107 protein-coding genes (2 of these 107 running past the window's edge) are annotated in these 114,305 nt (G+C 61.3%); 51 read left to right on the forward strand and 56 right to left on the reverse strand.

Annotated elements, in window-relative coordinates:
- The 3 genes in view from ABD653_RS10085 to ABD653_RS10095 are tightly spaced (each overlapping or abutting the next) and all read left to right on the forward strand, a layout consistent with a single transcriptional unit that may run on beyond the window.
- Window positions 1-784, forward strand: the 3' portion of a protein-coding gene (locus ABD653_RS10085; RefSeq protein WP_160778556.1) for an acyl-CoA synthetase. The gene continues 755 nt to the left of window position 1, outside the view; 784 of the gene's 1,539 nt are visible here — the last part of the coding sequence; its start codon lies beyond the left edge, outside the window; its stop codon occupies window positions 782-784.
- Entirely contained in the window at window positions 784-2,082 is a 1,299-nt protein-coding gene (locus ABD653_RS10090) for a cytochrome P450 (protein WP_160778557.1), read from the forward strand. Before ABD653_RS10085 ends, ABD653_RS10090 begins: the two co-directional genes overlap by 1 nt.
- Complete coding sequence (locus tag ABD653_RS10095; protein WP_160778558.1) at window positions 2,079-2,816, forward strand: SDR family NAD(P)-dependent oxidoreductase; 738 nt, start codon at window positions 2,079-2,081, stop codon at window positions 2,814-2,816. The genes ABD653_RS10090 and ABD653_RS10095 overlap by 4 nt, the downstream gene beginning before the upstream one ends.
- On the opposite strand, the gene galU is transcribed toward ABD653_RS10095, so the two are convergent.
- Window positions 2,813-3,694, reverse strand: coding sequence for a UTP--glucose-1-phosphate uridylyltransferase GalU (gene galU / locus ABD653_RS10100; RefSeq protein WP_160778559.1), 882 nt, complete (start codon window positions 3,692-3,694; stop codon window positions 2,813-2,815). The two genes, ABD653_RS10095 and galU, sit on opposite strands and share 4 nt — an antisense overlap.
- Window positions 3,695-3,815: 121 nt before the next feature.
- Between galU and murA the strand changes: the two genes are divergently transcribed.
- Together murA and ABD653_RS10110 are read left to right on the forward strand one after the other, a co-directional pair.
- Window positions 3,816-5,096: a UDP-N-acetylglucosamine 1-carboxyvinyltransferase gene (gene murA / locus ABD653_RS10105; RefSeq protein ID WP_160778560.1), complete on the forward strand. Its 1,281-nt coding sequence runs from the start codon at window positions 3,816-3,818 to the stop codon at window positions 5,094-5,096.
- A gap of 109 nt (window positions 5,097-5,205) precedes the next feature.
- Complete coding sequence (locus ABD653_RS10110; protein ID WP_160778561.1) at window positions 5,206-5,823, forward strand: hypothetical protein; 618 nt, start codon at window positions 5,206-5,208, stop codon at window positions 5,821-5,823.
- Here ABD653_RS10110 and ABD653_RS10115 read toward each other — a convergent pair.
- The 4 genes from ABD653_RS10115 to ABD653_RS10130 form a co-directional block, all read right to left on the reverse strand.
- Window positions 5,820-6,056: a ribbon-helix-helix domain-containing protein gene (locus ABD653_RS10115; RefSeq protein ID WP_160778562.1), complete on the reverse strand. Its 237-nt coding sequence runs from the start codon at window positions 6,054-6,056 to the stop codon at window positions 5,820-5,822. The two genes, ABD653_RS10110 and ABD653_RS10115, sit on opposite strands and share 4 nt — an antisense overlap.
- Window positions 6,057-6,102: 46 nt before the next feature.
- Window positions 6,103-6,756, reverse strand: coding sequence for a PilZ domain-containing protein (locus ABD653_RS10120; protein ID WP_160778563.1), 654 nt, complete (start codon window positions 6,754-6,756; stop codon window positions 6,103-6,105).
- A gap of 114 nt (window positions 6,757-6,870) precedes the next feature.
- Window positions 6,871-7,593, reverse strand: a complete 723-nt coding sequence (gene phbB, locus ABD653_RS10125) for an acetoacetyl-CoA reductase (RefSeq protein ID WP_160778564.1) — start codon at window positions 7,591-7,593, stop codon at window positions 6,871-6,873.
- A 136-nt stretch (window positions 7,594-7,729) separates the two neighbouring features.
- The gene (locus ABD653_RS10130; RefSeq protein WP_160778565.1) at window positions 7,730-8,476 is read right to left on the reverse strand and encodes a hypothetical protein; all 747 of its coding nucleotides are present in this window, start codon (window positions 8,474-8,476) and stop codon (window positions 7,730-7,732) included.
- A 301-nt stretch (window positions 8,477-8,777) separates the two neighbouring features.
- On the opposite strand from ABD653_RS10130, the gene ABD653_RS10135 reads away from it, so the two are divergent.
- The 5 genes from ABD653_RS10135 (at window position 8,778) to ABD653_RS10155 (ending at window position 14,793) form a co-directional block, all read left to right on the forward strand.
- On the forward strand, window positions 8,778-9,230 hold the full coding sequence (locus tag ABD653_RS10135) for a DUF3576 domain-containing protein (RefSeq protein ID WP_160778566.1): 453 nt from the start codon (window positions 8,778-8,780) through the stop codon (window positions 9,228-9,230).
- A 24-nt stretch (window positions 9,231-9,254) separates the two neighbouring features.
- Window positions 9,255-11,780, forward strand: a complete 2,526-nt coding sequence (gene leuS, locus ABD653_RS10140; RefSeq protein ID WP_160778567.1) for a leucine--tRNA ligase — start codon at window positions 9,255-9,257, stop codon at window positions 11,778-11,780.
- Window positions 11,780-12,271: an LPS assembly lipoprotein LptE gene (gene lptE, locus ABD653_RS10145; RefSeq protein ID WP_160780339.1), complete on the forward strand. Its 492-nt coding sequence runs from the start codon at window positions 11,780-11,782 to the stop codon at window positions 12,269-12,271. The genes leuS and lptE overlap by 1 nt, the downstream gene beginning before the upstream one ends.
- Window positions 12,268-13,302 (forward strand): DNA polymerase III subunit delta, encoded by a 1,035-nt coding sequence (locus tag ABD653_RS10150; protein ID WP_160778568.1) that lies wholly within the window; start codon window positions 12,268-12,270, stop codon window positions 13,300-13,302. The genes lptE and ABD653_RS10150 overlap by 4 nt, the downstream gene beginning before the upstream one ends.
- A gap of 96 nt (window positions 13,303-13,398) precedes the next feature.
- A complete protein-coding gene (locus ABD653_RS10155) occupies window positions 13,399-14,793 on the forward strand; it encodes an exopolysaccharide biosynthesis polyprenyl glycosylphosphotransferase (RefSeq protein WP_234032138.1) in 1,395 nt (464 codons plus the stop codon).
- Window positions 14,794-14,865: 72 nt separating this feature from the next.
- Here the strand turns inward: ABD653_RS10155 and ABD653_RS10160 are convergent, their stop codons facing one another.
- Window positions 14,866-15,114, reverse strand: coding sequence for a hypothetical protein (locus tag ABD653_RS10160; protein ID WP_160778569.1), 249 nt, complete (start codon window positions 15,112-15,114; stop codon window positions 14,866-14,868).
- Window positions 15,115-15,325: 211 nt separating this feature from the next.
- On the opposite strand from ABD653_RS10160, the gene ABD653_RS10165 reads away from it, so the two are divergent.
- The 5 genes from ABD653_RS10165 (at window position 15,326) to ABD653_RS10185 (ending at window position 20,798) form a co-directional block, all read left to right on the forward strand.
- Window positions 15,326-16,555, forward strand: coding sequence for a WcaI family glycosyltransferase (locus tag ABD653_RS10165; RefSeq protein WP_160778570.1), 1,230 nt, complete (start codon window positions 15,326-15,328; stop codon window positions 16,553-16,555).
- Window positions 16,556-16,715: 160 nt separating this feature from the next.
- Window positions 16,716-17,921 (forward strand): glycosyltransferase, encoded by a 1,206-nt coding sequence (locus tag ABD653_RS10170; RefSeq protein ID WP_160778571.1) that lies wholly within the window; start codon window positions 16,716-16,718, stop codon window positions 17,919-17,921.
- A 54-nt stretch (window positions 17,922-17,975) separates the two neighbouring features.
- Window positions 17,976-18,326, forward strand: a complete 351-nt coding sequence (locus ABD653_RS10175) for a hypothetical protein (RefSeq protein WP_160778572.1) — start codon at window positions 17,976-17,978, stop codon at window positions 18,324-18,326.
- Entirely contained in the window at window positions 18,326-19,792 is a 1,467-nt protein-coding gene (locus tag ABD653_RS10180; RefSeq protein WP_160778573.1) for an SGNH/GDSL hydrolase family protein, read from the forward strand. Before ABD653_RS10175 ends, ABD653_RS10180 begins: the two co-directional genes overlap by 1 nt.
- Window positions 19,793-19,826: 34 nt before the next feature.
- Window positions 19,827-20,798, forward strand: coding sequence for a glycosyltransferase family 2 protein (locus tag ABD653_RS10185; RefSeq protein ID WP_160778574.1), 972 nt, complete (start codon window positions 19,827-19,829; stop codon window positions 20,796-20,798).
- Here the strand turns inward: ABD653_RS10185 and ABD653_RS10190 are convergent.
- From ABD653_RS10190 to ABD653_RS10245, 12 genes are all read right to left on the reverse strand, one after another.
- Window positions 20,795-21,601 carry a glycosyltransferase family 2 protein gene (locus ABD653_RS10190; protein WP_160778575.1) on the reverse strand — a complete coding sequence of 269 codons (807 nt, stop codon included), beginning with the start codon at window positions 21,599-21,601 and terminating at the stop codon, window positions 20,795-20,797. The two genes, ABD653_RS10185 and ABD653_RS10190, sit on opposite strands and share 4 nt — an antisense overlap.
- Window positions 21,598-22,143, reverse strand: coding sequence for an acyltransferase (locus tag ABD653_RS10195; protein ID WP_160778576.1), 546 nt, complete (start codon window positions 22,141-22,143; stop codon window positions 21,598-21,600). The genes ABD653_RS10190 and ABD653_RS10195 overlap by 4 nt, the downstream gene beginning before the upstream one ends.
- A 123-nt stretch (window positions 22,144-22,266) precedes the next feature.
- On the reverse strand, window positions 22,267-22,836 hold the full coding sequence (locus ABD653_RS10200; protein WP_160778577.1) for an LbetaH domain-containing protein: 570 nt from the start codon (window positions 22,834-22,836) through the stop codon (window positions 22,267-22,269).
- Window positions 22,833-23,957 carry a hypothetical protein gene (locus ABD653_RS10205; RefSeq protein ID WP_160778578.1) on the reverse strand — a complete coding sequence of 375 codons (1,125 nt, stop codon included), beginning with the start codon at window positions 23,955-23,957 and terminating at the stop codon, window positions 22,833-22,835. Before ABD653_RS10205 ends, ABD653_RS10200 begins: the two co-directional genes overlap by 4 nt.
- On the reverse strand, window positions 23,957-26,119 hold the full coding sequence (locus ABD653_RS10210; RefSeq protein ID WP_160778579.1) for a GumC family protein: 2,163 nt from the start codon (window positions 26,117-26,119) through the stop codon (window positions 23,957-23,959). Before ABD653_RS10210 ends, ABD653_RS10205 begins: the two co-directional genes overlap by 1 nt.
- A 17-nt stretch (window positions 26,120-26,136) precedes the next feature.
- Complete coding sequence (locus ABD653_RS10215; RefSeq protein ID WP_160778580.1) at window positions 26,137-26,880, reverse strand: polysaccharide biosynthesis/export family protein; 744 nt, start codon at window positions 26,878-26,880, stop codon at window positions 26,137-26,139.
- Window positions 26,881-26,915: 35 nt separating this feature from the next.
- Window positions 26,916-28,208 (reverse strand): O-antigen ligase family protein, encoded by a 1,293-nt coding sequence (locus tag ABD653_RS10220; RefSeq protein ID WP_160778581.1) that lies wholly within the window; start codon window positions 28,206-28,208, stop codon window positions 26,916-26,918.
- The gene (locus ABD653_RS10225; RefSeq protein ID WP_160778582.1) at window positions 28,205-29,665 is read right to left on the reverse strand and encodes a lipopolysaccharide biosynthesis protein; all 1,461 of its coding nucleotides are present in this window, start codon (window positions 29,663-29,665) and stop codon (window positions 28,205-28,207) included. The genes ABD653_RS10220 and ABD653_RS10225 overlap by 4 nt, the downstream gene beginning before the upstream one ends.
- Before the next feature lie 35 nt (window positions 29,666-29,700).
- A complete protein-coding gene (locus ABD653_RS10230; RefSeq protein ID WP_160778583.1) occupies window positions 29,701-30,927 on the reverse strand; it encodes a nucleotidyltransferase domain-containing protein in 1,227 nt (408 codons plus the stop codon).
- 12 nt (window positions 30,928-30,939) lie between these two features.
- On the reverse strand, window positions 30,940-31,497 hold the full coding sequence (locus ABD653_RS10235; protein WP_160778584.1) for an LptA/OstA family protein: 558 nt from the start codon (window positions 31,495-31,497) through the stop codon (window positions 30,940-30,942).
- Window positions 31,497-32,162, reverse strand: a complete 666-nt coding sequence (lptC, locus tag ABD653_RS10240; protein ID WP_160778585.1) for an LPS export ABC transporter periplasmic protein LptC — start codon at window positions 32,160-32,162, stop codon at window positions 31,497-31,499. Before lptC ends, ABD653_RS10235 begins: the two co-directional genes overlap by 1 nt.
- A 14-nt stretch (window positions 32,163-32,176) precedes the next feature.
- The gene (locus ABD653_RS10245) at window positions 32,177-32,797 is read right to left on the reverse strand and encodes a ribonuclease D (protein WP_160778586.1); all 621 of its coding nucleotides are present in this window, start codon (window positions 32,795-32,797) and stop codon (window positions 32,177-32,179) included.
- Window positions 32,798-32,877: 80 nt separating this feature from the next.
- Here ABD653_RS10245 and ABD653_RS10250 point away from each other — a divergent pair, with 80 nt between their 5' ends.
- Window positions 32,878-33,576: a uracil-DNA glycosylase gene (locus ABD653_RS10250; protein ID WP_160778587.1), complete on the forward strand. Its 699-nt coding sequence runs from the start codon at window positions 32,878-32,880 to the stop codon at window positions 33,574-33,576.
- A gap of 191 nt (window positions 33,577-33,767) precedes the next feature.
- A complete protein-coding gene (locus tag ABD653_RS10255; RefSeq protein WP_160778588.1) occupies window positions 33,768-34,103 on the forward strand; it encodes a TraR/DksA family transcriptional regulator in 336 nt (111 codons plus the stop codon).
- Here the strand turns inward: ABD653_RS10255 and ABD653_RS10260 are convergent.
- Window positions 34,078-35,100 carry a YeeE/YedE thiosulfate transporter family protein gene (locus ABD653_RS10260; protein WP_160778589.1) on the reverse strand — a complete coding sequence of 341 codons (1,023 nt, stop codon included), beginning with the start codon at window positions 35,098-35,100 and terminating at the stop codon, window positions 34,078-34,080. The genes ABD653_RS10255 and ABD653_RS10260 overlap by 26 nt on opposite strands.
- A gap of 96 nt (window positions 35,101-35,196) precedes the next feature.
- Between ABD653_RS10260 and ABD653_RS10265 the strand changes: the two genes are divergently transcribed.
- Entirely contained in the window at window positions 35,197-35,979 is a 783-nt protein-coding gene (locus tag ABD653_RS10265) for an enoyl-CoA hydratase (RefSeq protein WP_160778590.1), read from the forward strand.
- Between the two features lie 8 nt (window positions 35,980-35,987).
- On the opposite strand, the gene ABD653_RS10270 is transcribed toward ABD653_RS10265, so the two are convergent.
- From ABD653_RS10270 to ABD653_RS10295, 6 genes are all read right to left on the reverse strand, one after another.
- Complete coding sequence (locus ABD653_RS10270; protein ID WP_160778591.1) at window positions 35,988-36,707, reverse strand: hypothetical protein; 720 nt, start codon at window positions 36,705-36,707, stop codon at window positions 35,988-35,990.
- Entirely contained in the window at window positions 36,704-37,846 is a 1,143-nt protein-coding gene (locus tag ABD653_RS10275) for a carbohydrate porin (protein WP_344705355.1), read from the reverse strand. Before ABD653_RS10275 ends, ABD653_RS10270 begins: the two co-directional genes overlap by 4 nt.
- Before the next feature lie 144 nt (window positions 37,847-37,990).
- Complete coding sequence (locus ABD653_RS10280) at window positions 37,991-39,427, reverse strand: glutamate synthase subunit beta (protein WP_160778593.1); 1,437 nt, start codon at window positions 39,425-39,427, stop codon at window positions 37,991-37,993.
- A gap of 12 nt (window positions 39,428-39,439) precedes the next feature.
- A complete protein-coding gene (gene gltB / locus ABD653_RS10285) occupies window positions 39,440-44,092 on the reverse strand; it encodes a glutamate synthase large subunit (protein WP_160778594.1) in 4,653 nt (1,550 codons plus the stop codon).
- A 247-nt stretch (window positions 44,093-44,339) separates the two neighbouring features.
- Window positions 44,340-46,364, reverse strand: coding sequence for a hypothetical protein (locus ABD653_RS10290; protein WP_160778595.1), 2,025 nt, complete (start codon window positions 46,362-46,364; stop codon window positions 44,340-44,342).
- 52 nt (window positions 46,365-46,416) lie between these two features.
- Entirely contained in the window at window positions 46,417-47,646 is a 1,230-nt protein-coding gene (locus ABD653_RS10295) for a TIGR04063 family PEP-CTERM/XrtA system glycosyltransferase (RefSeq protein ID WP_160778596.1), read from the reverse strand.
- 113 nt (window positions 47,647-47,759) lie between these two features.
- Between ABD653_RS10295 and ABD653_RS10300 the strand changes: the two genes are divergently transcribed.
- From ABD653_RS10300 to ABD653_RS10325, 6 genes are all read left to right on the forward strand, one after another.
- Window positions 47,760-47,906, forward strand: a complete 147-nt coding sequence (locus tag ABD653_RS10300) for a hypothetical protein (protein WP_199801087.1) — start codon at window positions 47,760-47,762, stop codon at window positions 47,904-47,906.
- Complete coding sequence (locus ABD653_RS10305; RefSeq protein ID WP_160778597.1) at window positions 47,903-49,276, forward strand: putative O-glycosylation ligase, exosortase A system-associated; 1,374 nt, start codon at window positions 47,903-47,905, stop codon at window positions 49,274-49,276. Before ABD653_RS10300 ends, ABD653_RS10305 begins: the two co-directional genes overlap by 4 nt.
- Before the next feature lie 127 nt (window positions 49,277-49,403).
- A complete protein-coding gene (locus ABD653_RS10310) occupies window positions 49,404-49,853 on the forward strand; it encodes a MaoC family dehydratase (RefSeq protein ID WP_160778598.1) in 450 nt (149 codons plus the stop codon).
- Window positions 49,854-49,904: 51 nt separating this feature from the next.
- Window positions 49,905-51,083 (forward strand): acetyl-CoA C-acyltransferase, encoded by a 1,179-nt coding sequence (locus ABD653_RS10315; RefSeq protein ID WP_160778599.1) that lies wholly within the window; start codon window positions 49,905-49,907, stop codon window positions 51,081-51,083.
- Window positions 51,083-51,664, forward strand: a complete 582-nt coding sequence (locus ABD653_RS10320; protein ID WP_160778600.1) for a carboxymuconolactone decarboxylase family protein — start codon at window positions 51,083-51,085, stop codon at window positions 51,662-51,664. The genes ABD653_RS10315 and ABD653_RS10320 overlap by 1 nt, the downstream gene beginning before the upstream one ends.
- Before the next feature lie 90 nt (window positions 51,665-51,754).
- Window positions 51,755-52,363: a DUF4126 domain-containing protein gene (locus ABD653_RS10325; RefSeq protein WP_160778601.1), complete on the forward strand. Its 609-nt coding sequence runs from the start codon at window positions 51,755-51,757 to the stop codon at window positions 52,361-52,363.
- 6 nt (window positions 52,364-52,369) lie between these two features.
- Here ABD653_RS10325 and ABD653_RS10330 read toward each other — a convergent pair whose 3' ends face one another.
- Window positions 52,370-53,605: a polyhydroxyalkanoate depolymerase gene (locus ABD653_RS10330; protein WP_160778602.1), complete on the reverse strand. Its 1,236-nt coding sequence runs from the start codon at window positions 53,603-53,605 to the stop codon at window positions 52,370-52,372.
- A gap of 240 nt (window positions 53,606-53,845) precedes the next feature.
- Here ABD653_RS10330 and ABD653_RS10335 point away from each other — a divergent pair, with 240 nt between their 5' ends.
- The 5 genes from ABD653_RS10335 (at window position 53,846) to ABD653_RS10355 (ending at window position 59,463) form a co-directional block, all read left to right on the forward strand.
- Window positions 53,846-55,585, forward strand: coding sequence for an ABC transporter transmembrane domain-containing protein (locus ABD653_RS10335; RefSeq protein ID WP_234032261.1), 1,740 nt, complete (start codon window positions 53,846-53,848; stop codon window positions 55,583-55,585).
- 132 nt (window positions 55,586-55,717) lie between these two features.
- Window positions 55,718-57,868, forward strand: coding sequence for a M13 family metallopeptidase (locus ABD653_RS10340; RefSeq protein WP_160778604.1), 2,151 nt, complete (start codon window positions 55,718-55,720; stop codon window positions 57,866-57,868).
- 65 nt (window positions 57,869-57,933) lie between these two features.
- Window positions 57,934-58,791 (forward strand): undecaprenyl-diphosphate phosphatase, encoded by an 858-nt coding sequence (locus ABD653_RS10345; RefSeq protein ID WP_160778605.1) that lies wholly within the window; start codon window positions 57,934-57,936, stop codon window positions 58,789-58,791.
- Between the two features lie 101 nt (window positions 58,792-58,892).
- Window positions 58,893-59,129 carry a hypothetical protein gene (locus ABD653_RS10350; protein ID WP_344705363.1) on the forward strand — a complete coding sequence of 79 codons (237 nt, stop codon included), beginning with the start codon at window positions 58,893-58,895 and terminating at the stop codon, window positions 59,127-59,129.
- Between the two features lie 79 nt (window positions 59,130-59,208).
- The gene (locus ABD653_RS10355) at window positions 59,209-59,463 is read left to right on the forward strand and encodes a hypothetical protein (protein ID WP_160778607.1); all 255 of its coding nucleotides are present in this window, start codon (window positions 59,209-59,211) and stop codon (window positions 59,461-59,463) included.
- 84 nt (window positions 59,464-59,547) lie between these two features.
- On the opposite strand, the gene phhA is transcribed toward ABD653_RS10355, so the two are convergent.
- A complete protein-coding gene (gene phhA / locus ABD653_RS10360; protein WP_199801088.1) occupies window positions 59,548-60,489 on the reverse strand; it encodes a phenylalanine 4-monooxygenase in 942 nt (313 codons plus the stop codon).
- 56 nt (window positions 60,490-60,545) lie between these two features.
- Here phhA and ppk2 point away from each other — a divergent pair, with 56 nt between their 5' ends.
- Entirely contained in the window at window positions 60,546-61,325 is a 780-nt protein-coding gene (gene ppk2 / locus ABD653_RS10365; RefSeq protein ID WP_160778608.1) for a polyphosphate kinase 2, read from the forward strand.
- Here ppk2 and ABD653_RS10370 read toward each other — a convergent pair.
- The 6 genes from ABD653_RS10370 to ABD653_RS10395 form a co-directional block, all read right to left on the reverse strand.
- Entirely contained in the window at window positions 61,322-62,173 is an 852-nt protein-coding gene (locus ABD653_RS10370) for an HTD2 family dehydratase (protein ID WP_160778609.1), read from the reverse strand. The two genes, ppk2 and ABD653_RS10370, sit on opposite strands and share 4 nt — an antisense overlap.
- Before the next feature lie 13 nt (window positions 62,174-62,186).
- Window positions 62,187-63,416 (reverse strand): acetyl-CoA C-acetyltransferase, encoded by a 1,230-nt coding sequence (locus tag ABD653_RS10375; RefSeq protein ID WP_160778610.1) that lies wholly within the window; start codon window positions 63,414-63,416, stop codon window positions 62,187-62,189.
- 16 nt (window positions 63,417-63,432) lie between these two features.
- Entirely contained in the window at window positions 63,433-64,659 is a 1,227-nt protein-coding gene (locus ABD653_RS10380) for a CoA transferase (protein ID WP_160778611.1), read from the reverse strand.
- A 151-nt stretch (window positions 64,660-64,810) separates the two neighbouring features.
- Entirely contained in the window at window positions 64,811-65,986 is a 1,176-nt protein-coding gene (locus tag ABD653_RS10385) for an acyl-CoA dehydrogenase family protein (RefSeq protein ID WP_160778612.1), read from the reverse strand.
- Window positions 65,987-66,006: 20 nt separating this feature from the next.
- Window positions 66,007-66,249, reverse strand: a complete 243-nt coding sequence (locus ABD653_RS10390; RefSeq protein ID WP_199801089.1) for a hypothetical protein — start codon at window positions 66,247-66,249, stop codon at window positions 66,007-66,009.
- A gap of 92 nt (window positions 66,250-66,341) precedes the next feature.
- Window positions 66,342-66,707, reverse strand: a complete 366-nt coding sequence (locus tag ABD653_RS10395) for a hypothetical protein (RefSeq protein WP_234032139.1) — start codon at window positions 66,705-66,707, stop codon at window positions 66,342-66,344.
- Window positions 66,708-66,878: 171 nt separating this feature from the next.
- On the opposite strand from ABD653_RS10395, the gene recQ reads away from it, so the two are divergent.
- From recQ to asd, 6 genes are all read left to right on the forward strand, one after another.
- On the forward strand, window positions 66,879-68,657 hold the full coding sequence (gene recQ, locus ABD653_RS10400) for a DNA helicase RecQ (protein WP_160780342.1): 1,779 nt from the start codon (window positions 66,879-66,881) through the stop codon (window positions 68,655-68,657).
- A 70-nt stretch (window positions 68,658-68,727) separates the two neighbouring features.
- Entirely contained in the window at window positions 68,728-69,642 is a 915-nt protein-coding gene (locus ABD653_RS10405; RefSeq protein ID WP_160778613.1) for an SPFH domain-containing protein, read from the forward strand.
- 24 nt (window positions 69,643-69,666) lie between these two features.
- Window positions 69,667-69,882: a type II toxin-antitoxin system antitoxin gene (locus ABD653_RS10410; RefSeq protein ID WP_160778614.1), complete on the forward strand. Its 216-nt coding sequence runs from the start codon at window positions 69,667-69,669 to the stop codon at window positions 69,880-69,882.
- A 1-nt stretch (window position 69,883) separates the two neighbouring features.
- Window positions 69,884-70,150, forward strand: a complete 267-nt coding sequence (locus ABD653_RS10415) for a hypothetical protein (RefSeq protein ID WP_160778615.1) — start codon at window positions 69,884-69,886, stop codon at window positions 70,148-70,150.
- 64 nt (window positions 70,151-70,214) lie between these two features.
- Complete coding sequence (locus tag ABD653_RS10420) at window positions 70,215-71,198, forward strand: right-handed parallel beta-helix repeat-containing protein (protein WP_160778616.1); 984 nt, start codon at window positions 70,215-70,217, stop codon at window positions 71,196-71,198.
- Window positions 71,199-71,260: 62 nt separating this feature from the next.
- Window positions 71,261-72,115, forward strand: coding sequence for an archaetidylserine decarboxylase (asd, locus tag ABD653_RS10425; RefSeq protein WP_160778617.1), 855 nt, complete (start codon window positions 71,261-71,263; stop codon window positions 72,113-72,115).
- Here asd and ABD653_RS10430 read toward each other — a convergent pair.
- From ABD653_RS10430 to ABD653_RS10440, 3 genes are read right to left on the reverse strand one after another with little or no spacing between them, the layout of a single operon-like run.
- The gene (locus ABD653_RS10430) at window positions 72,112-72,612 is read right to left on the reverse strand and encodes a GNAT family N-acetyltransferase (protein ID WP_160778618.1); all 501 of its coding nucleotides are present in this window, start codon (window positions 72,610-72,612) and stop codon (window positions 72,112-72,114) included. The two genes, asd and ABD653_RS10430, sit on opposite strands and share 4 nt — an antisense overlap.
- On the reverse strand, window positions 72,609-73,646 hold the full coding sequence (gene ribA, locus ABD653_RS10435) for a GTP cyclohydrolase II (RefSeq protein ID WP_325065372.1): 1,038 nt from the start codon (window positions 73,644-73,646) through the stop codon (window positions 72,609-72,611). The genes ABD653_RS10430 and ribA overlap by 4 nt, the downstream gene beginning before the upstream one ends.
- 29 nt (window positions 73,647-73,675) lie before the next feature.
- Window positions 73,676-74,473, reverse strand: coding sequence for an exodeoxyribonuclease III (locus ABD653_RS10440; RefSeq protein WP_160778619.1), 798 nt, complete (start codon window positions 74,471-74,473; stop codon window positions 73,676-73,678).
- 137 nt (window positions 74,474-74,610) lie between these two features.
- On the opposite strand from ABD653_RS10440, the gene ABD653_RS10445 reads away from it, so the two are divergent.
- Entirely contained in the window at window positions 74,611-76,032 is a 1,422-nt protein-coding gene (locus ABD653_RS10445) for an alkaline phosphatase (RefSeq protein WP_160778620.1), read from the forward strand.
- A gap of 257 nt (window positions 76,033-76,289) precedes the next feature.
- Here the strand turns inward: ABD653_RS10445 and ABD653_RS10450 are convergent, their stop codons facing one another.
- The 5 genes from ABD653_RS10450 to pabB all read right to left on the reverse strand — a co-directional run bounded on the left by ABD653_RS10450 (window position 76,290) and on the right by pabB (window position 80,241).
- On the reverse strand, window positions 76,290-76,967 hold the full coding sequence (locus ABD653_RS10450) for a LolA family protein (RefSeq protein WP_199801090.1): 678 nt from the start codon (window positions 76,965-76,967) through the stop codon (window positions 76,290-76,292).
- A gap of 66 nt (window positions 76,968-77,033) precedes the next feature.
- Window positions 77,034-77,201: a 50S ribosomal protein L33 gene (gene rpmG, locus ABD653_RS10455; protein ID WP_160778621.1), complete on the reverse strand. Its 168-nt coding sequence runs from the start codon at window positions 77,199-77,201 to the stop codon at window positions 77,034-77,036.
- 144 nt (window positions 77,202-77,345) lie between these two features.
- On the reverse strand, window positions 77,346-77,762 hold the full coding sequence (gene arfB, locus ABD653_RS10460) for an alternative ribosome rescue aminoacyl-tRNA hydrolase ArfB (RefSeq protein WP_160778622.1): 417 nt from the start codon (window positions 77,760-77,762) through the stop codon (window positions 77,346-77,348).
- 8 nt (window positions 77,763-77,770) lie between these two features.
- Window positions 77,771-78,433 carry an RluA family pseudouridine synthase gene (locus ABD653_RS10465; RefSeq protein WP_160778623.1) on the reverse strand — a complete coding sequence of 221 codons (663 nt, stop codon included), beginning with the start codon at window positions 78,431-78,433 and terminating at the stop codon, window positions 77,771-77,773.
- Window positions 78,430-80,241 (reverse strand): aminodeoxychorismate synthase component I, encoded by a 1,812-nt coding sequence (pabB, locus tag ABD653_RS10470; RefSeq protein WP_160780345.1) that lies wholly within the window; start codon window positions 80,239-80,241, stop codon window positions 78,430-78,432. The genes ABD653_RS10465 and pabB overlap by 4 nt, the downstream gene beginning before the upstream one ends.
- A 109-nt stretch (window positions 80,242-80,350) precedes the next feature.
- On the opposite strand from pabB, the gene ABD653_RS10475 reads away from it, so the two are divergent.
- Window positions 80,351-81,925 (forward strand): helicase HerA-like domain-containing protein, encoded by a 1,575-nt coding sequence (locus ABD653_RS10475; RefSeq protein WP_160778624.1) that lies wholly within the window; start codon window positions 80,351-80,353, stop codon window positions 81,923-81,925.
- Here ABD653_RS10475 and ABD653_RS10480 read toward each other — a convergent pair.
- The 6 genes from ABD653_RS10480 to ABD653_RS10505 form a co-directional block, all read right to left on the reverse strand.
- Window positions 81,922-83,319: a sensor histidine kinase gene (locus tag ABD653_RS10480; protein WP_160778625.1), complete on the reverse strand. Its 1,398-nt coding sequence runs from the start codon at window positions 83,317-83,319 to the stop codon at window positions 81,922-81,924. The genes ABD653_RS10475 and ABD653_RS10480 overlap by 4 nt on opposite strands.
- 2 nt (window positions 83,320-83,321) lie before the next feature.
- On the reverse strand, window positions 83,322-84,074 hold the full coding sequence (locus ABD653_RS10485) for a response regulator (RefSeq protein ID WP_160778626.1): 753 nt from the start codon (window positions 84,072-84,074) through the stop codon (window positions 83,322-83,324).
- Between the two features lie 25 nt (window positions 84,075-84,099).
- Window positions 84,100-84,651, reverse strand: a complete 552-nt coding sequence (locus tag ABD653_RS10490; protein WP_160778627.1) for an EF-hand domain-containing protein — start codon at window positions 84,649-84,651, stop codon at window positions 84,100-84,102.
- A 176-nt stretch (window positions 84,652-84,827) separates the two neighbouring features.
- Window positions 84,828-85,247 (reverse strand): cupin domain-containing protein, encoded by a 420-nt coding sequence (locus ABD653_RS10495; RefSeq protein ID WP_160780346.1) that lies wholly within the window; start codon window positions 85,245-85,247, stop codon window positions 84,828-84,830.
- A gap of 1 nt (window position 85,248) precedes the next feature.
- The gene (locus tag ABD653_RS10500; protein ID WP_160778628.1) at window positions 85,249-85,632 is read right to left on the reverse strand and encodes a VOC family protein; all 384 of its coding nucleotides are present in this window, start codon (window positions 85,630-85,632) and stop codon (window positions 85,249-85,251) included.
- A 122-nt stretch (window positions 85,633-85,754) separates the two neighbouring features.
- The gene (locus tag ABD653_RS10505; RefSeq protein ID WP_160778629.1) at window positions 85,755-87,563 is read right to left on the reverse strand and encodes an aminopeptidase P family protein; all 1,809 of its coding nucleotides are present in this window, start codon (window positions 87,561-87,563) and stop codon (window positions 85,755-85,757) included.
- Between the two features lie 114 nt (window positions 87,564-87,677).
- On the opposite strand from ABD653_RS10505, the gene ABD653_RS10510 reads away from it, so the two are divergent.
- Genes ABD653_RS10510 through ABD653_RS10525 form a run of 4 tightly spaced genes read left to right on the forward strand, consistent with a single transcriptional unit; the run spans window position 87,678 to window position 92,169 of the window.
- Window positions 87,678-89,855 (forward strand): S9 family peptidase, encoded by a 2,178-nt coding sequence (locus tag ABD653_RS10510; protein WP_160778630.1) that lies wholly within the window; start codon window positions 87,678-87,680, stop codon window positions 89,853-89,855.
- A gap of 6 nt (window positions 89,856-89,861) precedes the next feature.
- Window positions 89,862-90,473, forward strand: a complete 612-nt coding sequence (locus tag ABD653_RS10515) for an HAD family hydrolase (protein ID WP_160778631.1) — start codon at window positions 89,862-89,864, stop codon at window positions 90,471-90,473.
- Between the two features lie 9 nt (window positions 90,474-90,482).
- On the forward strand, window positions 90,483-90,890 hold the full coding sequence (locus ABD653_RS10520) for an acyl-CoA thioesterase (RefSeq protein WP_160778632.1): 408 nt from the start codon (window positions 90,483-90,485) through the stop codon (window positions 90,888-90,890).
- 4 nt (window positions 90,891-90,894) lie between these two features.
- Window positions 90,895-92,169, forward strand: a complete 1,275-nt coding sequence (locus ABD653_RS10525; protein WP_160778633.1) for an NADH:flavin oxidoreductase/NADH oxidase family protein — start codon at window positions 90,895-90,897, stop codon at window positions 92,167-92,169.
- Here ABD653_RS10525 and ABD653_RS10530 read toward each other — a convergent pair.
- A complete protein-coding gene (locus ABD653_RS10530) occupies window positions 92,166-93,905 on the reverse strand; it encodes a sensor domain-containing diguanylate cyclase (protein WP_160778634.1) in 1,740 nt (579 codons plus the stop codon). The two genes, ABD653_RS10525 and ABD653_RS10530, sit on opposite strands and share 4 nt — an antisense overlap.
- Before the next feature lie 102 nt (window positions 93,906-94,007).
- Complete coding sequence (gene ald, locus ABD653_RS10535) at window positions 94,008-95,123, reverse strand: alanine dehydrogenase (protein ID WP_160778635.1); 1,116 nt, start codon at window positions 95,121-95,123, stop codon at window positions 94,008-94,010.
- A 166-nt stretch (window positions 95,124-95,289) separates the two neighbouring features.
- Between ald and ABD653_RS10540 the strand changes: the two genes are divergently transcribed.
- Together ABD653_RS10540 and ABD653_RS10545 are read left to right on the forward strand one after the other, a co-directional pair.
- Window positions 95,290-96,681, forward strand: coding sequence for a porin (locus tag ABD653_RS10540; RefSeq protein ID WP_325065373.1), 1,392 nt, complete (start codon window positions 95,290-95,292; stop codon window positions 96,679-96,681).
- A gap of 80 nt (window positions 96,682-96,761) precedes the next feature.
- Window positions 96,762-97,811 (forward strand): substrate-binding domain-containing protein, encoded by a 1,050-nt coding sequence (locus ABD653_RS10545; RefSeq protein WP_160778636.1) that lies wholly within the window; start codon window positions 96,762-96,764, stop codon window positions 97,809-97,811.
- Between the two features lie 116 nt (window positions 97,812-97,927).
- On the opposite strand, the gene ABD653_RS10550 is transcribed toward ABD653_RS10545, so the two are convergent.
- Window positions 97,928-99,472, reverse strand: a complete 1,545-nt coding sequence (locus tag ABD653_RS10550) for a DUF389 domain-containing protein (protein WP_160778637.1) — start codon at window positions 99,470-99,472, stop codon at window positions 97,928-97,930.
- A gap of 136 nt (window positions 99,473-99,608) precedes the next feature.
- Between ABD653_RS10550 and ABD653_RS10555 the strand changes: the two genes are divergently transcribed.
- A complete protein-coding gene (locus tag ABD653_RS10555; protein WP_199801091.1) occupies window positions 99,609-100,742 on the forward strand; it encodes a DUF2157 domain-containing protein in 1,134 nt (377 codons plus the stop codon).
- Window positions 100,739-101,296 (forward strand): GDYXXLXY domain-containing protein, encoded by a 558-nt coding sequence (locus tag ABD653_RS10560; protein ID WP_160778639.1) that lies wholly within the window; start codon window positions 100,739-100,741, stop codon window positions 101,294-101,296. The genes ABD653_RS10555 and ABD653_RS10560 overlap by 4 nt, the downstream gene beginning before the upstream one ends.
- On the opposite strand, the gene ABD653_RS10565 is transcribed toward ABD653_RS10560, so the two are convergent.
- Both ABD653_RS10565 and ABD653_RS10570 read right to left on the reverse strand, forming a co-directional pair.
- Window positions 101,293-103,647: an FtsK/SpoIIIE family DNA translocase gene (locus tag ABD653_RS10565; RefSeq protein ID WP_160778640.1), complete on the reverse strand. Its 2,355-nt coding sequence runs from the start codon at window positions 103,645-103,647 to the stop codon at window positions 101,293-101,295. The two genes, ABD653_RS10560 and ABD653_RS10565, sit on opposite strands and share 4 nt — an antisense overlap.
- A 78-nt stretch (window positions 103,648-103,725) precedes the next feature.
- Window positions 103,726-104,301: a thiamine phosphate synthase gene (locus tag ABD653_RS10570; RefSeq protein WP_325065374.1), complete on the reverse strand. Its 576-nt coding sequence runs from the start codon at window positions 104,299-104,301 to the stop codon at window positions 103,726-103,728.
- Between ABD653_RS10570 and ABD653_RS10575 the strand changes: the two genes are divergently transcribed.
- Together ABD653_RS10575 and ABD653_RS10580 are read left to right on the forward strand one after the other, a co-directional pair.
- On the forward strand, window positions 104,285-104,947 hold the full coding sequence (locus ABD653_RS10575; RefSeq protein ID WP_160778641.1) for a YggS family pyridoxal phosphate-dependent enzyme: 663 nt from the start codon (window positions 104,285-104,287) through the stop codon (window positions 104,945-104,947). The genes ABD653_RS10570 and ABD653_RS10575 overlap by 17 nt on opposite strands.
- Window positions 104,948-105,161: 214 nt before the next feature.
- Window positions 105,162-105,659, forward strand: coding sequence for a GNAT family N-acetyltransferase (locus tag ABD653_RS10580; protein WP_160778642.1), 498 nt, complete (start codon window positions 105,162-105,164; stop codon window positions 105,657-105,659).
- Window positions 105,660-105,663: 4 nt separating this feature from the next.
- Here ABD653_RS10580 and ABD653_RS10585 read toward each other — a convergent pair whose 3' ends face one another.
- Both ABD653_RS10585 and ABD653_RS10590 read right to left on the reverse strand, forming a co-directional pair.
- Window positions 105,664-108,423, reverse strand: coding sequence for a [protein-PII] uridylyltransferase (locus tag ABD653_RS10585; protein ID WP_160778643.1), 2,760 nt, complete (start codon window positions 108,421-108,423; stop codon window positions 105,664-105,666).
- Window positions 108,420-110,123 (reverse strand): class I adenylate-forming enzyme family protein, encoded by a 1,704-nt coding sequence (locus ABD653_RS10590; protein WP_160778644.1) that lies wholly within the window; start codon window positions 110,121-110,123, stop codon window positions 108,420-108,422. The genes ABD653_RS10585 and ABD653_RS10590 overlap by 4 nt, the downstream gene beginning before the upstream one ends.
- A 134-nt stretch (window positions 110,124-110,257) precedes the next feature.
- Between ABD653_RS10590 and lgt the strand changes: the two genes are divergently transcribed.
- From lgt to ABD653_RS10605, 3 genes are read left to right on the forward strand one after another with little or no spacing between them, the layout of a single operon-like run.
- The gene (lgt, locus tag ABD653_RS10595; RefSeq protein WP_325065375.1) at window positions 110,258-111,154 is read left to right on the forward strand and encodes a prolipoprotein diacylglyceryl transferase; all 897 of its coding nucleotides are present in this window, start codon (window positions 110,258-110,260) and stop codon (window positions 111,152-111,154) included.
- A gap of 7 nt (window positions 111,155-111,161) precedes the next feature.
- Window positions 111,162-112,223, forward strand: a complete 1,062-nt coding sequence (locus ABD653_RS10600; RefSeq protein ID WP_160778646.1) for a class I SAM-dependent methyltransferase — start codon at window positions 111,162-111,164, stop codon at window positions 112,221-112,223.
- Window positions 112,224-112,280: 57 nt separating this feature from the next.
- Complete coding sequence (locus ABD653_RS10605; RefSeq protein ID WP_325065376.1) at window positions 112,281-112,703, forward strand: DUF2147 domain-containing protein; 423 nt, start codon at window positions 112,281-112,283, stop codon at window positions 112,701-112,703.
- Window positions 112,704-112,712: 9 nt separating this feature from the next.
- On the opposite strand, the gene ABD653_RS10610 is transcribed toward ABD653_RS10605, so the two are convergent.
- On the reverse strand, window positions 112,713-114,260 hold the full coding sequence (locus ABD653_RS10610; protein ID WP_160778647.1) for an ABC transporter permease/substrate-binding protein: 1,548 nt from the start codon (window positions 114,258-114,260) through the stop codon (window positions 112,713-112,715).
- A protein-coding gene (locus ABD653_RS10615) for an ATP-binding cassette domain-containing protein (protein WP_160778648.1) crosses the window boundary here: on the reverse strand, window positions 114,257-114,305 show its 3' portion. 719 nt of this gene lie beyond the right edge of the window; 49 of the gene's 768 nt are visible here — the last part of the coding sequence; the start codon falls outside the window, past its right edge — the gene reads right to left on this strand; it ends in the stop codon at window positions 114,257-114,259. The genes ABD653_RS10610 and ABD653_RS10615 overlap by 4 nt, the downstream gene beginning before the upstream one ends.

Consider the following 114,305-nt stretch of genomic DNA (forward strand, 5'->3'; position numbering starts at 1 on the left):
GCCGACCCACTTTGTCCGCTTCCTCAAACTGACAGATGAAGAACGCAATCGCTACGACCTGTCGAGCCACCAGCGTGCGCTCCATGCGGCTGCGCCGTGCCCGGTGCCGGTAAAGCAGGCGATGATCGAGTGGTGGGGGCCGATCGTGAACGAGTATTACGCCGGCTCCGAGAGCATCGGCATGACGTTGGTCAAGAGCAAGGACTGGCTCACACATCCAGGGACGGTGGGCAAAGCCATCCATGGCACTCTGCATATCTGCGGTGGTGACGGGGAAGAGGTTTCAGCCGGCACTGATGGCCTGATCTATTTTGAGAACGATATCCTGCCGACTTATCACAACGATCCAGAGAAGACCGCTGATGCAATGCATCCCAAGGGCTGGATGACGCTGGGCGATATCGGCCATGTCGATGATGACGGGTTCCTGTTCCTCACCGATCGCAAGAGCCACATGATCATTTCGGGCGGAGTGAATATCTACCCGCAGGAGATCGAAAACCTGCTGGTCACCCACCCCAAGGTGATGGACGCTGGGGTTATCGGCGCGCCCGATCCCGATTTGGGTGAGAAGGTTGTTGCTGTGGTTCAGCCGATTGACATGGCGACGGCAGGGGAAGCTCTGGAGCAGGAATTGCGCGATTTCCTGGCGCCCAGCCTGTCGCGGATCAAGATGCCCAAGCTCTTTGATTTCCGGCCTGACCTGCCGCGGGAAGCGAACGGCAAACTCTACAAGCGCGAGCTGCGCGACGAGTATGAAGCCAAGGCGAAGGAGTCCGCTTGATGGCAGAGGCTGCCTATCCAACCCTTTCGCCGGAGCTGGCACGCACAGTGATCGACCCGCATTCCTATGCCGAATGGGATGGGTTGCTCGACACTTTCGATCACCTTCGCCAGACCAAGCCTCTGGCGAAAATCGTGCCGGACGAGGAAGGGTTGTTCGAACCATTCTGGCTCGTCACCCGCTATGATGATGTGATGCGAATGAGCAAGGACAATGCGACCTTCCTCAACAATCCGCGCCCGGTTGTCTTCAGCCTTAACTCCGCGATTGAATTCTCTCGCCAGGCCACCGGCAGTAATATGCTGGTCGATTCCCTGGTGGTGTTCGATGCCCCGGTTCATCCGAAATACCGCAAACTGACCCAAGACTGGTTCATGCCGCGCAATCTCAAGCAGATCGAGGATGAGATCCGCGCGCTGGCGAACCGTACTGTCGATGCCATGGTCGCGGCCGGGCCGGAAGTTGATTTCTGCAAGCTGGTTTCGGGGCCGTATCCTCTACATGTTGTCATGCAGATTCTAGGCGTGCCGGAAGAAGACGAGCCTCGGATGCAAATGCTCACCCAGCAGATGTTTGGCGGGCAGGATGCCGACCTTTCGGGCACAGGCATGGAGAACATGACGCCCGAGCAGGTTGTCCAACTGGTCGCAGGCGCTGTCAAAAGCTTCGAAGACTATTTTGCCGATATTGCCCGCCAACGTCGCGAGAACCCGACTGATGATGTCGCCAGCGTGATCGCCAATGCCAAGGTGGATGGTGCGCCACTTCCTGACCGGGACATGGCCGGATATTACATCATCGTAGCTACGGCCGGACACGATACCACTTCGGCCAGCACAGCAGGGGCAATGATGGCACTGGCGCAGGATCAGGAGCAATGGGCGCGGGTGAAAGCAGACCGCAGCTTGCTCCCCGGCATTGTCGAGGAGGCGATCCGCTGGACGACACCAGTGCAGCATTTTATGCGTACGGCGGCTGAAGATACCGAATTGGGTGGCCAGACCATCAAGAAAGGCGACTGGCTGATGATGAATTATGTCGCGGCCAATCATGACCCGGCGCAATTCGATAACCCGCGCGCCTTTGACGCGGCGCGTAGCCCGAACCGGCATGTGGCTTTCGGCGCCGGGGCACACCAGTGCCTTGGCCTGCATCTTGCCCGGCTGGAAATGCGGATCCTGTTCGAAACACTGCTGGACCGCATTGCTTCATTCGAATTGGCGGGAGAACCCCAGCGTGCGAATTCGACATTTGTCGGTGGGCTCAAGACCCTACCACTGAGGTTTACCGCATCATGACCGATCCAATGGATTTCACCGGCAAGCAAGTGCTGATCGTTGGCGGATCGAGCGGTATCGGCAACGGTATGGCGCATGCCTTCCTCGCGCGCGGCGCTGAAGTGCATGTCTGGGGCACACGCGCCAACGCTTCGGATTATGGTGATGAGCCGGGCTCGGACCTGACCGGGCTGCACTATGCCCAGGTCGATGTCAGCGACCCCGACCAGATTGATCGTGCCCCTGCCTTCGATAGCCTTGATGTGCTGATCTGTTGTCAGGGCGCGGTGCAATATCGCCGGGCAGAATTCGAGCGGGAGGGTTGGGATCAAGTCCTTGCCGTCAACGTCAGTTCGGTAATGGATTGTGGGCGCAAATACCGCGCTGCCTTGTCTGCGGCTGGCGGAAACATGATTGTGGTTAGCTCTACCGCTGCATTTCACGCCACTATCGGCAACCCCGCTTATGGCGCGTCGAAAGCGGCGGCGGTTGCCCTGGTGAAAAACCTGGCGGCTGCATGGGCGGGCGAGGGCATTCGCGTAAACGGCATCGCGCCTGGTTTCGTCGCCACCAAGATGACCAAGGTTACCACCGACAATCCTAAACGGATGGCGGGGGCGCTGGCCAAGATCCCGCTCGGAAGGATGGGAGAGCCATCCGAATTGGCGGGCGCGGCTCTTTTTCTCGCTTCGCCTTTGTCATCCTACGTCTTGGGGCAGACTCTCGTTGTGGATGGCGGTCTGACGCTTTCCTAGGAGAGCAAGCGCTTGGCCATGGTGCGCACTTCTGCGCCCATATCGTCACGCTCCATCGCCAGTGCGAGCGTTGCCTCGACAAAGCCGAGCTTGCTGCCGCAATCGTACCGGCGGCCGTTGAAAGTGACGGCGTGGAAGGGCTGGTCACCGATCATTTTAGCCATGGCATCGGTCAATTGGATTTCGCCTCCCGCACCTGTGCCCTGGTTCTCGAGCACCCGCATCACCTCGGGCTGAAGGATGTAACGGCCGGAGATGATTTTGTTGGAGGGCGCTTGATCGACGGGTGGCTTTTCCACCAGCCCGCGCACTTCGGTCAAAGGGCCATCCGCTTGCCCCGGATCGATCACGCCATAGCTCGACACATCTTCGTGCGGCACTTCCAACACGCTGATCAGGTTGCCGCCGGTCTTTTCATAGGCATCTACCATCTGCTTCATGCAGCCCGATCCATTCTTGTGCCCGATCATCAACTCGTCCGGCAGGAAGATGGCAAAGGGGTCATCGCCGACAATTGCTCGTGCGCACCAGATTGCGTGTCCTAGGCCCATCGGGACTTGCTGTCGTACGGTAATGATATCGCCCGGGGTAGCGCGTGTCGCATCAAGGATCGACATATCCTTGCCGCGATCACCCATCGTACTTTCCAGCTCGTAGGCGACATCGAAATGTTCGACGATGGCGGTCTTGCCCCGTCCGGTTACGAAGATCATTTGCTCGATCCCGGCCTCGCGCGCTTCATCCACCGCATATTGGATCAGTGGCCGATCAACTATCGGGAGAAGCTCCTTGGGAATGGCCTTGGTGGCGGGTAGGAATCGTGTGCCGAGCCCTGCTACAGGGAAGACGGCTTTCTTGATCGGTTTGGGGTTGGTCATGGGGTTTCCGATAGGAACTATGTGCTGCCGAGGTCAAATAGCGTCACCGGGTTTCAAGGCAGTTACGATCCGATCGTGGCCAATTACTTGCCTTGCCAGCCAGCCAAGCTAAACCGCCGCGATGGACAAACTTGTAATCAATGGCGGTAACCGTCTTTCCGGCACAATTCCGATCTCGGGGGCCAAGAACTCGGCTCTCACGCTGATCCCCTGTGCCTTGCTGACTGACGAGCCACTGACCCTGCGCAACCTGCCCCGTCTCGCGGATATTGACGGGTTCCAGCACTTGATGGGTCAATTCGGAGTATCGATTGCGATCCAGGGCAAGCGGCCCGAAGATTTCGGCCGTGTGGTGACATTCGAAGCGTCACGACTGACCACGTCTGTCGCCCCGTATGACTTGGTCCGCAAGATGCGTGCTTCGATCCTGGTACTTGGCCCGATGCTGGTTCGGGCGGGCGAGGCCACCGTCTCGCTTCCGGGTGGCTGTGCCATCGGCAATCGTCCGATCGACTTGCATTTGAAGGCCCTTGAGGCGATGGGTGCTGAGATCGAATTGGCGCAAGGTTATGTCAAAGCGATCCTGCCCGATGGGGGGCTACCCGGCGGTGATTACGATTTCCCCGTCGTGTCCGTTGGCGCGACCGAGAATGCGCTGATGGCTGCCGTGCTGGCCAACGGCACCAGCCGAATTACCAATGCCGCGCGCGAACCCGAGATCGTCGACCTGTGCAATCTGTTGCTCGCCATGGGTGCGGAAATAGAGGGCGTTGGCTCCTCGGAACTTACGATCCATGGCGTGACGCGATTGAATGGCGCGACTTACAAGGTAATGGCCGACCGGATCGAGGCGGGGTCATATGCTTGCGCCGCCGCCATTACGGGCGGGCAAGTGACGCTCGCCGGGGCCAAGGCCGAAGAAATGATGGCTACACTCAATGCGCTGGAAGATATCGGGGTCGAGGTAAGCCACGACAAGCATGGCGTAACGGTTGCGGCCAATGGACCGCTCAAGGCGACAAATCTCACTACGGCACCCTATCCGGGCCTCGCCACTGACATGCAGGCGCAATTGATGAGCCTGCTGTGCAAGGCAGAAGGCAACAGCGTTCTCAAGGAAACGATCTTCGAGAACCGGTATATGCATGTGCCCGAATTGAACCGGATGGGCGCTGATATCGAGACCGAGGGTCGTACTGCGATTGTAAAGGGTCCGTGCGATCTGACCGGGGCCGAAGTAATGGCAACCGATCTTCGTGCGTCGATGAGCCTGATCATTGCAGCGCTGGCAGCTGAAGGGGAAACGCAGGTGCGCAGGATTTATCACCTTGATCGCGGCTATGAGCGTTTGGAAGAGAAGCTTCAGCTGGTCGGAGCCGACATTGAAAGGGTCGACGACTAGCCTGTCTCGACCTGACCTGCTGGGCTGTGATACCATCTGTGGCCGAGGGGGCGGACCATATCCCGCATAGCGTTCGATCCTGAAGATCTCACTGGGTGAGGAGGGGCGCATGACGGGCGAGAGTGGTTCGAGATGGAAGACATTTGCTGTCGTTATCGGTGCCATTGCCGCGTTGCTAACAGCGATTGGAGGCCTGCTCACGCAAATCGGCGCCTTCTACGATGAACCGGATGCCGGACAAGGCGACGCCCCAACTGTAATGCAGCCGAACCCGGCACCACAAAACACTGCGCCAGTCCCATCGAGTCCATCGCAGAACGCGCTTGCTGACAAACAAGCGCTGCAGATGGCGGAGGCCCAAACGACGCGCATTGTTGATGCAATCCGCCGCCAGGATTTGGGCCCGATTGTCGCCTTGGCCGACCCGCCCGTATTTCTTGATCAGGGCACATTGGTGCTGAGCAAGGCAGATTTTCGCCAACGGCTTCGCGCTATGTTTAAACGCAATAGCGGCGACGCTCCGATGCCACGGCCTGACAGGATAAAAGCCTATTCGATCGGGGATGCCCGCAATCAGGGCTTCGTTGCCGAGGGAGATCGGGCGATCAGCCGGCTCAACCTCACCAATGACGATTTGATTGCCATCGCCGATTTCGATGGGGAAGCCGTGGCCTTCTATTTCCGCCGCAAGTCAGACGGCATTGGCTTGGCAGCGATCTGGGACTAGTCGCTGCGCTCTTTGAGAACGAGCCAGACCCGCACAGCGCTAGCCAGACCTGGTGGTGTTTCTGCCGCAATCCTTTCCGCATCAATTCGCGCCACCAGGGCATTGATCGGAATGCCTTCATCCTCTGCGGCGATCCTGAGCATCTCCCAGAAAAGCGGCTCCAGACTGATAGATGTCTTGTGACCCGCAATCTCGACGGACCGTTTGACGGGAGGATGATAGTTCTGGCGCATACGGGTATGCTAGACTCACAGCCGTGCCAAACAAGCGCTTCCGCACTCAGGCAGCCCTGATGATGCCGGTCGTAGTGCGCTTTCTCGCTGGATTGGGTATCGTAAATGGCTGGAGCGAAAGCACCGTGTTGGCCAATTCTTCCACACTCATGGGCTGGTGAAAAGAAACGCCGTGTTGCGCGTTGTCTTGCCAGCAGACGATTGCTCGCCGAGGAGTATCGCCGCCGAACTCGAGAGCAATATGCTCGGCTATCGGGAGGCGAGCATCGCAATCGATCATGGCACCCGCACAGGAGAGATCGACCAGTCGAGCATGATGCGCGAGTGTGCCCTCGACGACCGTTGCGTCGGCAGAAACTTTCAGGCGGATGGGGCGGCTTTCGTAGGGGCTTGGCTCGTGGACGAAGTCTGCCAGCACAATCGGGCTGGCGAATCGGTAGCCTGCCTGGCGCTTGCCCAGCCACACGCGTTCGATCGGGTAGGTATCGCCGTTCGCCAATTGCAGCAGTACGCGAGGCTCTGGTGGGGCAGCATGAAGGAAGCGCAGGCCAGCTCCGTCCGTTGAGACATCGTGGATGACGCAGTAGTATTCGCCGCTCTGACAAATGACCTTTGCACTGCGAAGCAGGAGCGACGAACGGGCCGCTTTGCGACGACCAGCATTGGTCGCCTCGTCATCTCCGCATTCAATATCGGGCATCCCGGCCACCTTGTATCCAGTCGCCACAACAGTGTGGACGGTGAACACTAGCCGATCATGGTTAACGCCGCGTCAACCGTATTTTGGGCAGAAACACGCGGCTCTGAGTGCCGATCAGTACATATGTTGGCCGCCATTGATGCTCATAGTGGAGCCGGTAACGAAACCGGCGTCATCCGAACATAAGAAGCTTACGCCGCGGGCAATTTCCTCGGCGTGGCCCAGTCGGCCAACAGGAATCTTGGCGACGATCTTTTCCAGAACCTGTTCGGGAACCGCTGCGACCATATCGGTGTCGATGTAGCCCGGAGCGATCGCATTCACAGTGATGTTGAAGCGCGCACCTTCTTGGGCGAGCGCTTTGGTGAATCCATGAATTCCGGATTTGGCTGCGGCATAGTTTACCTGGCCATACTGCCCGGCCTGACCATTGATTGAGCCGATATTGACGATACGCCCCCATCCCCGTTCCTTCATGCCCGGGAAGCAAGCCTTGGCCATATTGAAGCAACCGCCCAGATTGACCCGCATGACGTCATGCCAGTCTTCGTAGCTCATCCGCAGCAAGGTCCCGTCCCGTGTGATCCCGGCATTGTTGACGACAACATCAACCGGCCCGACCTCTTCCGCCACCTTGATACAGCCTGCCATAGCGTCTTCGTGGTTTCCGACATCCCACTTGTAGCAATGGATGCCAGTCTCTTCCGCGCATTCTCGGGCGGCTTCGTCATTGCCGGCATAATTGGCGACGACCGTGAAGCCATCGGACTTCAAAGTCTCGCAAATGGCGCGTCCAATACCCCGTGTCCCGCCCGTTACAATCGCTACTCGTGCCATATCCGATCCCTCCATGCCTGCATATTTGCTCTGCATGACGTAACGTCAGGCAGTGGTGCGGGCAAAGAAAAACCCCGCCGGAGCGGGGTCATGCAATCGAATTCAGGTCAACGGTAGCTAGACCTTCGATTGAGGGTCAGAAACGCAATTGGGTCCCGACATAGACTGCCTGGCTGTCTTCGACACCGTCAGTCAGAGGGGCAAGGCGATCGCGTTCTTGCGACAAGCGGACGCCGGCAGTCACATCAATATTGCGCGAAACCCGGTACGAGCCGCCCAGATCGACACTTTGTTCGCCCAAGCCCTCGAGCGTGCGCGGAGCACGACCCGGGTTGCGTTCTGTTTCCAGTGCAATGCGTGGCTGGAACCTGCTCGGCTTGTCTTCGGCCGTGGCGTCGCTGGGACGGAACTGCGCCAGGTCAGGCATTTCAATCTTCGAAACTCCGGCCGGCAACCTGGCTGCCGGTTTGGCGAAGCTCTGATAACCACGTGCAACCCCCAGATCGAAGCGGGTCGGCGCAATTGTGACCTTCCGGTTGCCCGGCGTGTTCTCGGCCATGTCGATAGCGGAGCGTACGGAAATGGCTCGCGCTGTCTCATCGTCAACACGGACCGCGACGGTTACTGTGCGCGAGCCGGGCGCTTTGCCACCGGCGGGTGTAAAACGAAGAGCTTTGCGCGAGGCCGCATACCGATTGTTGACGCGCTCTGCGAGGACGGGGTCGACACTGCCCGGAGTAAACCGGGGTGCGTTCTGGTCGAGCGGTGCGAACACTGCGTCTGACACGGCCAAGCTGGCCGTCGGAATGGCAAGAAGCGCACCTGCAGCGACCAGCGTGGGCACGAGGCCCTGCTTGATAGTCGATGCAAAATTGCGGCTCATTTTTATACTCATCCCCGTTCAGAACGTTCACAAAAGCACATTCTGGCTGAACGACTCGTGAAAGCTCTGATGAAAAGACTAGGCTGCGAGTCGCCGCATGGCCAGTTTTTCCACAGTCCGCCTGAGTCATTACCTGAATGTGTTGCATCCCGCCCACAAAGGCGGATTAGCCAACGCGGCGCCCATTCACCTGTGATACACGCAAAGGCGGCACATAGGGAGGATAGAGGCCTTACTTGCCGCGCACGCGATGGAGGCTATAGAGGCTTGCACATCTAGTTGAGGACGACAGATCCATTCCATGAGCATTTTTCCGGCCAATCCTACTTCGTTTGCCCGCACGGCCCTCGTGGGCGTTGCGCTTGCATCCCTGACTGCCTGTGGCGGCAAGGATCGTCCGCAGGCTGACCTTGCTGCGTCGCAAGTGACGACAATCGGGGTGAACTCCTATTTATGGCGGGCTTCGCTTGAGACTGTCAGTTTCGCGCCATTGCTGCAGGCGGATAGCGCCGGCGGCGTTATCGTGACCGACTGGTATACGAACCCCTCCAATACGAGTGAGCGGGTCAAGGTGACTGTCGCGATCCTGGACCAGGATTTGCGCGCCGATGCCTTGCGCGTTGCGGCTAGTCGCCAGGTCGCCCAGGGTGGAACCTGGGTCGATGCCCCGGTTCAGGCCGCCACAGTGCAGAAGCTGGAAGACATTATCCTGACGAAAGCGCGCGAACTGCGTCGCCAGGCTGTAGCCAGCTAAGCTGCATTTCCCTACGGGGATATCATGACTGAGACTCGTTTCGATCCGTCCTCGGCCGACGGACGGTGGCAACATGCATGGGATGAAGCCGGGTGCTTCGCCGCCGATAGCAACAGTGACAAACCCAAGAGCTACGTGCTCGAGATGTTTCCCTATCCCAGCGGACGCATCCATATTGGGCATGTGCGCAATTACACGATGGGCGATGTGCTGGCGCGCTACAAAAAGATGCGCGGCTACGAAGTCCTGCATCCGATGGGTTGGGATGCCTTCGGCATGCCGGCCGAGAATGCGGCCATGGAAAAGGGCGTCCATCCCGGCGGCTGGACGCGTGGCAACATAGCCAACATGAAGGCCCAGCTCAAACGGCTGGGATTCGCGCTCGACTGGACGCGTGAATTTGCGACCTGCGACCCGGAATACTATGGCCACGAGCAATCGCTGTTCATCGATTTGTTCGAAGCCGGATTGGTCTATCGCAAGGAAAGCGAGGTCAATTGGGATCCGGTTGACCAAACCGTGCTGGCCAACGAGCAGGTAATCGATGGCAAGGGCTGGCGATCTGGCGCCGAGGTGGAAAAGCGAAAGCTGAATCAGTGGTTTCTCAAGATCACCGACTTCGCAGACGAACTGTTGGAAGGTCTCGGCGACCTAGACAAATGGCCGGAAAAAGTCCGGCTGATGCAGGAAAACTGGATCGGCAAGAGCCGAGGGCTCCAGTTCCGCTTCGAGCTTTCGAATGGGCAATCGCTGGAGGTTTATTCGACCCGGCCCGATACGATTTTTGGTGCCACTTTCGTGGCTGTCGCGCCGGACCATCCGATTGCCAAGTCTGCAGCCCAGGCGTCTGAGAAGGCCGCCGAATTTGTGCAGTTGTGCAAGCGCGGCGGGACCACGGCTGCCGATCTCGAAACGGCTGAAAAACTGGGGTTTGACACTGGCATCACGGCGGAACACCCGTTTACCGGAGAGCCGCTTCCGGTCTTCATCGCGAATTTCGTTCTGATGGATTACGGCACTGGGGCAATAATGGCGGTGCCAGGCCATGATCAGCGCGATTTCGATTTCGCGCGCAAGTACCAGTTGCCGATTCCAAGAGTTGTTGCAGCCAGTGCCGAGGATTCGGAGAAGCCCTTCGCGGGCGAAGCGGAGCCCGGTGAAGGCGTCGTGGTCAACTCTGGCTTTCTTGACGGAATGGATGTCGAAACGGCCAAGAAGGCAGTGATCGACCGGGCCGAAAAGGACGGCTGGGGCAACGGACAAACAGTCTGGCGTCTGCGCGACTGGGGTGTTTCGCGCCAGCGCTATTGGGGTACACCCATTCCCTTTGTGCATTGTGATCGATGCGGCGTCGTGCCTGTCGCTCGCGACCAGCTACCAGTCACACTTCCAGACGATGTCGACTTCCAGACACCGGGCAATCCGCTGGTTCGGCATCCGACCTGGAAAAAGACCACCTGCCCCAAATGTGGATCCTTGGCGGAGCGTGAGACCGACACCCTCGATACGTTTGTCGACAGTTCGTGGTATTTCCTGCGCTTTGCCAGTCAGCCGGATGATCGGCCGTTTGATCCGGAAGAGGTCGAAAAATGGCTGCCCGTTGAGCAATATATTGGCGGGATCGAGCATGCGATCCTGCATCTGCTCTATGCTCGGTTCTGGACCCGCGCCCTGCGTCATGCCGGGCACTTGCCATTTGCTGAGCCTTTTTCGAGTCTGTTCACCCAAGGCATGGTCACACATGAAACCTATTCTCGGCGCGATCCGCAGAGCGGCAAGCAAACCTTTTTCGAGCCGGAAGAGGTCGATCGCGGAAGCAAAGGCGCAAAGCTCAAGGACGACGGTTTCCCGGTGACAGTTGGCCGCGTGATAAAGATGTCCAAGTCGAAGAAGAATGTTGTCGACCCGGACACAATTGTAGAGCGGTATGGAGCTGACGCCGTGCGCTGGTTCATGTTGTCGGACAGCCCGCCGGAGCGCGACCTGCCTTGGTCGGAGAGCGGGATTGAAGGCTGCTGGCGTTTTGTGCAGCGGTTGTGGCGACTGTTCGAACAACACGACGTAGCAGCGCAGGGTGACGACCAAGCTTTGGCCCGAAAGATGCACCAGACGATCGCTGCGGTCGCCGGCGATATCGAGGCGCTCGGTTTCAACAAGGCAGTGGCTCGCATCTATGAGCTCACCGCTGCAATCGAGAAGGCCCAGCCTAGCGCCAGCCGTTCGGAAGCAATTCGCGCGGTCTTGCATCTGGCATCGCCAATGATGCCGCACCTTGCCGAGGAGGCTTGGCAGAAAATTGGCGGCCAGGGCCTGTTGGCCGAGGCGCCATGGCCCACCGTCGATGAAACGCTTCTGGTGGATGACGAGGTGACCATTGCCGTCCAACATATGGGCAAGCTTCGCGATACGCTGACCGCACCCAAGGGGGCCGCAAAGGAAGATCTGGAAGCCCTTGCGCTGGCAAGCGAGAAGGTCCAGCGTTCAATCGACGGAGCAGATATTCGTAAGGTAATTGTCGTGCCTGACCGGTTGGTAAATATCGTCACATGATGCGGGCCGTTTTTCCTCTTCTGGCCTTGGCTGCGCTCACGGCCTGTGGTCTGCAGCCGGTCTATGGGGGCGGTGCCAAGAGTGCCGCGGTCCAGGGGCTGGGGGCGATCCAGGTCTCTGACATTCCGGGCCGCGAGGGTTGGCTCATGGGCAATGCGCTGCGCGATCGTCTGTCCATCGGCGGCAGGAATACAGCACCGCGCTATCGCCTCGATATCCGTCTTGATGACCAACTCGAAGGGCTCGGCCTGCTCAACGATGATACGATCGGCCGCGAGCGACGGACATTGCGGGCTCGCTACCAGCTGGTGGACCTGACTGACGATACGATCCTGCTGGATGCGACCGCGGGGTCGGATGCAGGGATCGACGTTGTCTCGAGTGAATACGCCACAATCGCGGCCGAGCAGAGCGCATTGGAACGCCTGACACAGGAGGTGGCAGACCGCATCGTCACTCGCGTATCGCTCACCTTGCGAAAAGAGCAGTGAAGGCAACCCAGCGGGACTTTGCCAGTCAGGCGCAGAGAGCTGCGCGTCAATGCACTGTCTTTTTCTTTTGCGGACCGGATGAAGCAGGGGCGTCAGCCGCAGCGGAAGCCATACATGCCATGCTGCCGGATGCCGGCGAGCGGGTAGAGATATCCGGTGCTGATTTGCGGCGGGACCCCGTGCTGTTGGGTGATGAGGCACGATCGACTTCGCTTTTCGGTGACACGCGGCATCTCTTTGTTCGCGCAAACGGGGACGAGGCGCATGATGCACTTGCAACACTCTTCGAAGGCGAGGGCGAAGCATGTCCGGTACTGGTGGTCGCGACCTCAGCAACCGACAAGTCGCGCACGGCGAAGCTGCTAGCCAACCGCGACGATGCCCTGGTTGCGATGTTCTACCCTCCCGATTTGCGCAGCATGACGGGTACGGTTCGCGATCTGGCCGATGGCGCAGGCTTGCGCCTGGGCGGAGATCTGGCAGAGCGCATCGCGCGTGCCTCAGGTCTCGATCAGCGATTGGCGAAATCCGAAGTCACCAAGCTGGCCCTTTATCTCGATGCGTCTCCGGCATCACCCCAGAATGCAGATATCACCGCTTGGGAACAGATCGGTGCGAAGACCGAGGAAGACGGCTTCATGCCGCTCGTGAACACCGCGCTTTCTGGTCATATCCGCAAGCTGCCAGCCGAGATGGCGCGGATGCGCGAGCTGTCGCTCAATCCCGTGGGTATTGCACTCGCGTTCGAGCGTCGCGCGGCCCAATTGGCGCAACTTGCCGCCCGTCTGGGCAGGAACAGCGATGTGAACGGGTTTATCCAGTCGGAGAAACAGGCCCGTCGTATCTTTTGGAAAGACGAGCGCGATTTGCGCGAGCAATTGCGGATTTGGCGCGGAAAGCGGCTAGATCGGTTGGTGGCCCGGCTAACCGCCCTGCACCGACACCTCTTGGCCAACAGCCAGTCCGGGGAAATCCTGCTTGCGCAAGAGCTGACCCAGATCGCCCGGGCGGCGGCAGCGGCGGCAAAATAGCGTCTGCATTGACCGACCTTCCCTGATTGCAGTAGCCTTCGCCGACACCGGCCGCTTCGAGGACAAGCGTTGACGGCAAGCGAAGGACGGGCCGAGTTGAACGCGCCTTTCGAAATGGAAGATTCCGCCAGGGATCAAAGCTTCACGCCTGCGCCCTCGCTCGAGAGGAGACGTCTGAGGGCCTATCTGCTGCTGGTCGCGGTAGACATAGCCGCGATCTTGGTCGCGTTCTTCTTGGCGGGCGCACTCTATCTCGGCCGTATTCCGGACCCTCAGGCCTTGCGGCAAGCCTATCTGTTGCTGCCGATCTTCCTGACCATCGCCATGTATCAGGGGACTTATTCGCTCAGAACCCTGCTCGATGCCCGCTACGCGAGTCTGCGGGCACTTTCGGCCCTCATGATCGCAGCGGCGCTGCTCGCATTCGTTGCCTTCTATCTTAAGACGAGCGCGACGTTTTCTCGCGTCACACTCACTCTCGGCTTGGTCTTGAGCGGCCTGATCATGGTCGGGATACGTGTGGCGGCCGTACGTCTTGTGGAGCGGCGGTGGGCGGGTTTTGTCCGCAACCGGTTGCTGATCCTCGATGGTGGTCCTGATCTACCTATTGCGGCCAACCAGCGGGTGGAGGCGGCTCGATTCGGGCTCGATCCGAAGGCGGACGATCCCGATCACCTCGACCGGCTTGGCCAGGTCCTGCTCAATCAGGATGAAGTCGTGGTCAGCTGCCCTGCCGAACGTCGCGATGATTGGGCATTCGCGCTCAAAGCCAGCGGCGTTCACGGTGAAATCGTGAGCGACACCGCTCAGCGGCTTGGCGCGATCAATGTCCATCGATACGAAGGCGTAGAGGCGACGACCCTGGTTGTCAGCGCAGGGCCACTCGGCTTGCGCGCCCGGGCAGCGAAGCGGTTATTCGATCTGGTATTTGCCAGCCTCGCGCTCCTGGTCCTGTCCCCGTTCTTGTTCCTGCTCGGCCTTGCCATTTGGATCGAAGATCGTGGGCCAGTCTTGTTTGTGCAGAAACGGACCGGGCATGGGAACCGGTTCTTCCCGATGTTGAAGTTTCGTTCGATGCGCGTTGCCGCACAGGATGCACATGGTACGCGGTCAACCGCCCGCGATGATGATCGCGTGACCCGAATCGGGGGCTTCATGCGGCGGCGTAGTATTGATGAATTGCCGCAGCTCATTAACGTTTTGCGTGGCGAAATGAGCATTGTCGGCCCGAGGCCTCATGCCCCCGGCAGCCAGGCCGGAGAGAAGCTGTTCTGGAAAGTCGACTCGCGATACTGGCATCGCCATGCGCTCAAGCCCGGCTTGACCGGCCTTGCGCAGATTCGCGGACTGAGAGGAGCGACAGAGGAAGAGCATGATCTGTCGGACCGGTTGCAGGCAGATTTGGAATACATCGCCCGATGGTCCTTGCAGCGCGATCTTGCGATTGTTTGGCGAACCTTGTTCGTCCTCACCCACGAGCGGGCTTACTGAGTGATCGGCGCAGAAACGAAAAGAGCCGCTGCCTCAATCGAGGGAGCGGCTCTTTTTCGCAAGCAGAGGTTTTTAACGGGGGCTGTTGCCCTGACTGCTCCCTGCGGCGGCAATAATGCCACCTATCGCAGCCAGACCAAGCAGCAAGAAAAGCCAAAGTTTCTTGCCGTCGCCATCGTCGTCTTCATCCTGATTGCCGATATCGCTTACGCTTGAAACCGGCTGTGCAAACTCTGTCGCGCCCGGACGCGTTTCCGCCAGCGAGGCGGTCGAGCCGAACACGAGAAGACCCGCGGCGGTCATTGCAAGAAGCTTTTTCATCGGTATTCTCCGGTGTATTCAGCTTTCACGATGTAAACGATCAAGCGCAGGGGTCAAGTTTTGGTCCCTGATGGGGATATTGGCTTAGCGTGTTGACCTTACCATACCGTTGCGCAAGTCGTGGCGAAGGCCAGTCTTGGCTTGTATTCAATCAGCATTCGGGCAGGTTTGCACCCTATGCGCGGCAAATCGGGCGTAGGACTGGGGAATCGTGGCGTTCATTTCCATAATCGGCCTGAATTATGCCCCCGAGCCCATCGGGATCGGGCCCTACACGCAAGGCTGGGCCACGTCTCTGGCGCAACGCGGACATCGCGTGCAGGTCATTTGCGGTGCGCCCTATTATCCGGGTTGGTCACTTGCAGCAGGTTACAAGAACCGGTTTGCGGGGAGAGTTGAAGACGGGGTCGAGGTCTTGCGCGTGCCCCACTATATTCCTGCGCGGCCAACTGCTGCACGCCGAATGGCGCATTACGCTTCGTTCGCCGCCAATGCTGCCCGCGCCGTGCATCGCCAAGGCTCAGACTTCAGACCCGATGCGGTTGTCGCGATTGCCCCGGCGCTGCTCGCGGCGCCTGTCGCCTTGCGATTGGCGCGAAAGGCCGGGGCGCTGTCTTGGCTGCATATTCAGGACTTTGAGGTCGGTGCAGCCTTGGCGACAAGTCTCTTGCCCGCCTCACTGGCGAACCCGGCGTCGCGATTCGAGCGCTCGGCTATCAAGCGTTTCGACCATGTGAGCACAATCGCTCCAGCCATGTTGGACTTGGCCCGAAGCAAGGGAGCTGGAGCAGCGCAACTGCACGAGCTTCGCAATTGGGCCGAGCCAGGCGTGGGTGCAGCAGGTATTCGCCCCGAAGATATGCGGGCCGAATTGGGATTGCCTGCTAGGAAAATCGCGCTCTACTCGGGCAATCTTGCCAGGAAGCAGGGTATCGATCTCATCCTTGATACGGCGGAGCGAACGCGGAACCGGGCTGACTTGCACTTTGTCGTCTGTGGTGAAGGTCCAGCGGTGACATTGGTAGAGCAAGCGGCGGAAGCACTGCCCAATCTGCACTACAGGCCGCTCCAACCGCGATCCAGACTGCCCGAACTCTTGGCGGTCGCGGATATTCACATGTTGCCGCAGCTGCCCGGGGCAGCTGATCTCGTATTGCCCTCGAAGCTCGCGAACATGCTCGCTTCGGGTCGGCCTGTCGTGACTAGCGCCGACCCGGGAACTGCGCTGGCCCGAGAGGTAGCAGGATGCGGCATTGTTGTTAGCACGAATGACAGGGAGGCATTTGCCAATGCAATCACGGCGCTGGCCGATGACCAGGACCGCCGCGAAACTCTCGGGAACGAGGCGAAAATCAGGGCGAACGAGCGTTGGTCGCGCACCGGACTGCTTGACGCATTCGGCGATGCGCTAGAGAGTGCCCTGCAGGACCACCGACAGTGAGCATATCGATTTTGGCAACACAAGCATCGGCACCGGCGCAAGCCATCCCGGGCTTACGGCGGTCAGCAGCTTCTTATATTGCCATGGTGCAGGCCCGGGTGATCGATGAGCGCACGGGCGGACACTACCTCAAAGAAGGCGGCCGGGATCGAGACCGCACGTGAGAATTCTCCATGTCGTCGGAGATTCCAATCCCGCCATGGGCGGCGCCATCGAAGGGGTCTTCCAACTTGGCGATGCCTACAGGGCGATGGGCCATGTCCAGGAGCTGCTGACCCTCGATGCTCCGGATGATCCTTGGGTGGCAGCGGCACCCTCACCTGTCCACGCGCTTGGCCACCAAAGAACTGAGGCTCCTGGCGCACTCGGGCAATGGGCAGAGAAACTTCGCCCGCCGACGCAAGCAATTTCTTGGTTGCGAACAAACCTGGCCAACTATGACGCAGTCGTCGTCGATGGATTGTGGAACACATCCACTTTGACTGCACGATGGGTCTTGCCCCGCGCCGGAGTGCCCTACGCTGTATTCTCGCACGGCATGCTTGATCCCTATTTCCGCACAACGCAGCCCGGTAAGGAATGGATCAAGCGACAGCTTTTCCGGGTGAATGAAAGGGTGCTGTTGCGAGGGGCGGAAGCCGCCTTGTTCACGACGCAACAAGAGCGAGACCTGGCTATCGAGGCTTGGCCAGGCTGGAAGAAAATTGAGAGCGAGGTGGTGGGGTTCGGCACCGGCGAGCCACCGGTTCGAAGCCCGGCCATGGCCGCTGCTTTCGCTGAGGCTGTTCCCGATGCTGCAGGTGAGCCGTACCTGCTGTTCCTCAGTCGTTTGCACCCCAAGAAAGGGTGCGAGATCCTACTTGAGGCCTTCGCGACTGCTGATCTGCCGGCCAATTTGCGGCTGGTCATGGCCGGGCCCGGTGATGCCGGATATGTGACCAAGCTGCGGGCGCAGGCAGAAGCGCTTGGCATTGGCGCGCGCACAGACTGGCCGAGAATGTTGAGCGGGAACGCCAAGTGGGGCGCGCTTTACGGCTGCGAAGCGATGGCATTGATTTCACACCAGGAGAATTTTGGCGTCGTGGTGGCCGAAGCACTGGCGTGTGCCCGCCCAGTTGTCATCTCTGATCAGGTCAACCTCCATGGCACAATCAGTGCGGCCGGTTCGGGGATCGTTTGTGACAACAATGCTCCCTCGGCGCGCGAGGCGCTTGCAACAATCATGGCAATGTCACGGGAAGATCGAACCGCCATGGGCCAGGCAGGTCGCACGCAATTCGATCGCGAATTCGCGATGCGCCGCACCGCCGAGAGAATTTTGGCGTTGTTCGAGAGATCGCAGAACGAAAGCACCAACAACGGATAAAGTCCTTTCCTACAAATAACCATAATGGTTATGCGCAGCTCGAAAGGAGTTGCCATGCCTGATTCTCTGCCCCCGATCCGCCACCCTTCCCGATTTGTCCCTCTTTCGGCCGTAGCCACAGGAGTACCCGGAGAACCCGCGTTGCCGGTCAGCGCCACCAATCCGGTTCCCTGTCGTGACCAACCCTTGCGTGGCGCGCGCATGCTCTCCGCTGATATCGCGGTCGAGCCCGGCATCGCGCTCCTGGTCGATTGCAGCGTTGCCGGCCTCGCCTCATTCACGCTTGAGGATGGATCCACGCTTTCGCTGACTCTCGCCCCCGGGCTCACGATGTTGCCCCTGGCCGTGTCCACTGTTGCCTCGGCCAATCAGACAGCGCAGTTTGACGCGTGGGTGCTCGACTGATGCTGGCGCTACATGCTCCGCGCGCAGCGGCTCCCGACAAGCTGACCTCACTTGCTGGTGATGCCATCATTCCTCAATTGATTGATCCCATGCCGACAGTAAGCGAGAGCGCGTCCTCTACCCTCCCGCGCTATTGGCCGACCTCCAGCGGTACGCCCTTCTACCAAATGGCTTCGGCACCTCAGGGCGGGGTCTTTACCTTCTGCCGTGGCCTGCCGGGTAGCACCCAGTCGGGCATTACCTATTCCGAAGGCCGCGTGATGACCGCCTCGAATGCAGGCGCGCGCGCCACGCTTGGCCAGCAGTGGTCGTTCATTCACGAGGGTGCCAAGATCGAGCTGCAGGTTCGAAGCAATCCGCACGGCTTCCTCGTCCGGGTCGACAACAAGTTTCTTTCACTTGAGCCATACCAGACTTCAGGCCAGACCATCGTTACTCTTGATTTCGGGATGTTGGCCCGCCGTCGGATCGATCTCATCTCTTGGGGCATGGGCTTCGCCGGTATTTTCACCGATCCCACCGATAGCGTGTTTGCCGCTACCTTGCGCGGGCCACGGGCGATTATCTTTGGAGACAGCTTCACGACTCCCGCACCAACAAACTGGGCAACTTGGTTTGGCCATGCGATGGGTTGGGACGACGTCTGGCCCAGCGGTGTCGGCGGCACCGGCTTCGTCAATGACGGCAATGGCAATGCAGTCTCCCTACCTGACCGTGTTGCGACCGACATTGTGCCTTACAACCCCGACCTCGTATTCTTGCATGCTGGCCTCAATGATTTTCTGGTCCCGCCTGATGAAGTGGAGGAAGGGGCTTTCCATACTGTCAGGCGCATCCGCGACGCATTGCCCTCTACGCAGGTCGTCGGGGGTGCCGATACCGCTTTCGGCATTGAAGCCTGGAGCGCAGCCAATCTTGACACGCTGGACGCCATCCGCACGGGTATTGAACGCGGGGGCGGGCACTGGATTAGTCCGGTCGAACTGCCTCTTGCCTTTGCCGGTCAGCCGATTGGTGCGGAGGCGACGCTATATGCGCCCGTTTCTGCGGGCCAAGCGGGAAATGATGGTACGCCCGACAGCGTAACCCATCCCAACGGGTTCACGTGTAATACGGCAGTCGACAATTCGCTGGTCAACCTGCGGATCGGTTCGGTGGTCGAGATCGGGAGCGGACCCAATCGGGAACGGGTCGCGATTACAAGCGTGGGTTTCCATCACGCTCGCCTCGTTTACGGCTTTGACGGTGCGATGCAGTATGACCACGTGGCAGGGGAACCCGTCCGTGAAGTTGGCCCTTGTTTCGTAACGGGCCATGGTACGTCGGCCAGTCCTTCAGGCTGGGGCAGCGCCGACCGCTTCATTGGAGTGGACAACTTCCACTACTCTCCGGAAGGCCATCGGGCGCTGGGCGCGGTCAATGCGGCATTGTTGCGGCAGCACTTACGCGGACGCCCGTTGATCTAGCCCGGCGGCACGCTGGCAGCTAGGGATGATGACAATGGAACAGCCAACCATCCCTGCCAGCGTGCCTTCGCTGACGGTCGTCGTCCTTACACGAGATGAGGAAATCCACATCGCTCGTGCGCTAGCATCGCTTGATGGCCTCGCGAGCAGGATCGTGGTGGTCGATTCCGGATCATACGACAAGACCCGCGAAATCGCAGCTGCGACCGGCGCCAACGTGTTCGAACGTCCGTGGGTCAACTATGCTGACCAATTCCAGTGGGCACTAGATCACACCGGCATCAACACCGAGTGGACGATGCGCCTGGATGCCGACGAGTGGCTGGGCAAGGACCTAGTCGCCTCGCTCCGACAAGCCTTGGCGAACAGCGACGGCGGAGTCAGCGCAATCAGCCTCGACCGCCAACATCATTTCATGGGTCGATGGATCCGGCATGGCGGGCGATATCCGTTGCGGCTGTTGCGACTCTGGCGAACCGGTATGGGCCGGATCGAGCAACGCTGGATGGACGAGCATATTGTCGTCGACCGGGGCCGCATTCGTCATGTTCCTGGGACGTTTGTCGATCAGAATGAAAACGACCTGTCGTTCTTCACCACCAAGCACGATGCCTACGCCACCCGAGAGGCATTGGACGCGTTGATTGCTAAGCACGCTCTATTCGATCTGCCTGAAGATGGCGCGCTGGAGAGCACTGGACAGGCCAGGCAGACACGCACGATCAAAAACGGATGGTATAACCGACTGCCAACTGGCTTGGGTCCACTGCTCTATTTTCTCTACCGTTATATCCTGCAGCTGGGTTTCCTCGATGGAAGGCCAGGCCTGATTTATCATGTACTGCAGGGTTTCTGGTATCGGTTCCTTGTCGATGCCAAGCGGGTCGAACTGGAGCAGACAATCGATGGCGCCGAGACCGCCGCAGAGAAGGTGGACAGACTGAGCAAGGCCACCGGTCATGACCTCGCGGCATTTGCCGCTTCGCAGACGCAATTGCCGCGCTAGCCAGCCTTGAACAACGGACCCTTCTGCAATCGTTCGATCGTTCTTCTCGGGTGCCTCAAATGCTTCGCCAACCGGAGCGCACGCGAACCGAGATCGTCCCGCCAATCCCATGGTCGCCCCATCAAGCGTTCGAAATTGCGTAACGCATTGGCATGGTGTCGCTCTGCCAACTTGCCGGACATCGTTATCGAGTCGGCATGCAACCGATAAGCGCCCAAGACAGCATCGATCACTTCGATCCGCGCTCCGGACAGAAACAGCGATGTCAGCAATCCCCCGTCCCAATTGCCCCGATCCGAAGCGTCGAAGCCGCCTGCTTTTCTAAACGCATCGGCCCGGATAAATGTCGCGGGCTGGATCTGGACATGCGCACCAGTGGCGACCGCATAGCGCTGAAATGGCTCGGACCAGACGCAGCGAATGTGCTTCCCGGTTTCGTCGATCACTTCGGCATGGCCGCACAGCACATCGACTTCCGGATGGGCAGCAAAATATTGCGCCGCACATGCAAACGCCCCTGGCAACACCAGATCGTCTGAATTGAGATAGTAAAAAATGTCGCCCGTGGCTTGCGCGAAGCCTTTGTTCAGACCGTCTGCAGGGCCCTCATCGGGTTCGAATACCCGGATGATCCGAGGATCTGGATTGGCGTCGATGATTGCTCTGCTTGTGTCAGTGGAGCCAGGATCGCATAGGATGTACTCGATCTCTGCATGTGTCTGGGACAGAACCGAATCCATTGCAGCCAGCAGGAAGGCATCCTGATTGTAGGAGATGGTGACGACGCTGAAGCGCGGTGTCATGAGATGAAACCGCTGGTCCGGCGGAAATACTCCAGATCCTCGGGCAAATCTCCGACCCGCTCGGCGGGATTGCCGCGATACAGCCCCAAGGGGCCTGTATCGTCCAATTCGTAGACCGAACCTGCACCAATCATCGATCGGTCCGGCAGCGAGCTTCCTTTCAGGAGCGTGCAGCGGGATCCGACAAAGGCGAATTCCCCGACACGGATCGGCGCAGCATCTTGCCGGGCGGCACGAAAATCAAAACTATGGCTGATAATCTGGGAATGCCATCCGGCAAATGTCGCAAAGGCACCGATCGTCACGCCACCGGTGCAATCGATCAGGTGGCGATGGGTTATCGCGGCCTCTCGCCCGATCGTCAGGCTCGGGTCACGCTGGGGCAGATGCTTGAAAAAGTCCGCTGAATTCGCAGGCACGGCCGTAATCCAGTTCAGATTGCCAAGCCGGGCGCCGTCCCCCAATTCGAGGCGAGACAGTCCCTTGATGACTGTGAGGCTGCCGATGATGGCATCCCGGCCCAGGACAAGCTGCTTCGCCAATATGATTGAGCGCCCGATTGTTGCCCCCGGGCCTATGGAAAATCCGGGTAACAATCCCAAAAGGGGGCGTCTCAGGAACCAGGGCAAAGGGAGGATCAATAGCTGGAACAGGAGCTTCATCGTTCACTCCTGTTCCTGCCGATGGCCGACCTGTTGGGCGGGGTTGCCGGTCCAGATAGTTCCAGCGGGAATGTCGCGCGTGACGCAGGCCCGCGCACCCACCACAGCGCCATCACCGATCGCAACACCAGGGCCGATGAAGGCTTCGGCTGCGACCCATGCCTTTGGCCCAATCGTGACGGGCTTGGTGACGAGTTGGTGGGACGCATCTCTGTGATCGTGATCGCCCGCACACAGGAACGCACGCTGGGAAACGATGGCACCGGCCCCGATACAGATCGGCGCCATGTTGTAGCATTCCACACCCTGACCGAGTGTTGACCATTCGGCCATTTCAAGATGGCGCGGCAGCCAGATCTTCGCAGTCGGATAGATCTTGGCACCGCTTGCGATCCGGGCGCGGAACAGGCGCAACAACTGGCGGCGCCAGCCCCAGCCAAACGGAGGCGGCGCGAGCCAGGCGAGGCCACGCCAGACAATCGTGAAGCACAGCCTCTCCAGCCGGTTGGCAAGCGAAAAGCTGGGGCCGCCACGCAGCGTACCGTGTTCCGAGGCGTCGAGGGGCTCGCTCATCCAGCCTGCTCCAAGCTTACCTTCGACACTTGGATACGTTTCTGGCTGACTGCGTCTTCCCGCATGTGAAGTTCCAGCGTGATCCCCTCGCATCCGGACGGGATGGCAAGCTGCCATTGCCCCACGGCGCGCTCGCTCTGGAACAGTAAGCCTTCTCCTGCGCACTGGACGCGCCATTCTGCACCATCCCCAGCATCCGGACCTTCTGCACGAAGCTGGAATGCCCCTTCCACAGCAGGGAATTGCTGGATCAGGACTGCCCCCGCTCCATCAGCCTGCCGTGTCAGAGTGATGCCTGCACCACCTGTCTGGTCGACCCTTGCCGGGCTGCGTGGCACGATTCGCCATTCTCCGCCCAAAGCTTGCCCACCAATCCTGAGATTCCGGAATTCGCCATCATACAGCAGCGAGTTCACGGCTCGTGGGTCGGCCAGCGTCTGTCGCCACAGCTCCCTGGCCACATCGTCGGCACCATCGGCCGTGAGATTCGCGCTGATTGTGCCGACAATCCTGCGATGCCAGGGGCCATTTTCGCGATCAAGCGAACGCGCGAAGGCAAGGCGACCGGCTTGGCTTTCAGGGTCTGCCGGCGGAAGGCGCAAATAGGTAATCCACCATAGCGCCTCCGAATTTCTGCTCGCACGGTCGGCGAGGGCTTGTGGCCCCCCTTGCATGCGCATGACTGCATCTGCGGCGCGTGCCGCATTTTCGCCTCCACCTGCTCTCCCGAGGGCATCGACCCGCTGTGCTGCAATCGTCGGATTGTTTGCGGTCAGCGCTGCTTCGACAAGGCGTGCATTGGTAATCGGGTCACGCCAGCCAAGCGCTGCCGAAAGATTGAGGCTGGCAGTTTCGTCCGCAGCCGCCCCGCCCACCGTAGCGAGGGTCAATGCGGGTTGCGCGTAGGGCATGGCTTTGATTGCCCGGGACGCGAACTGACCGCCCAATGCTTGCTCGCCATTGCTCCAAAAAGAGCCCGCAGCTGCCATTTGTAGTGAGGCATCCCACGGCGCCAGAATTGCGAAAGAGGGCGCCGCTGCCGGTACAGCCCGTGGCACGAGGAAAAGCGACCCGAGCGCACCCGCCAATACGGTCAGCCCGATTGCCACCGGGCGCCGCATCAGGCGGTTTCCGAAGCATAGCTGTAATAGTAGCCGTACTCGTAGCCGTAGCCAGCACTGTGGGGATCAAACTTATTGAGCACGGCGCCATCGATCGTGACTTCGTTGGTCTTGAGCCGGCGGATTGCGGCAGCTGTTCGTCCCTGGCTGGCCCGACCGGCTTCGACCATAAAGATCAGGTGCTCGATCTTCTGGGCCAAGAGCACGGTATCGGCGAGACCCATGACCGGCGGGCCATCGAACACCACGATGTCATAATTGGCGCGCGCCCAGTCACGGAATTCCTGGAAGCTTGGGCCGGAGAAAAACTCCGGCACCGATGGCGGCAACGGACCCGACGGAATCAGGTCGAGATTTTCCTGAACCTGGGTTGCGGCCTCGGCCGGCTTTATTTGCCGCGTCAGGATGTTGGTCAGGCCGCGTTCGCGCGACACACCGAAAATGCTGTGCTGTGACGGGCGACGCAAATCGGCGTCAACGACCAGAACCTTGCGCCCCTCGCGCGCAAAGCTGCGGGCAATGCCGTAGGCGACAAAGCTCTTGCCTTCGGATTGCTGGCTGCTGGTTATCAATACATCGCCCAGCCCGTCTTTGCCCAGCAGTCCGAGCGATGTGCGCAAGGCTGCGAAGGCTTCCGATACGCTTGATTTGGGATTGTCGAGCGAAGTGCCGATTTCGTCTGTCCCGGTGAGCTTGGGCACACTGCCTAGGAATGGCAGGCCAAAGCGTTCGGTAATGTCTTCCGGAGTTCTCGCGGCATCGTCGACGAATTCGCGCAGGAAGACATAGAGGCAGCCAAGGGCCAGGCCAGCGATCAGGCCCAAAGCCAGATTGACGAAGGGTTGGGGCCTCACAGGCGCCAAGGGTGTCTCGGCACGATCAATGATCGAGACATTGCTATTGGTCACGCCAGCCGAAGCGCTGACTTCCTGGAAACGCGACAAGAGCGCATCGTACATATCGCGGTTGGTTGCTGTCTCGCGGGCAAGGATGTTGAACTGTACCCGGCGTGATTGCTCCGCCTCCGTGCCACTGCGCAGCCTGTTCACATTGCCCTGCAGTTGCCGTTCGTTGCGCAAAGCAGCCTGGTATTGCTGGCGCAGTGAACCCCGCACATCGGATACTGCCTTGCCCAGATCATTCCTTAGCGAAGCAGTCCTGCGGCTATATTCCTGCATCACCGGGTGATCGGCCTTGTAGCGGCTGGCATCGCGCCCTTGCTGGGCCTCTACCATCGCAAGCTCTTGCTGCAACTGGCCGATATATCCATTGGTCTGGACTTCGGGGATCTGCATCGGATCCCCGCTGCGCGCTGCGCGATAACGCTCCTCGGCAATGATCCTGGCATTGCGGGCATTGCCCAACGCATCATTGGTGTTGATCAGCGTTTGCTGGGTCAAGGATAGCGGGGTCTCGTCGCCGGTCGATCCGCCGTCGAGATTCACGAGATTGTTGGCTCTGGCATATTCGACTTGCGCGCGCTCGGCATCCTCAAGGGCCTTCTTCGCCCCTGCCAGCTGTTCCTGCAAATACTCGCGGGCATAGGAGGACGATTCAAACCGCCGCTCCAGATTGCTGGCGATGAAAGCCTCGGCATAGGCGTTCGAAATAATCGCGGCATATTCCGCGTCCGGGCTTTCGAATGTAAGGTCGAGGATGCGGCTGTAGCGGGGCAAGTCTGCATCAACATTTCCCTGCAGGATACGGGCAATGGAATCCTGACGGGTTTCCGCCAAGGTCTTGCCCGGCGCCGGTACAACAGGCGCTGGAACCTGCATTCTATCAAAGAAGGTATCGTCCCGGGCAAGCTCCATGTCTTCGACGAGCTGCATGGCTGTGCCGCGGCTGAGCAACACGTCGATTTGCGTTTGCAGGAATCTCTCGACGTCCCAGTCGAAGGAGCGGAACGATGTTTCTTCTTCAAGAACGTCCGACGTGTCGCTGTCAATCTGCATCGCCGTGCGGGCACTGAAGACCGGAGTCGTGATCATTGTGAGCACAATAGCGGCTGCCAGCACGAGGGCCACCAACCCACCGAAGACAAAACGGTGGCGATAGATTGCAGCCCATACACGCCGCAAATCGATGCCGAAATCGGGCATGCCGCGCTCGTCGGCAAACGCGTCTTCAAATGTCTCGGGAGGAGGAACAGTTGCGTTCACGTTGGGCAGATCCTGGTCTAGTTGGACGGACTGTTGTCATTGTTATTATTGCTGTCGCTCAGGACCGCGAAGGTCTGGAATACGTTGAGCAGCGGAGCAGCCTGCAAGGCGTCTCGATAGGCCTGTTTGAGGCCATCGGTGCCGACGATTACCTGATCGCCTGCCAATATCTCGATATCGGGTGAAATACCGGCCGATATCGCGCCCAGATCGAAAACGCCGCCAACCCGCTCTCCGCTGACACGGCGAAAGACGACAACCTGATCGTATTTCGCAATGTTGGTGGGGCCCCGTGCCAATGCGACAGCATCGACGAGCGAGATTCGGCCGGGAATCTCGAACACTCCGGGCTGGGTCACGGCGCCCGCGACAGTAACTTGCCGCTGTGAACTTTGCGTAATCGCGACTGTCACGCTGGGGTCGACCAGGAAGCGGGTTGCGAAACGACGCTCCAGGTCACGGCCGAATTCAGCGGCGGTGAGCCCTGCGGCATCGACGGTGCCCAACAAGGGGATCTGGATGTTCCCGTCCGGGTCAACAATGACACTGTCGAGGGACAGGTCTGGCTCGCGGAAAACGGTCACGCGCAACGTATCGCTCGGGCCGATTTCGACCCGGCGCGGCGCGAAGACATTGCCTTCGGGAATAACTTCGTAGGCGGCGCTGCCTACCGGAAGTATGGGATCGGGGCCGGTGCTGCATGCTGCTGTTGCGAGCATGATTCCGAAACCCAGTGCAACCCTGCACCACTTGCTAAGCATTCGATACTTCCCCGCCGACAATAGCACTGCCAAGTCTAGTCTGCCCTTGCCCGCGCTGGCAATGGCGCTTGCCAGTTTTCTTTTGCAGCGAAAGCAATGGCTAGAAGCGCAGCAAGCGCCCCTGTTCTCAGCGGAAAGTCGACCGCAGAATGGAGCAGGAGCACCAGGCCGACGCCCCACAGGCACCACAATGGTCCCGGCGCCTTGTCCCGCCATAGCCTTGCTGCGACCAGCGCGCTTGCAAGTGGCCCGGCGATCGCAACTACCAAGCCGAAGATCCCGCCCTCCAGGATCAACTGCAGATAGTCATTATGCGCGGCCACGACATAGCGTCCTGCCATGGTGTCAAGGTCTTCAAATGCCATGTAGACGGGCACGAAGCTTCCCCAGCCGGAGCCCCAGGGCCAGAAGGCTTGAGCAGCCACCAAAGTGTCGCGCGCCATTGTTGCTCTTTGATCCTGGGCTGCGTCTGCGAAACGTTCGAAGACCGGGGCCAAGGCTGGTGTAAGTGCCAGTGCCGCACCTGCGACAATCATCACCGCCCCGCCTGCCAACAACACAGCCTTGCGGGGCTGGGCAGCGGCAACAAGCGAAGCGCCGAGCGCTCCGGCTCCCAACACGATTCCGGCGCGTGATGTGGTGGCAAGGATTCCGGCGAACAGGCCAAGGGCAATCCCCGCCACGATCCAGAGGCCCCATTTCTGGCGCGTCGATGGGACGACGGCAGGAACGATCAGGATGGCACAGGCGAGAAATGATGCATGGTGATTGCGATTGGCGAACAGCCCTGTCGCATATCCTGCATGGTCGGCATCATAGATATTCAAACCGCCGGTGACCCGCTGGACGACACCCAGAATGGCCGTCGCAATGGCAATGATCACGATCCCTAGCAGCAGTTTCGACTGCTCCTGTCGGGTCAGTCGGGCGAAGCCGACCAGCAGGACCAGTGGCGCTGCAATCGATACCAAACCGATTGCCGCGCTGCCCGGATCGAGCGCCAATGGTCGCCAGCCCGGGGCCATGCCCATTGTTGCAAGGATGTCGACTGCAAGTTGCCGCCCTGGCAGGGCGGTCCAGATAGCGGGTGGCACGGGTACAAGCTGGAGCCAGGCAAGGCCATAAAGGGCCAATGCTAGTCGTGCTGGCCAATCCAGGTCTTGCGCCCGGACCCCTCTCAACAAAAGATAGAGAAGGGGCAGCGCGCTGAGCAGCCCGAGCAGGTCATTGGCCGCTCTCGCAGTGCCACCGGCAAGTACCAGGACAGCGAGCAACAGAGCTGTCGCCGGGAAGAATCCGTCGCGCGATGCACTATCAGTTTCTGTCATTCTTGCCCCGCCTTCCCACTGGGAACCACCACATAGCTGCGCAATTGCGCCAAGCCGAAGCGCAAAGTGCGCGGGAACAGGATCGCAATTGCGGCCAACGCTATGCAGGCCAGTAGCGCAAACATCAGCATTTGTTGCCCAACCGGCATAATGTCAAAGCGGGGAGCTGCCAGGCCAAGCGCGAGAACGGACAGGGCCACGAGCAGCGACCGGAGCGCGCTGCGCCACCCCAACCCGACCAGCCAGAGATGCGCGATACCGTCGATCACATTTCGCAAGACCACGACCCAGGCGACCGCGATCAAGCCAAGACCGGACGCCCAATATATCGCTGCGACAAACGGGACGACTTCAACAATCTGTAGCCAGACCTGGCGCTGCGCGCGTCCGGTCGAATGGAGAAGGATCGAAGGGGCTTGCGAGATGCTCATGCCGATCAACCCGACCATGGCGAGGCGAAAGATCGGTGTGCTTTGGTCAGCGAATGCGGTCCCCACCCACAATGCTAGCAAATCATACGCGAAGAACGACAAGGGCAGAGCAAAGAGCAGCATTGTCGCCAGGACCGCGTGGTTCGCTTCGCGCGCGAGCTCAACAGATCGTTCGTGCCGCGCGGTTGCGAAATCAGGCCCCATGGCACGGCCCAATGCCGCTGCCAGCACGACGAACCGGCCCGCGACGCCCACCGGCACGGCGTAGAAATAGAGCGCTGTTGCGGAGTAGGTCAGGCCCAAGAGGATCCGGTCGATCGTGACAATCGCTGCATTGCACAGGGCAGAGAGCGTGAGCCAGCCGAACTGGCCTGCATGGTGCGCCCATTCATGCATGAGCTTGCCCGTATCGCGCCACCACGGGGTGCGGGGCAGCAAGCACCAGCCGATGCCGGCCTGCACCAGCCGGGCAATTGCGATGGCCATAACGAGACGATCAAAAGACCCGTCATACAAGCCGGGTGCAAGCGGCAACAGCAAGGCGAGGAGGTTGCCCGTATTGGTCAGGACATTGGACGCGGCGAAGCGTTTGAGACCGTCGAGCTGGTGGTTCTGGAGCAGTGTGACGGTGTTGAGAAGTATGAGTGCTGCGGCCCAGACCCATGCGTCGCCGACTTCCGGCACGACGGCAGTGTCCCCGCTGAAGCGGGCCGAGAACCAGGGGTAGGCGAAGAAGAACAGGGCCGTGAACAAAGCGCTGAGGCCGATACCGCACAGCAGGATCGATCGCAGCATGACCGGAGCGCTGTCATCGCCGAGTTCCTGCTTTGCAGATGCGACCGTGACCAAACGGGCGGCAGCCAGCTGATGGATCGCGAAATAGGGTTGGAAGGCTAGCAGCAGCAGGTAGCAGCCATAGCGCTCGGTTCCGAATGCAGAGGTGAACAGCGGCACGGTCGCGAGGGCGATTCCGATGGTCGCGACCTGCCCGATGGCATTGCTGGCAAAGGCGTGGAGCAGCCGCATCGGGTGAGCCTATCGGGTCTGGGCTGCGGGGCAAGTCATGGACGCGACCCGTCCCCATCCGACAGCCACGTACCCAATGCGCGGGTCTTTGCAGCAATCCGCCGGACATCCGGGTCGGTCCATGCTGTCAGGCTCTCTCCCAGACGAGAGGAAAGCCAGCGCCCATAGCCGTTCTCGACTGTGTCGCTTTGCTCTGGTGCATGGCGCCCGCGCCCGGCCCCGAGCAGACGCGCAAGAAACTTCCTGCCTCCGTTCTTTACTCCGCCAGTCTCAAACGCGGCGGCAAAGCCCGCAACCAGTCCGATCGTCTTGCGTTGGTTAAGGTCCTGCAACAGCAAATCTGGCGCTGCGTCGAGAATGTCGCTTTCGGTCATTAGGGAGCATTGGCTAGCCTCGAGCAATCCCGGTTGCCGCCACCGGTCGACAAGAGCGAGGACGAGCGCCGCGCCCCGCTCCCACCTGCCAGCTCGGGACCGTTCCCAGAAAGCTGGCCAGACAATGCTGTGCTTACTCAAGAGATATTCAATATCCGCCAGCAGCAAAGGGCCGCCATTCAACCGGTTGCTGAAGCTTGCGTGGATAATGAGATGGACCAGCATATCCTCGGCACAGGGCGACAGGACCGGGTCCTCGGCCTGCGGGGGCTCGGCTCGCGCGAGAATTGCCTGATCTTCGGGCGCTGGCATCCACCAGTCGATCGAGCTGTCCTTTTCCCACAGTCGCATGTGCAATTCGAACCGGGTGCCGTCGGCATCGACCATCGGGGGGAGATGCTTGTCGTGCTCCAACGCCTCCTCCGGCGTCCGGGCCGATGCGCTTTCCTGACGCAAGCCGTGCTCGGACAGAAGTGCCAACGCCTCAAGAATACGATCCGGCGGGATCAGGACGTCAATGTCCCGCATCGGGCGTTCTGCTGCGGCGGGATAGTGGTTCCAGGCGAGGCATGCGCCCTTGAGGGCAACACAGGCGATTCCGGCATCCGACAGGATGTCATGAACCTGCGCCAGCGACCGGCGCTGGGACAGGGTGCGCAGGGCATTTCTGCGGTGGGCCACCTGCCAGCTGTCCCGGATTGCGCCGGGCACGTCCAACGCGATTTCGCCTCTGGTGACTCGTGCGTGTAGGTGGGGCTGCAACCGGTGCTGTGCGGCGATTTCGTTGAGTTTTCTCCAGCCATCGGACGAAAGCTGGCCCGCAAAATCGCTATCGATTTGGGGCCCCATCAGCCCGAGCAGGAACCGCCGCAGATCAGGCAGGCGCATCGCGCCGCAGCCTCAATTTTCCGGGACGGAGAAGGAGCCAGTCACGCGCCCGCCACTTTCCTGGACCTGCGGTTCGGCAGAGACCGAGGAGGAACCGGATGCCCGGCCATCGACGCTCGACACGCCAGAGCGCAAATCGATTACCAGTCGCCCGCCATTGAGCGTGTCGCCCCCGCGGTTCAACCGGACATTGCCAGCCATGGTGATGATGCGGCGGTTGAAATCATACACGGCGACTTCACCGCGCGCAGTTTCGTTCCCGCGCGTGACCGTGACCCCGCCGGTGGCCATGATGCGTTGGATGCTAAGCGAGCCGGCATCGCTGTAATTGACGATGGTACGGGCCGCCCGCAGGCGCAGATTGGCCTGGTCGATCTGGACATTGCCCGACAGCACGACCCGGTTCTGGCGATCCTGCAGCTCAATCCGGTTGGCTGCGTAGTTGACCGGCGCATTCGAATTGTGGCCAGCGATGGCTTGGGCCTGCAACTGGATTCCGCCCACAACGGTGCAGGTCAGGGCGAAGCCGATGGCGAAGGATTGCAGGGTGCGGCGGGTTAGCGACATCATCACGGTATCCTCAATTCGCCCGGCACCATGCGCAGGCGGGCATTGCCGTCCAGGGCGATGGTGCGGGCGGACAGGTCGGCTTCGAGCCGGTTGGCAGAAAACGTGCCCGCCGGAATGGCGCCTTCGACACCATCATTCCCGACCAGGCGCTTGGCAGCAAGATCGATTGAAACACCCTTGGCGACGAAACGATAACCATCGGCCGCAACCAGACGCAGCGGACCGTCGACAGCCAATTGCTCTTTCTCGATCGTGTAAGCTCCGCCCTCGGCAGTCAGCCGGGCAGGGCCTTCTTCCAGCAGCAGCCGAGCGACGACATCTTGCAACCGCACGATCCCTTCGGCGCTCGATTGCTGGACGGCCTCGTCAGCTGTCAACGAGAACGGGCGACCCTGATCATCTGATCCACGATAGAGCGCATTGTCGATTCGCAGCCGTTCAGTGATGACGGCGACCGAGTCCCGGTCGAGCAGAAAGGATACTTCGCCCCGGGGGCTCAGCGGCGTGATAATCATGAGGGCTGCGATTACACCCACACCCATAGGCAGGGCAGCGGCCAGAAACTTCACTAGCTTGTCATGAAACCCGCCCGGCGCAGCAAAGGCCTGGCGCCCGCGGCGGAGCTCCCTGGCGTCTTGCGTTTCGATGCGGCGTTGGGTTCCCATGGATTGGCCAGTGCTCACATATGGCTGAATATGTCGTGATCTTCCCATCCGGCCAGGTCGAGCCGGGCGCGGGTCGGGAGGAAATCGAAACAGGCCTGCGCCATATCCATCCGCCCTTCGCGTTCGAGGCGGGTGATCAGGATTTCGCGCATCCGGTGCAGGAAGCGTACGTCGCTGGCAGCATAATCGCGTTGCGCTTCATTGATGTCCGGCGCGCCCCAGTCGGAGCTTTGCTGTTGCTTGGAAATCGTTTCGCCCAGCAATTCCTCGACCAGATTCTTGAGCCCGTGCCGGTCGGTATAGGTGCGGGTCATCTTGCTGGCGATCTTGGTGCAGAAGACAGGCGAAGCTTCGACGCCGAGATAATGCTCGATCGCGGCCAGGTCGAAACGGGCAAAATGGTACAGCTTGACCCGGCTCTTGTCGGCCAGCAGGGCCTTGAGGTTGGGTGCGTCGTACGCGCTGTCGGGCCCGAAACGGACAAGATGCTCGTCCCCGCTGCCATCGCTGATCTGAACGATGCACAGCCGGTCCCGGCGGGTGATCAGGCCCATAGTTTCGGTATCGACTGCCAGCGGAGCATCTCCGGCCAGCACGCCTGCGGGAAGGTCTTCTTCGTGAAAATGTACAGCCATATGCCAGCGCTCTAGGCGGATTGGGGAAAGAGGGGAAGGGGACTTGGCGAAGCAATGCAGCCACGCGTAGCGTGGCGGATATGTCGGATAGAGTTCCCGAAAGCTGGCGCGACGCGCTGGAGCCCGTTCTTGCCACGCCCGAAGCACGCCAGCTTGGCGGCTGGCTGCGGGCCGAAGAAGAAGCAGGTAAGGCGGTCTATCCGCCCCGCGGCATGCGGTTGCGCGCGCTCGACCTCACCCCGCTCCAAGATGTGAAAGTCGTGATCCTGGGGCAGGATCCGTATCACGGGCCGGGGCAAGCGCATGGCCTGTCTTTCTCGGTGCCAGAGGGCGTGAAAGTGCCGCCTTCGCTGGCCAACATCTACAAGGAGCTGGAGAGCGATGTAGGCCTTGCGGCTCCTGCGCATGGCAATCTGGAGGCGTGGGCGCGGCAAGGCGTGTTGCTGCTCAATACCTCGCTGACAGTGGAGGCGCACAAGGCCGCAAGCCATTCCGGGCGCGGTTGGGAGGCGATTACCGATGCCGCTGTCGCTGCCGTTGCCGGGCGCGATGTGCCAAGCGTCTTCATCCTGTGGGGCAGCCATGCGCAGAAGAAGGCAAGCAAGATCGCGGCCTTGCAATCCGGGGCCCATCTGGTCCTGCGATCGCCGCATCCCAGCCCGCTGTCGGCCTATCGCGGTTTCTTCGGATCGAAGCCATTCAGTCAGGCGAATGCGTTTTTGGAGGCGAAGGGACGCGGCGCTGTGGATTGGGCCCTTGATCCGGCTGGGTCGGGCTAGAGTTGGAACGCCAACTGCGCTTGCGAAACTCGTGACTTTCCACTCCAGCCGGCGTGAATGCGAGGCTTTGCGCTTCTGCGTGGCATACGAAGTGTGACTTTTCGCCAATGTGTAGAGAGAGGGCGGAACGGGCGGCACGAACACGGGGCAAGCTTGCCTCTGCCGCCGCAGTGTAGGAAAGCTGTTTCCCGATGACCGAGGAAGAAGCCCGCACTGCGTTGCGCACGCGCCAGGCCGAACTGGAACAGGAAGACCGGATCAGCGCCGAGGGGCGCGAACCGGTGACCTTGCAGCAGGACAGTGTCGGCCGGCTCAGCCGGATGGACGCCATGCAGCAACAGGCGATGGCGCAAGCACAGGAACGCCGCCGTACTGCGGAACGAGCGCGGATTACAGCGGCCCTCGCCCGGCTGGAAGAAGGCGAATGGGGCTATTGCGCGCATTGCGGCGAGGAGATCGCCGAACAACGGCTGCGGCACGATCCCAGCGTGCCACGCTGCGTTAGCTGCGCGAACGATCCTGCCTAGATTGGGCCTGCCTGATCCGGGCCGGAACAAAGCTCGCCATCAGCACCACGCTCATCACGGCATAGGCCACGAAAGCGCTGACCGAGCCTGATGGAATTCCGAACAACAGCAGCACACCATTGCTGCCCGGGATAGAGGCTGCCGCCGATCCCATGATCACGCCGCCCAACCCATGCCTGGCCAGACCGGCGGCACTGGGCCAGCGCAGCCGGAACCGGCCGGAGCGGTGGGCTGCAAACAATGCACCAGCCAAAAGGGCGCAACAGCCCACCACAGCGCGCAGGCCCTCTTTTTCGGAGGCATGGCCTGCCCAGTACCGGCTTTCTGCCGCCAGCACGCTGAGATAGGTCCAGCTCTGGGCCAGTGCGAACAGGGCCCCGCCCACCAGGCCGATCACCAGCATCGCGGCGGTCGGGCGTAGCAAGGTTTCCCGCCTGGTCAGGGCAGCGTGAAGATTACCAAGTGTTGCCATCTTGAGCGCCGGCCAGATCAACACGAGGAAAAGCACGATTGCCGCGATGCCCGGCCAGCCCGGTGTACCAAGCTGCGAAGTCGCCGCCGAAGGTTCGGAAGCCGGATCAATCAGGGTCGCACCGCCAACCGCCCCCACCAATGTGGCACCATAACTGAGATTGCCCACGCTCAGCCGTGACAGCGTGCCAAAGGCGCACCCGCCATTGATCCGGGCACCCAAGGCAAACAGGGCGGCAGCAGCAACCAGTTGCCCGGTCACGCCCCAGGTCGGATAGAGCATGACGGTGCCCGGAATCAGCCAGGCCAGCGGAATGATCACCAGCCCGGCGGCCCCCAGGGCAATCGCAAAGGCCCGCAACCGCAGGCTGCGCCGCTTTACCACCAGCAACATCGATGCCTCGACCAGGCAGATACTGCCCCGCCGGATAGCAAAGCCCATGATGAAGGCCATTGCCATCACCAGCAATGCCAGGGCCAACTCCTCGATTGATTGCATGGCCGGCATCCCCCCTTCCACAGACATACACAAGCTCTTGCCCGCCTTGCTGCAACTGGCATGATGGACCTGCAACGCGCCAAAGTTAAGGGCGGCACACTGGTTAGCAGAGGGAATTTTCGAATGAGCGCTGAAACGGTCTTGCTGGACATCGAAGACGGGATTGCCACCGTCACACTCAATCGCCCCGAGGCCATGAACGCCCTCAGCAAAGCACTACGGCACCGGCTCTATCACGTGATGAAACAGGTTGATGGGGATGAAACTGTGCGGGCTGTGATCCTGACCGGCGCGGGCGAGCGGGCCTTTACTGCCGGCCTCGATCTGAAGGAATTGGGATCGGAGCCGGGCGCATTGGGCGCCGCCAATGCCGAAGGTGCCGACGAGAACCCGGTCAAGGCGATCGAACTATGCCGCAAGCCGGTGATCGGTGCGATCAATGGAGTGGCCATTACCGGAGGTTTCGAAGTAGCGATTGCGTGCGATGTACTGGTCGCCAGCACGCAGGCCCGTTTCGCCGATACCCATGCCCGGGTCGGGATCGTGCCCGGCTGGGGCCTGTCCCAGAAACTCAGCCGGATGATAGGGATCAGCCGGGCGAAAGAGCTGAGCTTTACCGGCAATTTCCTCGACGCTGAAACCGCGCGCGGATGGGGGCTCGTGAACCATGTCGTCGCGCCTGCAGAATTGATGCCGCTGGCTCGTAGCCTTGCAGCCGATATGGCGGGCATCGATCCTGCTTTCCTGGCGCGATACAAGCGGTTGATCGACGATGGCTACGCGACCAGCTTTGCCGACGGAATGGCGTTGGAAAACGCGCTCTCGAGTGCTGCCAATGCGCAAGTCTCACCCGAAGAAGTCGAAGCGCGCCGGGCCCAGGTGCAGGCGCGCGGACGCGGCCAGTAGGGCGTTCGTCAGGGCTGGGCTTCGCGTGGGGGCATTTTTCGCATTTCCAGCGGCCAGCGCGCGCCTTCCAGCTTCAGCATGCCGTCTTCAAGCCTGCCCGTGGCGCCGGTGAAATCAGCAACGCCCAAATCATTGCGGCGGAATTCAAACCGGGCCGTCATGCCCGGCGACCATCCTAACGCGGCCAGATCGTAGCGTTCCGACACGATATCATACATGCTCAAGCGGAGGCGGACCGCAACCGGGTCGGGGCACGCTCCCGGATCGGGCGACCAGCCTTCGTTCATGACCTGGTCGCCAACCCTTTTCCCGTCGCTGCATTCAAGCGTAGCACTGGCATATTGAAAGGGCTCGCCGTCCGATGCCCGGACAATTCTCACCAAAGGGCCATCCGGTGTCTGCTCCAGCCCCGACCAGGCAAACTCGGGCGCCACCGGTGTGGGTGTTGAAGTGAGCAGGAGGGTGCCGTCGCGCTCCTCCCACGTGCCGCTGGCCCGCATATCCAGCCCACCGACCGACAGGCCCCAGCGGAAGGTTCCGTCGGCCTCGACCAGCATGCCCATCGCGGTCTCGAAGCTGTTGCCGTTGTACGCACCGACAAATTCGGAGGGGGATTCTTGCGTGGTGGCGACAGGGCTTTCGCCAGCCCGCGGTGTCTCGGGCAAGTGCGCGCAGGCGGCCAGCAGCAGGGAAACACCCGCAATCGCAAAGGCGCGGCGCGCCTTCAAAACCGGGTCACTGCGCGCAAGCTCAAGACCCAGCCCGGCTTGCGACTTTTGATCGAACTATCGATATATTGCACGTCTGCGGTGATCCGTAGCGGCTTGGCGACTTCGAATGTGTAGAACGCCTCGATGCCCTCTTCATCCTCGAATGCCAGCACGTGGTCGAGATCGCGCACCAGCCCGTCGCTAAGCGAATAGCGGAACCATGCGACACCGAAACGGTCTTGCGGGCGGAATTTGGGATTGCCCGAAACGCCGAAGAAGCCACTGACATCCAGCGGGGTGGGATCACCATCGGAAAAGAAGACCTGCCCGAATACGCCCCAGCCCTTGCCCGGCGCATCTTCGTATGTGTCGAGAAACTGGTAGCCGGCAAGGACGATGCTGGCAGTGCCTTTCTTGCGACCGAAATTGGCCCCTGCTGGAGGAACGAGTACCGAGGGCAGGACCTCGACCGGCGGGCCCGTTCGGGTGGTGCCAGCCAGCTTGACGGCGTAATAGCCCGGCTCTCCACCCAGCTTGACCGGGAAGGTGACCGAAGCGAGCGCGCCGACCCCGGTCGAGAACGGATCTTCCAGACCGCTGTCCTGGGTCCGCAGTTCGGGATCGAAGACCCACAGGCGATAGAGCGCTTTCTTGGTGGGCACGGTCAGCAGGGCGCCGACCAGTTCCTGCGGCACGATGGTGCTGGGCGGCAGGGCAAAGGCGAGGTTCTGGAAGCCCTCGATCCCGCCGCCACCGACCACTGGCAGACCCTGGGCGATATCGAGAACGTTGACCTTGCCGACTTGCAAAGTGGTGCCCGATTTCCAGCGCTTGGTGACGCTCACCGAAAGATCGAATTCCTCGCCGTCATCGGCCGGATAGAACAGCCCGGTCTGGCTCGGCAGCAGGCCGATATCGCCATTGACGCCGGTGCCGTAGCGAAACTCGGGATGGATATCGATGGTGATGGAATCGTCGAGCCCGATCGCACTGCCGGGTACTTCGGCATAGATGTCCACCCGGCCACCATAGACCGGATCGCTATCCCCGCCTTCGATGATCGAGGAGGCGACGAATTGGGACCAGACGAATTCGACCTCGGGTTTGGAGGGCGCTTCTTCCTCGCTTTCCTGCGCGAAGAGGGTCGACGATCCCAACAATGCCGAAACGAAGACGCACGCAAGAACAGTAACGCGCAGCTGCAACGCTAGTCCCCTCCTCAATTGTGCAACTATTCGTTACACTTACTGGTTGTGCGATCGAAGTCTTGGTCTAGCGGATTCCACTTATGTGACAAGCCTTTACCGTGGCAAATCACTAACACCCATTAACGCTGTGTCGACAGAGCGGGCGCACTGGCGCCCTTCGCGGATCGCCCAGACGACGAGGCTCTGCCCGCGTCGCATGTCGCCGCAGGCGTAAACACCCGGCTCGCTGGTGGCGTAATCGTCTTTATTGGCCTCGACATTGCCGCGCTGGGTCAGTTCGACCCCGGCCTTGTCGAGCAAGCCGCGCTTTTTCGGACCGGTGAAGCCCATGGCAAGCAGGATCAGGTCCGCCGGCAGGGTAAACTCGCTGCCTTCGATTTCCTGGATCTGGCCGTCCTTCCACTCGATCTTGACGCATTCGAGACCGGTCATGATTTCGCCATCGCCGATCACCCGCTTGGTCAGGACCGACCAGTCACGCTCCACACCCTCTTCATGGCTGGAGGAAGTGCGCAGTTTGAGCGGCCAGTCGGGCCAGGTCAGCGCCTTGTCTTCATGCTCGGGTGGCTTGGGCATGATTTCCAGCTGGGTCACGCTCTTCGCGCCTTGCCGGTTGGATGTGCCCACGCAATCGCTGCCGGTATCGCCGCCGCCGATCACGATCACATGCTTGTCCGTCGCGGTGAGCGTGCCGCGCGGTGCGGCGCGCACTTCGTCGTCGCCGGCATTGCGCTTGTTCTGCTGGGTCAGGAATTCCATCGCCAGGCGCACGCCATCCATCTCGGCCCCGGGAATATCCAAGGCACGCGCTTCTTCTGCCCCGCCTGACAGGACAACGGCATCGAAGTTTTCCTGCAATGCCTTGAAACTGACTTCCACGCCCACTTCAGCACTGGTTTTGAAGGTCACGCCTTCGGCTTCCATCTGCACCGCGCGACGGTTGATCAGGTGTTTTTCCATCTTGAAGTCGGGGATGCCGTACCGCAGCAATCCGCCGATCCGGTCGTTCTTCTCGAACACAGTCACGGCATGGCCGGCGCGGGCCAGTTGCTGCGCGCAGGCCAGTCCTGCCGGGCCAGACCCGATTACTGCGACCGACTTGCCGGTTTCCTTAGCGGCAGGCTCCGGCTTGACCCAGCCTTCCTTCCAACCGCGATCAATGATTGCTGCCTCGATGCTTTTGATCGTCACCGGCTGGTCGGTGATGTTGAGCGTGCAGGCCGCCTCGCACGGGGCGGGGCAGATACGGCCGGTGAATTCGGGGAAATTGTTGGTCGAATGCAGCACATGCAGCGCGTTCTTCCAGTCGCCTTCATAGACCAGGTGGTTCCAGTCCGGGATGATGTTGTTCACCGGGCAACCATTGTGACAATACGGGATGCCGCAATTCATGCAGCGGCTGGCCTGCGCGGCGAGCTCGCTTTCGGGCGGCTCGACAATAAATTCGCGGTAATTGGTCAGCCGTTCTGCAGGATCGAGATAATCCCGTTCACGACGGTCCAGTTCGAGGAAGCCTGTTTCCTTGCCCATTTCTTCTGACCCTTATTCCGCGGCGACCGTTTCGGCTTCGAGCCGCTCGTCCTCGAGCTGCTTCAATGCGCGGCGGTAATCGGTTGGCATGACTTTGACGAATTTGGCGAGGCTGGCATCCCAGTCCTCCAGCAGCTCGGCTGCCTTGGCAGAGCCGGTATGCAACTTGTGCCGTTCGACCAGAATTCTCAGCCGCTCGGCATCGTGGCGCAGCATGTCGCCCATGCCGAAATCATGTATGCTGGCAGAGCGCTGGCGCGGTCGGCCTGTGCCTTCATCGGCATCGGGTTCGCCCGTGATCCGTTCCAGTTCAACCTGGGCCGGATTGACGAGGTCCGCAAAGCTGCCGTTCTCGTCCAGTACATAAGCGATCCCGCCGCTCATCCCGGCAGCGAAATTGCGCCCGGTTTTGCCCAGCACCACCACTACGCCGCCAGTCATATATTCGCAGCAGTGATCCCCTGCGCCCTCGACCACTGCGAGGGCCCCTGAATTGCGCACCGCAAACCGTTCGCCGGCAACGCCCTGGAAATAGGCTTCGCCTGCGATTGCGCCGTAAAGCACGGTGTTGCCGACGATAATGTTCTCCGCCGGTGCGCGATCGACGCCATGGGGTTGCTTGACGATGATCCGGCCCCCGCTCAGGCCCTTGCCGACATAGTCATTGGCATCGCCTGTCAGATCGAGCGTAACGCCGTGGGCGAGCCAGGCGGCAAAGCTCTGGCCGGCGACCCCGGTCAGGTTGATGCGGATCGTATCGGGCTTGAGCCCGGCATGGCCGTAAGCTTTGGCGATTTCGCCCGACAGCATGGTGCCGACGGTGCGGTTTACATTGCGGATCTCACGATCGAGCACGACTGGTTCGCCATCGCGGATAGCAGGCTGGCATGCCTTGATCAGTTCGACATCCATGGCCGCGTCGAGCCCGTGATCCTGCACTTCTGTATGGTGGAGCGAAGCACCCTCGGGCAAATCGACTTCGTGAAGCAGGCGCGACAGGTCGACCCCGTTGGCTTTCCAGTGGCGATGGACCCGGCGCATATCGAGCTTGTCGACCCGGCCGACCATTTCTTCGACTGTGCGGAAGCCCATTTCCGCCATGATCTGGCGCAGTTCCTCGGCCACGAAGAAGAAGTAATTGATCACATGCTCGGGTGTGCCGGTGAAGCGTTTGCGCAATTCCGGATCCTGTGTCGCCACGCCAACCGGGCAAGTGTTGAGATGGCACTTGCGCATCATGATACAGCCTGCGGCGATCAACGGGGCCGTGGCAAAGCCGAATTCATCCGCGCCCAGCAAAGCACCAATGGCAACGTCGCGACCGGTGCGCAGGCCGCCATCGACCTGCACGGCAATGCGGCTGCGCAAATCGTTGAGCAGTAATGTCTGTTGTGTTTCGGCAAGGCCGATTTCCCATGGGGAACCGGCATGCGTCAGGCTGGTCAGCGGCGACGCGCCGGTCCCGCCCTCATAACCCGAAATTGTGACATGGTCAGCGCGTGCTTTGGAGACGCCGGCAGCGACCGTTCCCACGCCCACTTCGGACACCAGCTTGACCGAGATACGGCTGTCCGGTTGCACATTCTTGAGGTCGTGGATCAGCTGCGCGAGATCTTCGATCGAATAGATATCATGGTGCGGTGGTGGAGAAATCAGGCCGACACCCGGGGTCGAATGGCGCACGGCGCCGATGCGCTTGTCGACCTTGTGGCCGGGCAACTGGCCACCCTCGCCGGGCTTTGCGCCCTGCGCCATCTTGATCTGGATATCGTCTGAATTGACGAGGTATTCCGTGGTCACTCCGAAGCGACCAGAGGCGACCTGCTTGATCCGGCTACGCATGGAATCGCCATTGTCCAGCGGCGTGAAACGGGCGGGTTCTTCCCCGCCTTCGCCGGTGTTGGAGCGGCCACCGATGCGGTTCATGGCGATCGCCAGAGTTGAATGCGCTTCGTGGCTGATCGAGCCAAAGCTCATCGCACCGGTGCTGAAACGCTTGACGATTTCTGCCGCCGGCTCGACCTCGTCGAGCGCGATCGGCTGTTCGGCTTTTTCCAGTTCCATCAGCCCGCGAATGGTCAGCAGACGTTCGGACTGTTCGTTCACGCTTTTCGCAAATTCATCGTAATTCTTGGCATCATTGCCGCGCACGGCATGCTGCAGGGCGGCGACATTGGTCGGCGTCCAGGCGTGATCCTCACCGCGCAGGCGGTATTGGTAAATGCCGCCGATATCCAGCATCTCGCGGTGGATCGGATCATTGCCATAGGCAATTTCGTGGCGGCGCACGGCTTCTTCGGCCACTTCGGCCAGGCCGATTCCCTCAATGGTGGTGGCCGTGCCCTTGAAATAGTTTGTGATGAAATCAGTCGACAGGCCGACAGCATCGAAAATCTGCGCTCCGCAGTAAGACTGGTAAGTGCTGATCCCCATCTTGGACATGACCTTGCGGATGCCCTTGCCGACGGCTTTGATGTAGTTCGCCTGGACTTCTTCGGCGGCCAGATTGGTCAGCTTGCGCTGGCGCAAATCTTCCAGCGTTTCGAAGGCGACATAGGGGTTGATCGCTTCCGCGCCATAGCCTGCGAGCACGCAATAATGATGCACCTCGCGCGCTTCGCCGGTTTCGATCACCAGCCCGGTTTGCATCCGCAGTCCCTGACGCACCAGATGATGATGCACGGCTGCGGTGGCGAGCAAGGCGGGGATCGGTATACGATCTTCATTCTGGGCCCGGTCGGACAGGATCAGGATATTGTGATCGAGCAGCACCGCCTCGGTCGCGGCCCAACACATTTCCTTGAGCGCGATCTCCAGCCCTTCGGCCCCGGTCGAGGCATCCCAGGTGATGTCGACCGTTTCTGTGCGAAACGCGCCGTCGAGTGACGTCTCGACCGATCGGATCTTGGCCAGGTCTTCATTGGTCAGGATCGGCTGGCTGACTTCGAGCCGCTTGTGCGTACCCGGATCACGGCCCAGCAAGTTGGGGCGCGGGCCGATCATCGACAGCAGGCTCATCACCAGTTCTTCGCGGATCGGATCGATCGGCGGGTTGGTGACCTGCGCGAAGTTCTGCTTGAAATAGTCGTAGAGCAAGCGGCTCTTCTGCGAGAGGACCGCAATCGGTGTGTCGGTGCCCATGGACCCGAGCGGATCGTCGCCCTTGGTCGCCATCGGTTCGAGGAAGCGGGTGATGTCTTCCTGCGTATAGCCGAACGCTTGCTGCGCCTGGAGCAGCGTGGGCGTCTCCATGTTCTCGTCTTGCGGGAGTTCCTCGAATTCCGGATCGACCACCTCGAGGTCTTCCAGCTTGTACTGCGCGGTGTCGAGCCAGTCGGCATAGGGCTCTTCAGCAGAGAGCTGCGCTTTCAGCTCGGCATCCTCGATGATGCAACCTTCTTCAAGATCGATCAGCAGCATCTTGCCCGGCTGGAGGCGCCATTTGCGGGTGATGTCTTCCTCGGCAAAAGGCAGCACGCCGCTTTCGGACGCGAGGCAGATCAGATCATCCTTGGTGACACAAAAACGGGCCGGGCGCAGGCCGTTGCGGTCCAGCGTCGCGCCGATCTGGCGGCCATCGGTAAAGGCCACAGCGGCCGGGCCATCCCATGGCTCCATCAGCGCGGCATGATACTCGTAAAATGCGCGGCGGCTCGGCTCCATCAGCGGGTTCTGCGCCCATGCTTCGGGCATCAGCATCATCATCGCATGGGCGAGGCTGTATCCGCCCGCCAGCAGCAGCTCGAGCGCGTTGTCGAGGCAGGCCGTATCGGACTGGCCGTGCGGGATCAGCGGCCACATCTTGTCGAGGTCCGGACCCAGCAGCTCGCTTTCCATCGTGCGGCGGCGGGCGTTCATCCAGTTCACATTGCCGCGAACGGTGTTGATTTCCCCGTTATGCGCCATGAAGCGATAGGGGTGGGCGAGCCGCCAGCTGGGGAAAGTGTTGGTCGAAAAGCGTTGGTGCACCAGCCCGAGCGCAGACTGGCAATCCGGATCACGCAAATCATCATAAAACGAACCAACCTGGTTCGCCAAAAGCAAGCCTTTGTACACGATGGTTCGCGAGGAGAAGCTGGGCATATAGCTTTCGGCCAGTGCCGGCATGACCAGTTTCTGGGCCTGTTTCTTAAGCGGGTTGAGCGTCTGCTTGCGAATCACCACCAGCTTGCGCTCGAACGCGTCCTGGTCCGCGCAATTCGCGCCGCGCCCGACAATGCATTGGCGGATCACCGGCATCGAATCGATCACGGCCTTGCCCAGCCCGTCCATGGTCAGTGGCACATCGCGCCAGCCGATCACGGTCTGGCCTTCCTTGGCGACGAATTTTTCCAGCTGCGCGGTGACAAAATCGCGCGCGTCTTCGTCTTGCGGCAGGAAGCACATGGCAACCGCATAATCACCCGGCTGAGGCAGGGTTACCGCGTTCGCATCGGCCCATTTGCGCAGCAACGGATCGGGAATTTGCAGAAGGATTCCAGCACCATCGCCCAGCAGCGGATCGGCGCCAACGGCACCGCGATGGTCGATATTTTCAAGGATCTGCAGCGCTTGCTGCACGATGTCATGGCTCCGCTCACCCTTGATATGCGCCACAAAGCCGACGCCGCAGGCGTCATGTTCATTGCGCGGATCGTAGAGGCCCTGCGAAGCGGGGTAAGCCATAGTTCCATTCCTGTCAGATGCCGCGCGCACCCTTCCCTGCGGGGCGCGGCAATGAAGCACGCGTCTCGACGGCTTGGCCGGACCGAAACTTTCGCGAAGCCTCCTTTTGCAGACAGGATATGTTTATTGCAAGTGCGAAGGATGCAAGAAACTCTTCACCCCAAGCAAGAACGCCCCGCCGGTGAGGGCGGGGCGCTTGCTAGAGTGATGATTCCGTAAAGGAATGAATACGGATGCGTAGCTCGTCTCAGGCGGCGCCGCTCATCCGTTGCAGCTTCTCGAGTGCGTCGCGCAGGGCCTGTTCGGTTTCGGCCGGGTCGCTTGCCACTTGGCCCGGTGCTGTCGAGGGAGCCGCTGCGAATCCGGCTTTGCGGTCTTGTGCATCGGCGGGTGCATCGAAGAGGCGGCCCTCGGCAGGAGGAGCGAACGGGTCGCTTGCAACAGGTGAGGCTGCCGGAATTGCCGGTGCATCCTGGCCGGGGAAGACCACAACAGCTTCGGGCCCCTGGCCTCCAGCCTCAGGTGTGTCATCCTCGATCCGGACAGTTTCCTGCCGGTTCGCGGACAAGGCGTGTTTCATTTCGAGCAGTGAGCTGAAATCGTCTTCCTGCTCGCTTTCGTCTTCCCCTTCGGGCTCATGGATCTCAACCGCATCGGGAGTGAAAACCTGGCGTGGTTGCTCAGCCGACCCGGTCTCCGCAACGGGCTGTTCCGGTGGTGCGAAAGGCGCAGTCTCGCCGCTCTGCTGTTTGAACAGCCGACCCAGATCACCTGCACCAAGCTCAAGTTCGTCGATGGAATCTTCGGGCTCGTCATCTTCCATGCCAGCCAGATCAAGCGGGCGTAGGGCGCTGGGCACCAGTTCTGCCTCGGGCTGATCCTGGCTGCTGTCTGGCGCATAAGCTGCGAACGTGGGCGCGGCCTCGGGCGCTGCTGGCGATTCTTGCACGGCAGCGGCTTCGACGAAGCTTGGCCCTGCCGGCATGTTGTCCAATGGCTCGGCTACAACGGGAGTGTCTTCGACTGCATCCTGCGCAGCAAACCCTTCTTCGGCCTCGGCATCGACCTTGGCAGCTGCAGGTGCTTCCTCGGTATTGCGCTTGAAAACCAGTGGTGTGGCCTGTTCGGCCGCGCGGGCTTCGGATTTGATCTGCATCGACCGCGCGAAGCGTTCCACCAACTCCGACATCGTCAGCCCGGCCAGCGGTGCGGCAGCGGGCTGCGCCGGTGCTGATTCAACCGGTGCTGCCGCGACCGGAGCGGCTTCATAAGTGGCTTCAACCGCTTCCGGTTCGATTTGATCCGCTTCCACCGCATCGGGGTTCTCTGCCCGGTCTGCGAAGGGATTATAGGCCATGGCGCCAGTGTCCTCGGGGCTTTCGCCTTTGGCTTCGTTCATCGGAACGTCCTCGGTCGTCGGCGTTGCTTCGATCCCGGCATCATCAGAAGCCGACATGAAGGGTTGCGCGCGTCCGAACACTTGTCGTGGAGCGTCCATCTCGGCTTCCTTATGAAAGTCTATGCTGGGCTGTGGGGCCCGCGATTCACCGTCTTCGGAAGGAGAATCGGTGCCGACGGTAAGAGCAGACAGATCAATCCCGGCTGGTTCAGCAGAGCTATCGTCGGCCACAACCGGCTCAATTTCGTGATCGGCGTCGTCGCGGGCTTCCTCTGCAAGCAGATCGAGCGGCTCGTCCTGCGCTTCGGCGACGAATTCTTCGCCCGGAACCGGCACGGCTTCGAGATATTCGCTGCGACCGGCTTCTTCAGTCACAGAAAGGGCGCGGCGACGGCCAGGGATATTGCCCTGCTCGCTGGACGCATCATCAATAGTGTCGCTCCCGGCATCCCATTCGTCTTCTACCGGGCCAAGGCCCTCTTCGCCCAGCTCACGCGTGGCGAAAATCGGCTTCTTGGCCGGTGCGTCAGGGTGCTTGTCAGCCGCATTGCGCGATGGCGTGCGCTTGCGCGGGGTTTCGTCAGCCTGGCTGGTGACAATCTTGCGGGCGATAAACATCCCGCCAGCGCCGCCGATCACGGCTGCAACCAGCGCAATCAGCAACCGTGCGGTAAAGCCGATCGGCGGTGCCGCGGAACTGATGATCGCGGGCAGCCCGAGAGCGACGACGATTTTCTCGATCAGGATCGTTGGCAAGACCATGCTGCCAATCCCGAACAGGGCGGCAAACCATAGCGCGACGATGACCGGGAATACCGGGTGTGCGCTGATCGGGGGTTTGCCCCCAGCCTTGCGCTTGTCCGTTTGTACCATGGTCCTGCTTTCCATCCCTGTTGTTTCGGTCGGTCCAGGCCTGATGCTGCGCCTATGCAGCTTCGGGGACTGGTCCATTCGGCACATTGGCTAGCAAATGATGGTAAACGCTTTGATAACGATGAATGTTGCGGGCCCAGTCATGCTGCTGGGAAACATGGCTGGCGGCGCGCTGACGGATCGCATCCCAACCCTCGCGATGGCTGGCGAGGCTGGCGAGTGAATCGGCGATGGCCTGGGGTTCGTCAGGGGCAAACAGGGCTCCGGTCACCCCGTCTTGGATCAGTTCACGATGGCCGCCAACATCTGATGCGGCAACCAGTCGCTGCTGCGCCATGGCTTCCAATGGTTTGAGCGGCGTGACCAGGTCCGTCAGGCGGCTTTGCTTGCGCGGATAGGCCAGGATGTCGACCAGTGAATAGTACCGCTCGACCTGGTCGTGGGGCACACGGCCGGTGAAATGGATGGCACTGGTGGCCCCGCTCGCTGCGGCCTGCTCTTGCAAGGCTCGCTCCATCGGCCCGCCACCTACCAGCAGCAATTGCGCACCCGGCTGCTCCATGCGTAACAGCGGCATGGCGGCGATCAGATCGTCGAGCCCTTCGTAATCATAGAAGCTGCCGATAAACCCGATCACCGGGCCACTGGCGATTCCCAGCTGGTCGGCCAGAACCTGGTCACGGGCAATGGGTTCACCAAAGACGGACATATCCACCCCGTTGGGCGAAATGCCGATCTTGCCGGCAGGGAAACCGCGGGAAACGAGATCGTCACGCAGTCCCTCGCAAATGGTGAAAACCGCATCGGCACGATCGACCACGCGGTTTTCCAGCGCGCGGGTCAGGCGGTATTTGAAAGAGCCTTCAGTGCCGGTGCCGTTGCCGACAGCGGCATCTTCCCAGAAGGCACGAATTTCATAGACCACAGGAATGCCCAGCTTTTCGCCGGCGCGCACCGCAGCCATGCCGCACAAAGCGGGCGAATGGGCGTGCAACACGTCGGGGCGCCATTCGGCAGCGATAGCTTCAATAGCGGCCTGAAGCCGGGCGATCTCGCGCATTTCGCGCACCGCCGGCGGGCCTGAAGCGGCCCCGCGCGTGCGATGGAATGTCAGGCCTTCGGCATCCTCGCGGTCCGGCCCGTCGGCGTTATGACGCAGGCCGGTGATGCCGCGCACTTCGATCCCTGCCGCCTCCTGTGCTTTCAGGATGGCGCGGGTGCGGAAGGTATAGCCGCTATGCAGCGGCAGCGAGTGGTCGAGAACATGGAGCACGCGTGTCATGCCGGCCCCTTTAGGCCATACGTGCTTAACGCCGCGTCAACTCGCTGCTGCTAGTCGCGGGTTACACGTGCAAATGGTTGGACGTGTTGCAGCAGGACCAGACTCGTCGCGCCATGATTGATATGTTCACCCTTCTGCTGGTGCATGGCCTGCTGGCGCTGGCGGGCCTGCGCCTGCTGTCGCGTCAAGATCTGGACAGCGAAGAAATCGGCACTGAAGAGCAGGCCTTGCCCGACGGTGAGGCTGGACCGGACGCATGACGGACCTGTTCTTCCTCGGCTTTGTCGGCCTGTTCCTGGCCTTCGGCCTCAAGCGCCCGTTTCTATGGGTGCTGACTTATCTCTATATTGATGTTCTCGCTCCGCAGAAAATCGCTTTCGGCTTCTTCAGCACCATCCCGATTTCACTGGTGGCCTTTTGTGCGGCCTTTGGCGGCTGGCTGATGACCGACAGCAAGAAGAACCTGCGCTTTACCCTGCGGCAGGGGCTGCTGTTGTTCCTGCTGGTCTGGTGCTTCTACACCTTGCAGGGCTCCGCCTTTCCGGAGCCTGCGGGAACCAAGTGGGACTGGGTCTGGAAGGCACTGTTCTTCGCGATATTCCTGCCCTTCACACTTACGACCCGGTTGCGGATGGAGGCAGCCGCGCTGGTCATGGTGCTCAGCGTTGGCGCGATCATCATTTCGGGCGGTCTCAAGACTGTGACCGGGGGCGGGGGCTATGGCGTCTTGTCCCTGTTCGTGAACGACAATAGCGGCATCTATGAAAGCTCCACCCTATCGACTGTCGCCGTCGGCATCATCCCGCTGATTATCTGGTTCACCCGCCATGGCACGATCTTCGTGCCGGACTGGCGGGTAAAACTGTTCGCATACTGCCTGATCTTTGCCTGCCTTCTGATCCCGGTCGGGACAGTCGCGCGAACCGGACTGGTCTGCATTGCAGTGTTGATGGTGCTGCTGCTGCGCGAAGTGAAGAACCGCGCGGCCTTTATCATCGCAGGGGCGGCCTTGGGCGTGATGGCGCTGCCCTTTGTCCCGCCCAGCTATTATGAACGCATGTCGACGATCGGAAGTGCTGACGGTGACGAAAGCGCATCGACCCGTATCGCGGTATGGGAATGGACGCTCGACTACGTCGCCGAGAATCCCTCGGGTGGTGGCTTCGACGCTTTCCGTGCCAACAAGTTCACCTATCGCATGCCGGTCCGCACGGGCGAGGGCAATATGACCTCGGTCCGCTACGAGACTGTGACCGACGAAGCGCGCGCCTATCACTCCGCCTTCTTCGAGGTTTTGGGTGAACAGGGATATCCGGGCTTCATCGCGTGGATCTGGCTGCAGGCGCTGGGCATCTGGCAGATGGAGAAAATCCGCCGCCGCTGGCGCAAGAAGACCGGCGATGGCGAGCAATGGCAGGCACCCTTGGCTAGCGCACTGCAATATGCGCATTTGATCTACCTGGTCGGGGCGCTGTTCCAGGGCATTGCCTACCAGCCTTTCGTGATGATGCTGATCGGCTTGCAGATCGCGCTCTATTCCTATTGCCAGCAGCTCGATTCGCCCGGCAAAGTGCCGATTGGTGCGCGTTTGAAGGGACCTGCTGCCACGCCGATCCAGGGCCAGACCTAGCCTGACGTAGCGGCAGGTTGGTGGGCAGCGTGCTGCGCATTGCGCTCCCCCGATCTATCCGCCATGAACGCCTGCAAGCAGCGCGCCTCACAGGGAGTCGCGCATGAACAGCTAGCAGGAGAGGCGCATGACACCGCAAGAGCTCGCAGCAAAAACCGGCGAGAACATCGGCACCAGTGAATGGGTCGAAATGACCCAGGACAAGGTCAACATGTTCGCCGACGCGACCGGCGATCACCAGTTCATCCATATCGACGAGGAAAAAGCCAAGATGACGCCGTTTGGCGGCACGATCGTGCATGGCTTCATGACCTTGTCGATGATCCCATATCTCAGCGCCAATTCCGACATGCCGAAGATTGATGGCGTGAAGATGGGCGTAAATTACGGCGGCAATAAAACGCGGTTCATCGCCCCGGTTCGTGTTGGTAAGCGCATTCGCGGCCATTGGAAGCTCGTCGAAATGATCGAGAAGCGTCCGGGCCAGTGGCAGCAGACCGCTGAAATCACGATCGAGATCGAGGGCGAGGACAAGCCCGCGCTGATGTGTGAGTGGATCACGCAGTTCTTCGTGTAATTTCCCCTCCCCAGGGACAATTCCGAACCACATTATTCCAAGGAGTTCGCCATGCGCGACGCAGTCATCGTTTCCACCGCCCGTACCGGTATGGGCAAAGCCTATAAGGGCGCATTCAATTCCACGCCGGGCGCTACGCTTGGGTCCTACGCGCTGGCTCCTGCGATCGAGCGTGCCGGCATCGAAGCCGGTGAAGTCGATGACGTGTTGTGGGGTTCTGCCCTGCAACAGGGCACCCAGGGTGGCAATCTCGCGCGCCAGGTTGCCCTGCGCGCCGGCTGCCCGATCACTACCAGCGGCATGACAATTGATCGCCAGTGCTCTTCGGGCCTGATGTCGATTGCAACCGCTTCCAAGCAGGTCGTGATGGACCGGATGGATGTGGTTGCCGCAGGCGGTCAGGAATCGATCAGCCTGGTACAGACGCCCGAAATGCGCGTCGCCCCGGACAAGTCGCTCGTCGCCATGCACGGCGCGATTTACATGCCGATGCTGCAAACCGCAGAAACCGTTGCCCAGCGTTACGGCATCAGCCGCGAAGCGCAGGACGAATACGGCCTCCAGTCGCAGCAGCGCACTGCCGCCGCACAGGAAGCGGGCCTGTTCGATGACGAGATCGTTTCCGTCACCACCACCCACATGGTGAAGGACAAGGAAAGCGGCGAGGTTTCCGAACAGGAAGTCACTATCGCCAAGGATGAGGGCAATCGCCCCTCGACCACGCTGGAAGGCCTTCAGGGCCTGCAGCCGGTGCTCGGCCCGGGCACTACGATCACAGCCGGCAATGCCAGCCAGCTGTCTGACGGCTCGGCTGCTGTTGTCGTCATGGAGGCTGCCGTTGCCGCGAAGAAGGGGCTGACTCCGCTCGGCCGCTATGTCGGCATGGCCGTGGCTGGCACGGAGCCTGACGAGATGGGTATCGGCCCGGTCTATGCGATCCCGAAACTGCTCAAGCGTTTCGACCTGACCATGGACGATATCGGCCTGTGGGAACTGAACGAAGCCTTCGCTGTGCAGGTGCTTTACTGCCGCGACAAGCTGGGCATCGATAACGACAAGCTCAACGTCAATGGCGGCTCGATCTCGATCGGCCACCCGTACGGCATGACCGGCGCACGCTGCACCGGCCACGCACTGCTGGAAGGCAAGCGCCGCGGTGCCAAATATGCTGTCGTCACCATGTGTGTCGGCGGCGGCATGGGCGCAGCAGGTCTGTTCGAGATCTTCTGATGCGCCTGACGCGTCCTCGGATCGAGCCGGTCGATCTTGATCGGCTCGACGAGACGCAGCGTGAGGCCCTGGCCCCCTTTACCGATCCTTCCAACAAGGTCGGCGGGGGCAGGGTTCTCAATATTTTCCGCACTCTGGTCCGCGCGCCCAAGGCGATGGCGGGCTTCCTTGCGTGGGGGAACTATATCCTCTCGCGCCGCAACGCCCTGCCCGAGCGGGAGCGCGAAATGGTGATCCTGCGCACCGGCTGGAATTGCAAATCGGGCTATGAATTCGCCCAGCATACCCGGATCGGCAAGGCGTGCGGCCTAACCCCGGACGAGATCGAGCGGATCAAGCAGGGGCCGGATGCGCCAGGCTGGACGACGCTGGAAGGTGCAATGTTGCGCGCGAGCGACGAACTGGTCGCCAACCATTTTGTGTCGGATGCGACCTGGGCTCAGCTGGAGGAGCTAGGCGACAAGGGACGGATGGACCTGGTCTTTACCGTCGGCCAGTACACCCAGGTTTCGATGATGCTGAACAGCTTCGGCATCCAGCTGGAAGACGGCGACGAGGCTGATCCCGATCTGAAGGCCTGACTGGCGCAAGGGCGACCGCCCGCCCGAGCCGATGCGAGGAAAGCCAAAGATGCGGATGCATCTGCCGGCGTTTGAGGCTAACACGGGCTCATGGGGATCATGGAAATCATCGGGATCGCGGGAAGCGTCAGCCTGTTGGCGGGCTGGCGGCTCTATTTGTGCATTTTCGGCACCGGGCTGGCTATGCGACTGGGCGCACTGCCTTTGCCCGAACATCTGGAAAGCCTGACCGTCCTCGCCAATCCGTGGGTGATGGGGATTGCCGCGATCGCCGCGCTGGCGGAGTTCTTCGCCGACAAGGTGATGTGGCTCGATTCCCTCTGGGACACGATCCACACCGCGATCCGCCCCGTCGGCGGGGCGCTGTTGGCACTGGCGATTGTCGATCCGTCCGATCCGGCCATGCAGGTGATTGCCTTCATCCTGGGCGGGGGCGCTTCTTTCGTGGCCCATGGCGGCAAGGCGAGCGCGCGCGCCGTGGTCAATGCCAGCCCCGAACCGGTCAGTAATGTTGCAGTGTCTACGGTCGAGGATGTGGCAACCGCCGGGCTGCTCTACACTGCCTATGAATACCCGCTCGCGGCAGGCGGCGTGGCCCTGGTGCTGCTCGGCCTGGTCATCGCGCTGCTGCTATGGGCACGGCGGGTGATCAAGCGAATCTTCGTGCGCTCGCCCAAGGTTGAACGACCACCAAACTAGCTCTTGCTAGCCGTGTGCCGCCACAAACTCTTCCACCACCGGTGCCACCTTGTCGCGCCAGCGGCTGCCGTTGAAGATGCCGTAATGGCCGGCGCCTTCGGCCATGTAATAGCGCTTCTTGTCGTCCTTCAGGCCGGTCGCCAGCTTCAGAGCCGCCTTGGTCTGGCCGAGGCCTGAAATATCGTCGCGTTCGCCTTCGATGGCGAGCAGGGCTGTATTGGTTATCTGGGTCAGGTCGACCACTTCGCCCTTATGCTCGAACGTGCCGTTGGGGATCGAGTGTTTCTGGAACACTTCCTCGACCGTTTGCAGGTAAAACTCCGCCGTCATGTCGCACACGGCGCGATATTCGTCGTAGAAATCCTTGGTCGCTTGCGCGCTGGCATCGTCACCGGCGGTCAGGTGTTTGAACATCTCGTAATGGCTCATCATGTGGCTTTGCAGGTTCATGCTTATGAACGCGGAAAGCTGCATGAAACCGGGATAGACCTTCCGCCCCGCGCCGCGATATTTCATCGGCACTGAGGTGATCACGTTCTGTCGGAACCATTGGATCGGGCGGTTCATGGCATGATCATTGACCGTGGTCGGGCTTTCGCGCGTATCGATCGGGCCGCCCATCATGGTCAGCGTCGCCGGGGCTGCCGGTGATTTATGCTGGTTCAGCAGCGCGGTTGCTGCAAAGGCGGGCACCGACGGCTGGCACACCGCCATCATGTGCGGGCGTTGGCCGGGATTGACCCCTTCGATATATTCGAGGAATTCCATCAGGTAATCGATGTAATCGTCGAGATCGAAGCTCCCTTCGTGCACCGGCACCGTCGCGGCATCGGCCCAGTCGGTAATGTAAACCTCGTATTGCTGGAGCATCCGCTCGACCGTACCGCGCAGCAGCGTGGCGTAGTGTCCGCTCATCGGTGCGGCGATCAGGAGCTTCGGGCGGGTATCGTCGACACCATCGAGGCGGAAGCGCTTGAGGTCGCCAAACGGGCGATTGACCACGGTAGCTTCGATCACAGGATAGAGTTGGCCGTCGATATCGACTTCGGTGATGCCAAAGGCCGGTTTGCCGTAATCGGCCGTCGCGTGGGCAAGAACGTCGAGCGCGTTTGCCGCCATCGGCATTACGCCCATTTTCGCAAACGGATTGGCCGGATTGGAAATCAGCGAGGCGTTGATCGACGCCCACGAGCTGACGGAATTCATCCAGCTGCGCTGCATTTCATAGGCGTGATAAAGCAAAATATGTCCCCTGCTTGAGCTCTTGCCAGCCCTTGATTTCGGCCTGTGTGACCACAATCTAGCTATTGTGCAATGCACAAAACCTGAATTCGCCGCTGATGTGTGGATTTTGTGACGCGGGGGAGCTAGGCGCGGGCGCTCATGGCTGACATCGAGACCACTGCAGAAGAACGCCGCCTGTTCGAAGGCGAGCCCGACGAAGGTGCGGAACCCAAGCGCCGCTCGCTCGGGCCGCTCAAGATGATCTATCGCGAAGCGGCGAAATACCCGGACAAAGTTGCGCTGGCTTTCCTTGCCTTGCTGATCACAGCCGGGGCGACATTGGCGATCCCTGCCGGTTTCAAGCTGATTATTGATCGCGGTTTCGGCACTGGCGGTGACCCGGCGGATGTCGGCCGTTGGTTCCAGTATTTGCTGATGATCGTCGGGGTGCTGTCCGTCGGCACAGCGCTGCGGTTCTATTTCGTAAGCTGGCTGGGTGAAAGGGTTGTCGCCGATATCCGGGTCAAGGTGCACCAGAACCTGCTACGGCAGGAGCCAGGCTTCTACGAAGAGAACAGCCCCAAGGAAATTTCCAGCCGGATGACCAGCGACACCGCGATCATCGAACAGGTGGTGGGCACCACCGTTTCGGTCGCCTTGCGCAATGTGCTGATGGCGATCGGAGGCACAGTCTATCTGTTCTATCTCGCGCCGTCGCTGACGGCCGGCATGGCATTGGTGATCCCTGCCGTGGTCATTCCGATCACGGTGTTCGGCAGGCGCCTGCGCAATGTTTCGCGGACCAGCCAGGATCGCGTCGCCGATGTCGGCGCGATGGTGACCGAAGTGCTCTCGGCCATGAAAGTGGTCCAGTCCTTCGGCCAGGAAAAGCGCGAAGAAAGCCGGTTTGGCGAGGCGGTCGAACAGATTTTCACCGTTGCGAAGCGCCGCATCCTGCTGCGGGCGGCGATGACGTCGGTGATTATCCTGCTAATCTTCGGCTCGATCACCTTGCTGATGTGGCGCGGCGCTGTTGGCGTGAGCCAGGGCGACATATCCGGCGGCACGATCGCGGCCTTCGTGATTACGGGGGGCCTTGTTGCCGGGGCCTTCGGCGCGCTGACAGAGGTCTATGGCGATTTGCTGCGCGGGGCCGGGGCGGCCAGCCGTCTCAATGAATTGCTGGTTTCCCAACCGCTGATTGCTGCGCCCGAACGCCCGCAAGCGCTGCCCAGGCCGGCACGCGGCAATTTGTCGTTCCGCAATGTCACGTTCCGTTACCCGACCCGGCCCGAAACTGCCGCACTGAAGGATTTCACGCTGGAAGTAGAGCCGGGCGAGACGGTTGCCATCGTGGGCCCATCGGGTGCAGGCAAATCGACGATTTTCCAGCTGGTGGAGCGGTTCTATGATCCGCAGGTCGGCACCGTCCGGCTTGACGGAATTCCCCTGACCGGGGTCGATCCACGCGAAATACGGGAGCGAATGGCGTTTGTGCCGCAGGATGGCGTGCTGTTCAGCGCCGATGCGCGCGACAATCTGCGTTACGGCAATTGGGACGCGAGCGACGAACAGATATGGGATGCCGCCCGCGCTGCCAATGCCGAGGAATTTCTGCGGGAGCTGCCCGAAGGGCTCGACACGTTCCTGGGCGAAGATGGCACCCGCCTGTCAGGCGGCCAGCAGCAGCGCGTGGCGATTGCCCGGGCGCTGTTGCGCGATGCCCCGATCCTGTTGCTGGACGAGGCGACCAGCGCGCTGGATGCGGAAAGCGAACGGCTGGTGCAGGATGCGCTCGACCACTTGATGCGCGATCGTACGACGCTGGTGATTGCGCATCGTCTTGCCACCGTTCGCGCTGCCGACCGGATCGTAGTGATGGAGAGCGGGCAGATTGTCGAACAGGGCACTCATGCCCAGCTGAAGGCGGCGGGCGGTCTCTATGCTCGCCTGGCCCAGCTGCAGTTCGATGTACCGCCCAGCGAAGCCGCCGAGTAGCCGCCTTTTTTCGATCAAGGGCGTTGCCAGCCGACAAATGACTGCATTGTCCGGCGGTCTGCGCTATGCCCGCTCGCATGAAACTCCGGCAGGTCGCGCCGGATTGACCGACACTCGAGAGGGGGCTCTCCCATGATCCGTACCGTAATCGCATCCACCGCGAGCGTATTTGCGCTTGCCCTGGCCACCCCTGCACTGGCCGAAAGCCAGCCGGCCGATGAAACCGCGGCCGCCGCTGCCGAACCAACGACGCCGACCATGAGTTTTGGCGAATGGGGTGTCGATCCGGCGCTGATCTCGCAGGATGTCGATCCGGGCGACGACTTCTTCAAATACGTCAACCAGAAGTGGCTCGATGCCAATCCGCTGCCGGCCGAATTTAGCCGCTTTGGCGCTTTCAATCTGCTCCGTGAAAAGAGCACGACAGATGTGAAGGCCCTGATCGACGAATTGGTTGCGAAAGATCCGGCCAGTCTGTCCAATGACGAGAGCAGGATTGTGAACGCGCACAATGCGTATCTCGACACCGCCGCGATTGACGCGGCCGATCTCGCCCCGGCGCAGGGCTATATCAACCAGATCGTGGCGGCGAATACGCTCGGTGATCTGGCCAATCTGTGGGCCACTCCCGGATTTTCCTCGCCCATCGGCGGATTTGTGAATGTCGATGCGAAGCAGCCGGACCGCTATGTCGCCTATATCGGGATTGGCGGACTGGGCCTGCCGGATCGCGACTATTACACCGATACCAGCGAAAAAGGGCTGGAGACGCAAAAGCTCTACAAGGAGTATCTGACCTTCCTGTTCGGCGAGGCGGGCTATGCCGATCCGGCCGCTGCGGCCATTGCTGTTTATGCGTTTGAAGACCGGTTGGCGCGCGAAGTGATGTGGGACCGCACGGTCAGCCGCAATCGCGACCTCACCTATAACGCCGTGACCAAGGAAGAGATGGCAGCGATGGCGGGCGATGTGCCGGTCAACGCCATTATGGACGCAATCGGCTTCTCCAAATCGCCGATCTATGTCGTCAGCTCGATGCCGCCGAGCGAGGAGCGGATCAAGGAATTGGGCCTCGACGAGGCGACAGTTGCCAAGATCGGCAAGGGCCTGCCCGGCATGTTCGACGTGCTGAGCAATATGGATGTTGCCACCCTTCAGGCGTGGACGATCAAGGAATTCCTGTCCGACAATGCCTCCGTCTTGCCGACCCGTTTCGACAAGGCGAGTTTCGAGTTTTACGGCAAGAAGCTGCGCGGTACGCCAGAACAACGCCCGCGCTGGAAACGCGCCATCGATGCGACCGAAGGATCCTTGGGTGAACTGGTCGGCAAGAGCTATGTCGAGCGTTATTTCCCGGCCGAGAACAAGGCTGCGATGGACAAGCTGGTCGCAAACCTGCGTATCGCGATGGCGCAATCGATCGAAGAAATCGACTGGATGGGCGCACAGACCAAGGTTGAAGCCAAGGCCAAGCTCGACAGTTTCGATCCCAAGATCGGCTATCGTGACAATCTCGAAACCTATGAAGGGCTGGCGATCACGGCGGACAACCCGCTCGCCAACTCGATCGCGGCGCAGGCTTGGCAGCTGCAGGATAACATCGCCAAGCTGGGCGGACCGATCGACCGGACCGAATGGTTCATGACTCCGCAGACCGTCAACGCCTACTACAACCCGACCAAGAACGAGATCGTGTTCCCGGCCGCCATTCTGCAGCAGCCTTTCTTCGGACTGGGTGCGGATATCGCGGTCAATTACGGCGCGATTGGCGGGGTGATCGGGCATGAAATCGGCCACGGCTTCGACGATCAGGGGTCCAAGTCCGATGGCACCGGCAAGCTGCGCAATTGGTGGACCGACGAAGACCGGGCCGCTTTTGACGAACGCGGCGACAAGCTGGTCGCGCAATATTCTTCGTTCTGCCCGTTCGATGACGGCGAAACCTGCGTCAACGGCCGCCTGACCCTGGGCGAGAATATCGGCGATGTTGGCGGGCTCAGCCTGGCGTATCGTGCCTACAAGATCGCGACCAAGGATGTGGATGTGCCGGTGATCGACGGTTTCACCGGTGATCAGCGCTTCTTCCTCGCCTGGGCGCAAGTGTGGCGTTCGGCACAGCGCGAAGAGAATTACCGCCTGCGTTTGCGCACCGGAGCGCACAGCCCGGAAGAATACCGCGTCAATGGCGTCGTGCGGAATATTGATGCCTGGTATGAAGCCTTTGGCGTGACCGAGGGTGACGCAATGTACCTGCCGCCGGAAGAGCGCGTGCGCATCTGGTGATTTCCCGGCGCGCCTGCGCGTAAACGAATTGACATGGCCCCCACTTCATCCATGGAGCGGGGGCCATGACATTTCTGCAGCTCCTTATCATCGCAGTGGTCCAGGGGATCACCGAATTCCTGCCGATTTCTTCGTCGGGACACCTGATCCTGATCCCCAATTTCACCGAATTTCCGGACCAAGGGCCGCTAATCGATGTCGCGGTGCATGTCGGTTCTCTGCTCGCGATCATTGTCTATTTTTTCAAGGATGTGCTCACGCTCGCACGGGGCGGGTTTGCCAGCATCGGCGTCGGTGCTGACCGCGCCGATGCGCCTTCTGAACGGCGGCTGTTCTGGTGGATCGTGCTCGGCACCATTCCTGCCGTTGCGTTTGGTCTCGCAATCAAGATGGGCGCGTTCAACGCGATCGCTGAAGACTGGTTCAACATCACGATTATCGATGGCGACCTGATGAGCTCGATCCGCTTTACCGATCTCATCGCTTTCAACCTGATCGTCTATGGCATCGCGCTCGGCCTGGCCGATTGGCTTGGCAAGGAAGTCAAGAAATTTGAAGATATGAGCTGGCGCGACGGCCTGATCGTCGGCATCGCGCAAGCGCTTGCCATCATCCCCGGCACCAGCCGTTCGGGTGTCACCATGACTGCGGCGCGGGTGCTGGGATACACGCGGGTCGAGGCTGCACGCTTTTCCTTCCTGCTCTCGATCCCGGCTGTTGCAGGTGCGGGCGTACTGATCGTTCCCGAGATCTTCGAAGCTGGCAGCGCCCTGGCGCTCGATGCGCTGATTGCCGGCGTGCTGACCTTTATCGCAGCTTTCGCCACCATGGCGTTCCTGATGAATTTCCTGAAGCGGGCCTCAATGATGGTGTTTGTGGTCTATCGCGTTGCCATGGGCTGTGCCTTGCTTGCCTTTTTCTAGAAGGTAGCAGGACTGCCTCTGACGGAACCAATGACGATACGTGTCGTTTAGGTTCCGAGGGGGCAGAAACAGCATGGCGGACAATGGCTTTACTTGTATTGATGACAATAGGCGCAGCAATCGGATGGCTCGCATCGATTATGATGCGACAGGATTCTGTCCGAAAGAGCCTGACTAACATCGCGATCGGCATCGTCGGCGCATTGTTGAGCTTCGGCGTTGTCAGCCAGAAGCTGGTGCCCAATTCTCTTAGTCCGGAAACGATCTTGATCGGCGCATTTGGTGCGGCGGCTTGTTTGGTAGTGTCCATGGCCGTGCAGGGCGATCTGGTGCGTTGAGACAATTCAGTGCTTTTTGACTTATCAAGTTGGAAGAGCATGCTATGCAGCGCTTCCTACTAAGAAGGGGAAGATGGAAATGAAGTTCACTATCAAGGGCGCAGCTATCGCGTCGGTCGCCGCCATGGGTCTGAGCCTCGCTGCATGTGACAGCGCCGCAGAAAACGCCATGGAAGACGAAGCAGAAGCTATGGAAGATACGCGTGATAACGCTGTCGACGCCATGGAAGAAAGTGGCCAGATCACTGAAGATCAGGCCGACGCTATGGACGACCAGACTGATGCCATGGAAGAATCCATGGAGGAAACTGCTGACGACATGGACACGCCGTAAGTCGTATCTGTTTTGAACAAGGGGGCGTCGGTGAAAACCGGCGCCCCTTTCGTTTAGGTGCTACAAAACCGCGCGCAACAAGATTCAGACAGGCTCGGCCCCGGAACCGCGCCCGCCGCGAAGCAAATATTCCTGGGTGCCCCGGTTCACCACGTAATCGACATCGATCACGGCTGAATTGGCATAGGTGAAGGCCGGCGGCAGGTTGCGATAGAGCCGGTCGAAATCACGCTCCACCGTCTGGCGGAACAGGTCTTCGAAACTCTCGATCACAAAATAGGTCGGCTGCAGGTCACTGATCACGTAGTCGGTGCGCATGACGCGGTCGACATTGAGCATGATCCGGTTGGGGCTTTCCGCCTCGACTGCAAATACCGCCTCTGTCGGGCCGGACAGGATCCCTGCGCCATAGGCCCGGATGTCGCCGGGCGCCTCCTCGATCAGGCCGAATTCGACTGTATACCAGTATAGCGAGCCGAGGGCCTTGAGCCGGTTGTATCGCATCGCCTTCCACCCGGCCCGGCCATATTCCTGCATGTAATCGGCAAAAGTCGGATCGGTCAGCATCGGCACATGGCCGAACACATCATGGAACACATCCGGTTCCTGGATGTAATCGAAGGTTTCGCGGGTGCGGATGAAATTCCCCGCCGGGAAACGGCGATTGGCCAAGTGCCAGAAAAACACGTGATCGGGGATCAGCATCGGGACGGGGACGACGCTCCATCCGGTCAGCCGGTCCAGCTCTTCGGACATGGCCTTGAAATCGGGCACGCCTCCCTTGCCCAGATCGAGCTTGTCGAGACCTGCCAGAAAGGCGCTGGCGGCCCGGCCTGGAAGCACATCCATCTGCCGTGCGAACAGATCGTCCCAGACCGCGTCATCATCGCTGGAGTATTGCGTTTGCGACGGCTCGAGCCAATCCTCGCCGACATGGTCGGGCTTCTGCAGCGGCGCAGTAAAGACATCCGCGGGCATTTCGGGCAGGACGCTAAAGTCCTGTTCTGGTTCTGCTAGAGTCGCCATAGTTTCAACTGTAACCATATCATGGGGTTGGTACAGTTTCAATCGAGGAGAGGGTTTTGGGCAAGCTGAAAAAGAAGCATTATGAAAAGCTGCTTGAACCGATGGAGGAAGAGCTGGTCTCCATGGCCCGTTGGGCGCGGGTGACCGGTGCGCGCATCTGTGTCATTTTCGAAGGGCGCGATACGGCGGGCAAGGGCGGTGCGATTCGCGCGGTAAGCCAGCGCCTCAATCCGCGCCAATGCCGCGTGGTGGCGCTTTCCAAACCCAATGAGACCGAGCGCACGCAATGGTATTTCCAGCGCTATGTCGCACATCTGCCTGCCGCAGGGGAAATCGTACTGTTTGATCGCAGCTGGTACAATCGCGCCGGTGTCGAGCAGGTGATGGGCTTCGCTGACGACCAGCAGGTCGCCAGCTTTCTCGACGAAGCGCCCCGGTTCGAACGCATGCTGGTCGATGATGGCATCCTGTTGTGCAAATACTGGCTGACGACCGATCAGGAAAACCAGGAAGAGCGCCTGGCCGAACGGCTGGAAGATCCGCTCAAACGCTGGAAACTCTCGCCGATCGATCTAGCCGCGCGCGAAAAATACGATGCCTATACCGAGGCGCGCGAGGCGATGCTGGAAGCAACACATAACGACCATGCACCGTGGACCCTGGTCGATTTCAACGACCAGAAACGCGGGCGGCTGACGCTGGTGCGCGATCTGCTCGATCGCTTGCCCGATACGCATATCGAGCCTGAACCGCTGGAGTTTCCGGAGCTGGGCCGCGCGCCTCGGCAGGAAAGCTACACTGTGCTCGATCCGATCAGCAATTATCCGGTCGACTAGGAAAGCGTCGCGCTTGCCTTCAACGTTTGGCGGCCATCGGCAGCAAAAGCGCCAAGCTCCAGTCCGTTATTCCCTTGTTTCAGGGCAAGATGCAGCGGTTCGCCTGCAATGGCCGGGCTGATGGCGCGGAAGGCGAAGCCGGCCAGCGCGTTGTCGCCATATTCCTGCGCCACGAGCTGGAGCAACAGGCTGGTAATCAGCGGCCCGTGGACGACCAGCCCGCGATAGCGCTCCACATCACTGGCATAGGGGGCGTCATAGTGGATGCGGTGGGTGTTGAAGGTCAGCGCGGAATAGCGGAACAGCAGAGTTTCGGAGGGTGTGAATGTTCGCACTGTGCCCCAATCACTGGCGTCGAACTTTCCCTCACCGGGCGCTGGCGGGCTGAGCGGAGCGTCGGGCGCTGCGGCATCACGATAGACCAGCGTTTGCGTTTCGCGCACAGCCTCGATCTCGCCCGCCATGGTCACATGTTCGACCTCGACAAAGCCGAGCTTGCCGCTCTTTCCGTCTTTTTCGCTGACCGAAACAATTCGGCTGGTGCGCGTGATTGCCGCGCCGATTTCCAGCGGTGCCTGGAAGGCGATTTCGCTCGCGGCCCACATCCGGCGGGGCAGCGGGATCGGCGGAAAGAAACTGTCAGCGCTATCATCGCGAGCCGGGTGGCCGTCTGCGCCCAAGGCATTGGACGGCGCTTGAGGAGTACAGAGGCACAGGTGAATGCCCTGCGGCATTGCCCGGTCCCGCATCTCGAGATCAAAGGTCGCACACCAGCGCCGCGCGAGCGCGTGATCAAGCGTGTCGCTCTGGGCCATCTCGCGCCCGATCCATGCATTCCAATTGCTCATATTGGCCAGCTCATCAGGCCGCGCGCTCGAAGATGGCGGCGATGCCCTGTCCGCCGCCGATGCACATGGTCTCGAGGCCATAGCGCACCTCGCGGCGGTGCATTTCATGGGCCATATCGGCCAGGATGCGGCCTCCTGTTGCACCAATCGGGTGGCCAAGCGAAATGCCCGATCCGTTGACGTTCACAATCTCGCGCCGGCTGTCATCCTCCGACCAGCCCCAGCCCTTCAGGACCGCGAGTGCTTGGGGCGCAAAAGCTTCATTGAGTTCGACCAGGCCGATATCGTCCCAGCTCTTGCCGGTGCGGGCAAACAGCCGCTCGACCGCCGGAACCGGGCCAATGCCCATCCGGCTGGGGTCACAGCCTGCAGCAGCCCAGCCTTCGAACCACAGCAGCGGCTCCAGCCCCAGTTCTTCCACCTTGTCCTCCGCCACGACCAGGCACGCAGCGGCGGCATCGTTTTGCTGGCTGGCATTGCCCGCGGTCACGACTGCATCGGGGTTCTGCTTGCCTTCGATCGCGCGGAGCGCACCCAGCGATTCCATCGTCGCATCGGCGCGGTAGCCTTCGTCGTGCGAAAAGGTGACGGGATCGCCGCGCCTTTGCGGTACATCGACCGGCACCAATTGCGCATCGAACTTGCCGTCGGCCCATGCCTTGGTGGCGTTCTGGTGGCTGCGGACCGCGAATGCATCGCAGGCCTCGCGGCTGATGCCGTAATCACTGGCGAGGTTCTCTGCCGTCTCGATCATCCCGCTGATCACGCCGAAGCGTTCGATCGGCTGGCTCATCAAGCGACCGCGCGTTAGCCGGTCCCACAGCACCATGTCGCCCATTCGCGCGCCCTTGCGGGCCTTGGTAGTGTAATGCTCGACATTGGACATGCTCTCGACGCCGCCTGCGACCACCACGTCTGCCGCGCCGGTCTGCACCATCATGGCCGCGTTGACGATGGCCTGCAGGCCCGATCCGCAGCGCCGGTCGAGCTGGTAGCCGGGCACTTCGAGCGGCAAGCCCGCCGCCAGCCAGCTCCAATGACCGATGCAGGGCGCTTCGCCGCTGCCATAGCCTTGGCTGAAGACCACATCGTCGACGCGGGCCGGATCGATTTTGCTCCGCTCCATCAGCGCTTTCAGGATCACCGCGCCCAGAGCGCCAGCCTCCATCGGGGCAAGGGTGCCGCCGAACTTGCCGACGGGGGTACGCAAGGGGGTGCAGATAGCAACGCGGCGTAGGGTCATGATGTAATGTCCAGGTTCAGGATTTGTCAGAAAGGGCAACGGTTCCGGCATCTACCAACTTGCCGATGGCGCCGGAAGAAAGGCCCAGCCTTTCAGCGAGGATTTCCTCGCTATGCTGGCCGAGATAGGGGGCCGGGGCCGGGTCACCGGCTTGCTTTTCCGGCATATTGGCAAAGCTGCGCGTGGCCGGATAATCGAACCCGCTCGGGTTGGCCGGGGCCGGGCCGAACAGGGGATTGTCGCCGACCAGCTGTGGATCGTTGGCGGCTTCGTACATGGTGCGATAGCGTTCATAGGTTGTGCCTTCGGCGGCCATACGCGCTTCCAGTTCGGCATAATCATGCTGTTCCGATTTGGCCTGGAACAGGTCAAACAACGCGTGGCGGTGCCGGAAACGGGGATCGTCCCCGTCGGCGAAGCGCACGCCGACTTTCTCTTCCAGCGCAGCGATGTCCTGCTCAAGCCCGAAGGCTTTGACGAGGCCGTGCCACTGCTTGGCCGTGAGGGCTGCGACCATAAACCGCTGGCCATCCCTGCTGCGGAAGTCGCGCCCGAAAGCGCCCCAAATGGCGTTGCCCAGCCGTTCCCTGTCACCGCCACGATACAGCATTTCAGCCATTGCGCCCGAATTGGCCATGGTGCCGATCGCGACATCGCCCAGCGGCACGCGCACTTCGCTGCCTTCACCCGTGGCATTGCGATGATGCAGCGCCGCCAACAGGGCAAAGGCGCAATAGGCGCCGGTGATGAAGTCCCACGCCGGCAGCACCTGGCTGACCGGCGGTGCGGTTTCGATATCCCATTCTTCCGGGCCCATCATCAAAGGGTACCCGCTGGCCGCGTTGACGGTGAAATCCATCGCCTGGCGACCGTCATGCCAGCCCATGATCCGCACGCTGACCATATCTGTGCGGTCTTTCGCCACCGCAGCATGGCCGAGGAAACTTTTCTCCGGCAAATTGGTGATCAGCTGGCCTGTTCTATGCGCCAGCTCGACCAGCAATTCACGTCCCTCGCCGCTGCGCAGATCCAGCGCGACCGATTTCTTGGCGCGATTGAGGTTTTCCCAGCTGAGCGAGCGCCCTTCTTTGGTGAGCATATAGCGATCATAATCGAGCCCGCCTGCCTTGTGATCGACGCGGATGACCTCAGCCCCCATTTGCGCGCAATAGAGTCCCGCCGTGGGCGAGGCCACAAAGCTGGAAGTCTCGATGATCGAGAGGTCGTTGAGCAGATTATACATTCGTTACTTTCTTGTTACGTGCGGATCGGACCTCTGTCCGACCCTTGCGGCACCGGCCCAATCCCCCACCCGGCCTCCCAAACAGTATCGTGCCGTGGGTGGCCGGGTGGGGGGAGTGGGCCGGTGCGGCCGAGCCGTCAGGCGAGCCAACTCAAGAATTCTCCGCAAATTCGCGCAGCATGTGCTTGGCGATCTGCAGATACAGGATCTGCGTCGTGCCTTCATAGATGCGATAGATGCGGGCATCGCGGAAGAACCGTTCGGCATCATATTCGGCCAGATAGCCCGCGCCGCCATAGACCTGCACCACCCGATCGACGACGCGGCCGCACATCTCGCTGGAGAAGACCTTGAAGGCTGCCGCCTTGCGCAGGATGTTCTCACCCTTGTCGGCGCGTTCTGTCACGTCCTTCATCATCGCTTCGGCGGCGTAGATTTCCGTCTCGCTCTCGGCCAGCATTTGCTGGATCAGCTGGAAATTGGCGATTGGTTCGCCAAACGCCTTGCGCTCATTGGCATAGCGCACAGCACTGTCGAGCGCGCGGCGGGCATAGCCGGCGGCGGCTGCGCCCACGGAAATGCGGCCATTGTCGAGGCTCATCATGGCGAACCGGAAGCCCTTGCCGGTTTCAGCGCCCAGCAAGGCATCACCGGGCACCTTCACATCCTCCAGGATCACGTCGGAGATATGGCTGCCCTCCTGGCCCATCTTCTTGTCCGGGCTGGCGGTGGAAACGCCGGGCGTATCCATCGGTACGATAAAGGCGCTGACATGGGCGTTCTTGGGCAGCGCCTCTTTCTCGGTCCGTGCCATGATCAGGCCGACCTGCGCATGCGGGGCATTGGTGATGTAGCGTTTGGTGCCGTTGAGGATCCAGCCATTGCCGTCCGGATCAGGCTTGGCCGTGGTCGCCATGGCCGCACTGTCGGAACCGGAGCCCGGCTCGGTCAGACCGAAGCAAGCGATTTCACCGGCGGCAATGCGGGGCCACCATTCGGCCTTCTGGGCATCGGTCGCGCCATTCTTGATCGCCGAATTGAACATCCCGACATTGATCGAGAAGATCGAACGATAGGCCGGCGCGGCATAGGCCATAGTGTTGACCACGCGGGCATATTGCGAAGTGTTGAGCCCGGCCCCGCCATATTCCTCTGGCACGGTCAGCCCGAACAGCCCCATTTCTTTCATCTCGGTGACAATTTCGTCAGGGATCTTGTCGTTGGCGATCACGTCCTTCTCGGCCGGGATCAGCCGCTCGCGCACATAGCGGTCTAGCTGCTCGATGAATTGTTCGAATGTCTCGGGATCCATGCCGGTTGCGGCCATGTGGGACAGTCCTTTGTTGCCTATTGCTGTGGTTCTTCGGTGCCGGCCCGCTCAGGCGCGGCAGGATCGGAGGCCGGCTCTTGCACAGGTGTAGTGTCGAGTGCTTCGGGCGGCAATTTGCGGGCTTCGATCATTGCGGCTGCTTCATCGAGGGCCTGCGCTTCGCCTACCGTTACGCCGCCGGGGCCTGGATCATTCTCCCCCGGGCCACAAGCTGCCAGAAATGCCAGCAAGGCAATGGGTGTGATCGTGGAGCGAGTCATGGTGGGTACCATAGCGCAGCCGTCACAAAGAAAAAGCGGGCCTTTCGGTTTGCTCGAAAGACCCGCTTCCCTGAATGCGAAAAATTGCTGCCTTACTGGTCGACAACTGCCTCGGCAGCGTCAGCCGCGTCATTGGCGGCATCGGTGATATCGCCAGCGGTTGCGGCAGCAGCATCGACAGCAGCCTGGACATCGGCGGCCGCATCGGCAGCAGCTTCACCGGCAGCTTCGGCAGTTGCCTGCTCTTCGGCGGTGGCTTCGGTGCTGGCTTCTTCGGCGGTGTCTGCGGTTGCGGCATCGTCGGCCACAGGCTCGTCGGCCACTTCGGTCATCGCTTCATCGGCCGGGATTTCGACATTGTCGGCCATGGCTTCCTCGGACGCGTCCTCGGTGTCGCCGCAAGCGGCAAGGGTAAGGGCGCCGGCGGCCACCAGGCCAAAACGCAGTGCTGTTTTCATGGTGTTTTCCTCCAGTCAGAATTTTCGACCCCACGCGCCTGGAGCACGCGGTCGGGCATCGTCTAGCCCCGGCAAGCCGTGATGGCCAAGGGAAAACTGGCCATGCTGCCTTGCGTAGGGCCCAGCTTGTGCCATGCCGGGCGGGTGGACGCAGACACTCTTCGAACCGGAATGGACCAGGCCCGCGAGCAATTGCGGGAGGTTTTCGGCTTTGGCGATTTCCGGGGGCGCCAGGCTGAAGTGGTGGAGCGCGTCATGGATGGGTGCTCGACGCTTGGTGTCATGCCGACCGGTGCGGGCAAATCGCTGACCTACCAATTGCCGGCGACGCTGTTGCACGGCACCTGCATTGTGATTTCACCACTGATCGCCCTTATGCATGACCAGCTGCGTGCGGCCCGCGCCAACGGCATCCGCGCCGCCACGCTGACCAGCGCCGATGCCGATTGGCGCGAGACGATGGATGCCTTTCGTGCTGGTGCGCTCGACCTGCTTTATGTTGCGCCTGAACGGGCAAGCCAGCCCTCTTTCTGTGATTTGTTGACGGCGGCGCCGCTGGCAATGTTTGCCATCGACGAGGCGCATTGCGTTTCCGAATGGGGGCATGATTTCCGGCCCGATTACCGCCAGTTGCGTCCCTTGATGGACCGGTTCGGCGATGTGCCCCGCCTGGCGCTGACCGCGACGGCAGACGCCCATACCCGCAGCGACATCATGGCCCAGCTCGGCATCCCCGACGAAGGACTGGTGGTGGCCGGTTTTGAACGCCCCAATATCCGCTACGCCATTCGCCACCGTGACAATCCCGTCCGCCAATTGACGCAATTGATGGAGGATCATCCCGGGCCCGGTATCATTTATGCGCCCACGCGCCGCAAGGTGGAGGATCTGGCAGCCAAGCTGGCAGCCGCCACCGGGCGCCCCGTCCTGCCCTATCATGCCGGGCTGGAGCCGGGGACGCGCGCCCGGCACCAGGCAGAATTCGTCGCCAGCGAAGAAGTGGTGATGGTCGCCACCATTGCGTTCGGAATGGGCATCGACAAACCCGATGTGCGTTTCGTGGCGCATGCCGGCATCCCCAAATCGATCGAGGCCTATTACCAGGAAACGGGCCGGGCCGGGCGTGATGGCGACCCGGCACAAGCGACGATGTTGTGGGGGGCAGAGGACTTCGCCCGGGCCCGGATGCGTCTTGCCGAGATGCCGGAAGACCGGCGCGAGGGGGATCGCAAACGGCTCGATACGCTTGCCAATCTGGTCGAGACAGCCGGATGCCGTCGCGCCATCCTGTTGCGGCATTTTGGCGAGGACCCGCCACAGACATGCGGCAATTGCGACAATTGCCTCGACGCGCCCGAAGTGATCGACGCCACCGAGGTGGCGCGCAAATTCCTCTCAGCGGCCTATCGCACCGGGCAAAGCTTCGGCTTTGGCCATCTGCAAAAGGTACTGACCGGCGCGGATGACGAGCGTGTGCTGGCCAAGGGTCACGATCATCTCACGGTGTTCGGGATCGTCGAGGGCGAGGAAGCGGCACTGCTGCGGCCTGTCAGCCGGGCCTTGCAGGCACGCGGGGCGCTTGTTGCGACCGAACATGGCGGGCTGACGCTGGGCGGCGATGCGCGCGATATTCTGAAAGGTGAGGCCTCGGTCCTGATGGTCAAGCCGCCCAAACAGGCGCGCCGCGGGCGCAAGTCGCGCAGCGGATCAAGCGGTGGCGGGGTCAATCCGGTGGGCGATCCCTTGTTCGACGCGCTGCGGGAATTGCGCCGTCAGCTGGCAATCGAAGGGCAGGTGCCGCCCTATCTCATCTTCCACGATGCCACGTTGCGGGAATTCACCGCGACACGTCCGGCGACGCTGGCAGAGATGGGCTCCATTGCGGGCGTAGGGGCCAAGAAACTCGACGCCTATGGCGAACAATTCCTCGACTGCATCCGGCAACACTGACCAGCCGATTTGACTCTTCATCCTTCTCGATATAAATATGATATCATAATTATATTGAAGGAGGTGCTCCATGACGGATATCGTCAAGGGAATGAATATCAGCCGGGAAGGTCCGGCCCACTCGTATAGCGGCTATGTCATGCTGCTGGTGCTGCTCGGCTTCCTGGTGTTGCTGGGGCTGAACTTCGCTACCAATATTCCAGCCGATGGCGCCACAAAGGGGGCCAAGCTGCTGTTTATAAGCGGGCTGGTGCTGCCGATCCTCCTTGCCACGCTGGTCTCTGCCGGGTTCTTCATGATCCAGCCCAACCAAGCCGCTGTCGTCACCTTGTTCGGTGAATACCGTGGCACCGAGCGGCGCGAAGGGCTGCGCTGGGTGTGGCCGTGGATGATGCGGCGCAAGATCAGCGCGCGCGCCCACAATGTCCACTCCGACAAGGTCAAGATCAACGATCTGCGCGGCAACCCGATCGAGATTGCCTGCAACGTGGTGTGGCGTGTCGCTGATACCGCGCAGGCGGCATTCGACGTCGATGATTACAAGGAGTTCGTGAACATCCAGATCGAGGCCGGGTTGCGCACGGTGGGCTCGCGCCATCCCTATGATGATTTCGAAGGCGAGGAGGTGACGCTGCGCGGCGGCGGTGATGTGATCAATCGCGAATTGCTGGAGGAGTTGAATGACCGGCTGAAGGTCGCCGGAATCGTGGTCGATGAAGCGGGCCTGACCCACCTTGCCTATGCACCTGAAATCGCCGGTGCGATGCTGCGACGCCAGCAGGCCGATGCGGTGATTGCCGCTCGCAAGAAGGTTGTGATCGGCGCGGTCGGCATGGTCGAAGATGCGCTGCAGAAGCTGTCGCAGGATGGCGTTGTTGAGCTGGATGACGAACGCCGTGCGGCGATGGTTTCCAACCTGATGGTGGTGCTGTGCGGTGACCGTGAGGCCCACCCTGTCGTCAATACCGGCACACTGTACCAGTAAGCGCTCAGTCGCAAGGAGGCAGCCATGGCTGCACCCCCGAAAAAGACCAACGCGAAGAAGGCTTTTGCCCTGCGGCTCGATCCAGCGGTTCATGCCGCGATCGAGCGGCTCGCGGCGGCAGAGCTCCGGTCAGCCAATGCCCAGATCGAGACGCTGCTGCGCGAAGCTTTGACCGAGCGTGGTATCGATGTGGGTCGCAGTGCCCGGCCACGGCGGGGCCGACCGCCCAAGGGGGAGTGAGATGACTGGCCTGTTCGAACCCGGCGAATGGTACTTGCCCAAGGTCTACGGCTATGGCGCGGGCTGGCCGCTGACCTGGCAAGGCTGGGCCTTGCTGCTGGCCTATATCGCCTTTCTCGCCAGCCTCGGGCTCTTCGCAGAGTGGGGCTCTGGCCTCGGCGCGGGGGTCGCGTTTGCCTTGTTCGTGCCGGTGACATGGCTGTTCGCCATTGTCGTCAAGCGCAAGACGCGCGGTGGTTGGCGCTGGCGCTGGGGCGAATGGGAGTAGACGGAACCACGACGCCGCAATGTCCTTAGCAAGCCGTTAACCCTTTCAGGCTATCGCGTGCGGTATGGAAAACTCTGCCCGCCATCCGCTCGCCCGCCCTTCAACCCTGGCTATCGGGTTTATTGCCACTGCGGCAATCGCCCTGATCCCGGCTGCGGCGGTATTCGCCCAGCCTGCGACAGCGCCGTTTACCGTGGTCGAAAACGGCCGCGGCTTCGGCAATCTGCAGCAGGCGGTCGATTCGATCGGCAATGGCAGTGGCACCATCGCCATTGCGCCTGGCACCTATCGCCAATGCGCGGTGCAGGAAGCGGGCAGCATTGCCTTCTTCGCCAGCGAACCGGGCAGCGCAGTACTCGACGGCGTCGAATGCGAAGGCAAGGCAGCGCTGGTATTGCGCGGCCGTGAAGCCAGCGTTTCGGGCATCGTCTTCCGCAATATGGCGGTCTCCGATTTCAACGGCGCGGGAATTCGTCTGGAAGCAGGCAATCTGACGGTCGCCAATAGCTGGTTCGTCGACAGCCAACAGGGCATCCTGACCGCACACAATGACAGCATCCGGCTGGTGGTGGATCGCTCGACCTTTTCCGGTCTCGGCACGTGCGAGGGCGACGGCGGCTGTGCCCATTCTATCTATACCGGCACAATCGGCCATCTGCGGATCACCCGCAGCCGGTTTGAGCGCGGCCAGGGCGGCCACTACGTCAAATCGCGCGCCGCGCGGACGGATATTGCCGCCTCCAGCTTTGACGATTCGGCCGGCAGCTCGACCAATTACATGATCGATATGCCGGGCGGTTCGACCGGACAGATCACCAACAACTGGTTCGTCCAGGGCCGCGACAAGGAAAATTACAGCGCCTTCATCGCATTGGGCGCAGAGGATTTTACCAACACGTCAGACGGTCTGGTGATTGCCGGCAACGATGCCCGTTTTGTGCCCTCGCTGAAGCGCGATTCGACCTTCGTGGCGGATTGGGCCGGTGCCAAGCTGACCATCGAAGACAACGAGCTTGCACCCGGTCTCAAACGTTACGAACGCCGCTGATCTCCTCCCGAGAGGACCGATTAGCGCTTTTCACGCAAGGGAAGGCACGATAGCGGGCGCGCATGAGCGCAAACCCCTTTATCTGGCTGCAGCACATCGCGCCGCAGCACGGCTTGTCGAAACTGGCCGGATCATTCGCCGAATCGCGCACCCCATGGATTCGTGACCGGCTGATTCGCCGTTTCATCGCAGCCTATGATGTCGACATGGCAGAAGCGAAAGAGCCCGAGGGCTCGTTCGAAACCTTCAATGCCTTCTTTACCCGTGAATTGAAGCCCGGGGCGCGGCCGCTGGCCGATAGTGATCAATTCGTGCTGTCTCCGGCTGACGGAGCGATCAGCCAATTGGGCAGGATCGAAAACGGCCGGATCTTGCAGGCCAAGGGCCATGATTATACCGCCGCTGAATTGCTCGGCGGGGACGCTGCGCTCGCCGAACGCTTCGCCAACGGGCAGTTCGCCACCATCTATCTCTCCCCGCGCGATTACCACCGGGTCCACATGCCGGTGGCGGGGCAATTGCGCAGCACATGTTATGTCCCGGGTGATCTGTACTCGGTCAATGGCGCAACGGCCCAGGGCGTACCGCGCCTGTTTGCGCGGAACGAACGCCTGGCCTGCCTATTCGATAGCGAATGCGGCATCATGGCGAGCGTCATGGTCGGCGCCATGATTGTGGCCGGGATCGAAACGGTCTGGGGCGGGCGCGTTCCGCCGCACGGCAACAAGCTGTTTCGGCAGGAGTTTCCTGCTGTAGGCCCAGATGCACGCAGCTATGCCGCCGGCGATGAAATGGGGCGCTTCCTGCTAGGGTCGACAGTCATCCTGTTGTTCGGGGACGGCAAAGTCGAATTCGCGCCCGAGCTTGTTGAGGGAAGCCCGGTGCGCATGGGGCAAGCTCTCGCCCGCAAGCTCTAGCCGAACGCAGGGGCGAAATTGACTGCGCCGTGCGGCAACTCGCCATCGAGTAACAAGGTCTGGAAATATTCCGCGGGCCCGCCCGCATAGGTCAGCCGGGGCTCGACGATGAATCCGAAGCGTGAATAGTATTTCGGATTGCCCAGCAGCACTATGCCCTTGGCGTTGCGCGCGACCATGTCGGCAATGCCGCGATCGATCAGCTGGCCGCCAATCCCCGTATGCTGGTTGGTGGGAATGACCGAGACCGGGCCCAAACCATACCAATCGCTGGTGCCATCACTGATGGTGACAGGCGAAAAAGCGATATGGCCGACAATCGCCTCGTCTCTGTTGGTCGCGACGAGCGACAGGACAAGATCCCCGTCGGCACGCAATTTGTCGATCAGGTCCGCTTCATCACCGTCGCTGAATGGCATGTCGCGAAAGGCAGCATCGGTCAGGGCGTGGATTGCAGGCTCGTCGCCGGCGCGTTCGGGGCGGATGGTAATCGTCATGTCAGCAAGTGCCCGGCCCGATCCCGCTTGGTCGCCAGATAGCGGCGGTTATGCGGATTCGACGGGAGCTCATGCGCCACCCTCTCGCGAATCGAGATACCATGTGTTTCCAATGCTACGACCTTTTTGGTGTTATTGGTCAGCAGTCTTATCTCACCAATTCCTAACAAATCGAGCATGCGTGCCGCAGTGGCGAAATCGCGGGCTTCGTCTGGCAGGCCGAGCCGTTCGTTGGCTTCGATTGTGTCGAAGCCCTGGTCCTGCAGGCGATAGGCCCGCATCTTGTTGATCAGGCCGATCCCGCGTCCTTCCTGCCGCATGTAGAGCAGTACGCCATATCCGCCCTGCGCCGCCTCTTCGGCCATGGCCGCGAGGGCGGCATCGAGTTGCGGGCCACAATCGCACTTGAGGCTGCCCAGGATATCGCCGGTCAGGCATTCGGAGTGCAGTCGCACCAATGGCGCCTTCCCGCCCATTTGCCGGCCGATCACCAGGGCGCAATGTTCGCGCATGTCGTCCGGCTTACGGAACACGACCAGTTCGGAATCGTCGTCGGCCGTGACCGGCAGTTTCGCGCGGGTCGCTATGCGCAGACGGTCTGGATCCGACCACTGGGCCAGATCACCAGGCGATACCGGCTGGGCTTCGCCGGCATGGTCGGGCGCGATCATGAAGGCGGGCAGGATGCCGGCAATCCGCGCCAGTTCCATCGCCGCTTCGGCTGCCTCCTGCCAGGCAATCGGTTCGGCCTTGAACGGGCCTTTGAGCGGATTGGCGAGATCGAGCGCGGGGTCGGCAACAGCAACGGCAAGATCGAGATCGAACGGTTCGGCCCCGCGGATCATCACCGGGGCATGAGGCACGGCGGCATCGCGCTGGTTGGCGAGCTTCAGCGTCGTCGCCCGCGCGGCCGAAATCAGCAAATGCCCGCACGTCGCCTCGCGCGCCATGGCGGTTTCGATCGGCAGCAATATCCCTGCACCTTCCATCGCCAGCGGCCAGCCATGGCGCAAGGCATCGATCGCCTGCGCCACACGCCGGGAAGGGGAGGGATTCTGAGCCGTCAGAGCGCAAACTCCGTCGTCAGCGGGACATGGTCGGACGGTTTTTCCCAGCTGCGCGCATCTTCGAGCACACGGTGGGCGGTGGCCTGGCGGGCAAGCTCGGGGCTGGCCCACATATGGTCGAGACGCCGACCGCGATCCCCCTTGCGCCAATCCTTGGAGCGGTAAGACCACCAGCTGTAATACCGTTCGGGTGCCTTGATATGTTCGCGCCCGATATCGGACCAGCCATGGGCATCCATGAAGCGCTGGAGCGTTTCGACCTCGAGCGGGGTATGGCTAACGACCTTGAGCAATTGCTTGTGGCTCCACACATCGCTCTCCAGCGGCGCGATGTTGAAATCGCCGACGATCAACGTCGGGCGCTCGATCCCGTCGGCCCACCGGGTCATGCGTTCGAGAAAATCGAGCTTCTGGCCGAATTTCGGGTTCTGTTCGCGGTCGGGGATGTCGCCGCCCGCGGGCACATAGACATTCTCGATCACAGTGCCTTTGCCGGGGCCTTCGGCCAATTCCACGCCGACATGTCGTGCTTCGCCATTGGCCTGCCAGTCATGGCGGGAGTATTCCTGGATCGGGATGCGGCTGACGGTGCCTACGCCGTGATAGCCTTTCTGGCCATGCACGGCGAAATGCTCGTACCCCAGCGCGCGAAACGCATCGTAGGGAAACAGATGCTCTTCGCATTTGATTTCTTGCAGGCACAGAATGTCGGGCGCTTCCTGTTTCAGGAAGTCGGCCACGATCGGCATGCGCAGGCGAACGGAATTGATGTTCCAGGTAGTGACGGAAACCATGGTCGCATGCCTTAGGTGGCGCGGATGCGGGCGGCAAGCCGTGGCAGGGACGGATTGGCCCTTTTGCCAGCTTTCGCTTTCCCGTCACATCGATGCGCGATAGCAGGGCTTCACACCAGATTGCCCGGAGTATTGCTATGCGTTCGTCCCGCCCTGTCCTCGCCGGTTTCCTCGCCGCCCTCGCCCTGCCCCTTGCGGCGTGCGGCGCGGCCTATGCGCAGGACGATGTTGCAAGCGCTCCGACCCCTGCAAAGAAGACTGCGGGCAAAGCCAAGAATGTTATCCTGTTCATTGGTGACGGGATGGGGGTTTCTACCGTTACGGCCGCGCGCATCTATGCCGGGCAAAAACAGGGCCTGCAGGGCGAGGAATATGTGCTGCCGTTCGAGACCTTTCCCAATGTCGCGCTGGTGAAGACCTACAATACCAATTCGCAAGTGCCCGACAGCGCCGGAACAGCCACCGCCATGCATTCGGGCAAGAAGACCAAGATCGGCTTTCTCGGCATTGGTCCGGGTGCTCCGCGCGGCGACTGCCTTGCCGGCCAGCAGCACCACCTGCCGTTGCTGGGGGAACAGGCGAAGGCGGATGACATGGCCGTGGGGATTGTCAGTACGGCGCGCATTACCCATGCAACGCCAGCCTCGGTCTATGCCCGAAGCACAGACCGGAATTGGGAATCGGACAAGGGCATCCCCGAGGATCAGCGCAGGCTTGGCTGCCGCGATATTGCCCAGCAACTGGTCGATTTTCCTTTCGACCTCGCTTTGGGCGGCGGATTGGGCGCGTTTTATGGCCCTGACAAGGACGGGCGGCGCATCCGGGAAGGGGATGATCTGCCAGCGGCCTGGGCGGCGCGTACGGGCGGGACTTATGTGACTGACGCTGCCGGGCTCGCGGCGGCTCCGGCAGGCAAACCGGTTCTCGGTCTCTTTTCGCCCAGCCACATGACCTACATGGCGGAACGCAAGGCCGATTCCGCCGAGCCGACCCTGACGGGCATGACGGCAGAAGCGATCAAGCGCCTGTCGACGGATCCCGATGGCTTTTACCTGATGGTGGAGAGTGGCCGGATCGATCACGGCCACCATGCGGGCAAGGCTGGCTTTGCGCTGGAGGAAGCAGTGGAATTTGCCCGTGCGATCCAGTGGGCGATCGACAATACCGATCCCGAGGAGACCCTGATCCTCGTCACCGCCGACCACAGCCATGTATTCACCATTGCCGGCTATCCAGTGCGCGGCAATCCCATCCTGGGCCTGGTCGTTCAGACCGACGAACGCGGTGAACCTGCGGGCGAGCCAGCCCTGGCGAAAGACGGCAAACCCTACACGACGCTGGGTTATGCCAATGGGCCGGGCGCAGTCGTCGGCGAGCGGGAGATGCCGGAGACGGGTGTCAACGCGCGGCAGCAAGCGCTGGTCCCGACCTATAGTGAAACCCATGCCGGTGAAGACGTCGCGCTCTATGCCTCGGGTCCGGGTTCCGACAAAGCGCGCGGGGTGATCGAGCAGAACCGCATTTACGAGATCATCGTTGCGGCGCTCGGCTGGGAATGAGGGGATTCTTGCTTTGCGCACGCCATCTTGCGTGCGTACAAAAAACCCTCGTGCCGGGGGCAAATGGCACGAGGGTTCCGTTTGAGCGTTCGTCACGCTGTGAACAAGACGGGCTTGAATGGAAGGACAGGGCAACAGGGGGGAAACCCGCCTTCCTATCCGTCTTGCGTAACAAGATTATGCGCTTTCGCCTTGCGGGGCAATGAACGGTATGTCGCGCCTTGTCGCAAACGCCTCTCGTTCCAAAGACGAAGCGTTTATCGCGGGCGACGGGTGGTCCGGCGCGGATCACGGTACCTGAATGCCGAGTCGTTTACCGACACGCCATAGCGGTGATTCGTCAGCCTGACGGTGGTGCGATTGTTCTGCGCATCGAGCGCCACCCAGTTCTTGAGTTCCCATCCGCCAGGTGCCCCGCCATCGCGCAGGAAGATCATCGTGATGACGCCGAATTCAGGTTTCTTCGGATCGCGCACTTCGACACTCAGCACATCATCAACGCCGGTTGGGACCAGCTTGCCGTATTTCTTCACGTCGCGATCAGGATCGAGCAGTGCGCCGAGCGGCGAATTCGTGATTGGCCAGCGCTGGACCTGATTGACCTCGTAATCGACCAGCGTGAGCGACCGGCCATTGGAAACCACCAGCAGCGGCACACCCTTTTCATATTCGAACCGGATCTTGCCCGGCCGCTTCAGGGTCATCACTCCGCCCACAGTCTGGCCCTTGCGGTCAGTCTGGGTGAAATCGGCGCGCATGGTCGAGATACCGCGCAGCGCCTGCACTGCGGCGTCGAGATTGCCGGAATAGGCAGCCGCCGGAGTCGGCGCAGCCATCCAGGCAACGGGCGCGGAAACGACAAGCGCCGCGGCAAGCGCGGCACCCGTGGCTTTGCCCGCACTGAGCGAGCGAAATGTGGTGATCATCCGGTTCATGCGGCCCTTCTAGAGTCGCCGCGCTGAACTGTCACTGACCGGCACGCAATTTGCCGTTCAGGAAGCTTACTTGATCTTCGCTTCCTTAAAATCGACATGCTTGCGCACGACCGGGTCATATTTCCGGAAGGTCATCTTCTCGGTAATGTTGCGCGGATTTTTCTTGGTCACATAGTAAAAGCCCGTGTCTGCGGTCGAGACGAGCTTGATCTTGACGGTTGCGGGCTTCGCCATGGTGCTTCCTAAATCTTTCGGTGGGCCCTTCCGGCAAACGGTTCAGGCCAAGAAATAACTGGCGGCACGCCCAAAAAGCTGGGGCACCGCCACATCGGGCGCGCAATTGGGCGATTCACCTGTGAAAGTCAAGCCGGAAGCGCCTTACCAATCGCTGCGCGAAACCTTTCCGCGCCCGGCTTTCACCTCGCCGCGCACCTTCTTGGCCTTGAGCCGTTTGGTCTTGCCAACCCGGTTGAGGCGGCTCTTCTTGCGTGTCTTGGGGCTGCGATGGGCCGATTCGAGCAATTCGCCAAGTTTTTCCCGGGCCAATTGGCGATTCGCCTCTTGCGTCCGATGCGCCCGTGCGGTGATCAATAAATCGCCCGCAGCGGTCAACTTGCTCCCGGCCAGCGCGCGCAATCGCGCAAAAACCGGCGGTGGCAGGCGCAGCTTGTAAACATTGATTCGCAGCTGGACGCTGGTCGCGACTTTATTGACGTTTTGGCCGCCCGGGCCAGTGCCAGCGATGAAGGTCTCTTCTGCCAGCCCATGGGCCCGATCAATCAGAGTCTCGTCCATTGTCCGGTCTAGCTGTCGGCAGAGCCGTCGAGCGCGCCCATAGCGAGGAAATCGGCGGGCATGGGCGCAGCGGCTGCAATTTGCGGTTTGCCTTCGCGCTCCACCGTCAGGCCTGCAGCGTGCAGCATGGTTCGCGGTCCGCTCTTGGGATTGCCATAGACCGGATCCCCCAGCAGCGGCATGCCAAGGCCGCTGGCGACATGCACGCGGATCTGGTGGGTGCGCCCGGTTTCGGGTTCGAATTCGAGCAGCGAGCCGCGTTCCAGCTTTTGCAGCAGCCGCCAGCGGGTTAGCGAAGGCTTGCCCTTCTTCGCCGGGATCATGCGCCAGCCCTTCTCCGCACTGCTGATCTTGGAAAGGGACAAGGCGATCTCGCCTTCCTCGTCGATAGGGACCCCGTCGACAATGCCGAGATAACGCTTGCCAACCAGCCTTCCCTCGAATGCGCGTGCATATCGCTTGAGCGCTTTGGGATTGCGCGCCAGCAACAGGCATCCGCTGGTATCGGTGTCAATCCGGTGCACCGGGACGGGCGGGCGCTGGAAGCCGAGCTTAAGCTGCTCCATATGATCTTCCAGCGAAGTGCCGCCCCGGCGCGGTTGCTCGATCGGCAGGCCGGCGGGCTTGTTGATCACCAGAGCTTCACCGTCTTCAAACAGGATATCGATCATATCAGAAGCCTTGCCTTGCGCAGGCCGCGAACGGCGTTGCCGACAAAGAAGCCGTGCTCAAGGTCTTCGACTGTGATGGTCCCTTCCTCAGCCTTGCCGTCGGCCAGCAATTGGGCCCGCAGCACACCGGGGAGCAAGCCCAGCGCCAGCGGGGGTGTGACCAGCACGCCATCGCGCTCCACAAACAGGTTCGAAATGCAGCCCTCAGTCAAGAATCCGTCATCGCGCCGCAACAGCGCCTCTGCCGCACCCGCTTCACGCGCGACTGAAAGTGCCGCCTCGTAGAAGCCGCGATCCGATGTTTTGTGCCGTAGCCGCCAGTCACCGCTATCGACCGGCAGCGGCAAAATCGCGCACGCCACGGGATCATCACTCGCTTCTTCGAGCGGCGATGCTTCGAGGGTGGTTGCTCCCGCCCTGTTGCAAGTCAGCCTCAGCTTGGCGGGATGTTCCAGGTCGAAGCATAAGGCCTGGATCTGGTTGCGCGCGGCATGCCGGTCAAACGCGAAGCCCAGCGTTGCAGCGCTGGCCTTGATCCGTTCCAGATGCGCCTCGAGCAACGGCATCCCCTGCTCGGGATCGAAGCGCATGGTCTCGATCAGATGGAATCCGGGGGCCAGCAAGTCGGCATTGCTGGCACGGACGAAGCCGCCCTTCAGAATGGTTTCGCGCCACTCGGCGCGCGGCTCGCTGTCGGCGACAATGGCGGAGCCTACGCCAAGGACGGCATCACCCTGGTCGTTTTCGACCGGGGTCAAACACAAAGTCCGGATGGCGACATTGAAGGCCGCATTGCCATCCGCGTCAATCCGTCCGATCGCCCCGCAATAGGGCCCGCGCGGATCGCGTTCGACCTGCTGGATCAGTTCCATTGCCCTGATCTTGGGCGCACCGGTGATCGAACCGCAAGGGAACAGCGCGCGGACCAAGTCGCTCGCGCCCTTCCCATCCTGCAGCCGGGCATGGACGGTCGTCACCATCTGGTGGACCGTAGGATAATGCTCGACCGCGAATGGCGCCTCTACCGAAACGCTTCCAGCCTCTGCCACCCGGCTGAGATCGTTGCGCATGAGATCGACAATCATCAGGTTCTCGGCCTTGTCCTTCTCCGAACCGGCGAGTTCTTCTGCCAGGGCTGCATCTTCGGCTTCGGACTGCCCGCGTGGCCGTGTGCCCTTCATCGGCTTGGCCCGTGCGTGCCCGCCTTTGAGTGAGACGAACAATTCAGGAGACAGGCTGAGCAGCCAGTGCGACCCATCAAACACCAGCCCGCCATAGCCTGCCTGAGCGGCTGGGCGCAGCGCGGCATAGAGCGCGACGGGATCGCCGCGATAAGATCCAGCCAGTGGCAAGGTGAGATTGGCCTGGTAGATGTCGCCGCCTTGGATGGCTTGCTGCAAGGCTTCGAAGGCCTCTTCATAGGCGCCTTGCGATACTTGCGGGTCGAGCGGGCCGAGTGCCACGTCGCCGCCGCCGGTTTCGGCCAGCCAGGCGGGGACATCGGCCGCTGCAATCACGCGTTTTTGTGCAAACAGCCCGAGCCAGACAAGCGGGCCGTTCGCGCCTGTGCGTTCGGCAGCGAGCGGTTGCAACTTGGGCTCGAGCGCGAGGCCGGCTTCGTATGCGATATAACCTGCCAGCGTGCCGCCCTTGTCAGTCTGCGCAGCCTGTGCCTGTTCCAGCGCCGCCTCGACATCCTGCGGACGGTGGGCCACGAAGATGGCGGACGCGGCTTCATACAGGTGGGCATCGGCTGCCCCCTGCGCGCGCGCATCATCCAGCAATACGAAAGCCTCGCGGTCACCCATCTTCACCGCCATAGCCCAGTCACCGCGAATTGGAACCGCGCTTGACCATGTGGGGGTGTGCGGGCCACACACACGGCCAAACATCCAGACGCAGGGGTCTATCGCAACAATGAGCCAAATTTTCATCGGACTCGCCGGGAATGGCGAGCAGCAATATCTCGATCTCAGCCGCGCCAATCGCCACGGTTTGATCGCGGGCGCCACCGGTACCGGTAAGACGGTGACCCTGCAGGGCCTGGCCGAGAGCTTTTCCGCCAACGGAGTTCCAGTTTTCGTGGCCGACGTGAAGGGTGACCTGTCGGGGATTTCCATGGCCGGATCGCCGACCTTCAAACATGCCGACAAGCTGGAAGAGCGCGCCGAAGAACTGGGCATGGAGGACTATGCCTATTCGGACAATCCGGCGGTGTTCTGGGACTTGTATGGTGAACAAGGCCACCCGATCCGCACCACGATTTCGGAAATGGGGCCGCTGCTGCTGTCGCGCCTGCTCGATCTGAACGATACGCAGGAAGGCGTGCTACAGATCGTTTTCCGGCATGCTGACGACAACGGACTGCTGCTGCTCGACTTTGGTGACTTGCAGGCGATCCTGGCCTGGGCGTCGGAGAACTCCAAGGAATTGTCGGGCAAATACGGCAATGTCAGCAAGCAGAGCGTCGGGGCAATACAGCGCCAGTTGCTCAGCTTTGAAAGCCAGGGCGCCGACCAGTTCTTTGGTGAGCCTGCGCTGGAAATCGACGATTTCCTCCAGTCCGACGAGCAGGGACGGGGTTACATCAACGTGCTTGCCGCCGACAAGCTGATGCGCAGCCCCAAACTTTACGCCACATTCCTGCTGTGGTTGCTGGCCGAACTGTTTGAAACGCTACCCGAAGTCGGCGACCCGGAGAAGCCCAAGCTGGTGTTTTTCTTTGACGAGGCACACTTGCTGTTCGACGACGCGCCCAAGGCGCTGGAGGACAAGATCGAACAGGTCGTCCGTCTGATCCGGTCCAAAGGTGTCGGCGTCTATTTCGTCACGCAGAACCCGATCGATATTCCCGAAGAGGTGGCCGGGCAGCTGGGCAACCGCGTGCAGCACGCCCTGCGGGCTTTCACCCCGCGCGACAAGAAAGCGATCAAGGCCGCAGCCGATACTTTCCGGATCAATGAAGATCTCGATGTCGAAGAAGCCATTACCGAATTGCGGGTGGGTGAGGCGCTGGTCTCGACCTTGCTCGAAGATGGTGCCCCCTCGATTGTCCAGCGCACATTGGTGAAGCCCCCGCGCAGCCGCCTTGGGCCGGTCACAGTGAAGGAACGTGCGATCATCAAGTCGATCAGCCCGGTCGAGGGCAAATATGATCAGGCGGTTGATCGCGAGAGTGCAGAAGAGGTACTGGCGGCCAAGGCTGTCGATGCCGCCGAAACCGCGCAGGAAGTCGAAGCCCAGGGTGAAGAAGAAGTTCGCAAGCGCCCGCGCAAGACCAAGAGCATGTGGGAAAAGGCCTTCAGCCGCGGTGCCAAGGTTGCTGCCGGTTCGGTTGCCGCAGTTGCCGCATCGGCGGTGCTGGGTAAGAAATCGCGCGCCAACCCAATGCGATCGGGCGTGACATCTGCAGCCGGTTCGATTGCCACTGATCTGGCTGGTCCGGTAGCGGGCCGGTTCGTGCGCAACCTGATCGGGGGCTTGATGCGTTAGCTTCCGGGCAGGCGTATTTCAGCGCGCAAGCCGCCACCGTCGCGATTTTGCAGCACCAGCTCTCCGCCATGCTGTTCGGCAATAGCGCGGGCGAGAGTCAGGCCCAGGCCTGCGCCGCCGGTGGCCCGATTGCGGCTCGCTTCCCCGCGCTGGAATGGCTCGAGCATGGCATCGATCCGGGCAGCCGGAATGCCGGGCCCCTGATCGTCGACCCGCAGGATCACGGCCGATCCGTCGCGCAACAGGGCAACCTCGGCGGCGCCAGCATAGCGTACGGCATTGGCAATCAGATTGCGCAGGGCCCGGCGCAGCCAGGTGACATGAACCGGCAGTACGATCCGCTCGCTTTGCGTTAGCGTCACGGGTTGGCCCATATCCTCGAATTCTTCGACAACGGCTTCGGCCAAGGCCCCGAGCTGCGCTGCCTCGGCATCTGCCTGCGCCCTTCCGATCCGGGCAAGGGCGAGGATATCGTCGAGCGAGCGTGTAATATCCTCGATACTGGCGGCCATTTTGGCGCGTTGCCCGTCATCCTCAACCGATTCGATCCGGACCCGCAGGGCAGCCAGCGGCGTTTTCAGATCGTGGCCGATCGCCCCCAGCATCACGTCCTTTTCATCCAGCATAGCAGTGATCCGGCTCTCCATCGCGTTGTGGGCCGCAATCAGCTGGCTGATGTCGTGCGGCCCGGCCGGCGGCAGCGGGTCGGACGCATCCTGGGTCCGCGCAAATTGGACGGTCCGCTTCGTCAGCGCCGCCAGCGGCCGTGTTATCCGTCGCAAAGCCACGTAAAGCACCCCGAGCAGGATCGCGAACAGGACCAGGGTCTGGGCGATAATGCCGCCTATCACCCGCGTTTCGCGCGCCGGAATGGGCACGCGGGCCACTTGCCATGTGCCGCCCTCTGCCCGTTGCATTCCGGCGACCAGCAATGTGCGGTCGGCCCAGCCCGGCTCGCGGGCAAAGCGCGGGTTGCGCTCGGCTCGCCGCTGCAAGACAGGATCATCGCCTGCGCGCCGGATGGTGACGACAAGGTTGGCCGGATCCACCCCTTGGGCCGACAGCAACTCCCGTAATTTTCCAGCCCGAACCGGCATGTTTGCTTCACCGTCTAGCAGGGGGTTGGTGTCGCTCATGCGTGGCCTGATCGGGCGTTCGCGCAGCCGGGCCAGATCGCCGCCATCCGCCATCCGGGCCATGGCGCGTTCCATACGCCGGATGCGGCGTTCGGGATCGACCAGGAGATTGATGGTCGCAGCATTGAAGACAGCGGCCTCGCGCCGGTTTTCCGTCCCGCGAAAGAGCAGCACGGCTGAGACCGCCTGTGCCACCAGCAAGGCGATCGCGACGGCGAGCAAAGTCTGGCCGAGCAGGCTTCTGGGCCACAGCCGCATGATCAGGTGCCTGCCTTGATTTCGTGCTGGGCCACGCGAGAGACATCGGCTGCAAAGCGATAGCCGCCACCGCGCACGGTCTGGATGAATTCGGGGCTGCGGCTGTCGGCCTCGATCTTGCGGCGCAGACGGCTGACCTGGTTGTCTACTGCGCGGTCGAACAAGTGGGCTTCGCGGCCCTGGACCATGTCGAGCAAGCGATCGCGATCCATCACGCTGCGGGGGTGATCGAGGAAGGCTTTGAGCAAGCGATACTCGGCCGTCGAAATTGCAATTACAGACCCGTCCGGATCGGTCAGCTTGTTTTTCAGAGGATCGAGATGCCAGCCCTCGAAGGCATAGAGAGCATCTTCCTCCGGCGTCGCAGAAGCGCGTCCTGCGCGGCGCAGGACCGATCGGATCCGGGCCACAAGTTCGCGTGGTTCGAACGGTTTGGTGACATAATCGTCGGCCCCGATTTCCAGCCCGATAATGCGATCGGTGGCTTCGCCCTTGGCAGTCAGCAGGATCACCGGAAGATCGCGCGCTTCAATCAGGTGGCGGGTCAGGGAGAGGCCGTCTTCCCCCGGCATCATGATGTCGACCAGGGCGATATCCGGTTTGGCATTCAGCAGCACGCTGCGTGCACCGGCTGCGCTTTCGGCTTCGGAAATGCGGAACCCCTGGCCGACCAGATACTCGGCCAGGGGTTCGCGCAGGCTCTGCTCGTCATCGACCAGCAGAATATGGACGGGTGCGGCTGAGGGGTCGCTCATGGTCGTCCGCCCCGCCTCTTTGATCTTACTGGCCGCGCCGCTGGCCACGCATGGCCTGGCGAGCAGCCCGGCGCTCGTCGCGGGTGATCGTGCCGTCGCCATTGGCATCGACGCGATCAAAACGGGCGAGGGCCGCGGTTTGGAATTCGGCCTGGGTCACCTGGCCATCCTGGTTGGCATCTGCGCGCTTCAGCATTGCGCCCTGGCCACCACCACGTCCGCCGCGCCCACCGCGACGCATCTGCTGGCCGCCACGGCGTTCGGCCCGTGCCTCGCGGCGTTCCTTGCGGTTTTCGCGCATTTGCTGGTGGGCAGTGGTGAATTCGGTTTCACTCAGGACACCGTCATTGTTGGTATCCATCTTGGCAAAGCGCTCTTTCATCTTTGCTTCGCGGTCGGCGGGATTGATCACGCCATCGCCATTGGCATCCATCTTGGCAAACCGTTCGGCAGTGCGCTCGGCAACTGCATCGCGGGTCATCGGGCCACGTTCGCCACGGTCAGCGGGCTGGGCCAAGGCGGCGCCGCCGGCAAGCAGCGAACCGGTGGCGAGGATCAGGGCAATTTTCTTTTTCATCTCAAAGCTCCGTTAGTCGAAAACAACGGAGCTGCGAAGCGGGTATCGGGGGAGGGGGAGAACCAATTGCAAGACCCGCCTCGCAACTCACACTCGCCCTTATAGGGGCGCTATGTCGCAGCACTTTGCCCGTTTCACAGAGAATTGTCGCGCATTGTATCAATCCGCGCTGTTCATTAATCTGTCGGAAAGTCTGAACGGCTGCGGTGTTCGGTCCCCTCGCCTGCGGTAATGAAAACAGCCGTAGCTTGCCCCGACACATCGGCGGTGTGCCATACGCCGGGCGGGTTGATGGCGTATTCGCCGGCTGTGATCGTGACCTGCTCGCGATGTCCGTCGGGGAATTCCTGAGTCAGTGTCATGGTGCCTTCGGTGCACAACACGACTTCGGCACCACTGGGGTGGACTTCCCAACTGTCCCAGTCCGCATCGAAAGTGTACATCGATACGAGCCGACCTTCGGGCCCGTCATCGCCATGGCGCGCACCATAGCCGGCATACCATTCCATTCCGTCGAAGGGCGGCTGGGGCATGGCGGTTGCGCCAAGCCCCAGGTGGATGAAGTTCTGCGCGAGCGTTTTTCCCCCGGCGGCCATCTCAGCCACTCGCCTGGGTCATGCAGAATACGTTGAGCTTGTTGCCGTCGGGATCGCGGAAATACCCGGCATAGAATCCGTCATCGCCGCGCGGCCCCGGCTCGCCTTCGTCGCTACCACCATTGGCCATTGCAGTGTCATAGATTGTCTTGACCATTTCGGGCCCGTCCACCTGCAGGGCCACCATTGTGCCATTGCCGACCGTTGCTGCCTTGCCGTCGAACGGCTGAGTCAGGGCGACGCCGGGCGCACCGTTCATGTCCCCCCACGCGATGAAGCTGTCGAATTCCATCATCCGGCCCACGCCCATGGCCTTGGCAATGGCATCGTAAAACGGCGCGTTCTTCGCCAGATCATTGGTTCCCAGTGTGACGTAGCCGATCATGTCCTGTCCTCCGCATATTGGTCTTTGGCCCGACTCGCCCAGCTCCAATGGCAGGCGACTCGGGAAAGAAGAACATTAGTGGAACATTGATCGGACGACAAGCACCCAGGCCGGTCCAGCCATCAAAGCGGCCGGGTCTGCTCCTCGAGCCACGCCAGCACTTCGCCGTTCATTTGCGGCGCCAGGAGCGCGCGCATCTCGGCGTGATAGGCATCCAGCCAGTCCCGTTCTTCGTTGCTGAGCAATGCCGGTTCGATCAGCGTGCGATCGATCGGGACCCAGGTCAGGTTCTCGAACCCGTACCATTCGCCCGCATCGGCCCCTGCGATGTCGCGCACTTCAGTCAGCACCAGGTTTTCGATCCGGATGCCGAACTCGCCTGCCTTGTAATAGCCGGGCTCGTTGGACAGGATCATACCGGGCAGTAGGGCTTCCATCGTTCCGCTTTGCGCGCCGCTGGTCTTCGCGATTCGCTGCGGCCCTTCATGGACCGAAAGGAAGCTGCCGACGCCGTGGCCCGTGCCATGGGCATAGTCGGTCCCGGCCTGCCACAGGAACTGGCGCGCCAGGCTATCGAGCTGGCCGCCATTGGTGCCGGCCGGGAAGGTCGCCATGGCAATTGCAATGTGGCCTTTCAGGACGCGCGTGAAGCGATCCTTCATTTCCGCCGTCGGTTCACCCGGCCCGACCCAGATCGTACGAGTGATATCGGTAGTTCCGGCAGGATATTGCCCGCCGGAGTCGCACAGATAGATACTGCTGGGCGGGATCGGGATATTGGTATCGTCGTCGACTTTGTAGTGCGGCAAAGCGGCGTGGCCTGCAGCAGCCGAAATCGTATCGAACGACGTGTCGCGCAGATCGCCATATTGCTGGCGGAATTCGAGCAGCTTGGCCGCAGCGGTCAACTCGTCAATTGTGCCTTTGGGCGCCTCCTGCCCCAGCCAGTGGAGATATTTGCACACGGCCACACCGTCGATCGCCTGGGCATCGCGGTGGCCCTGCACCTCGACCGGGTTCTTGACAGCCTTGGCCAGGATCGTGGGGTCACGCTCGCTCACCGGCGTTGCCCCGCCTTGCTCCAGCGCTAGCGAAATCGCCGCGACACCATATTCCGGATCGACTGCGACGCGCTTGCCCGAAAGCTCTTTCAAAGCGCCTTCGAATTCGTCGCGCTCGCGGATTGTCACGGCATTGCCGAGGTGCTGGCGCAGTTCGGGCGTGACCTTCTCGCCTGCGATGAACAGATCTGCCGTGCCATCCTCGTGGGCGACCACATAAGACAGTGCGACCGGCGTATGCGACACGTCGGTGCCGCGCATATTGAGCAACCACGCTACCGAATCGAGCGCCGAAATCACGGCAGCATCCAGCTTCTTGTCCTTCAGCCATTGCGCCACTTCGCCGCGCTTGTCGGCGCTGGAGCGGCCCGCCAGATCATCGGTCTGGATTGTCGCAACTGCAGCGGAAGGTTCGGGCCGGTCTTGCCAGACGGCATCGAGCGGATTGCCATCGACCGGGACCAGTTCTGCGCCCACATCGGCCAGCATTCTCTCTGCCTTCTTGGCCCAACCGCGCGAATGTAGCCAGGAGTCGTAACCTATCTTCATGCCCTGGCGGGCATTGGCCGCGAGCCATTTGACCGGGCTGGTAGCGGGGACCGACTGGTATTCGAACAGGCGTTCCTCGACCTGGTCGCGCACCTGCACGGTATAGCGGCCGTCGACAAAGATGGCGGCTCTGTCAGCCATCACAGCCGCGCTACCGGCCGAACCGCCGAATCCGGTCAACCAGCCAAGCCGCTGGGCGTATTCGCCGACATATTCGGACATATGTTCGTCACTGATCGGGATCACGAAACCGTCAAGCGCGCGCTTTTTCAATTCTTCGCGCAAGGCGGTCAGGCGGGCTTCGTGGGTCTGCATCAGCATGGCATCGATCCTTGGGTATTCGTGTGTGGGCACTTGTGCCGGTGTGGACCCTATCATAGGCCTTGTGCCAGAGGCTTTCCACCCGACCTTTCGGACCAGACGGATACTCCAACCATGAAACTTTCAACGACTGCCGCATTCGCCATCGCAGCCAGCCTGCTGGCAACACCTGCCATGGCGCAGCCAGCGGCCAGCCAAGAGGAACCTGACAGCGTGAGCAAAGTGGCACCGACTGCCCCTCCTGTCGCGGACAAGCGCGACCATAGCTATTCGTATCACGGCATCACGATCAGCGATCCGTATCACTGGTTGAAAGACCAGTCTTACCCGACTGTCGATGACGAGGACGTGCTCGACTACGTCAAACGCGAGAACGCCTGGTTCGAAGCAAAGATGGAGCCGCGCAAGGAACTGGTCGACGAGCTGTTCGAGGAAATGAAGGGCCGCATCAAGGAAGATGACAGCTCGGTTCCGCAAAAGGATGGAGACTGGGTCTACTGGACCGAATTCGAAGAGGGGAAGGAATACCGCAAATGGTATCGCCGCCCGGCTGCCAGTGCAGATGACAGCGATGACGCTGCCTTGATCCTGGACGAAAACCAGCTGGCAGAGGGCAAGGACTATTTCCGCCTCGGCGCGTTCTCCGTATCCGACAATGGCCACTTCCTCGCCTATTCGTCGGACGATAACGGTTCCGAACGATATACGGCGCGGATCAAGGACCTGCAGACCGGCGCACTCCTGGACGATGTTATTCCCGAGACTCTGTCAGGTCTCACATGGGTCGCTGGCGACACCATGATCGCTTATGGCAAGGCGAACGAGAATTGGCGGGTCGACAATGTGCGGTTGCACCGAATCGGCACCGACGTGGCCGACGATATCGAGATTTTCCGCGAGGAAGATGAAGGCTTCCGCGTCGGCGCAGGGCTCTCCGCGCAGGAAGACTGGCTGGTCATTGCCACCGGTGACAACGAGACCAGCGAAGTGCGGCTGGTGCGCGCCGATGATCCGACCGGAGACCAGATTCTGGTGAAGGAACGTCGCAAGGGCGTCGAGTATGATCTCGATATCCGGGACGGGACGCTGTTCATCCACACCAATGATGATCACATCAATTTCCGCTTGGCGACTGCAAGTCTGAATGCCCCGGGCGAGTGGTCCACGCTGATCGCAGGGTCTGACGAATTCTATCTAACCGACTTTGATCTCTACAAGGATTTCTACGCCACCGAAGGCCGTCTGGCCGGTCTCGACCAGATCCAGATCCGGTCATACGACGACCCCGCCAGCATCCGTCCGATCGCGTTCTCCGAAGCGAGCTATGTCGCCGGGCTTGGCAACAATCCGGAATATGATGTCGACAAGCTGCGGCTGACCTATGAAAGCATGGTCACACCGGATTCGGTATATGATTTCCATCTCGCCGATGGTCGGCTGGAATTGCTCAAGCAGCAGGAAATACCCAGCGGTTATGACGCCTCGCTCTACACCACCAAGCGGCTGACCATGACGGCACGCGATGGCACGCAGGTGCCGGTGAGCGTGTTGATGCGCAAGGATCGGCCCGACGGCCCGGGCCCGCTGCATCTCTATGCCTATGGGGCTTATGGCTACGCCGTGCCGCCCGGCTTTTCGACCACGCGTCTCAGCCTGGTGGATCGCGGGATGGCCTATGCGATTGCCCATATCCGTGGCGGCGATGATCTGGGCCGCAAATGGTACCTTCAGGGCAAGCTCAACGAACGCTGGAACACCTTCACCGATTTCGTGGATGTGGCCAAGGGCCTGATCGAGACCGGCTACACGGCTAAGGGCCAGCTCAGCGCCAGCGGTGGCTCTGCAGGGGGCGAATTGATGGGTGTGGTGGTCAACACCGATCCCGATTTGTGGGGCGCAGTGGTCAGTCATGTGCCGTTCGTCGATGTGCTGAGCACCATGCTCGACACCAGCCTGCCTTTGACGCCGGGCGAATGGCCCGAATGGGGCAATCCGATCGAGAGCAAGCAGGCCTTTGCCTATATCCTTAGCTACTCGCCCTACGATCAGGTGAGCGCGCAGGATTACCCGCCGATGCTGGTAACGGCAGGCCTTAATGATCCGCGCGTAACCTATTGGGAGCCGGCCAAATGGGTCGCAAAACTGCGCGACACCAAGACGGACGACAACACCCTGCTGCTCAAGACCAATATGGGGGCCGGGCATGGCGGCAAATCAGGCCGCTTTGCCTCGCTCTACGAGACTGCCGAGGAGTTCGCCTTTGTGTTGTGGCAATTGGGGCTGGAGGATTGACGGCCGGTGCCGATCCGCAATATCGTCCTTGATATCGGCAATGTCGTCGTCCCGTGGGACCCAGACGGCATTGTCCGCACGGCATTGGGCGACGAGCGCATGGCCGATCCAGGCTTCCGTTCCCCCTTGGCGGGCAGCGCAATCTGGCTGGCCGTCAATCGCGGTGAACACACCCTGGCCGAGGCCAAGCCCATGTTTGTTAAGGAGTACCAACTGACGCCTGCGGAAGTTGACCGGCTCTATACCTCGTTGATGGAAAGCATGGTGCTGATCGAGGATTCACAGGCGCTGATGCACGAGCTTGTGGCTGCGGGCTATCGCTTGTTTGCCATCACAGACAATGTTCACGAGATCGTAGCGCATCTGAAGGAACGCCATGATTTCTGGCCCATGTTCGAACACGCTGCGGTGTCGGCGGAATTGGGTGTGCTGAAGCCGGATCGCCGTATCTACGAGCATCTGCTTAGCGCCGCTGCGCTATCGCCGGCCGACTGTGTTTTCTTTGATGATGTCCCCGCCAATGCTGCCGGGGCCGAGGCGGTCGGCATGGTCGGCCGTGTCTTTACCGATGCTGCCGCTGCGCGCGTAGATCTCGCCGAACTGGGTATCACACTCTAGGCCGGCGATATGAGCGATCCGTTCCGCAAATCTTTCACCGCGACGCCGGAGCACATCGATGAGATGGGGCACGTCAACAATGCGGTCTGGGTGCAGTGGGTGCAGGACATGGCGACGGCGCACTGGGATGCGGTGGCCGCGCCGGAACATGTCCGTGACTTTGTCTGGCTCGTCGTCCGGCACGAAATCGACTATCGCGGCAACATTGCCGAGGGCGAGACTGTGACAGGCACCACATGGATACCAGACGATCCGCGCGGCGCGACATCGCTGCGGCGGGTGGATTTCCACGATCCGAGTGGCAAGACAATCGTTGCTGCCAGTACGACCTGGGCCATGCTGGACCGTGAAACGCAGCGGCTGGCGCGGGTCAGGCCGGAAGTGATTGCGCCATTCAGGGGTGAACAGGGGACATGAGATTATGACGACTTCACCGGTGTTTGCACCGCTCACGCTGCCCAATGGCACGACTGTTCCCAACCGCCTGTGCAAAGCGGCGATGGAAGAAAACCTTGCGGTCCAGCCGGGTCAGTCGCCGGGCGAAAAGCTGTTTACCCTGTACGAACGTTGGGCGCGGGGCGGGGTCGGCATGATCCTGTCGGGAAATGTCATGGTCGATCCGGCAGCGCTGACCGGCCCGGGCGGGGTTGTCCTGCAAAAGGGCACCGATCTCGCGCCGTTCAAGCGCTGGGCGCAGATCGGTAAATCCGGCGGCGGGCAATTCTGGCTCCAGATCAGCCATCCCGGGCGCCAGCTCTACAAGAGCATGGGTGAAACCGCGGTCTCGCCTTCCGACGTGGCGCTTGATCTGGGCAAATTCTCCTCGCTCTTCGCCGAGGTTCGGGCGCTCGAGGCGGATGAGATCGAAACCATCATTACCCGCTTTGCCGACACGGCCGGGCTGGCCGATGAGGCCGGGTTTGACGGTATCCAGATCCATGGCGCGCACGGCTATCTGGTCAGCCAGTTCCTCTCGCCGTTGACCAACAAGCGGACGGACGAATGGGGCGGGAGCCTGGAGAACCGGGCGCGCTTCCTGATGCGGATTGCAGAGGCTGTGCGGGCACGCGTCAAGCCAGGCTTCGGGGTCGGCGTGAAACTCAATTCGGCTGACTTCCAGCGCGGCGGCTTTGCCTTCGAAGATGCGCGGCAAGTCGTCGAATGGCTCAATGGCAAGGGGATCGATTTCGTCGAACTCTCGGGTGGGTCATACGAAAGCCCGGCCATGCAGGGCAATCCGCAAGAAGAAGGCGATGCGCCGAAGACCTCTACCGAAGCGCGCGAAGCCTATTTCATCGATTTCGCCCGCGACATTGCCAAAGTCGCGACCATGCCGATCATGGTCACCGGGGGTATCACCAGGCTGGCAACTGCCGAGGCGGCGCTGGCACAGGATGAGCACGGGTTTGGGGTGGAATTGCTCGGCATAGCGCGGGCCATGGCCAGCAACCCATTCCTGCCCCGCCACTGGCAAGAAGGGCACCATGCCGAAATCGAGCTGCCGCATGTCGGCTGGAAGAACCAGTCACTGTCAGGGCTGGCCACTATGGGGCTGACGAAGGCGCAGATCGAGCGGATGGCGCGGGGCAAGGCACCTGGTGACGGGGGCTCTCCTGCATTGGCACTGGCAGCAGACCAGTATCGTGCTGCCCGCCGGGCAAGCCGTTATCGCAAATGGCGCGCCAGTACCCGCTAAGCCGCGTTGGCGGCCTCGCGCCGGACATGGGCGACAAATGCGGAGAGCTTTTCCTTGACCGTCCGGTTGCGGCCCTGGGCCTTGGCTTCATAGAGCAGCCGGTCGACCTTGGCGTAGAGTTCCTCGAAAGCGATTTCGAAGCGCGTGTTGCGTTGAATCGAGATGACACCCATGCTGGCGGTCACAATCCGGTCGAGCGCGGCGACTTCGCGGGCAACGATTACGGGGATGGCCTGCCGCATTCGTTCGGCGCGTTCAGCTGCCTTGGCACCCCTTAACAACAGCATGAATTCCTCGCCCCCCAAGCGCACGGCCATCGTATCCCGGTCCGGGCGCAAGGCGATTGCTACCGCCTTGAGCACATCGTCACCAATCGCATGGCCAAACTCGTCATTCACATGCTTGAATTCGTCGAGATCGATCAGGGCAATGGTGTTGAAGCCTTCGCGCCGCAATTGTTCGAACTGCGGTTCGATCGCACGGCGATTCCCCAGCCCGGTCAGCGGGTCGGAGCTGGAGAGCGTATCAAGCGCGACTGCCTCCGCCCGGGCGAGGTCGCGCTCCTTCTTCAGCTTCATGAAGCGATAGCCGACCGCCATGGCGGTTGCGACCATTTCCGTCATCATGCCGATATAGAAAGCGGTCAGCATGTCGCTCGGCAGGGCAAGCGGGGTAAGATTGGTCAGGATCCGCCCGAGGATCGAGGCAATGATCGGCACCCAACCGATCAGGATGAAGAACCCTGCCCGGCTGCCCCGCCAAACTGATTGGAGGATCACGACAACAATCAGCGCAAATGGCACCACCACCCCGACTGCGTGGAGAGTGCTGCTGACAGGCCTGAGTAGCGGGATCGAAAGGGCGTGTAGGCCGGTCAGGATGATACACATCCACACCACCCAGGGAATCACGGCGGCGATCCGGGGTGCCAGTTTGCCCGGCTCGATGAATGATCGCATGAACATCAGCGAAGAAGCGATGGCCGCGGTCAAACCAGCGATCATCAGAAAGCGCCAGGCTTCGATCCCAACCGGCGCGATGATGTTGATCAGGCCGGAGCGGGTGAAAAGCAGCAGGCCGAAGCTTGCACTCATCGCCATGTGCCAGGGCAGAAAACTTTGCCGCAGGACATTGTAGAAAGTCAGATCAAACAGGATCGGCAACAGCACCATACCCAGCACAATGGCAATCAGGACCATGGTGCGCTGGGCCTGGGCAGTGCGGGCGGGATCGGCCTCGTGCAATTGCGCATTGAGCACGGTCGGGGCGTGGCTCGGCCGGTCAATGATGGCGATGACTTCGCGCGGCTTGCCCGCCGTTTCGGGCAGATTGGCAAGGATGGTTGGCCCTGTCGGTTGGCTTGTCATCTCGGCGGTCGAAAGAGTGCGGCTGGTCCAGCCCTGCTCATCTGTTCGCACGGCCAGGGTCAGGGCATCGAAGGTTCCCAACCGGGTTGTGAAGAAAAGGGGCGCGGGGTCTGCCACGCTGATCGCGAAGCGGACCAATACCCGCTCGGCCTCGCTATCGACCGGCAGTTTTGCAAGGCCGGATGGGCGGGTTGCGCAATGCCATTGCACATTGGCGTTCAGCAACGTTCCCACCGCGACATCCGCGGGTGCATTGGCCAGGCAGCGTGGTGCCTGCGGCGCATCGTCTGCCATTGCCGGACGTGCCGCCAGCAGGCCCAGCAGCAAGGCGAGCAAGAATTTGCCAAGGAATAGATGGCCCCGGTCCATCAGGGCGATATAGGCTAAAGTTCTTATATGGTTCTTAAGGCCAAACCGGTTTTTGGGTAATATTCGTGCGCGTTACTTGCACGGTATCAGTCTTGTGAAGCCTTACGCGAGCACGTCGGCAACCGGGGTGTAGTCATAACCCAATTCGCTGGCCACCGCTTCATAAGTCACGGCACCATCGTGGACGTTGAGACCTTCTGCCAGATGCGGATTGGCGCTGAGAGCGCCTTTCCAGCCGTGTTTGGCGATCTGCAGAGCATGGGGCAGGGTAACGTTGTTGAGCGCATAGGTGCTGGTGCGGGCAACAGCGCCCGGCATATTGGCCACGCAATAATGCACAATATCGTCGACCACATAGGTCGGCTCAGCATGGGTGGTGGCCTTGCTGGTTTCGAAACACCCGCCCTGGTCGATGGCGACGTCCACCAAGACAGCGCCCGGCTTCATTTCCTTCAGCAATGCGCGCGTGATCAACTTGGGCGCAGCGGCCCCGGGGATCAGCACGGCACCGATAACGAGATCGGCCTGGCGCACGGCGTCTTCCAGGTTAGTCTTGTTCGAGAACCGGGTACTGGCGCGGGATTCGAAGAAGGTGCCAACCTTTTCGAGGACTTCGGGATCGCGATCGAGAATCTCGACGTCACCGCCAAGGCCGACAGCCATCTGCGCGGCATTAAATCCGACCACGCCGCCGCCAATCACCACGACTTTGCCCGGCAAAACGCCTGGAACTCCGCCGAGCAGCACGCCGCGCCCGCCATGGGCCTTTTCGAGGGCCGTCGCGCCGGCCTGGATGCTCATCCGTCCGGCAACCTGGCTCATCGGTTTGAGCAACGGCAAAGTTCCACCCGGCCCGGTGACCGTTTCATAGGCAATCGCAGTCACGCCTGAGTCGACCAATTCGCGGGTCTGGTCGGGGTCCGGCGCGAGATGGAGGTAAGTGTACAGGATCTGGTCCCGGCGCAGCTTGGCCCGCTCTACCGCCTGCGGTTCCTTGACCTTCACCACCATTTCACACTCGGCGAAGATGGGGTCGGGTCCGTCGACGATCTTCGCCCCGGCAGAGATATATTCGGCATCGGTCGCCCCGATTCCGAGACCGGCACCCGTTTCCATCCATACTTCGTTGCCGCGTCCGACCAGCTCGCGCGCGCTCTCGGGCGTGAGGCCGACGCGATACTCGTGATTCTTGATTTCCTTGGGGCAACCGATGCGCATGGTGGGGGTCTCCTGAGTCTGCCGGCTCGTTACAGATGTAACCAATTTGCCGCAACCGCAGCATGGATGTGGATTGTCACGGAACTGACATATGCGCGCAATGTCAGCGTCACAAACCTGACCTAGCGCGCATGTGTCTGACATATCCAGGGATTGGGATTCTTTCGTGAAAAACACACTTTTCCTGGCTGCATCCGGTGTGGCCATTTCTCTTGCAGCCCCGGCGCATGCGCAGGGCGGTGACGCTGAAGCTGTGCGCGAAGAACTCGCCGAGATGCGCGCCCAGATGGAAGCCATGGCGCAGCGGATCGACACCCTGCAGCAGCAGCTGACCACGGCCCAGGCCCAAGCGGCGCAAGCCAGCGAAGCGGCAGTGGCGGCAAGCGAAGCCGCCAGCGCGGCCGCAGTGGAAGCGAGCGCCGCGGCGGACAAGGCGTCCGACACCTCGATCGCCTTCAAGGGCGCACCCGAAATCAAGGGCAAGGGCGGCTGGAGCTTCAAGCCGCGCGGCCGACTGCAATATGATGCCGGTTTCGTGAATGCTCCGGATTCGACCAATCGTGGCGGCGGTTTCGGCAACGATATCCGCCGGGCGCGGCTGGGCGTGTCGGGCGATATGCCCGGAGGCTTTGGCTACAAGTTCGAAGTGGACGTGGCCAATAGCGACCTCGCCGTAACCGACGCGATCATTTCCTACGAGGCAGGCGATGTCGAAATCATGGTCGGCCAGTTCAACAATTTCCAGTCGCTGGAAGAGCTGACCAGTTCGCTCCATACCAGCTTCATCGAACGGGCCGCCTACACCGATGCATTCAACTTCATTCGCCGTGTCGGCATCGGGGTTGAATATGGCTCCGGCGATGTCATGGTGCAGGGCGGCATCTTTACGGACAATATGGACCGCCTTTCCAACGACGCGTGGAGCGCCAATGGCCGCGTGGTGTACATGCCCAAGGTCGGCGACACCCAGCTTCATTTCGGCGGCACAGTCAATTACCGTGAAGTCGCTCCCGGCTCGACGGTCCGCTATCGCCAACGCCCGCTGGTGGCTTTCACCAGTGATCGTTTCATCAATACCGGAAATTTCGCAGCCGAGAGCGAGTTTTCCTACGGGGTCGAAGGGGCCTTTGTGTCCGGCCGGTTCCACGGTGCGGTGGAAGGGTACTGGCGCAACGTCAACACCCCGATGATGGCCGCCGACCCGACCTTTTTCGGCGGCTATGCCGAGCTTGGCTACTACCTGACGAAGGGCGATACGCGCGGCTATAGCGGCGGCAAGTTCGGCCGCACCAAGCCCGCCAATGCGGTTGGCGCGGGCGGCATCGGTTCGGTCCAGATCAATGCCCGCTACGACCGGCTCGACCTGTCCGATGCCGGGATCATCGGCGGCACCCAGAACGGCTATTTCCTGTCGTTGGTGTGGAAGCCAACCGACTACACAATGCTGCTCGCGAACTACGGCAAGCTGGATTACTCGAACGCGGTCTTCCCGACGGCCACCGGAGACACGGATTACTCGGTCGACGTGTTCGGCGTGCGCGCCCAGATCGACTTCTAACTCTCCACCCCATCTGTAACCGAGATGTCATGCGGGTAACCTAATCGCCGCAGACAGAAATCAATCGAGGAACCATTCTCATGAAAATGTTCAAGACCTTCGCTCTGGCCGCGACAGCCAGCCTTGCTCTGGCCGCGTGTGGCGACACCGGCGCTGGCGGCACCCGCGATTCCATCCGCGCCGTCGGTTCGTCGACGGTCTATCCGTTCGCCAAGCTGGTGGCAGAGAATTTCGCGCGGTCGAACCCGGGCTTTGGATCGCCCCTGATCGAATCGACCGGCACCGGCGGCGGCATGGCCCTGTTCTGCAAGGGTGTCGGCGCCGATACGCCGGACATGGCCAACGCATCACGCCGGATCAAGGCGAGCGAGTTCGAGACTTGCCAGAGCAATGGCGTGACCGATGTGATCGAACTCCAAGTCGGTTTGGACGGGATCGCTTTTGCCAGCGCACAGGGCGGCATCAATATGAACCTGACGCCAGACATTGTTTACCGCGCGATTGCCGCGAACCCGTATGGGCAAGAGCAGACGTCCGAAACATGGTCCGATGTCGACCCGTCGCTGCCCGACCTTCCGATCCTGGTCTACGGCCCGCCATCCACCTCGGGCACTCGCGACGCGCTGAAGGAACTGGTTCTGGAAGCTGCGTGCAAAACCAATGCGGAGATGGAAGCGCTCAAGGAAAGCGACGAAGACGCCTATGACCGTACGTGCACCGAAGTGCGCAGCGACGGCAAATATGTCGACCAGGGCGAGCAGGACAATCTGATTGTCCAGAAAATCCAGGGCAATCCAAACGCCGTAGGCGTGTTCGGATACTCGTACCTGGAAGAGAATGCCGACAAGGTTCAGGGTCTTTCGATGAACGGTGTCGCGCCGACTTACGAGAATATTTCCAGCTTTGCCTACCCCGGCGCCCGCCCGCTTTATGTCTATGTGAAAAAGGCACATGTCGGTGCCATTCCGGGCCTGGCCGAGTATCTGGCGCAGTGGACCACGATGTGGGACAAGGGCGGCGATCTGGCGCAGATCGGCCTGGTCGCGACTCCGGACGAAGAGCGCGCCGTCAATGTCCAGAAGGCGACCGACCTGACGCCTGTCCTGACTGTCGCAGACCTTCAGAAATAGGGCGCAACACAGCGCCCGATGGCGCATCGGCATGATGCGCTAAGACTAAAAGGGGCCCGTGGTTCGCGCCACGGGCCCTCATTTTATGCGCAATGGCGTGAGCGCTTAGGGCAGTTCTAGGACTGGGGCCCGGCCCATCGGGCAACAATCTGGCCGGTTTGCCTGCCGTCATCGATGGTGACCGGGATACCGGCTTCGCGCATTCTCTCTGCCAGCGCGGTGACTGCTCCGTCAGGGCCGGACAAGCTGACCGGCAACCTGGTCCGGCTGGCTGCCCATTGGACGAGGCTGGCGGCCTCTTCGCCCTCGCTTCCCAGCGCGCCTTCGTCATCAAGCGGGATAGACGGCAGTGGCAGTGCGGGCGGGCGCAATCGCACATCCCAACCTTCCATATCTGCTGCGGCGCGACGCTCCAGTGTCCGGTAGCCTTCAAGGCCCAGCCCCTCCAAGGCGCGGGCATCTGCAAGCGCACGGCGATTGTCGCGGTCCAGCGTCACATCGGTCAACGGAACTCCGGCAACGAGGGCCAATCGCTCTGTCAGATTGCCGACCTGCTCGGCGCTCGCGCGCTCCTGTTCTTCTTCCCGCGCCCGTTCCAGCTGTGCCTGTTCGGCCGCACCCGGATCGGTGCCGACCCGGAACTGGTCGATCTCTACTGCCACAGGCCGGCCCAGCGCGCGTTCCAGCCGCCGGGCGACATTGGCCTCGGCCTTGCGTTCGAATTCGGGCGTCAGCATCGACGCCTCGACCTGCAGCGGATCGGCCTCGAAATTGATATCAAGCTGGTCGATCCGCGCCTCCTCGACAAAGGCCTCTTCTATCGTGGAGCGGATCTGGCCTGCGGCGCGGGCTTCGAAGGTGATGGTCTGCAACGAAAGGAACAGCGGAATCGCAAGGATGACGAAGACGACGAAAATACCGACATCCTGCAGACGGGTCTGTTTCTCGGTCAGGCGGGTACGGAAACCATAGAGCCGCGCCATCAGGGCGGCCGTGATCGCGATCGTGATCAGGTTGGTCACGAACAGCATCAGGGACCCGCCAAAGACCGTCCAGTTAAACGTGGCGAGGCCAAAGCCGACTACGGCCAGCGGGGGCATCAAGGCGGTAGCGATGGCGACGCCCACGATAGTGCCCATCCGCCCGCGGATCATCGCATAGGTGCCGGCGAGGGCAGAAAACAAGGCGACCAGCAGATCGAACAGGTTGGGCCGTGTTCTTGCCGCGATTTCCGAGGTGACGGTTTGCAAAGGAGAAAGGAACACAATTGCCGCGCAGAACAGGATGGCTATCAGAGACCCGAGCAGCAATGCCCGCCCGCACCGCCGCAGCCATAGAAAATCCCCTGTAGCCAGGGCGAAGCCGGCCCCGATAATCGGGCTCATCAAAGGTGAAAGAAGCATGGCACCGATGACGACGGCGGGAGACGACAGGAGCAGGCCGAGCACGGCAATTCCGGCCGACATGCAAATCATGAAAACATAGCGGCTGGTAAACAGCGATTCACCGCGGATACCCTCGATACAGCTATCCTGGTCGACATCCTCGATCACCGCCTCGCGCCACCAGGTACGCAAATGGACGATCGCGCGCAGAAGGGTGAAGGTGGTCGTCTTTCCCTTGGCCGGGGTCGATTTGGGCGAGGTCTCAGGTGTGGTCATCGGCAGTCCGGTCTAGCATTGAGATCTGGCTATAGCGCGTTGTGCGGTGCGCACGCCAATTAATCCGGCAGGCACCAGGTCGGGGGCCAAGGCATTGCTTTTGCCGGGGCGCCTACTACCCTGCTCACCTGTGAGCATGCGCAAACTGGATATCTGGCATCAGGCCGGCCTGATCGACGAGCAAACGCTCGCGAAAATCCGCGCTTTCGAGGATGAACATCACCGCCCGCTTGCGCTGTGGGCCGTGATCGGCATCGGCGCGCTCGCCATCGGGTTGGGCGTTATTTCGGTCGTCGCTGCGAATTGGGAAGATGTACCGGGCATGGTCCGGCTGGCGTTGCACCTTGCATTAATGGTGTGGCTTGCCGCTTTCCTGATCTGGCGCGAACAGGAGCTTGAGCAGGATCGGCCCTGGGGCCTGGAAGCCCTGCTGTTTGTGCTGGCGATGTTGGGGATGACGTTCTTCGGCCATCTCGGGCAAGTCTACCAGACCAGCTCCCCGCTGTGGCAGCCGCTCGGCGTATGGTTGTTGCTGTTCGGCCCGGTCCTGTTGCTGCGCGGGCAGAGCTGGCTGACAGCGATGTTGCTGATGGCCGTGCTGGTGTTCATTTGTTGGGACTATTCGTGGGGCAGCGCGCTTCCCGGCACGGCCCGTGATCGTGCGCAGGAAGCTTGGCTGGTCTTTGTCACTGCGTTGCCCCTAATGGTCCCCCCACTGGCGGCGTGGATGCGCGGGCGCAGCGCGCGGGACACATTCTGGAAGCGCCTCGAAGAAATGGCCATCGCCTATGCCGTGGCAGGGGCGACATTCGTGTGCATTTTTGCAGGCGTTACGGAGCGCGGATACGAGGGCATGACCTTGCTCGACCAGCTGATCCGCGGCGGCGTTGCGCTGGCAGCCGCTGCGCTGTTCTTCAAGGCGAGGCCGGGGGCCGAAGGGCGCAGCAGCGCACTGATTCTCGCGGCGGCTGGTATCGTCTGCCTAGTTGCCGTGATCGTGACCGGCAGTGGCGTGATGAGCGGCATCCTGTTCATGGCGCTCTGGGTGGCTATCGGAGCGATTGCCTTGCGGGCCGGATGGCGCGGCCTGTTCCAACTGGCCGTGGGCGCAGTGGCGCTGCGCCTGATCATTCTCAGCTTCGAGCTGGCGAGTGACTTGCTGACCAGCGGTTTCGGCCTGATCCTGGCCGGGATCATGATCCTGGCGATTGCCTGGGGCGCAGTGCGGATCTCGCGCGAATATGCCCCCCCGCGCGAGGGGGCCGAATGATGCGCTCGGCTGCCCGCATTTTTGCCTTCATTCTGCCCATCGCCGGCCTCGCGGCGATCTGGGGTTGGACCGACTATAAAGGCCGCCAAGGCAATGATTGGCTGGTGCCGATCGCGGGTTATGACCCGCGCGACCTGCTGCGCGGCCACTATATCGATTTCACCTATGATTGGCCGGGGCTGGAAGATCTGGACGACCGGTACCCTCTCGCGCTCTGTCTAGAAGGGGCATCGCCGGTGCTGGAGCGGGTGACCGCACCTGTGCCGGGGGCGGACTGCCCCTATCCGGTCAAAGCCGACCTAAGCAGCATTTACGGCCAAGGCAGCCTCGAACGCGGCAGATTCTATGTTCCGCAGACGCAAGCGAAGGAAACCGAGCGCAAGCTGTTCGATAATGACCTGCAGGGCTATGTCCGCATCCGCCAGCGCGAGGACGGGCATATCACGCCGTTGGAACTGGTGTTCGAACCGATCACCGATGCCCAACGCGCGCGCCGCGATGCTCCGGTGGAAGAAGCCCCACCGCCACCGCCGGTCCCGATACAGAAAAGCTAGAGCGGGTTGCCGTCGCGGTCGCGGAAGATTTCACGGCGACCGACATGGTTGGCTGGGCCGACCAGCCCTTCGTCTTCCATCCGCTCGATCCATTTGGCGGCGGTGTTGTAGCCGACGCCCATTTGTCGCTGGAGCCAGCTGCCACTGGCCTTTTGCGCTTCGAACACGGACTGGCAGGCTTGGCGGTATTTGCGCTCGGCCGGATCGTCGCTCGCAGTCAGTTCGTCATCATAGCCGAAGCCTCCGCCATCTTCCGGCTCTTCGGTCACTGCATCGACATATTCGGGGCTGCCCTGCGCGCGCCAGTGATCGGCGATGGCTTCCACTTCCTCGTCGCTCACAAACGGTCCGTGGACACGCACGGTGGCGCCGGTGTTGGGCTTGTAGAGCATGTCGCCCTTGCCCAGCAGCTGCTCTGCACCCTGTTCGCCCAGGATAGTGCGGCTGTCGATCCGGCTGGTGACCTTGAAGCTGATCCGGGTCGGCAAGTTCGCCTTGATCACCCCGGTGATGACATCGACCGAGGGGCGTTGCGTAGCCATGATCAGGTGGATACCGGCGGCACGGGATTTCTGGCTCAGGCGCTGGATCAGCACTTCGATTTCCTTGCCCACGGTGACCATCAAATCGGCCAGCTCGTCCACGATCAGCACGATCAGCGGCAGCGGCTGGTAATCGAGCTGCTCTTCCTCGAAAATCTCCTCGCCCGTATCGGGATCAAACCCGGTCTGGACCCGGCGACCCAATGGCTTGCCCTTGGCGGCGGCGGTGCGGACTTTCTCGTTGAAATTGCCGATATTGCGCGAATTCACGCTGCTCATCATGCGGTAGCGGCGCTCCATTTCCTCGACCGCCCATTTCAGTGCGCGGACCGACTTGGCCGGTTCGGTCACCACAGGGGAGAGCAGATGCGGAATATCGTCGTAGCTCTTGAGCTCGAGCACTTTGGGATCAACTAGGATCAGGCGGCATTCTTCCGGCGTGAAGCGATAGAGCAGGCTGAGCAGGATCGCATTCAAACCGACTGACTTGCCCGATCCGGTGGTACCGGCAACGAGCAGATGCGGCATCGCGGCGAGGTCTGCCACAATCGGTTCGCCGGCGATGTCCTTGCCCAGGATCATCGGGAGCGCGCCCTTGGCTTCGGCAAAAGCGGCGGAGGCAGCCAGTTCCTTGAAACTGACCATCTGCCGGTCCTGATTGGGCAATTCGATACCCATCACCGTCTTACCCGGGATCGGACTGACGCGGGCGGAAATGGCGGACATGTTGCGCGCAACATCTTCGGCCAGGCTGACGACGCGGCTGGCCTTGATACCGGGTGCGGGCTCCAATTCGTACATGGTGACCACGGGCCCGGTGCGCACGGCGGTGATCTCGCCCTTCACATTGAAATCGTCGAGCACGGTTTCGAGCAGGCGGGCATTGCGCTCCAGCGCCATCTTGTCGAGCTTCGGCGCGTTGTCTTCCGGAATGTCCTCCAGCAGATCCAGGCTGGGCAGGTCGTAATCGGCGAACATATCGCGCTGCTTGGCCTTGGCCATCGCGGCCTTTTTGGGTGGCGCACTGGGATCAACGATTTCTGGAGCACGCCGCGAGGACGGCTCCGGCATCGTCTCGGCAGGAGCCTGATCTTTGTCGGTACTCTTGTCGCGGCGGATGCGGGGCATGGCGGCGGCAGGCTTGGGCAGGGCAATCTCTGGCACGAAGGGCATGTGTCGCAGAAAGGCCGGGAGCGTCATCAGGGCGCGCCAGTCGATGGCGAAGACGCGGGTGACCAGCGCCGTGCCCCCGACCAGGGCAAGGATCGCCAGGACCAGAATGACCCAACCCGAAATGCCTTCGCCGAGACGCGAGGCAACCGCCTCTATCGCCCCGGCCCCGAGCAATCCGGTGATACCGCCCATCGATGCGGGCAAGGCGCCGCCGGGGCCGTCGAATACAAGCGCGAGAACTGTTGAAAGCAGGGCCATCGCGAGCAGCAGCATGCCGACCGGCTGCCACCAGCGAGTTTCGTTATCGACGTCTTCTTCCTCGACATCGCGCCACAATTTGCGGGCAAAGACATAGAGCAGCGGCAGCAGCAGGGTACCGGTCAGCCCGAACAGGAACAGCACACGCTCCGAAATCCATGCGCCGCTTACGCCCATCCAATTGGCGATTTCACCGGTTGCCGCAGCGGTTGACGGGCTCGGGTCGGTTTGGGTGTAGCTGGCCAGCGACAGGCCCAAAAACACCATCGATCCCAACAGGATAGCAGAACCAGCCATTTGCGCAGCGCGGCGCATGCTGCGGCGAAATGCCGCGCGCCAGTCGGCCGCGCCCGATTTGCTCATTGCCCGTGAAGCCATGCTATTCCCTTCCTGCGTGGAACACACCATGAATCCTTGCGGACTCGCGGTCAAGAAGTCGTCGATCAGCCGAGAGAATTAGGACAAGCCGTCAATCGCGGCCCAGCGGGCCCAATGGAGCGATCGCGCCCGCGCATGGGTCATCCCGCCAAGGGCGATCACAGGTGCCGAAGACAGGGCCGCCAGGGCGCGGAACCGGCTCCGGCCAAGATGGCCTGCGCCCGGGTGTGACCGGGTCGGGAAGGCGGGTGACAGCATTACGGCATCGGCCCGGAACCGGTTGGCCAGCGCCATCTCGCGCGGATTGTGCACGGTCGCAATGGTCAGGAGGTCCCCCCGCGTGGGATAGAGACTGCGCGGTGCGCCATAGATCCCGTCACCGCCCCACTCGCGTGCAGTCTGGGCGGAATCAGCGAGGATCATGACATGATCGCGGCGTTCGCACAGCCGTTTCAGCGCCATGAAGCGGGCAAACCGCTCCGCAGGCGGCAGGTGATAGTGCCGGTAAACCAGCGCCGAGCCGCGCGGCAGGCGCACCAGCGCATCCTCCAGCGCATGGTCGTTGCGCTCGTCAGACAAAAGCCACAGCTCGGGAAGGGTCTGGAAGTGTTCCACCAGCCCGCTATAGCGCGCCTCCATGACGGAAACAGCCACGCCTCTCGAAGAATGTGAAGCCGCAATTGCCAAGGCCTGCAAGATCAGCGGGCGCAAGCGTGAAGCCGTGACTCTGATCGCGGTCAGCAAGACCCATCCGGTCGACACAATCCTGCCGCTGCTGGAACAGGGCCAGCGCGTGTTCGGGGAAAACCGGGTGCAGGAAGCGCAAGACAAATGGCCAGGCCTGCGCGAGGCCTATCCCGATGTGGAATTGCACCTGATCGGCCAGTTGCAATCGAATAAGGCTGATGATGCGGTGGCGCTATTTGACTGTATCCACTCGCTTGACCGGCCCAGCTTGGTCAAGGCGCTGGGCAAGGCGATGGAGAAGGCGGGCAAACAGGTACCGTGTTTCGTCCAGGTCAATATCGGCGCGGAAGAGCAGAAGGGCGGCTGCCCCATTGCCGATGTACCCAGGCTGATCGCGTCGGCCCGCGCGGCGGGCATCCCGGTGGCCGGCCTGATGTGCATTCCGCCCGCGGACATCGAACCCGCACCATTTTTTGCCCTCCTCGACAAGCTGGCGCGGGACAATGATCTGGGTGGCCGCAGCATGGGCATGAGCAGCGATTTCGAAACCGCCATCATGCTGGGCGCGACGCATATACGGGTGGGCACGGCGCTGTTTGGCCAAAGAGGGTAAGTGTGAGGATAGGTACCCGGCTACGGCTTAGCCGATTGACCTCGCGTCACCGTTGCCTATCCTGCCTACTTCCAGCCAAAGGGGTGCGCAGTGTTGGTGTAAATCCTTGCTTCCGGTGAAGACCCGCTAGAGCGACTGTCGTCCAGTCGCTCGGATTGTCTTGTTGCTGCCTTTGCAAACCGTTTTTGCGGGCAGCATTCCGTGCGAGGAAATTATGCACAAAACAGATTTCAAGATCCGGCCCTTCCGGCCGGTAGACCTGCCATCGTTGCACGCCGTGCGTCAGGCCGCATTCGCTCCGGTCTTTGCAAACTTCCGCTCCCTGATGGGACCGGACATCGCGCCATTTGCCTATGGCGGCGCGGAGGCTGATCAAGGCGCACATCTCGACTCGATCTGCCAATCAGGTTCGGACCATCAGATTGTTGTGGCGGAGGTTGAAGACCGCGTGATCGGATTCTGCGACTACGCCCTGGATGCACGGACCAAGTTGGGAACGATCGGGCTCAACGCGGTCGATCCCGCTTTTGCCAAGCGGGGAGTCGGGAGTGCGCTCTATCGCCATGTTCTGGGCCTGATGCGTGCAGGCGGCATGAAGGCTGCCGGGGTCGGCACAGGTGGCGACAGCAGCCATGCACCCGCGCGGCGGGCCTATGAAAAGGCTGGATTCTCGGCGGAGATTCCGTCGGTCTGGCTGCTGCAAGCGCTTTAGCCGCTCAGGCCGGCTCCAGCTCGGCCTGCCGCTCGTCGCTTGCCGCTTCCAGCAATGCCGCGCGAATGGCTTCCTTGCGGGCGTCGTCCACCACTTTCGATCCGGTCAGGTCGGTAACGTAGAAAATGTCCGCTGCGCGTTCGCCATAGGCCGTGATGTGGGCGGAATGGACGATCAGTTGGCTTTCGAACAGCGCACGCCCGAGCCTGTTGAGCAGGGCCGACCGGTCGCGCGCATTGACTTCGATCACGGTAAATCGGCCCGAGGCATCGTTGTCGAACAGGACACGGGGGCGCACATCGAACGCCTTGGCGCGTGCGCGCGGCAATGGTCGCTGGGCGAGACGGGGCACAAGCTCGCCGCGATTGGCAATCGCATCGGCTATCGATTTCTTGATCCGCGCCAGCTGGTCCGGCTCGGCGAAAGAGCGTCCGACCGGGTCCTGGACCAGGAAATTGTCGACCGCCCAGCCATTGCGGGTGGTATGGATGCGCGCATCGATGATGTTGCCACCGGCGAGATGGATGCCGCCAGCGATACGATAGAACAGGCCGGGGTGGTCAGCCGCAATAACCGTGACCAGCGTGGCCCCGCGGTCTTCGTCAAACTCGCAGTGGATCGAAAGATCTTCGTCGATTTCACGTGCGACCGAATATTGCACCAGATTGCGGGCAATCACGTCTTCGGGTTCGGCCACCCAATAAGCATCGCCGAACAAGTCGCCGAACGCGTCCATGATCGTTGCCTTCGCACCCATGTCCTCGCGCACGGCCTGTTTGCGCGCAGCGACACGATGCTCCCGGTGATGGCGCATATGACCCAGTCGCAGCCGTTCGTGACTGGCATCGTAAAGCTCGCCAAGCAGCTGGCCTTTCCAGCTGTTCCACGTGCCAGGACCCACCGCACGGATGTCGACAGCCGTCAGGATGGCGAGTTGGCGCAACCGTTCCAGGCTTTGCACCTCGCCGACAAAATCCTCGATTGTCTTGGGGTCGGTCAGGTCGCGTTTGAAGGCCGTTGCGCTCATCAGCAAATGCTGGCGCACGAGCCATGCGACGATTTCGGTTTCGTCCTCATCGAGCCCGAAGCGCGGGCACAAGTCCTCGGCCACATCTGCACCCAGGATCGAGTGATCGCCCCCGCGGCCTTTGGCAATATCGTGCAGCAACGCGGCGACATAGGCGACCCGGCGGCTCTTCACCTTGTGGATCTGCCGGGTGGCGCGCGGATGGTCATCCGCCAGCTCGCCCTTTTCGATCTTCGACAGGAAGCCGATCGCCCGGATCGTGTGTTCGTCCACCGTATAATGGTGGTACATGTTGAACTGCATCTGTGCGTTGACGCGGCCGAAATCAGGCACGAATTTTCCGAATACGCCCGCCTCGTTCATCCAGCGCAACCCGTTCTCGGGATCGTTCTTGCCGCATAGAAGGTCGAGGAACAGCGCATTGGCGCGCGGATCTTCCCGCACATCGTCATGGATCAGGCTGCTGTCGCGATCGGCCTGACGCATCGTGCGCGGATCGATTTCCAGCCCTTCCGCCTCGGCAAGCTGAAAAATCTCGATCAGCCGGACCGGGTCCTTCTTGAACCAGGTCTCGCTGGGCGCGGCGATCTTGCCGCCGAACACGGTGTAGCCCTTGAACTGGCGCGGCTTGGCGCTGAACCCGGCGAGCAAGCCAGTGCGTGCGCGTTTCTTGGCAAATTGCTGGTCGAGCTGGCTCAGGAACACACCGGTCAGCGAGCCGACCCGCTTGGCTTGCAGGAAATAGAACTGCATGAACCGCTCGACTGCGCTTTTGCCGCGCCGGTCGGCAAAGCGCATGCGTTCCGCCACCTGTTTCTGGAAATCGAAAGTCAGCCTGTCCTCCGCCCGACCGGTCAATTCGTGCAAATGGCACCGAACTGCCAGCAGGAACCGCTCAGCCCGGCGGAAAGAGTGATATTCGGGTTGGGTCAGCAGCCCGGCATCGACCAGCTCGGCCGCGTTGCGGGCGGGATGGATATATTTGCCGATCCAGTACAGCGTCTGCAGATCGCGCAGGCCACCCTTGCCCTCTTTGACATTGGGCTCGACGACATAACGGCTGCCGCCGGTGCGTTCGTGACGCTCATCGCGCTCGGCCAGTTTCTCGGAGACGAATTGCCGCTCTGTCCCGGTCACGACTTCGGCCCAGAAGCGTGCCCTGGCTTCGTCATAAAGAGGGCGATCGCCCCAGACGAAGCGTCCTTCGAGCAAGGCGGTACGGATGGTCAGGTCTTCCTGGGCCATCTTGACCATATCGCTGGGTGTCCTGCTGGACTGACCCACTTTCAGCCCTAGATCCCACAGGAAATAGAGCATCGCCTCGGTCACCTGCTCGCACCAGGCGGTGCGGCGACTTGGGTGGAGAAACGCAATATCCACATCGGATTTGGGCGCCATTTCGGCCCGGCCATATCCGCCCACCGCCAGGATCGCGATCCGCTCCGACGATGACCGGTTGGCAGCGGGATAGACATGGCTGGTCACATGATCGTGAATGACCCGCACAAGCTGGTCGACCAGAAATGCGTGCCCCGCCGTGATTTCGTGCCCTGCGCTTGGCTTGTCGAGCAGGCGCTGCGACAGCTCGGCGCGCCCGGCTGCCAAGGCATCGCGCAGGGTTTCGAGGATCTCGGGCCGGGCTTTTGCGCCCTTGCCCTCAACATGCCCGGCAATCGCCGCGTCGAGTGCGCGGCGATCGATTATGGCACGTTGTCGGGGGACTCGGGTCTGGGTCAAGCGGCCCCTGTCTCGGCAAGATATTCCTTGGTGAACTGCTCACGCAATGTCCGCTTGTCGACCTTCTGCGTGCCGAGGCGCGGCAGGGTTTCGGTTGCTTGCCAATACACCACAGGCTGTTTGAACGGTGCCAGACGGGTGGCGAGGAAATCGCGCAGCTCGTCTTCGCTTAGCGAGTGTCCATCCTTGGCCAAGAACACTGCACCGACGATTTCGCCCAGACGTTCGTCTGGCAGGCCGAAGACAGAGCATTCGGCGATCGAGTCATTGGCGTAGATGGCTTCCTCCACCTCGATGCAGGTGATGTTCTCGCCACCGCGAATGATGATGTCTTTCTTGCGGTCGACAATGAACAGGTATCCATCTTCATCGACCCGGCCCAGATCGCCGGTGCGGAAATACATATCGTCGGTAAAGGCGGCCTTGGTCGCCTCGTCATTGTTCCAATAGCCCAGGAAGTTGCACACCGAACGGATGCAGACTTCGCCGATGCCGCCCTGGGCGACCGGCTTGCCATCATCATCGAGGATTGCGAGGTCGACCAGCGGACGGCTGGGCTTGCCGGTGCTGGACGGCTTTTCGAGATAGTTCTCGTTGAAATTGCCGCAGCCCACGCCGTTGGTTTCGGTCAGGCCATAGCCAAGCAGCGGGAAGCCTTCAGGGAAGGCCTCTTTGATCTTGGCGACATGGTCGACCGGACGCGGCGCGCCGCCTGCAGCAAAGCTGGAGCAGCTCGAGGTGTCGAACTGGTCACGTTCCGGATGGGTCGCCATTTCATACGTCATCAGCGGAACGCCGGCGAAATAGCTGACCTTCTCATCCTGGATCAGTTGCAACGCAGTGCGCGCATCCCATTTCGGCATCAGCACGACCTTGCGGCCGAGTGCGAAGCTTTGCAGCAGCAGAGGCACTTCACCGGTCACGTGGAACAATGGCACCGCAAGCAGCGCGCAGGCCTGCGTTGTCGGCGCATTGCCGCCGGCATCAAGATAGCTGAACGCCATCAGCGACTGGACGGCATAGCTCATCGAGCCGTGGACGACGCCGCGATGGTCGGAGAATGCGCCCTTGGATTTTCCGGTCGAGCCGGAGGTGTAGAGCACAGTGCACAGATCGTCCGGACCGACATCGAGGATGTTCACGGTCGACGGATCGCCCCAGGTCACTTTCAATCCTTCGGACGGGTCGCAATCATGGTCAAACAGCACGATCTTGGCATTGTGGCCGGTGCCATCGAGCCGCTTGGCGCGGCCGGCATCAGCGAAGACCAGTTTCGATTCGACCAGGTCGATGGCATCGGCCAGCTCGTCGCCGTTGGAAAAACCGTTGAGCAGCGTGGCGCAGCCGCCCGCCATCATGATGCCCATATAGAGCACGATCCAGTTGGCAGAATTGCGCGCAGCGATCCCGACCCGGTCGCCCTTCTGGACGTTGTGAGTGTTCTTAAGACCCGCTGCGACGCAGGTGGCTGCGGCAAACGCTTCCCCGAAAGTCAGACGACACCCGCCATCGACGAGGAAGACAGCGTCTTTGTGCTCGTTACAATAATGGGCGAAGTAATGGACCATGCTCGGCGGTGCGTTCTTGAGCGCGGGCATGGTGGTACCGTTGCGTTCGAACGGCACGGTTTCTGCTGGCGCGCCCTCCGCCGTCAGCTTGTCCATGATGGCATCGAGGGTCATGTCGAGTTGGGTTGGCATCTGTCTCTCTCTTCTTGTTTTCTTGTTAGACGCGATTTTCCCAACAGGGTTCCACCGAAACCCGGCCTGTGCCAAAGCCTGTCGCGAAAAAGCTGCGTCTTGTTTTCTGCAGCCAGTCTTAAGGGGTCTTGCACGTGCTGTCACTATTGGCCGACGCCGCCTCGCAGCCAATCCAATGGTCCGAATTGGGGCTGCGGCCGGGGATCGATCTCGGCTTCTTCACGCTGCGCTATTATTCGCTCGCTTACATCCTTGGTCTGGTGTTCGCCTATTGGCACCTTTCCAAGATGATCAAGGCGCCCGGTGCGCCAATGGCGCAGAACCACGTCGAAGACCTGTTCTTCTATTGCACGCTGGGCGTGATCCTGGGTGGCAGGCTGGGCTATGCGGCGTTTTACACTGGCGGCGATTCAGGCAAGCCGAGCCTGTTCACCAATTTCACCGAGGGGCAGACCGTCAGTTGGGATCTGCTGCGCCTGTGGGATGGCGGGATGAGCTTTCATGGCGGCCTGATCGGGGTGGTTGTTGCGATCCTGTTTGTCGCCTGGCGCAACGGCCTGAACTGGCTGCGCATTTGCGATTACATCGCGGTCAATGTCGGGGTCGGCATGCTGCTCGGGCGGCTCGCCAATTTCGTCAACGGAGAGCTCTATGGCAGGGCCACCGATGTGTCTTGGGCAATGGTGTTCCCGTCTGATCCTGACCAGTTGGCCCGCCACCCGAGCCAGCTCTACCAGGCCGGCCTTGAAGGGCTGATGCTTGTCCTGCTTATCCCGCTGTTCTGGAAGACCCGTGCGCGCTGGCGCCCCGGATTGCTGGTCGGCCTGTTTACGATCGGCATGGGGACGGCCCGCTTCGTCAATGAATTCTTCCGCGAACCCGATGCGCATCTGGCTTATGTCGTGGCAGAAACCGGTTTGTCGCGCGGGCAATGGTTGTCGATCCCGCTGATTCTGGTGGGCCTTGCGGTGGTGGTTTACGCCCTCACGCGCAAACCGATGGGCAGTGCCGGCAAGGCTGCGGCGGCCTGAGCCACTGATGGAGCAGGCATCCGGAGATCTGACTGCGATTTTCCGCCGGTTGATCCGCAACACCGGACCTATCTCGCTGAGCCAGTATATGGGCGAGAGCAACGCGCGCTATTATGATGCGCGGGATCCGCTGGGCAGTGGCGGAGATTTCGTCACCGCGCCCGAGATCAGCCAGATGTTCGGAGAACTGATCGGCCTGTGGCTGGCCGATATGTGGATCAATGCGGGCAGGCCCGATTATGTCCAATATGTAGAGCTGGGCCCGGGGCGGGCCACGCTGGCCAAGGATGCGTTGCGGGCAGCAGAGAAATACGGCTTCAGGCCTGGCGTCCATTTCGTAGAGAGCTCGACCGCGCTGAAAGAAGTGCAGGGCAAGGCAGTGCCGGAGGCCTATTGGCACGATGACCTGTCGACTGTGCCGATGGACGTGCCGCTGATGATCGTGGCGAACGAATTCCTCGATGCGTTGCCGGTGCGACAATTGGTCAAGGTCGAGAATGGCTGGCGCGAGCGGATGGTGGGCCTTGATGGCGATGCCTTCGTCTATGTTGCCGGAGGGCGGCCGATGGATGCAGCGGTCCCGGTTGAATGGCGCGATGCCGATGTGGGCACTATCCTGGAAACTTGCCCGGCCGCCGCCGCCAATATGTATGAGGTCGCTGGCCGGCTCGCCGAACAGGGTGGAGCGGCCCTGTTTGTTGACTACGGACATGCCAAATTACACGCTGGCTCGACTTTGCAGGCGGTTCGGGAGCACACCAAGGTCAACCCTCTGGAAGAACCGGGCACCGCTGACCTGACTGCGTTGGTCGATTTTGAAACGCTCGCCCGGATCGCGCAATCCCGCGATGTGCGGGTCCAAGGCGTTGTGGAGCAGGGAAAGTGGCTCTCCGCGCTCGGGATCGAAGGTCGGGCGCAGACGCTTGCACACAAGGCCCCGCATTACAGCGCCGAAATCCATGCCGCGAAAGACCGTCTGATCCAGCCCGATCAGATGGGCAGCCTGTTCAAGGTGCTGGGATTGGCAGCGCCTGGCTGGCCGGGCGGGGCCGGCTTCACCGGCGATTAATCGCGCTCAATGCAACCAAGCGTCGCATGGCCCGTTATAGCCGGGCATGGAGACTGCATGATGATCCGAATTCTGACTGTTCTGGCGGCCTTGACGATGGGCCTTTCCGCACCGGCCCAGGCGGCTGATCCCATTACCGGCCAGTGGGTGACGACCGAACGCGATGCTGTGGTCACCATCGCCCGTTGTGGTTCAAGCTATTGCGGGCGGCTGAGCAAGTATCTGGTCAGACCGGAAGGCGGAGTGAACCAGCGCGATGTCAACAATCCGGATCCGAACCTGCGCACGCGCAAGCTGCTCGGCATTGCGCTCCTGTCCGGCTTCCGGATGGATGACGATCTGTGGCGAGGCCGCATTTACGATCCGCGCAACGGCAAGACCTATCGTTCGATTGTGAAGCGCAAGAGCGCCAATGTGCTCGAGGTGAAGGGGTGTATCGGCCCGTTTTGCCAGACCCAGGTCTGGCGCAAGGCGCGCTAGAATCCGTCGCTAAAGACCGATCCGCCGGGCGATCATCGCCGCAGCTTCGGTCGGGCTGGTCTTCAGATCGTCTGTCCGGTCGACTGCCAGATTGGCTTCGCGCATCAGCTCGACATCGATGGCACCGACCAGCGGTTGCAGCGCCGCGGCCAGCCGCGCATCATCGGCGCGATCGGGACTGATCATGATCATGGCATCGTAGCTGGGCAGCGCTTCCTTCGGATCATCGAGAATGACGAGGTTGTCCGCCACGATCCGCCCGTCGGAGGTATAGGCGCTGATCACGTCGGCCTCGCCCGACTTGAGCGCGTTGTACATGAATGTGGGCGAGAAATTGCGCTGGCGGGCAAACTTCAAGCCATAGGCGTCGCGCACGGCGACCCATTCGGGACGTTCAAACCATTCGGGATCGCCGCCGGTAACCAGGCGCGGGGCGACTGATGCGAGATCGGCGATGGAACGCACACCCAGTTCCGCAGCGCGGTCCGCACGCATGCCCAGCGCATAGGCGTTTTCGAAGCCCAACCGGCCCAGCACCAGCGTGCCGGTTTGCTCCGCCTCCCACGCTTTGATGATGGCGTACATTTCTTCACGGCCGGGATTGTCCTGCCGCTTGAGATTGTTGGTCCAGATCGTGCCGGTGTAATCGACCGATATGTCGATAGCACCGGTGCTCACCGCATTGTGGACGACTGCCGATCCCAGCCCGTCACGATACTCGATGGTATATCCGGCCTTTTCCAGCTGGCTGCCGATCAGGCGGGCGAGAATGTATTGCTCGGAGAACTGCTTGGCCGCGATGACGATGGTGTTGTCATCATCCTCTGCGCTGCCGCCATATAATGTCCATGCCGAGGCGAGAATGCCCAAAGCTGCCACGACTGCGCCGCCCCAAACAAGCATCCGCTTTCGCTCGGCAAAGCCGCGTTCGATGGCGCCCAGAAACATATCCGCAACCAGCGCGAGCGCGGCTGAGGCAAGGCAACCCGCCAGGACCAGCGACCAGTTCTGTGTCTGCAATCCGGCAAAGATCGGATCACCCAGGCTGGGCTGGCCGATCGTAGTCGAAAGCGTGGCGGCGCCAATGGTCCAGACGGCGGCTGTGCGGATACCGGCCATGACATAGGGTGCGGCCAAAGGCGCCTCGACCAGGCGCAGCTTTTGCCAGCCGGTCATCCCGACGCCGTCAGCGGCTTCCAGCACGCCGGGCGCCATATTGTCGCGCGCGGTCACCGCGTTCCTGAGGATCGGCAGCAAAGCGTAGAGCGCGAGCGCGAGCAATGCGGGCAGGAAACCGAGTGTCGGCAGGCCTTCGCCGAAGACAGCACGCAAGCTGAGCAGGATCGGAAAGAACAGGGCGAGCAGGGCGAGGGCCGGGATGGTCTGGACGAGGCTGGCGAAGCCCAGTGCAATCCGCGCCACTGTGGCATTGCGACTGGCCCAAATGGCGAGCGGCAGGGCGACCACGATGCCCAGCGCGATGGCCGATGCGGCCAGCAATACATGGGCGGCCAGCTTGTCTCCCAAGCCCAGCATGATATCCCAGATCGCGCTCATTCTTCCAGCGCCTCGAGCGCGTCGGCCTGGCTCCGCGGCACAGCG

It is taken from the genome of Parerythrobacter jejuensis (genome assembly GCF_039536765.1).
GTDB lineage: Bacteria > Pseudomonadota > Alphaproteobacteria > Sphingomonadales > Sphingomonadaceae > Parerythrobacter > Parerythrobacter jejuensis.

Excerpts from the sequence above, each read along its gene's own strand:
- ABD653_RS10090 (WP_160778557.1), top strand. The coding sequence starts at position 784 with ATGGCAGAGGCTGCCTATCCAACCCTTTCGCCGGAGCTGGCACGCACA.
- ABD653_RS10095 (WP_160778558.1), top strand. The coding sequence starts at position 2,079 with ATGACCGATCCAATGGATTTCACCGGCAAGCAAGTGCTGATCGTTGGC.
- galU (WP_160778559.1), bottom strand. The coding sequence starts at position 3,694 with ATGACCAACCCCAAACCGATCAAGAAAGCCGTCTTCCCTGTAGCAGGG.
- murA (WP_160778560.1), top strand. The coding sequence starts at position 3,816 with ATGGACAAACTTGTAATCAATGGCGGTAACCGTCTTTCCGGCACAATT.
- ABD653_RS10110 (WP_160778561.1), top strand. The coding sequence starts at position 5,206 with ATGACGGGCGAGAGTGGTTCGAGATGGAAGACATTTGCTGTCGTTATC.
- ABD653_RS10115 (WP_160778562.1), bottom strand. The coding sequence starts at position 6,056 with ATGCGCCAGAACTATCATCCTCCCGTCAAACGGTCCGTCGAGATTGCG.
- ABD653_RS10120 (WP_160778563.1), bottom strand. The coding sequence starts at position 6,756 with ATGCCCGATATTGAATGCGGAGATGACGAGGCGACCAATGCTGGTCGT.
- phbB (WP_160778564.1), bottom strand. The coding sequence starts at position 7,593 with ATGGCACGAGTAGCGATTGTAACGGGCGGGACACGGGGTATTGGACGC.
- ABD653_RS10130 (WP_160778565.1), bottom strand. The coding sequence starts at position 8,476 with ATGAGCCGCAATTTTGCATCGACTATCAAGCAGGGCCTCGTGCCCACG.
- ABD653_RS10135 (WP_160778566.1), top strand. The coding sequence starts at position 8,778 with ATGAGCATTTTTCCGGCCAATCCTACTTCGTTTGCCCGCACGGCCCTC.
- leuS (WP_160778567.1), top strand. The coding sequence starts at position 9,255 with ATGACTGAGACTCGTTTCGATCCGTCCTCGGCCGACGGACGGTGGCAA.
- lptE (WP_160780339.1), top strand. The coding sequence starts at position 11,780 with ATGCGGGCCGTTTTTCCTCTTCTGGCCTTGGCTGCGCTCACGGCCTGT.
- ABD653_RS10160 (WP_160778569.1), bottom strand. The coding sequence starts at position 15,114 with ATGAAAAAGCTTCTTGCAATGACCGCCGCGGGTCTTCTCGTGTTCGGC.
- ABD653_RS10175 (WP_160778572.1), top strand. The coding sequence starts at position 17,976 with ATGCCTGATTCTCTGCCCCCGATCCGCCACCCTTCCCGATTTGTCCCT.
- ABD653_RS10180 (WP_160778573.1), top strand. The coding sequence starts at position 18,326 with ATGCTGGCGCTACATGCTCCGCGCGCAGCGGCTCCCGACAAGCTGACC.
- ABD653_RS10185 (WP_160778574.1), top strand. The coding sequence starts at position 19,827 with ATGGAACAGCCAACCATCCCTGCCAGCGTGCCTTCGCTGACGGTCGTC.
- ABD653_RS10190 (WP_160778575.1), bottom strand. The coding sequence starts at position 21,601 with ATGACACCGCGCTTCAGCGTCGTCACCATCTCCTACAATCAGGATGCC.
- ABD653_RS10200 (WP_160778577.1), bottom strand. The coding sequence starts at position 22,836 with ATGAGCGAGCCCCTCGACGCCTCGGAACACGGTACGCTGCGTGGCGGC.
- ABD653_RS10205 (WP_160778578.1), bottom strand. The coding sequence starts at position 23,957 with ATGCGGCGCCCGGTGGCAATCGGGCTGACCGTATTGGCGGGTGCGCTC.
- ABD653_RS10215 (WP_160778580.1), bottom strand. The coding sequence starts at position 26,880 with ATGCTTAGCAAGTGGTGCAGGGTTGCACTGGGTTTCGGAATCATGCTC.
- ABD653_RS10220 (WP_160778581.1), bottom strand. The coding sequence starts at position 28,208 with ATGACAGAAACTGATAGTGCATCGCGCGACGGATTCTTCCCGGCGACA.
- ABD653_RS10225 (WP_160778582.1), bottom strand. The coding sequence starts at position 29,665 with ATGCGGCTGCTCCACGCCTTTGCCAGCAATGCCATCGGGCAGGTCGCG.
- ABD653_RS10230 (WP_160778583.1), bottom strand. The coding sequence starts at position 30,927 with ATGCGCCTGCCTGATCTGCGGCGGTTCCTGCTCGGGCTGATGGGGCCC.
- ABD653_RS10235 (WP_160778584.1), bottom strand. The coding sequence starts at position 31,497 with ATGATGTCGCTAACCCGCCGCACCCTGCAATCCTTCGCCATCGGCTTC.
- lptC (WP_160778585.1), bottom strand. The coding sequence starts at position 32,162 with ATGGGAACCCAACGCCGCATCGAAACGCAAGACGCCAGGGAGCTCCGC.
- ABD653_RS10245 (WP_160778586.1), bottom strand. The coding sequence starts at position 32,797 with ATGGCTGTACATTTTCACGAAGAAGACCTTCCCGCAGGCGTGCTGGCC.
- ABD653_RS10250 (WP_160778587.1), top strand. The coding sequence starts at position 32,878 with ATGTCGGATAGAGTTCCCGAAAGCTGGCGCGACGCGCTGGAGCCCGTT.
- ABD653_RS10255 (WP_160778588.1), top strand. The coding sequence starts at position 33,768 with ATGACCGAGGAAGAAGCCCGCACTGCGTTGCGCACGCGCCAGGCCGAA.
- ABD653_RS10260 (WP_160778589.1), bottom strand. The coding sequence starts at position 35,100 with ATGTCTGTGGAAGGGGGGATGCCGGCCATGCAATCAATCGAGGAGTTG.
- ABD653_RS10265 (WP_160778590.1), top strand. The coding sequence starts at position 35,197 with ATGAGCGCTGAAACGGTCTTGCTGGACATCGAAGACGGGATTGCCACC.
- ABD653_RS10280 (WP_160778593.1), bottom strand. The coding sequence starts at position 39,427 with ATGGGCAAGGAAACAGGCTTCCTCGAACTGGACCGTCGTGAACGGGAT.
- gltB (WP_160778594.1), bottom strand. The coding sequence starts at position 44,092 with ATGGCTTACCCCGCTTCGCAGGGCCTCTACGATCCGCGCAATGAACAT.
- ABD653_RS10290 (WP_160778595.1), bottom strand. The coding sequence starts at position 46,364 with ATGGTACAAACGGACAAGCGCAAGGCTGGGGGCAAACCCCCGATCAGC.
- ABD653_RS10295 (WP_160778596.1), bottom strand. The coding sequence starts at position 47,646 with ATGACACGCGTGCTCCATGTTCTCGACCACTCGCTGCCGCTGCATAGC.
- ABD653_RS10300 (WP_199801087.1), top strand. The coding sequence starts at position 47,760 with ATGATTGATATGTTCACCCTTCTGCTGGTGCATGGCCTGCTGGCGCTG.
- ABD653_RS10305 (WP_160778597.1), top strand. The coding sequence starts at position 47,903 with ATGACGGACCTGTTCTTCCTCGGCTTTGTCGGCCTGTTCCTGGCCTTC.
- ABD653_RS10310 (WP_160778598.1), top strand. The coding sequence starts at position 49,404 with ATGACACCGCAAGAGCTCGCAGCAAAAACCGGCGAGAACATCGGCACC.
- ABD653_RS10315 (WP_160778599.1), top strand. The coding sequence starts at position 49,905 with ATGCGCGACGCAGTCATCGTTTCCACCGCCCGTACCGGTATGGGCAAA.
- ABD653_RS10320 (WP_160778600.1), top strand. The coding sequence starts at position 51,083 with ATGCGCCTGACGCGTCCTCGGATCGAGCCGGTCGATCTTGATCGGCTC.
- ABD653_RS10325 (WP_160778601.1), top strand. The coding sequence starts at position 51,755 with ATGGGGATCATGGAAATCATCGGGATCGCGGGAAGCGTCAGCCTGTTG.
- ABD653_RS10335 (WP_234032261.1), top strand. The coding sequence starts at position 53,846 with ATGATCTATCGCGAAGCGGCGAAATACCCGGACAAAGTTGCGCTGGCT.
- ABD653_RS10340 (WP_160778604.1), top strand. The coding sequence starts at position 55,718 with ATGATCCGTACCGTAATCGCATCCACCGCGAGCGTATTTGCGCTTGCC.
- ABD653_RS10345 (WP_160778605.1), top strand. The coding sequence starts at position 57,934 with ATGACATTTCTGCAGCTCCTTATCATCGCAGTGGTCCAGGGGATCACC.
- ABD653_RS10350 (WP_344705363.1), top strand. The coding sequence starts at position 58,893 with ATGACAATAGGCGCAGCAATCGGATGGCTCGCATCGATTATGATGCGA.
- ABD653_RS10355 (WP_160778607.1), top strand. The coding sequence starts at position 59,209 with ATGAAGTTCACTATCAAGGGCGCAGCTATCGCGTCGGTCGCCGCCATG.
- phhA (WP_199801088.1), bottom strand. The coding sequence starts at position 60,489 with ATGGCGACTCTAGCAGAACCAGAACAGGACTTTAGCGTCCTGCCCGAA.
- ABD653_RS10370 (WP_160778609.1), bottom strand. The coding sequence starts at position 62,173 with ATGAGCAATTGGAATGCATGGATCGGGCGCGAGATGGCCCAGAGCGAC.
- ABD653_RS10375 (WP_160778610.1), bottom strand. The coding sequence starts at position 63,416 with ATGACCCTACGCCGCGTTGCTATCTGCACCCCCTTGCGTACCCCCGTC.
- ABD653_RS10380 (WP_160778611.1), bottom strand. The coding sequence starts at position 64,659 with ATGTATAATCTGCTCAACGACCTCTCGATCATCGAGACTTCCAGCTTT.
- ABD653_RS10385 (WP_160778612.1), bottom strand. The coding sequence starts at position 65,986 with ATGGCCGCAACCGGCATGGATCCCGAGACATTCGAACAATTCATCGAG.
- ABD653_RS10390 (WP_199801089.1), bottom strand. The coding sequence starts at position 66,249 with ATGACTCGCTCCACGATCACACCCATTGCCTTGCTGGCATTTCTGGCA.
- ABD653_RS10395 (WP_234032139.1), bottom strand. The coding sequence starts at position 66,707 with ATGAAAACAGCACTGCGTTTTGGCCTGGTGGCCGCCGGCGCCCTTACC.
- recQ (WP_160780342.1), top strand. The coding sequence starts at position 66,879 with ATGGACCAGGCCCGCGAGCAATTGCGGGAGGTTTTCGGCTTTGGCGAT.
- ABD653_RS10405 (WP_160778613.1), top strand. The coding sequence starts at position 68,728 with ATGACGGATATCGTCAAGGGAATGAATATCAGCCGGGAAGGTCCGGCC.
- ABD653_RS10410 (WP_160778614.1), top strand. The coding sequence starts at position 69,667 with ATGGCTGCACCCCCGAAAAAGACCAACGCGAAGAAGGCTTTTGCCCTG.
- ABD653_RS10415 (WP_160778615.1), top strand. The coding sequence starts at position 69,884 with ATGACTGGCCTGTTCGAACCCGGCGAATGGTACTTGCCCAAGGTCTAC.
- ABD653_RS10420 (WP_160778616.1), top strand. The coding sequence starts at position 70,215 with ATGGAAAACTCTGCCCGCCATCCGCTCGCCCGCCCTTCAACCCTGGCT.
- asd (WP_160778617.1), top strand. The coding sequence starts at position 71,261 with ATGAGCGCAAACCCCTTTATCTGGCTGCAGCACATCGCGCCGCAGCAC.
- ABD653_RS10430 (WP_160778618.1), bottom strand. The coding sequence starts at position 72,612 with ATGACGATTACCATCCGCCCCGAACGCGCCGGCGACGAGCCTGCAATC.
- ABD653_RS10440 (WP_160778619.1), bottom strand. The coding sequence starts at position 74,473 with ATGGTTTCCGTCACTACCTGGAACATCAATTCCGTTCGCCTGCGCATG.
- ABD653_RS10445 (WP_160778620.1), top strand. The coding sequence starts at position 74,611 with ATGCGTTCGTCCCGCCCTGTCCTCGCCGGTTTCCTCGCCGCCCTCGCC.
- ABD653_RS10450 (WP_199801090.1), bottom strand. The coding sequence starts at position 76,967 with ATGAACCGGATGATCACCACATTTCGCTCGCTCAGTGCGGGCAAAGCC.
- rpmG (WP_160778621.1), bottom strand. The coding sequence starts at position 77,201 with ATGGCGAAGCCCGCAACCGTCAAGATCAAGCTCGTCTCGACCGCAGAC.
- arfB (WP_160778622.1), bottom strand. The coding sequence starts at position 77,762 with ATGGACGAGACTCTGATTGATCGGGCCCATGGGCTGGCAGAAGAGACC.
- ABD653_RS10465 (WP_160778623.1), bottom strand. The coding sequence starts at position 78,433 with ATGATCGATATCCTGTTTGAAGACGGTGAAGCTCTGGTGATCAACAAG.
- pabB (WP_160780345.1), bottom strand. The coding sequence starts at position 80,241 with ATGGGTGACCGCGAGGCTTTCGTATTGCTGGATGATGCGCGCGCGCAG.
- ABD653_RS10475 (WP_160778624.1), top strand. The coding sequence starts at position 80,351 with ATGAGCCAAATTTTCATCGGACTCGCCGGGAATGGCGAGCAGCAATAT.
- ABD653_RS10480 (WP_160778625.1), bottom strand. The coding sequence starts at position 83,319 with ATGCGGCTGTGGCCCAGAAGCCTGCTCGGCCAGACTTTGCTCGCCGTC.
- ABD653_RS10485 (WP_160778626.1), bottom strand. The coding sequence starts at position 84,074 with ATGAGCGACCCCTCAGCCGCACCCGTCCATATTCTGCTGGTCGATGAC.
- ABD653_RS10490 (WP_160778627.1), bottom strand. The coding sequence starts at position 84,651 with ATGAAAAAGAAAATTGCCCTGATCCTCGCCACCGGTTCGCTGCTTGCC.
- ABD653_RS10495 (WP_160780346.1), bottom strand. The coding sequence starts at position 85,247 with ATGGCCGCCGGGGGAAAAACGCTCGCGCAGAACTTCATCCACCTGGGG.
- ABD653_RS10500 (WP_160778628.1), bottom strand. The coding sequence starts at position 85,632 with ATGATCGGCTACGTCACACTGGGAACCAATGATCTGGCGAAGAACGCG.
- ABD653_RS10505 (WP_160778629.1), bottom strand. The coding sequence starts at position 87,563 with ATGCTGATGCAGACCCACGAAGCCCGCCTGACCGCCTTGCGCGAAGAA.
- ABD653_RS10510 (WP_160778630.1), top strand. The coding sequence starts at position 87,678 with ATGAAACTTTCAACGACTGCCGCATTCGCCATCGCAGCCAGCCTGCTG.
- ABD653_RS10520 (WP_160778632.1), top strand. The coding sequence starts at position 90,483 with ATGAGCGATCCGTTCCGCAAATCTTTCACCGCGACGCCGGAGCACATC.
- ABD653_RS10525 (WP_160778633.1), top strand. The coding sequence starts at position 90,895 with ATGACGACTTCACCGGTGTTTGCACCGCTCACGCTGCCCAATGGCACG.
- ABD653_RS10530 (WP_160778634.1), bottom strand. The coding sequence starts at position 93,905 with ATGGACCGGGGCCATCTATTCCTTGGCAAATTCTTGCTCGCCTTGCTG.
- ald (WP_160778635.1), bottom strand. The coding sequence starts at position 95,123 with ATGCGCATCGGTTGCCCCAAGGAAATCAAGAATCACGAGTATCGCGTC.
- ABD653_RS10545 (WP_160778636.1), top strand. The coding sequence starts at position 96,762 with ATGAAAATGTTCAAGACCTTCGCTCTGGCCGCGACAGCCAGCCTTGCT.
- ABD653_RS10550 (WP_160778637.1), bottom strand. The coding sequence starts at position 99,472 with ATGACCACACCTGAGACCTCGCCCAAATCGACCCCGGCCAAGGGAAAG.
- ABD653_RS10555 (WP_199801091.1), top strand. The coding sequence starts at position 99,609 with ATGCGCAAACTGGATATCTGGCATCAGGCCGGCCTGATCGACGAGCAA.
- ABD653_RS10560 (WP_160778639.1), top strand. The coding sequence starts at position 100,739 with ATGATGCGCTCGGCTGCCCGCATTTTTGCCTTCATTCTGCCCATCGCC.
- ABD653_RS10565 (WP_160778640.1), bottom strand. The coding sequence starts at position 103,647 with ATGGCTTCACGGGCAATGAGCAAATCGGGCGCGGCCGACTGGCGCGCG.
- ABD653_RS10575 (WP_160778641.1), top strand. The coding sequence starts at position 104,285 with ATGACGGAAACAGCCACGCCTCTCGAAGAATGTGAAGCCGCAATTGCC.
- ABD653_RS10580 (WP_160778642.1), top strand. The coding sequence starts at position 105,162 with ATGCACAAAACAGATTTCAAGATCCGGCCCTTCCGGCCGGTAGACCTG.
- ABD653_RS10590 (WP_160778644.1), bottom strand. The coding sequence starts at position 110,123 with ATGCCAACCCAACTCGACATGACCCTCGATGCCATCATGGACAAGCTG.
- ABD653_RS10600 (WP_160778646.1), top strand. The coding sequence starts at position 111,162 with ATGGAGCAGGCATCCGGAGATCTGACTGCGATTTTCCGCCGGTTGATC.
- ABD653_RS10605 (WP_325065376.1), top strand. The coding sequence starts at position 112,281 with ATGATGATCCGAATTCTGACTGTTCTGGCGGCCTTGACGATGGGCCTT.
- ABD653_RS10610 (WP_160778647.1), bottom strand. The coding sequence starts at position 114,260 with ATGAGCGCGATCTGGGATATCATGCTGGGCTTGGGAGACAAGCTGGCC.